Genomic DNA, 112,660 nt, shown 5'->3' on the forward strand with positions numbered 1-112,660 from the left:
AACAAACCGTAGCCGCTCGTCCATGATCCCAGTTTCTCGCCAAACCATCGCCGGTCCTCCCGGCGGACAAGAAAACTGTCACCCATGCTATCGGTCCATTCTGTTACCTATCTATCCGGTTCGGACACCGGACATTTCTCCCCGTATAGAGACGGGGAGAAAGTAAGCTGTTGCGGATGGTTTCGCCAAATATCAACGGTTAAGAACGCCGGCGTGCCGGTGAGGGCGGCCTGGATCCGGAAAGGCAGGCGCTCCTAATACCCCAGCAGTTCCTTCAGCGGGATGACGCGCCAGACCTGCTTGATGGCGTAGCGGTTGAAGGTCAGCGTCTTGGGCGGATTGTACTGCTCGACCACCAGCTCGCCCGCCGTGCGCCGGACCAGTTTCTTGATGAAGGCCTTGCCGTTCTTCTCGTTCTCTTCCGGGAAGGTCTCGATCACGACATGGTCGCCCGGCACCGCGTCGCGGCCGCCGCAATAGATCATGTCGCCGGGTTCATAACGCGGCACCATGGAATCCGAGAGCACGTGCAGCGCGAACACTTTCGGCAGGTTGCGGACTCCCGGCGGACGCTGGACGTATCCTGCCGGTTCGCCGTTGAAGGTGAAGTCGCCGTCATCACCGCCGACGGCGGCGCCCAGCACCGGAATATCCATCGCTCCGGCCGGCAGGGGGCCGGCATCGGTGACGATCTCGGCGTCCGCCACCGGGCCGGCATCGTCGAGGAAGACGACCTGCCCTTGGCCCAGCGCCACGGGGTCGACACGCAGGAAGGCGGCGGTCTTCAACAGGTTCTCGGTCTTGGGCAGGTTGCGCCCGGTTTCCCAGTTGCCGACGGCGGCGACATCGGTGTCGTTGTGCTCGGCGATGTGGCGCATGACCAGGCCGCGCTGCTTGCGTGCCTGGCGGATCGCGGCTCCGACCCTGATCGACAGTTGCGTTTTCACCATGGCCTCATGTGACCGACAAGTCCTGCTTTCGTCCATGAAAGATTGGCTTGCATCAATTTTTGAGTTATGCTTATATCACCTCATGCAAAAGCTCAACCCTCTCAGAGTCGACAACGCCTCCGGCCCGGCCTTGCCGGGCGCCGCCCTTTCCCTTCCGTCCCGGCTGTCCTTCTCCCCGGCCGGGGCGAAGCGCGAAGCCGATTGCCTTGACGCATCGGCCTCGCGTCCGGTCCGCCCTTCAGCGGCGGCCGGAACGGCCGGAGCCGCCGCTCCCCGCGGCTCCGGCCCCCCCATTCGACCCGCCCGCGGCTTGTTCCCTGATTCGCACGCAGGACCGCACCGTCATCCCTGACGAGCCGACAACGGGCAGGGCGGTTTCCGCACCCGACAGGGACACTGCGCGGGCGCGCCTTGCGCGCCTTGCCGCGCCCGTCGGCCGGCCGGGCTGAAAGCAGCCCTTCCACAGCAATCCCAACGGCCGACAGGCCGGACCACGGCCGGCACCGCCCATGGCGGCTGTGGGCAACCCCCGACGCTTGCCTGACGGCGCCGTGCGCGGCGGCCGCTGGCCGCGCAATGGAGACGGACATGGCAAGCTATAGCGACAGCGAATTGCAGGCGATTGCCGGCTGGCTGAGGGACGGGCTTTCGGCCTCGAGGATTGCGGCGGCGTTCAGCGTACAGCGCGGCGCGCGCGTATCGCGCAACGCCATTATCGGCATCGTCCACCGCAACGCCATGCTTGGCGCGATCGGCTTTGCTAATGGCAAGGGCCTGGCGGCGCGCACGGCGATGGCCAAGGCGGCGAGCCGCGCCGCCAAGGCGGAAACCAGCCGTGCCGGTGCCACCCCGCAGCCGGCCAAACCCGCCATGCGGCCGAAGCGGGCTCCTTCGCCCGTCCGGCCGAGGCTTTTCCAGCGCGAGGCGGGCGTGCTGATCGCCGATGGGCAAACCTACCGTTTCAAGGTACCCGCGCCGCCACGCGGTGCCATCGGCCGGCAGCCGCATGGCGTGGCCATGCGCTTCATCGACTGCCTGTTCAACCGCTGCCGCGCGCCGCTCGACCTGACGCTGGAGGACGATCCTCGAAATGATGCGCCCGGCGGGCGGCCTGGCCAGGAGATGCTGTGCTGCGGCATGCGCACCAGGGCGATGAAAAGCTACTGCACCTACCATCAGGCACGCTTCCAGCGTCGTGTTTGCGAGGCCGGCTGAAGGGTTGATCCCTTCTCCCGGTCACGGGGAGGAGGTGCCGGCAGGCGGATGAGGGCGGCGCCGACATAATGTAATTGGAGCTTCAGCGGGCGCCAAAAGGACGCTCCGCGAAATATTGGGAGAATTGCCTTGAACAACTATCGCGCGGCACCGCTATTTCGGCACCTGGCGGCCCTGTTTGGGCTGGCGGCTCTGTACGGTGCGCGGCTCCAGCACCATCCCTGGGCCGCCTCCGGCAACCAGTATGCCGGTAACGCGGGCAAAGCCGGTGAACACTTTGATCGCGTCGGATTGCGAGATCTGCGCCGCGATGGCCGCGCTGCAGGCGTTGAGCGCGCTGCGGTAGACATGGCCCCGCCGCTCGATCGGCCAGCGCTGCAGGAAATCGGCGGCGTCGCTGACGGTCTCGATCTCCTCGACATGTCCGTCCAGGGACACTTTGAGCGGCACTCCGGTTTTCATCGTACCCACGGCGTTCACCTTCGGTCCAGGCGCGGCTTTCAAGCCGACGCTCATAAACGCACAAGGCTGGCAGGCGGTTGCATCGCCGTCTCAGGGGCTCGCAGCGGCGTCGAGCCATTCATGCGCGCGGCTTCTTGGCTTGGCCACCAATATGCCCTGTTGCCTGGCCGCCTCGCGGAAGGCTTCGAAGGCGGGGCGCGGACAGCAAGTGCCCTCGACAGCGAGCCTGACAAGCCGTGCCGCCTCGAGATAGGCCGGCGCGGTCTTGTCGGGCCATTGGTGACGAAGCGCGGTCGCCGCGTCGGCCACCGAGCCGACCAGCATGGTCTTGTTGTCGCAGAAACGCAGGGTCACCGGCATGAAGGCCGTCATCGGCAGTCCTCTCCTTGGTTTGGACGCGTCACAACGTCCGGACCGGGGGCTGGTTCCATTGGCGCGGCTGGAAGCACGGCATGGAGCGCGGCATGAGCGAACGGCCTTTCATGCAGCTCTACGTCTCCGATTTCGTCGGCGACACGTTGCAGCTCTCGACCGAGCAGATCGGCGCCTACATGCTGCTTCTCATGGCAATGTGGAATGCCGGCGGGAGCTTGCCCGACGATGACGCCAGGCTGGCGCGCGTGGCGCGCCTGCCTTTGAAACGATGGCGGGCGATCAGCGCCGAGCTGCTGGCCTTCTTCGAGCGCGAGGGTGGGGAGATCGGCCACGGGAGGCTGACGAAGGAGCTGCGCAAGGCGCGGCTGAAGAGCGAGGCGAGGGCGGCCGCCGGCGCGCGCGGCGGAGCCGCCACCGCCTTGAAAGCAAAGGCGCATGCCAGGGCAAATGCCGATGTTTTGGCGCGGCATTCTCCAGAGTCCAGAAACCAGATGGAAAAAGCTTCCGCTTTTTCAGCGCGCGGGGCGCGCGAAGGACCGGGGATTTCGATCGGGGGCCGTGAGGCGGCTTCGGGATCGCGCGGCCCGGGCCAGCGCAAAAAACCGCGGGGCTGGATCAGGCCGAAAACCCACAGCGACGCCGCCAACGCCATCATCGAGGAGATCCGCGGATATGACCACGGCCGAACTGCAGCAGGCGACGAAGGCGCTGGCGGCACTGTTCTCCTGCTTCCCGCAATCCGCCCTGACTGATGTCGAGATGCAGCTGCGCGGCTATCTCGGCGCCGTCAGGGATGCCGAGCTGGCCGATCTGCAGGCCGCCATCCAGCGCTTCGTGCGCGGCGAGGTGAGGAGCGGAAACGCGCAGTTCTGTCCTTCGAGCGCGCAGCTCTGCATCGAAGTGCGCGAGCGCAAGGTGATGCGGGAGCTGCTGGCGCGGCGGGGTGGGCAAGCGCCGGCAAAACAGTTGACGGGATGATCATATCCGACAGGTCCGAGGGACAGCGCCCCCCTCTGGCCTGCCGGCCATCTCCCCCTCTTGGGGGGAGATCGGATGTCGCTACTGCTTTCGCCGATCTCCGGCGTAGCAGGAAAAGCGGTACCGACGACGCAGCCAATCTCCCCCCAAGAGGGAGATGCCCGGCAGGGCAGAGGGGGGCGCGAAGGATCGCGACCTCTCTTGGAAAACACACCCCGACCCCCAAAAAGGAGCCACCGCATGCCCAAGAAAACCAAAGCCGCCAAACCGCAGGCGCCGAAGCTGCCGAAGGGCGAGGCCGAGCAGGTGCGCATCCGCCGCGAGGTCGGTCATGATTTCGCGCTGAGGGACGATGCCTTCGGTCGCAAGCGGCTGACGTCAGGCACGGCGGAGGCGCGTCGCGTCTACGAGGTGTCGAATGACGGCCACACGTCCACCGGCGGCATCGTGCGGGTGCGCAATGTCGATCCGCTTCTCGGCATCACCTCGCTGTCGCGCCAGCAGCGCGAGGCCGGCCTGCGCTACCGCGAGCATTTCCGGTGCAGCCAGCAGGCCGATATCAAGCCGATGCGCTGGACGGAGCGGGTTGACGGCGGCCGCGCTGGCGGCGGCATCGCCGACAGCGTGCTCAACGCCGGCCGTGCGCACGCCGCCGCGACACGGGCGCTCGGGCATTGGGACGTCGCGGCAATCGTGCAAAAGGTCGTGTGCCTGGAGCAGCCAGTGAAGACCGTGGCCGAGCAGGATGGCGACGGACGCGATGTGGTGACGAAGCTCTTGAAGGTGGGGCTGGATCTGCTGGCCGTGCACTATGGAATGATGATGGGGCGCTAGCACCGCCCGGCCAGCGATGCGTACCGGCAAATTCGCAATGTTTATCCGGCCGGTCAGATGCCGGCCGGATCAGTTTGAACGGTCAATAGCGGCAGACGCGCACTCGCTCAATCAGGCGGTGGTGATGCCGCCAATGCTTCACCAACTCGGTTTGGCAACGATGATGGTACATGCCGTAGTAACGCGGCCGATAGCCGTCGTTATACATGCTGTAACGGTAGTGGTTGCGGCCGTAATACGGGCCATAGTCGGAGTAGTCGCGATAGTAGCGATGTCTGGGAACGTAGTAATCGTCATCATAGCCGTTCCCGATGCCGAGCGTGATGCTGGAGGCATTGGCGGGAGCGATTACCGCCACCGCCGAAGCGACTGCTATCACCGATGCAAGCAAGAGTTTTTTCATGACAACCTCCTCTGTAAGGTGTGTCTAATAAACGCCGGGGACGCGACCCTGTTCCCATAAATCGGTGGATCGATGGGTTCGCACCCTATGTCGTGGCGGCGGAAGCACCTCTCGCGGAGCTTGGCCGCACCTGTCAGCATGGTGAGGCACATTTTGAACCTCGGCCGCCACTATCCATTTCCCCTATATGCAACCAGGAAGGGAGATTGGACCATGAATATCATTCTTGGCGGTACCGGGCGTGTCGGCTCGGCGACGGCAGCGACGCTCCTGCGGCTGGGCGAACCGGTCACGGTGGTGACGCGCGACGAGGCCAAGGCGGCGGCTTTGGCCGCGCACGGCGCCGAGGTGGCAGTGGCCGACGTGCTTGATGTCGAGGCGCTGCGTGGCGTGTTCAGGCGCGGCACAAGGGCATTCCTGCTCAATCCGCCTGCCGATCCTTCGACCGACACGGATGCCCAGGAGCGCAGGACGGTGGCTGCGATCGCCGCGGCGCTGGACGGTTCGGGGCTGGAGAAGGTCGTGGCGGAATCGACCTATGGCGCACGGGCCGGCGAACGCACCGGCGACCTGACCATCCTGCATGGGCTGGAAGAAAAGCTGCATCGTCAGCCCATCGCGGCCAGCATTATCCGCGCCGCCTATTACATGAGCAACTGGGATGCCTCGCTGGAGACCGCCAGGCGTGACGGCGTGGTCAACACGCTTCTCCCGGCGGATTTCGAACTGCCGATGGTGGCGCCACGCGACCTCGGCGAAGCGGCGGCGCGCTTGTTGATGGAGCCGCCGGATAAGAACGGCCTGCATCATGTCGAAGGACCGTCGCGTTACACGGCCAGGGATGTCGCCGCGGCCTTTGGCGAGGCGCTCGGCAGGCAGGTCAGCGTGGTCTCGGCGCCACGCGAGCGTTGGGTGGACGCGTTCGAGGACATGGGGTTTTCGCCTGAAGCCGCGCAATCCTATGCGCGCATGACGGAGGTAACGGTCGACGACACCTATGATCCGCCGACCAGGCCGGAGCGCGGGAAGGTGACGCTGGAGCGATATGTGGCTGATTTGGTGGGGGCTGGCTGATTTGGCACGGGCCGGTTGAATGAGCAAAGGACAAACGCCGCGCCTGCCGGCACCTCCTCCCCGTGAACGGGGAGAAGGGAGCCAAGTCCATCAAAACAGGGCCTTTTCCAGCGGTCCTTCCAGCGTCTCGGCAAACGCCGTCGCCAGATGATGGCGGTCGCGGAAGGCGAGCTTGCCGCCGATGAACACGTGGCATTCGGTCGGGCCGCAGAAGCGGTCGGTCAGGTCGACATAGAGCGTGTCTGGCACGCTTTTCACCACGGCCCGCTCGGCGGCCGCGACGTCGTCATTGGCGGCCTGCGCCCTCGGCGTGTCGCACAGCGACGGCGCCTCGCGCCACCACAGCGCGCGGGCAACGCAGGCGTCCGCGAAGCTGCCGCCGATCGGCGTGTCGCGGATGACGGCGGTTTCGACACCGGCCTTGCTGAAGGCCTGCAGCGTGGAGCGCAGGCCGGCCTGCCAGCGCGCGGTCTCGGCCTTGCGGCTGGCGGCGGACATGTCGCGCGTCAGATTGCCGATCGAGAATTCCGAGATCACCACCAGCCGCGGCTTGCGGCGGATGATGTCTGAGATCGCCTGTTCGCGCCATGCGTCGCATTCGGTGTAGTCGCGCTTGAGCACGGCGTTGAAGGTCGGCAGCCGCGAAGCGCGGCACGAGGATTTGAGGTAGGTGACCACTTTGGTGTCGTTGCGTTTTGCCGCCGCGACCAGCGGCGTCGACCAGTGGTCGGCATGCGAATCGCCGAACAGCACGATGGTGTGGGCGGCGTCGGCCGAGCCGAAGGTGCAAGGTTTCGGTTTCACCGTGTGGAAGTCGAGCAGGCAGTTCTTGTCGACGGCGCGCGCGATGGAAGGCTGTTCGGCCGCCTCCTCGATGCCGCGCTGGGTGGGGTCGATGTTGCGCGTCGCCAGATGCGCGTTGGCGTAGGCCGCCGCCACGCCGGCGGCGGTCAGCACAAGGGCCGGGGCGAGGGCAAGCCCTGGAAAAAGCCGAAGCGGTTTTGCACCCGCGCCGGCGTTGAACCGAAAGGCGCGTGCGGCGGCCGCCAGCCAGTCGCCGCGCCGCGCCGGGTTCTCGATCAGCCGGTAGGTAGCCGCCGACAGCGCCAGCGCCAGCACGGCGCAGCCGAGGCGCTGCGCCACGCCGAGGTCCGGCTCCAGCATGCCGGCATAGACGATGATGGGCCAGTGCCAGAGATAGAGCGAATAGGAGAGTGTGCCGACCCACTGCAGGGGTGCCAGCGAGAGCATGGCGGCGGGCGCCAGGGCCTGCCAACGGGTGCCGCCTGGAGCGTCGCCCTGCTCGCCGGCACCGCTCAGGAGCACCAGCACGGTGCCGGCCACCGGCAACAGCGCGTACCAGCCGGGGAAGGGCAGGTCTTCGCTCAAGGCGAGATAGGCGACGGCGATCAGCGCCAGGCCGAGCCACCCCTGTGCCGCCCGCAGCCAGGACTGATGCCGCCACAAAGCGGGTGAGGCGAACGTCGCCAGGCCGCCGGCGGCGAATTCCCAGGCGCGCAGCGGCGAGAAGTAGAAGGCCCAGGCCGGCGAGAGGCTGGTGAGCCACTGGCAGGCGGCGAAGGAGGCGACGCCGACGATGCCGATCACGGCCACCACCATGCGCCGGCCCGGATGCAGCCAGGCGGCGAAGACTAGCAGTGCCGGCCAGACGAGGTAGAACTGCTCCTCCACCGACAGCGACCAGAAGTGAATGAAGGGGTTGCTCAAGGCATCGGCGGCGAAATAGTCGAACGACCAGCGCAGCAGCCACAAATTGATGGTGTAGGCCGCCGCATACATCGCGCCGCGCGAATAGAGCGCCTGTTCCTGCGGCGCCAGGATGAAGGCGCCGGCGGCGAGCGTGGCCAGGATGACGAAGATGGCGGCCGGCAGCAGGCGCCGGGCGCGCCTGGCATAAAAGCGCCACAGGTCGAGCCGGCCGGTCTCCGTGATCTCCTGCATCAAATGCGTTGATATCAGCCAGCCGGAAATGACGAAGAAGATATCGACGCCGGCAAAGCCGCCGGGCAGCGCCGTGAGGCCGAAATGATAGGCGACGACGCCGCCGACCGCCAGCGCGCGCAAGCCCTGTATATCAGGCCGAAACGATGCCGCCACGAGGCCTCCTTGGTGCAGCCCAGCCCCCCAAGGTCCAGCTCTTGCCAATCTCGGCCGGACGGGCCGCTATCGCAATGCAACAAATCTTTCGCAGTGCAACATGGCCAGAACAAGGAGAGGCGATTTTGCCGCTTCATGGAAGCAGGGCGACCGTGTCGATCGACGGGAACAAACTCGCGGCGTCAGGCTGAACGCAGGCGGAACCGATCGCAACGGCTCGCCTTCGACGACGTTAGCATCATTCGGTGGGGCGAGCCCGGCGAGGGCGCGCAGGGGCGGCAAGGCAAAGCGGCGGCATTCACAAAAAACAGCCCCGCGAGCGGGGCTGTCTCCAGGGCCGCGGCACGTTGTCAGCTGCCGCCGTTCAATTTCACGCTGCTGCAGAATTCCGGATGCGTGTTGGTCGGGCTGGCGTTCTTGACCTCGTCTGCGCAGGCGGTCTTCATAGCCATCTGGTCTTCGGGCGTCAGCGCCTTCCAGGCTGTGACGAAGGCGTCCTTGCCAACCATCGTCTTCATGCCGGAATCCGTGTAGAACGGCTTCATCTTGGCAGGATCATCAAGAGCGGACGTTCCCTTGTTGGATCCTGCGAGAGCCGAACCGGTGGCCATTGAAAGCGCCATTACGCCAAGACAGATCATCTTGATGTTCATGATTGGGTCCTTCCCTGTTGCTTTGTGATCGTCGAAGCAACGATCAAGCTTTCAACGAAAAACTTTGCCCGGAAGTTCCGGATTTTCAGGCGAAAATTCTCCAAACAGGTCAAAATATATTCCAGAAAAATTTGAACGCTTTGCGAAATTCCAAGGTAATCCAGCGTAACCCCGGAAATTGCTTGAATCAGCCAACTTTCTTCCGCCGCCAATCGCGGCGTGCCACTGGAGTCGGCCAGGCCTGCGGCCGCTTGGACAACTTCGCGATTGGTGGATGGTTCCGGAGGCCCCGGACATGGCCGTTCGGCGGCGGAAAAAAACCCCGCCGGCGAGCCGGCGGGGCATTGAGTGGAGGGTCTTGATCGCCCGCGAGGCGATCGCGCAGCAACGAGGACGGCCGCCGGAAAGTTTCAGCGTTCCATGCCTGTTTTTGCAGCCATGGTTGCATTGGCCTCGGCCGGCTCCGGCCCGGCAGCCCTGGCCCAGCGGGAGGTTGGCCGTCCAATCCTCTACTGCGCGGCGTCGCCTCCGCGCGGCTGCGCCAGTGACCGGGCCGCATCCGCCCCGGCCGCCAGGATGCGATCCGACAACTCCGCGCCCTCCACCGCGCGGGCCAGTTGAAGCGCGCCGATGAGCGTCGCCAAGATGCCGAATGCCACAGCCTCCGGATCGCTTGCATGCGGCGGGAGAGCGGCCGACACCTGCCGCACCAAAGTCATCAGGCGTTCGGTGTAGAGCTGTCGCGTTTCCGGCTGCTCCCGCGCGATTTCCGGCAACAGGGCGGCGGAAGCGCAGCCCATGCCCGGATTGTCGCGGTGCTGCGCCGACAGATAGGCATCTATGGCCGTCTCCAGGCCGCCGGAGGCCAACACCCCGGCGATCTGGCCTGACTGGCCCTCCAGCGCCGCCGCCACGCATTCGCGAACAAGTGCCGCCTTGGAGGGAAAGTGGGGATAGAAGGCGCCGTTGGTCAGTCCGGCGTCGCTCATGATGCTTGCCAGTCCGGAGGCGGCGATGCCGTCGCTCCGGAACCGTTGCGTGGCGACCTCCATGATCCGGCCGCGCGATGCGTCCTTGCGGCCCTTTTCGTAACGCATGTCCTTCCTTTCCATGCTCTATTGCATTATGACCATAATCTGATATTACGAACATAATTCAATCGACGGAAGAAAGCTAGCCCCGACGGGTTCTGGAGCATCAAAATGAAAACGCATAGCGGCAAGACCGCAATCGCGAGAGAGCCAATACGATGAAAGCCTTTGTCGTCGACAAATATCAGAAGAAGGGCGCGCTGCGGCTCGCCGACATGCCGGAACCCGAACTGCGGGACAATGATGTGCTGGTCGAGGTCCACGCCGCCGGCGTGAACCTTCTGGATTCCAAGCTCCGGGACGGGGAGTTCAAACTTATAGTGCCTTATCGGCCGCCCTTCATCCTGGGCCACGACGTGGCCGGCATCGTCGTGCGGGCCGGATCGAAGGTCCGCAAGTTCAAAGCCGGCGACGAAGTCTATGCACGGCCGCGCGACGGCCGGATCGGGGCATTCGCCGAATTCATCGCCATGGATGAGGCCGACGTGGCCCTGAAGCCGAAAAACCTCAGCATGGAGCAGGCGGCCTCCATTCCGCTGGTCGGCCTGACCGCCTGGCAAGTGCTGGTCGAAAGGGCAGGGCTGAGGAAAGACCAGAAGGTCTTCATCCAGGCTGGCTCCGGCGGGGTTGGCACGTTTGCCATCCAACTGGCGAAGCATCTCGGCGCGACGGTTGCGACAACGGCGAGCGCGGCGAGCATGGACCTGGTGAAAAGTCTCGGCGCCGATGTCGTCGTCGACTACCGCAGGGACGATTTCGAGAAGGTCCTGGAGGGCTATGACGTGGTCGTGAACAGCCAGGATGCCAAGACGCTCGAGAAATCGCTGCGCGTGTTGAAGCCGGGCGGGAAGCTGATTTCCATCTCCGGTCCGCCGGATCCCGGGTTCGCCAGCAAGCAAGGCCTGAATATCGCGCTGAAGCTGGTGCTGTGGTTGCTCAGCCTCGGCATACGCCGCGGGGCCAAACGCGCCGGTGTCGACTATTCCTTCCTGTTCATGTGGGCGCAGGGCGACCAGCTGAGCCGGATCACGTCGCTCATCGAAGCCGGCATCATACACCCGGTCATGGACCGGACCTTTGCGTTCGAACAGACCAACGAGGCCTTGGCCTATGTCGAAACGGGACGTGCCAAGGGCAAGGTGGTCGTGAAGGTCCGGTAGGACGGTCGGGAGCCGCACGACCCAATTCGCGGCGATGCCCGGTTGGCTAGAGCGCCGGCCCTGTCTCGATCTCCTGGAGATAGAACGCCTTGCTCGGCTGCAGGTGGTCAACGCAGAGCTGCGCCAAGACCCAATTGTCGCTGCGTTTCAGCGCCTCGATCATCATCAGATGGTGCTGGCGCGAGATGTCGAGCTTGTCCCGGTCGGCCAGGGAATTCGCCCGCACCGGCAGGCTGAGGCGCATATAGTGCTCGATCGACGACACCAGATAGGCATTGCCGCAGGCCGAGAACATGGTGAGATGGAAACGGTCATTGGCCTCGTGGATGCCCCTGAGGTAGCCCGCGTCGACATGGCCGCTGTAGACGTGGTGGATCTCGGTCAATTCCGCGATCAGCGCGTCGCTCGCCGGCAGGCGGATCATCAGCGCGGCCTGGCGCTGCAGCATCTCGCGTACCTCGTAGATCTGGCGGACCTCTTCGGGCGCGAGCCGGCGCACCATGGCGCCCTTGTTGCGCTCGCGCGTGGCGACGCCGAGCCTTTCCAGCTGGTAGAGGGCCTGGCGGATGGTGTGGCGCGAGACCGGGAAACGGGCCAGAAGCACGTCCTCGACCAGGCGCGTGCCGGGCGCCAGCCGGCCGAAGATGATGTCTTCCTCCAGCGCGTGGACGATATCGGCTTCCTTGCCGCCATAGTCGACCGTGTTGAGCATCGCGACTCTTTCGTTGGCCCGGCCAAATCATCATTGGCCCCGACCACTCTAGCCTTCGCGCGCGAGACTGGCCACAAGCGGGTCGAGGCGCGGGTCGTCGAGGCTGACGACGCCGGACATCCGCATCGCCTGCCGCAGGCTGATCCTGCCGACTTCCTGGCGCATGATGACCGGCAAACAGGCCGGCCCCGCTCCCGTCAGGACGAAGGCCCGGCCGACCAGGACCGGTTCGGAGAAGGGCGCCCATTGCACGGCCATGATCGATGGCTCGCCGCTCTGGCGGCGGTTGATGGCGGTGAAATAGATCCAGTTCAGGCGTGAGATCGCCACGCCATAGTGCCAGCCGAGCGCGCGCGCGCCGCCCTGGCGATTGCCCTCGGCCCACCGGGTCACACGCCGGAACGTCACCAGCTCCGCCTGGCGCCGCACGAAGGTGACCGACCGCATCAACAGATCCGGGCGGCCGGGAACCGCGAAGTAGGTGAAGTAGGTGCCGCCGGCGATGGCGGGGCAGGGGCCGCGCACCATGTTGGCGTAAAGCGTTTCATGTATCGGCGACAGACTGACAAATCGCTGCGCCTCGGCTTCCGGCGCGCGGTACAATTCATCCTCGTCGATGCGGAAATAATCGCAGATCAGCCTCGCCGTGGCCCTGTTGGGCAAGCTCTTGCCTTGCAGGTAGCGCTCGAACTGCGAGCGGTTCATGTTCAATCCGCGGCAGACGGCGCTCACCGACGCGTGGCCGCTGACCAGCCGTTTGAGATTCGCGGCAAGATTCCTGCGAATTGGCACGACACCGTCCCCCCGAAGACGTCCGGACCATTATTCAAGCAATTGCTGATATTGCGCCAATCTCGCACAACATCGCTCGGGCGCGAAAGGGGACCTTCGGCCAATATCGCTGCAAAAATCGCTGCTTGCGGGCCGACATGGAAAGGCCCGCCACCGACGCGACTCGTGACGGGCCTTCTGGAGTACGCCGGGCTTCTTACCGCCCGGCCATTTGCAAAACCTGCCGGCGCCGCGATCGTTCCATCACAACAGGAGGCCCGGCAACTCAGCCTGGCAACTCAGGGGAAACGGCTCTCGGGCCTTGCGGATCGTCGAAGTCGTCTCGCGCCAGGACGCGAGACCTCGCATATCCCTCAGGTTTCAGGCCTTCGATTCAGATACAAATCGAGGTGCAGATACCCGCGGTAACCGCCGACAGTTTCTCGCGCTTCAAGAGCGTCGGCTTGGCGTAGGTTTTCTTCATGGCCCTATCCCCTCGATTCAAGCGGCCTTGCACGGCGAAAGACAGGAAACCGCCGTGACCGTGGACAGTTTCTGGCGCTTCAGAAGTGTCGGCTTGGCATAGCTTTTCTTCATTTTCGTTCCCTTTGCCTAGGCTTGCCCGTCGAATCTGACGCAAAAGGAAGGGCGAAGTCAAAACGTTTCACCTCCAGGGAGCATGCATCGTCGATGTTTTAGCTCTTGCTGATGCCAAAATCACGCATAACAGACGCGAAAGCCGACAATCCCGGCGATTGTCTCGTGCCTGGCTGCCGGTCCCGGCATGGGGATAGGCCGGGACTAGTTCCTGTCGGACGGCTTCGAGCGCATCCTCGACACCGTCTCGCGCTCGGCGCGTTTGGAGCGCAGCGGCGGCAGGCCGCGGTCGATCAGGTCCATGTCTTCCAGCACCATGTCGCCCATGCGCTTGAAGGCGATGTCGAGGGCGCCGGCGCGGTGGGCGGAGCGCAGGAAGCCAGGGAGCGTGCGCACCGGATGGTCGCCCGCCAGCGGCTCTTCGGGAAAGACGTCGCTGGCGGCAAGGATGTGGCCGCTCTTCACCGCAGCCATCAAGGCGGGGAAATCGACGACGCCGGCACGGCTGAGCAGGATGAAGGCGGCGCCCTTGCGCATCCTGGCGAAAGCATCGGCGCCGAGAAATCCCTGGTTTTCGGAGGTGACCGAGGCAACGACGAAGACGAAGTCGCTTTGCGACAGCACCTCGTCCAGCGCAGCCGGCTCGACGCCATTTTCCCTCAGGATCGATGGCGGCAGCCAGGGGTCGAACACCTTGGTGCGGGTGCGGAAGCCCGACAGCAGGCGGTTGAGCGCGCGGCCGAGGTCGCCGAAGCCGATGATGCCGACATCGGCGCCCGAAAGCAGCCGCGCGGTCCGGTTGCCGTCGCCGCCCCACAGCTCCTGCCCCTGGCGGAAAGCGAGGTCGGCGTCGACGATGCCGCGGGCAAGGTTGAGCGCCATGGCCAGGCCCAGCTCCGCCACCGGCTCGGCGAAAACCAGGCCCGTCGTGACGACATGGATGCCGCGTGCGAACAGCGTTTCATAGGGCATGTTGTCGAGGAGATTGCTCTCGACGTTGAAGACACAGCGCAGCGCCCGCATCGCTTCAAGCGTCTGCGGCGAGATCGGCGGTTGGCCGACGATGTAGCGGGCCTCGGCCAGCACCCCGGCCGGCAGTCGCGCCACGCCGTCCGGCGTCGTCTCGACGATGCGGTAATGCGCCCTGAGCCGCGCCAGCTGCGGCGGCGTGAAGATCAGCTCGAGCGTGCGCGGCTCGGGCGCGCTGATGACCAGCGGCAAGGCGATGTCTGACATGGCAAGATCCTCCCGAAGCGGCTTGTGGCGCTTTCTCGGTCCTAAATCTATCCCGGACCAGCGGATTTAAAAGCACGGCAGACCGATTTACTCGGTGCAGGAACGTTTCGCTCAAAATCGCGACAGCCGTCCTGACGCAATTGACATTCGCGGCGAAGCCGGTCTTCTCTGCGCTATTCAACAAAGGGGGCAACAGCAAATGAAGAAATACGAGAAGCCAACCTGGCAAAAGCGCGAACGGCTTTCCGCCGTCACCGCGCTCGCTGGACCTTCAAATTTGCCGCCGCCGCAATGACTGAAACCGCCGGGCGAGCCTGAAGGCATTCGCCTGCCGAAACAAAGGCGCGATCGGTCGATCGCGCCTTTTGCTTTTGCGGCAAGAACACGCCGTCACCTGCGCCGCTTTGGCGGTGCGGGCTTCTGTTGCTCCTCGCTTGGCTCGGCGGACAGCCGCTGCTTGCGAAGGCGGGCGGTCTTTGCGTCGCGGGCCTGCCGCTCGGCGTCGAGGATAATCCGCGACTCGCGATCCGCTCTCTCAAGCTTTTGCTTGTCGACCAATCGGGCCACTTCGTTCTCCGCCGGCATGTCACATTCCCTGAAACCAACCGTGTGCGGCAAGGTTCCAGCGGATGCCAGCCGCGCGCGATCGCGTCAGGATTTTGCCTGGCCTGACCGCTTGGCGCGATGACCGGCCTGCCAGCGGGTCAGTTCGCGCTCGGCCTCGGATATGGTCACGCTCATCAAGCCGTCGAATTCGGCCATGGCTTCCATGTGCCCATGATCAATGATGGATTTGCGAAGAATGCGCATCGCCAGAATAGCATCCTGCAACGCGCGGTCGATATTCTTGACCATGACAGGATCTCCTGCGGGCATAACCTGTCGGCGCGCCGCTGGTTCCGACTGAACGGCGTTGGATCTGCTTTTTTCAGCGCTATGTCGTTGTGCTGGAGAAGCGCTCCGGCGCTTTCCTTCTGCTTCCTCCTCTCGCGGGGAGGGAGGACGGAAGAGGCGCTGTCCCCCGGATAGCACCAGGGAAGTGCCTTCGATGGCGATGAAGGGTGGGAAGCCCCTCAGGCCAGCCCCGGCTCGCGCCGCAATCCCAAATGGCGCACCTTGCGGCCAATGATCATCAGCCGGCGTGCCGTGTTGTTGCGCAGGCGCCGCGCGCGCCATTCCAGTCCGGTTTCGGTGGTGATCTGCTTGGCGTAGACGCTCACACGCATGCCGGTCTCGTCGGAGGCCACCTTGACCGGGTCGTCATAGAAGGTGGCGATCTTGTCGGCCGCCATGCCTGGTGTTTCGAGCCAGGCGGGGATGTGGACCGAGGAGAGGCGCTCGACGTCGACCATGACCCGCCCGATGCCGACGCCGGGTGTCGGGCATGTCGTACAGAACGCGTCGCCAATGAAGACGACCCCATCGCGGCGATGGCCCTGCGTCGTGGTCAGATTGACCTGCCGGACCTCGACGGGACTCGCGACAGCGAAGTTGCCGCATTGCGCCGATATTTCGGGCATCAACTCACAAAGCATCTTCTGCGGATCGGACCGGAAATCCCTCGTCCATTGGTCGGCCACGGTGTGATAGACGAACATGTTGGCCCGCATCTTGTCGCCGAGCGGAAAAACGGTGAGATAGGCAACGCGGTCCGCCGCCCGCTTGCCGTAGCAGGTGACGGCCGGGAAGGCGCATTCGTCCCGCGGAATGGCGAGGTCGAAGCCCATCGAGAGCGAATGCGCCTTCGACAGCTCGACGCGCTCGACGCCGATGGCGCGCCGCACCGCTTCGCTGTAACCGGTGGCCACCACCAGCAGGCGGGAATTGATGACCCTGCCGTCGGCCAGCACCAGGCGCTGCCGGTCCGGCCCGGTCGAGACCTCGGCGACCTTGCCGACCGTGATCGGCACTTCGCGCGGCAGCGCGTCGCGCAGGCCGTTGATCATCGAGCCGTAGGAAAACGTGTATTCCCACTTCTGCTCGCGGGCGAACAGCTGGCCCAGGCGAAAGACGTGGACGTCGGTCACCGAGGTGACGTGGCGCATGACCGTCTCTTCGAGATCGAGCCTCGCGAAGAGCCGCATCTGATCCATGCCGATCTTCTCGGCCCTGAACTCGTCGTGATGGACGCGGTGCGGGTCGATCAGCGCTACCTTGCGCCCGGACTTTCCCAGAACCATTGCCAGGGTCGTGCCCGCCATTCCGGCGCCAACGATCGCCACGTCGACTTCGGCCGGGACAGCCTCGACGGTGGTCATCTCGCTGCCCTTCATGCTCGTCATCTTCTGTCTCCACAATCTGTGGTGGAATATATCTTCCGGACCCTGATCAACCTCAAGCAACCAGCGCGGGTGGCTGGTAGCAACAAACGTTTAGGTTAACTACGGCCGCCTCTTCTGTTTCCAGCGCGGCGCGATCGCCGAGCCATCGATGAATTCCAGGCCGCCCGCCTCGTTGAGCGTGTGCAGCTTGCGTCCACTCCATAGCGCGCCAGGAGTTAAGATGGTCTCGACAAGCTGGTCCATGCCGTTCAAATCAAGGTGAGTGACGCGTGCGATGCCAAGGGCGCCGCCGTAGCTCCTGCGGCAGTCCTGCACCGGGCGCAGCAACTGGCCATCGCGTTCCACCATGCGTCCGGCCGGCCGCGCCGAGGCGATGTCGATCAGCACCGGATTTTTGGGATGCGGCGTCCAGGGACCGCGAAAGTCCGGCGCCGACCACAGATGCAGTTCATCGGAGAACGCGCCGCCACCGTCCCTCGCGGTGCCTTCACCGTCCCGGACGGTGGCGAACAGCCACCACATGCCGCCATGCTCGACCAGGGTGGCGTCGCTGGCGACGATATCGGACAGCAGCGTCGCCTCCTTCACCCATCCACCGGGGAAGGCGGTGGCGCGGTAGAGATCGACCGTGCGGTTGGCGCAGCTTTCGGGCACCATCCAGACCTCGCCGTCACGCTCGAAGACGAAGGGGTAGGACAGGTGGTAGGGCAGGTCGAGCACCGGCTCCGGGCGGCCGATCGGCCCCGACGGGCCGAACGGCACCGCCGAGATGATGGCGCGGCCCAGACGGTGGATATAATCCTCGACGAACAGGGTTACCTGTCCCTGGTAAAGGATCGGGAACGGATCGGCGTAGAAGCGGCTGCCGTCGTCGGGCAGCTCTTGCCAGCCCGATGCCGGATGGGCGCGCAGATCGAACAGGTCCCGCCCGTCCGTCTCGCGCCAGCCGACCTTCCAGTGCGGGGCGTTGTAGCAGAGATGGTAGATCTTCTGGACGATGCGCCGCGCCAGCGCCTTGCCCGCCCTGACGCCGAGCTTGCCGGCCGAGGGCAGCGACGGCGCAGGCCTGCCGTCCGCCGGCTCGGGCAGGACGGGCAGGGCGCCGCGTGCAGCCCCCGTCACCGCCGCCAGGATCAGGCTCGCGGTGCGCGCCAGCATGTCCTGGAAGGCGGCAAGCGCGATGCCGCCATATTCGGTTCCGAGCCGCCCTTCGGCGACGACGGCGCCGTTCTCCTCGATGCGGGCCAGCGGCGTCCGGCCATCGAGGATCGACGCCAAAAGGGCGGCTTCGCCGGCGGCGCCGTCATAGGTCACACGCCAGACGCGCGTTGCCTCCTGCCGCGCGTCGCCGCACAGGTCGAGCACGAGGTCCGGCGCGGCGCGCGGCTGGGTGCGGTATGGTGCCAGCGCCGACAGTGGCAGGCGCTTGGCCAACCCGTCGGCGGGCAAGCCATGGATGACCGTTTCAAGCTGGAACAGCGCGGCTATGCTGCCTGGGACGCCGCTTCCGCGCGGGCGTGCGTCGACGCTGACCTCGACATTGGCGAGCGCCGCCAGGCGCTGCAGCAGCAGCAGGTGAAAAGCACGGAGGCAGTCGCTGTCCAGGCGCAGGCTCACCTGCATGTCGCACCCCTAGAATTCTGATGGTCGGTAACTGGCCGGTGTTCGATTTCGGGCACGAGAGATGGGCAACGGTCGGACTGGAGACAGGTGGCGCTCCATTTCCATTCGTTTCCCGCTCGCTTGCGCCCTGTCAACACGGCCCGTGTCTTTGCTACGCAAACTCCGTGCCAGAAATCAGAAGAGCTCCCAACATAATTAACAGTGTTTTAACAGTTGGAGTAATAGCTAGGCTGAAGCCGCAATTTAATCTTTTGGGGCACACGGAGTGTTGTCGGAGCGACCTTTGCAATCATCCCTGCTCTCGTTGCCGCAACAACACGCTCCGGAGGTGATGCAATATGCGCCGGAGCCACCACCGGCCGCGTCCTATCCATCCTCGAGCGTCGAGCTGGGTGACCTGAAGCGCATATTGGTGCGCCGCCGCTTCCTGATCCTCGCCACCGCCGCGCTGCTGACCCTTGGGGCGCTGCTCTACGGACTGTTCACGCCGGCGCTCTACAGCTCCGTGGCGGAAATCATCGTCGATCCGCAAGACCTGCAGGTGGTCACCAACGACGTCAATCCGAGCCGGGTTCCGCCCGATGGCGGCATCACCATGGTGGAAAGCCAGGTTGCCGTCGTCCAGTCGAGCGGCGTGCTGCTCAGGGCTATTGCGGCAACCAACCTGACCGAGGATCCCGAATTCAACGGGCAGGGCGGATTGCTGAGCCATTTGCTCGGCGGCGTGCTGGGTTCGGGGTCGGCCGAGACCGACAAGACGGGCAAGACACTCGATGCGCTGCGCCGGCGGCTGGCGGTCAAGCGGGCCGACAAGGTGCTGGTCCTCGACGTGATCGTCACCGCCAAGAGCGCCGACAAGGCGGCGAAGCTCGCCAATGCCATCGCGCAGGCCTACCTCGCCGACCAGGCGAGCGCGCGCGCCAAGATGGCCACGGATGCTTCCGACTCCATCACCGCGCGGCTGGAAGAGCAGCGCAAGCGCGTCCAGCGGGCCGAGAATGCGGTCGAGGCCTACAAGTCCGCCAACAACATGGTGATGGCCGCGGGCAATCTGGTCAGCGACCAGGAACTGACCGAGATCAACACGCAGCTCGCGGCCGCGCAAAGCCGCACCGCGACGCTGAAGGCGCAGGTCGACCAGTTGCGCCGGTCCGGCGGCGCACCGGACGCGACCTCGGAGGCGATGCGCTCGGCGGTGATTTCGAGCCTGCGGGCGCAGGAGGCGACGCTTGTCGACCAGGTCTCGCAACTCGGCACGGAACTCGGGCCGCGCCATCCCTCGATGATGGCGGCCCAGCAGCAGCTACGCGACACGCGCCAGCTCATCGCGCGCGAACTCGGCCGCATCGTCGCCGCCGCCGAAACCGACTATGAGCGGGCACTGGCCAACCAGCAGGCGCTGGAGGCCAAGGTCGCGGGCATGAAGAGCAAGTCGCTCGACACCGACCAGGCCTCGGTCAAGCTGCGCGAATTGCAGCGCGATCTCGAGGCGGTGCGCTCCGTTTACGCAACCTATCTGCAACGGGCGCAGGAAACGCGCGAGCAGGTCAATGTCGACAGCACCAATGCGCGCATCATCTCCGACGCCATGCCGGCGCTGAAGAAGAGCTGGCCGCCGCTGTTGCTGCTGGTATTCGGCGCGTTCTTCGGCGGTCTGGGGCTGGGTACCGGCCTCGCTCTGATCGCGGAATATTCATCGCCGACGGTGCTTTCCAGCGCGCAGATGCAATCGGCCATCGACGCGCCCGTGGTGGGCGTGCTGCCGGCAAGATCGGCGCGCCGCGGCTGGTGGCCTTTCGGCGGCACCACCACGCCGGCCGGACAGAAGATGGACGCCGTCGCCGGGCTGGCGCTGAGACGCCTGTTCTCTTCCAGCCGGCGTCCGCCGGACTGGCCGCTGGTGCCATCCGTCCTGCTGACGTCAGCGCCAGAGGACGCCGCGCAGCGGGGCCGGGTGGCGCGCCTGCTGGCCAACGCGGCGGCCGCCAGGGGCAGCCGTGTCCTGTTCATCGACACCAACAGTGCCGGCGGCGGCCAGAAGGAGCCGCAGCCCGGCCTGCTCGACGTGCTGCGCGGCGAATATGCCTTCGAGGCGCTGAGCCAGTACGCGCCCGGCAGCAACGTGGCGGTGCTGGGCAAGGGCCGGCCAAAGGCTGCCTTCTCCGAGGCGCAGGGCGTCTATTTCACGCAGCACATGCTGGCCCAGGCGAGCCGCAATTTCGAACTCGTCATCGTCGACGGCGGCGCGCTGGCCGACAATCTCAACGCCTCGCCGCTGGTTGCCATGGTCGACGAGATCGTGCTTGTCGCCACGCTCAACGCGACGCCGATGCGCGATGTCACGGCGGCTTCGCAGGCCATTTCCGTCATGGGGCGGTTGCCGACCGGCGCCTTGCTGGTCGACGAGGCGGCCTGACATGGCTGCCATGCGGGGTGCCGCCCGGTCCGCCACCCCAGCCGGCTGGGCCGGCCAGGGTCAAGTCGCGGCCACTCGCCCCGCCGGCAACTCGCTCGACTGGGTGACCGGCTACGGCCTGGTCGCGGTTGTCGCGTTGCTATTCAGCATCTCGGGCGGCATGCTGTGGCTGGTGGGCTACAATTACGACGGCCTGACCGGCAATCCGGCGACCAAGATCCATCCCTCGACCTATCTGCTCGTGCTGATGTTTGCCTGGCGCGCCTGCACCTTCGGCAACCCGGTCGGCTACACGCTGGCCATAGCCGACAGGCGGCCGGCGAGCGCGCTGCTGGCCGTCATGTCGATCATGCTGCTGGTCGTTGTCATCGTCAGGCAGCGCCCCGGCATGGCCGGCATGATCGACACTTTCGTGGCGCCGGCGCTGCTGGTGATGATGCTGGCCGAGGACGACGAAAGGACGTTCGCCCGGATGCGGACCGTCGTTCACGCGGTCATGACCGCGAACGCGCTGCTGGCGCTGTTCGAGTTCGCCACCAAGACGCTGGTCTTTCCCTACCGGCTCGACGGCGAGGTGTTCATGAACGACCTGCGCTCGACGGCGCTTCAGGGCCATCCGCTGTCCAACGCCACGATCACCGCGATCTACGTGCTGGCGCTGCTTTCGGGCTCGCGATCGCTGTCCATGCCGATGCGGCTCGGGCTGGTCGGCCTGCAATGCTCGGCGCTGGTCGTGTTCGGCGGGCGCTCGGCGATGGTGACGACGATCGCGCTCGGCGGCATCTACCTGCTTTTCAGCGGCGTCGTCTATCTGCGGCGAGGACGCATCAGCCTGCCGGGTGCCGCCCTCGCGGTCGTGCTCTGCTCGCTGCTGCCGGTCGTGCTCGCCATGCTGTTCTCCTACGGTTTCTTCGACGCGCTGCTGGAACGCTTCGTGTCGGACAGCGGCAGCGCCAATGCCCGCGTCGAAATGTTCGAGCTGTTCAAGCATTTCGAACTGCGCGACCTGATCGTGGGGCCCGATATCGATCTCATCGAAAGCCTGCGCCGTATCAACGGCCTCGAACAGGGCATCGAGAACCCGATCATCCGCCTGGTGCTCTATCAGGGCGCCTTCTTCACCTTGCTGTTGTTTCTCGGCTTCGTACTGTTCATGCACGAAGTGGCGCGCCGCTGCCATCCCGGCATCTGGCTGACGATGCTGGGCTGGCTGATCCTGCTCAACACCTCCGAAAGCCTGGCGTCCAAGACGACGCTGATGACCAAGTTCGTGGTAATCGCGCTGGTGCTGTACCGGCCGGCAAGGGCGATGGGGCGAGGAGTACAACGGTTGCAAGGGTAGCGCTCTACGGCGCCCCCCTCTGCCCTGCCGGGCATCTCCCCCACGAGGGGGGAGATTGGCGGCTTCTACGCTGGCTCTCTCTTGCAGCATAGGCGATTGGCGAAGGCGGACGTGCCTCCGATCTCCCCCCTCGTGGGGGAGATGTCCGGAAGGACAGAGGGGGGCGTGAAGGAACTCGACGATTGCCCGTGTGGGACGGCAACCTACCCCGCCATCCTCAACCCCAGCGCATCCACCATCGCCGGGTCGAGCGCGCGCGTCGTGTCGTCCATCATGCCCATGCCGTCGAAGAGGTCCCAGAAGGCCCAGGGGAAGCCTGATGCCTCGGCGCTCTGCCTGACATCGGCGATGTAGCGGGCACGGTCGGGGTTGGGGGCGGCGACGTATCGGGCGTCGGTGCGCAGCGCGCCGAATTCGCCCATGATGACTCGGCCAGGCGCGATGCCGTGGCTGTCGGCCCAGTCGCGCGCCTGGCCGATATATTTGTCGATGAACCAGCGGTCGGGCCTGGCGTCGAAATAGACCTTCAGCACGCGTTCGGTTTCGACATAGGCGGCCTGCTTGTCCGCTTCGGAGGTGTCGATGTCATCAGCCATGCGCGCCCTGACGGAGGCCAGCGTCTGTTCGAGCGAACCGGCGGAAGCCGGCCATGGCACGTTGTTCAGCGCGCGGTAGACGGGCTCGCGCATCCAGGGCGCGCCCTGGTGGCTGAACAGATAGGGTTCGTAGAAGTGGAAGGTGAACAGGATCGGCTCGAAGGCCGCCAGCGGTTCCGGGTCGAGCGCGGCGAGCCCGCTCACCATCGAGCCGCAGCCGCCGGTGACGACCAGCGGCAAGGCCGACGACGATGCCCTGGCAGCCGTCAAAAGGGCCGCCTGGACGTTCGACCAGACATTGGAAGAGCAGGATTGCGGCGGCTCGTTGACCGGTTCCAGCGCCACCATGCCCTGTGCGAAGCGCTGCAGCCTGCCGGCAAGCGTGCCGACCAGCGCGCGATAGGCTGCGAATTCGGGGGCGGCGGTGCTGGAGACCATGCGGTCGGGATTCCAGTAATGGGTGGCGCCGTTGGCCTGCACGTTGACGATGATGCCGAGGTCGGCATCGAGGGCGGCCGCGACGGCATCGTCCAGCATCGCCATCAATTTCGCGCGCGTGGCGGCGTCGGCGGCGAGGAAGGGGCCGGGATCGACCGGCAGGCGGATGAAATCGAGCCCGGTCCGGCGCAGCCGGCGAAGGTCGTCCGGTGTCGGCACCGGCCGCTGCGACTGGAAGGGCGGCCAGGCATAGTCGGTGCGCGGCGCGGGAAACTCGCGCGTCAGTGCGAACCAGGGCCAGGCATTGACGCCGCGGCGAAAGCGCCATTCGCCAGTGGCGGCCAAAGCGGGTGGCGCGAAAGAAAGCGCCGCCGTGGCGGGCGCCAGCGCCGTCGACAGCGCGGTCCTCAGCAGCCGCCGTCGCGACCAACCCGTCATACGGCGCCGGGCGAGGGGCGATCGACCGGCATGGCGCCGGCGGCGGTCACGCCCAGAAGCCGGTAGGCTTCGGTTTCATAGGCAAGCAGGACATCGTCCCAGCGGAAGACTTCGTTGGCGCGAGCCCTGGCGGCCGCGCCGCAGGTCCTGACCAGGGCGTCATCCTCCATCGCCTGCCGCATCCGCTCGGCGCAGCTGCGCGCATCGGTGAAATAGATGGCGGCCGCGCCCGCGGTCCATCTGTTGTAGGGGTTGTCGTGGGCGATCACCATGTTGCCGGCGGCCAGCGCCTCGACCAGCGACGGGTTGGTGCCGCCGACGGTGTGGCCATGCAGATAGGCGCGCGCGTGAAAACGCAGCGCCTTCACCGCCGCCTGGTCGTAAATGGCGCCGGGCAGCACGACCGAGGCGTTGGCTGCCTCGCGGACGGCGACATGATAGGGAATTTCAGGGGAGAGCGTGCCCAGAACCACCAGCTTCATGTCGCGCTTCTGGCTGCAGAACGCCTCGACGATGGGCAGGATGTTGTTGTCGGGCTCGATGCGCGCGATCGAGATAAGGTATTTGCCGGGCTCGAGGCCGAGCGCGCGCACCGGCGCCTCCGGCGCCGCTGTCACCGGGTCGGCGCCATAGGTGATGGTGGCTATGGCGTTGCGCGGCCGGCGCGTCGCCAGGTGATCCGCGATCACCGGATGGTCGGCGACCAGACGGTGCGAGGCCCAGGCGCCGATCCACTCGTTGAGCCAGAACCATGTGCGCGCCGCCACACCCCATTTGGGCCGGCGCCACTCGATGCCGTCCATGTTGGTGATGATCTTGCGCCGCATCAGCCTCAGCCAGGTCAGGAAGACAGCGCCATTATAGCCGAGCACCAGGCAGACGCCGGGCCGGCGGGCGGCGTCGAGCACGCATTGCCAGTCGAACTCCAGCGTCGCGCGCGGGCCTTTCGAGGCGACCTGGACATGGATCAGATCGATGCCTTTCCAGGTGTCGACGCGCACTCTCCGGTCGACCCGCTCGACCTCCTCCTGGCAGTAGACGCCGACCTTCCAGCCGCGCCCGGCAAGAAACAGCGCCAGCTTCTCGGCGAAGGTCTCAAAGCCGCCATGGGCCGCGGGAATGCCGCGCGTCCCAAGGATCAGGATGGTGGGCGTCTCCGGTCTCATAGTGGCGCTTTCAAGTCCGCTCGATCCGCAATGCGAGGCTCTCCTAATCTCGAAACCTTGGCCGAGCGATATTCATGCCAGACTCGGGGTTGGCGCCATTATCGCACCGGGTTGTAAAATATTTCTTCCGGCCGCCGGGGTTGTTTCACTATCGGTCAACCTTCCATGCGTATGTATCGAAACGAGGCATTGCCGGGACCTGGCGGCCGGAAGACGGTCAAACCAGGCCCGGCACGATCCTTGCTCGTGGACTTCTGCGCGCCAGAATCGGCGGAGGGCGTGCAGCATTGGAGTGGTGATCCGGATCTCATCCGTTTCATGGCAACCAGTGGAGTCCAAAGGGGTGTTGGACTTGAAGTTCCTGTCGCTGATGCCGTCAGGCGGCGGAATCGTACACCACCCCTGACAGAAAGATGCATGTGAAGATGCGGATTGCCTGCATCCATCAGGGCTATGAACTCTATGGCTCCGACCGCAGCTTCGCGGAGAGCGTGGCCGCGCTGCGCGCCGCGTTTCCGTCAGCCGACATCGAAGTGGTCCTGCCGCGCGGCGGACCGATCGTGCAGATCCTCGAACCGCATGCGACCCGGATCGTCTTCGAGCCGCTCTGGGTGCTGAGGCGCCAGGCCATTGCGCGCCTTGCCACCATCGAGATGGCGCGGCTGCCGGTCGCGGTGCTGAGGGCCTGGCGGCGGCTCAGGGATTGCGATCTCACCTATGTCAACACCTCGATCGTGGCCGACTACGCGCTGGCCGCCCGCCTTCTGCCCGATAAGGCCGTGCTGCACATCCATGAAATTCCCGAAGGCGCCATGCGCAGGATCCTTGTCGGCCTGATGCATTGGAGCCGTGCCGATCTCATCTTCAACTCGCGCGCCACCCGCGCCGCGTTCGGCGAGCCCCGATCCGCGCGCTCCCATGTGGTCTATAACGGCGTTGCCGGCCCGCCGGCGGCCGAAGCGATGACCTATGACGGCAAGCGTCCGCTCAAGGTGCTGCTGCTTGGCCGCATCAACAGGATCAAGGGCCAGGAAGTGCTTCTGGAGGCGATCGCCTCGCTGCCGGCGGACCTCAGGTCGAGGGTCGAGGTGCGCCTGGTCGGCGGCGCCTTCGAAAGCGTCGAGCGCGAGCGCGCGCTGGCCGAACTGGTCGACGGCATGGGGCTCAGCGGACGCGTCAGCGTGCTGCCCTTCATTCCCGACCCGTCCGAGCATTATCGCTGGGCCGATATCGTCACCGTGCCGTCGCGGCGTCCCGAATCGCTCGGCCGCGTCGCCATCGAAGCGATGGCCCATGGCCGGCCGCCGCTGGTGTCGGCGATCGGCGGGCTGGTCGAGGTGGTCGCCGACGGCGAAACCGGCTGGCATGTTCCGCCCGGCGATGCCGCCGCGCTCGCCGGCAAACTCGAGGAAATCATCCTGCGGCCCGAGGCCTGGCGCTCCTTTGTCGCCGCGGGGCGGGCGCGCTACGAGGCGGTCTTCAGTGAGCCGGTCGCCGCGGCGGCGATCGCGGCCATAGCCACGGACAAGCTGAAGGCAACCATCGCCAAGCCGAGCCGGACGGCAACCGCGCGCCAGGCGGAGACACGGCCGTGAAACTGCCTGGCCACCTGGTGCGGCGCCTGGTGCTGATGATCGGCGGCGAGGCGATGCAGAGCGGCTTCCACTTTGCCCTCAACATCGCGCTGCTGCACATGCTGTCGGCGCAAGGCTACGGTCTCTTCGCCATCGGCATGGTGATGGGCGGCGTCGGCCTGTCCTACATCAGGTCGCTCACCGCCGTTCCCGCCTCGATCTGGATGGGCAAGAGCACCAACAGCGCCGGCGTCAACGCCTATGACGTGGCCTTCGGGACGGCGGCGCTGGTCGTTGCGCTGCTGATGGCCGTCGGCACGGCGGTGGTGATGCGCCTTTTGGGCGATCCCAGCGGAATTGCCGCCGGCTGCTTCGTCGGGGCATGGTCGCTGCGCAGCCACATGCGCACGGCCTTCTTCGCGCGCCGCCAGCAGGTGATCGTCTCCATCAGCGATGCCGCCTTCACGATCGCCGGCACCGTCATGGCCGGCCTGGCGATCTGGATGGCCAGGGACATGCTGCAGACCGTGTTCTACGCGCTTGCGGCGGCCAATCTGTTCGGCATCTTCGTCCTGGTCCGGCTGGCGCGGCGCACGATGCGCATCAGCTTCCGCATGCCGACGCGGCGGCGCTATGCAAGGCTCTGGGCCCAGCTCTGCTGGTCGGCATTCAGCGCCACCACCACCAACATCCAGGGCCAATGCCTGGCGCTTCTGGTCGCCGGCATTGCCGGGCCGGCCGCCTATGCGCCGCTGGCGGCGGTAATCGTGCTGTTCGCGCCGCTGCGCATCATCAGCCTCGCCTTCGTGAATATGACGCAGCCGGAACTCGCCAAGCTGATGCGCAACAACGAGACGCGCCGTGTCTGGGCGCAGGCAAAGCTGTGGGCGGTCGTCATGGGGCTCGGTGCGGTGGCCTATGGGTGCGCCATCCTGTTCGTCCTGCCGATGATAAAATCGCAGGCTCTCCAGAATGCGTCGGTGGAGTTCATCGGGCTCTTCGTGATCGCGAATTTCATCCCGATCATGCTCTACATCATGCCCCGCATCGTGCTCGAGATCATGGGCGACTTCCGCATCGTCGCGTTCATCACCCTGGGCGGCGCCATCGTCGGGCTGGCGTTGATCGCGATCCTGCTGGCGGTCGCGTCTCCGCCCTGGTCGCTGGCTGGTTCCGCGATCTCCGAAATCTTCGTGCTCGTGGCATCGTGGTATTTCGTGCATCACCGCATGTGGAACATCGAACATCCGGACCAGCAGCGCGACAGCCGGCTGGGCTCGTGGCGGCGGGCGGTTTCGTTCGCCGCGGCAAGACGGTAGGAGAGGCACGTGTCAGACCAGGCAGTGCAAATTGCCGCGATGACCGACCTGCCCGACGGGGAGGTTCCACACCCCGCCGCCATCGCCGCCAACGACGCCTATACGGCGAAACTGCACACCAGCCTCGAGACGGCCAGGCCGCTCTGGCTGCGCCTCCAGGCGCAGGGCGTGTGCACCGGCCACCAGAATTTCGCCTGGGCGGAAGGGATCGTCGCGCGGCTGCTGCCGGAAAGTGCTGAACTCCTCATCGTCGAGGTGGGCGACGCCGCGACGGGCGAACCCAGAATGCTGGTGCCGCTGATGCGGCGCAGGGCGTTCCACCATTGGGTGGTGGAATGGTTGAGCTGTGGCGTCTGCGACTATGCGGCGCCGCTGCTGGCCGATGCCAGCCCGTGGACCAGGCAATCCGCGCAGGCCGCGTGGGCGGCGGTGCGCTCGGCGCTGCCGCCGTCGGACCGCGTCCACATCGTGGGAATTCCGCGACAGATCCACGGCGTCGCCAATCCGCTGGCCATGCTCCCGGCCACGCGCGATTCCATGCTGACCACGTTCGGCCTCGCCATCGACGGCGACCCGCAAACAGTCCTCAAGCGTCTTTGCAGGCCGTCCTTCGTCAAGGAATTCGGCAAGGACTGGCGTCGTATCGAACGGCTTGGCGGCGTGGAGCTGGTCGAGGCCGGCGCGCCGGCCGAGGTCGAGCGCATCTTCGGTGAACTGGTTCGGATGCGGCTCGACCGCTTTCGCGAGCTTGGCCGCTTCGACTTGCTGACGCAGGAGAAGATCGTCGATTTCTACCGGAACGCGGCCATTCAGGGCCTGTTGGACGGTTCCGTGCGGCTTTTCGGGCTGCTCGTCGGCGAGGCCCTGATCGCGGTTCAATATCTCCTGGTTCATCAAGGGACTGTTCATGCTCTGCTGATAGCAATGGACCAAGGCGTCGTGCCCAATGTCTCGCCGGGGCTTGCAATCATGGGCAGGTTGATCGGCTGGGCGCGCGAACAGGGCTTTGGGTATTTCGACCTGTCCGTCGGCAACCAGAGCTACAAGGAACATATGGGCGCCAAGGGTTCGGTATTGGTCGAACTCCGCCATGGGTTCACGATGCGGGGCAGGGTGGCCAATGCCGCCATCGAGTTCCGCAGGCGGGCCGAGGCTTTCGTGCGCTCCAACCCAAGGCTGCTCAAAGCGGTCCAGGGAACGATGCGGGGTTTGCGGCGCTTGCGTGGTTGATGCCGGGGCGGGCCAGAACGGATAGGAGAAGCATGTGGCAAGCCAGGCAGTGCAGCCGGCCGCGGCGGCGGATGCACCGGTACAACCAGTTTCCCCGATCAGAGCCGGCATTGACGTCGGTGCGCACTATACGGCGCGGCTGCACACCAGCTTCGACACCATAAGGCAGCTCTGGCAGCGCCTCGAGGAAACCGGCCTGTGCACCGGCCACCAGGGCCTTGCCTGGGTGGAGGGAATCGCCGGCCGGCTGATGCCCAAAAGCGCCGATCTGCTCGTCGTCGAGGTCAACGACGCCGCCACGGGCGCGCCTGTCATGCTGCTGCCGCTGATGCGGCGCCGGGCGCTCGGCCACTATGTGATCGAATGGCTGAGCTGCGGCGTGTGCGATTATTCGGCGCCGCTGCTGGCCGATGCCAGGCATTGGACCACGCAAAGCGCCGACGCTGCCTGGGCCGCGGTCCGCGCCGTGCTGCCGCCGGCCGACCGCATCCACGTGGCGGGAATCCCGCGCCAGATCCACGGCGTCGCCAACCCGCTGGCGCTGCTTTCGGCGGCGCGCGACTCCATCCAGATCGCCTCGGGCCTGGTCATGGATGGCGAGCCGGAAACGCTGATCAAGCGTATCTGCAAAAAGTCCTTCACCAAGCATTTCTACAAGCACTGCCGCCGCTTCGAACAGCTCGGCGGCCTCGCACTGGTCGAAGCCGAGACGCCTGACATGATCGAGGAGCAGTTCGGCACACTGCTGGACCTCAGGCTCAACCGCTTTCGCGAGCTCGGCCGCTTCGACCTCCTGACGCAGGCGCCGATCGTCGAGTTCTACCGCAATGCCGCCCTGCAGGGGCTTTCCGACGGCTCGGTGCGGCTGTTCGGGCTGCGCGTCGGTCAAGCTTATCTCGCCGTGATCTACGTGCTGGTCATGAAGGGCACCTTGCACGCCCTGCTGCTCGGGATCGACCAGGAGGCGGTGCCCAACGTCTCGCCGGGCCTGACCACGATCGGCAAGCTGATGATATGGGGGCGGGGGCAAGGGCTCGGCTATTTCGACCTTTCGGTCGGCAGCCAGGGATACAAGCAGCATATCGGCGCGGCGAGCTCGGTGCTGGCCGAATTGTGCGAGCCGATGACGCTGAAGGGCAGGGGTTCGACCGCCTATATCAGGCTGCGCGGCAAGACCGAGCTTTTCGTGCGCTCCAACCCGCCGCTTTACAAGGCCGTGCAGGGCGTGATGCGCCGTTTGCGGCGGTTGAAGACCTGAAGGGCGCCCGCGAAATTGACAGGGCCGCGCGTCTCCGCCATCCTTGGGGCCAGTCGCCGGGCGGCCAAGAGCGGCCGAGTTCCGTGTCAGGCGACCGAGGGCGAAGCGCATGTCCACTGCCGTGAACAGCCAGAACTCCAAGCGCGCCGCGGTGCGCAAGGCACTCGACCGCCACAAGGTCTACATCACTGCGCAGAGTTTCTCGGGCGGCACCTACAGCGCGCGCGTGCTGGTCGACGGCGAGGCCTATTGGGTCGACGAATTCCGCTTGAGCCAGTTGCAGCAGGGGCTGTCGCCGGCCGAGCTTGAGCTGACGCCGGCGATTGACGATTGAGACGCTTGTTTGCTGTTGCCACGCGCTTCGATCTCTGACCGATGGCCAGCCCTCCCAAGCTCAAGACCTACCGCGCCAAGCGCGAATTCTCCAAGACGCCCGAACCCGCCGGCGGCCTGATCGTCGGCGACGGCAATCGCTTCGTCGTCCACAAGCACCACGCCACGGCGGATCATTACGATCTGCGCCTGCAGGTCGGCGATGTCCTGAAAAGCTGGGCGGTGCCGCGTGGGCCTTCGCTCAACCCGGCCGACAAAAGACTGGCGGTGGAGACCGAGGACCATCCGCTCGAATATATCGATTTCGAGGGCGTCATCCCCGAGGGCGAATATGGCGGCGGGCCGATGATCGTCTGGGATACCGGCAGCTGGGCGCCGATGGACGATGTCGACAAAAGCCTGCGCACCGGCGCCTTCAAGTTCCGGCTGGCCGGCGAAAAGCTCAATGGCGGCTGGATGCTGACCCGGCTGAAGCCCAAGCCCGGCGAGGACGAGAACAAGAAGAACTGGCTCTTGTTCAAGGAGCGCGACCTCGCCGCCGACACGGCGTTGGACATTCTCGAAGCGCGGCCGGACAGCGTCAAATCCGGATTGCGCATCGAGGAGTTGGTGGCACCGCCGAAGCCGGTCGCGAAGTCCGCGCCAAAGCCTGGTTCGCTGAAGCCGGGCGAGCTGCCCGGCGCGGCCAAGGCGCCGGCGCTCAGCCGTATCGAGCCGCAACTGGCGACCCAGGTGCCGAAGCCGCCGGGCGGCGAAAGCCCTGCCGAGAATACGAACGAGCTGTGGCTGCACGAGATCAAATTCGACGGCTACCGCACCATGGCGCATGTCGCCAATGGGGAGGTGCGGTTGATCACCCGTGGCGGCATCGACTGGACGAAGCGCTATGGCGACCTGGCCGGTGCGTTCGCCAAGCTGCCGTGCCGCGAGGCGATCATCGACGGCGAGATCGTCGTGCTCGACGCCAAGGGCATTTCCCGCTTCGCGCTGCTGCAGGACGCGCTGGCAAGTGGCGCCGGCAGCAAGCTGCATTTCTATGCCTTCGATCTGCTGCATCTGGATGGCTGGGACCTGATGAAAGTGCCGCTCATCCGGCGCAAGGCGCTGCTGGCCGAACTGCTTGGCGGGCTCGGCGCCAATTCCGCCATCCAGTTTTCCGACCATGTCGAGGGTTCGGGGCAGGGGCTTTTTGATCAAGCTTCGGATATGGGGCTGGAAGGCGTCGTCTCAAAACGAGCGACCGCCATCTACCAGAGCGGCCGCACCAAGAGCTGGACCAAGACCAAGGCGCTGAAGAGCGAAGACTTCGTCATTGCCGGCTACACCGTCTCCGACGCGGCGGAAGGGCTGGCAGCCCTTGGCATGGCCGAATGGGAGGATGGCGAACTGCACTATCGCGGCAAGGTCGGCACCGGCTTCGACCGCGCGACGGCCGCCGATCTCCTGGCGCGGCTGGAGCCGCTGACATCAGGCGCCTCGGTGCCCGAAGGGGTGCCGCGCGAAATCATGCGCGAGATGCACTGGGTGAAACCGTTGTTCTCGGCGCGCGTCCACTATGCCAACCGCACGGCGGACAATGCGCTGCGCCATGGCGTGTTTCGCGGCCTCAGGGATGTCGGCCTGTCGACGCCGGTGTCGACCAAGCGCAAGCGCCTGATCTCGGAGGCCGATCTGGCGACCATCTGGGTGACCAATCCGACGCGGCGTCTGTTCGGCAAGACCGGCCCGACCAAGCTCGACATCGCCGTCTATTACGCGCTGGTCGGCGATTTCATGCTGCCGCACATCCTTGGCCGCCCGGTGTCGCTGGTGCGCTGCCCGACCGGCCTGCCCAAGGACTGCTTCTTCCAGCGCCACGCCTTCACCGGCATGCCGCCTTCGGTGGTGACGTTCCAGGCGACCAATTCCGAGGGAGAGACCAAGTCCTATCTCTCGGTCGAGGGCGCGAAAGGCTATCTGGCGCTGGCGCAGTTCGGTGTCGTCGAATTCCACACCTGGGGCACGCACCGCACCAGCCTCGACAAGCCCGACCAGATCGTCTTCGACCTCGATCCGGGCGAGGGGATTTCCTGGCGCGAGGTGGTCGAGGCCGCCGTCCACATCAAGAGCGAGCTGGAGGGGCTGGGGCTGGTGCCCTTTGCCAAGACCTCCGGCGGCAGCGGCATCCACATCACCGTGCCGGTGACGGGCAAGCAGAACTGGAAGAAGCTGCACCAGGCAACCAGCGCCATATCAACGCATCTGGCGGCGACCGCGCCCGACACCTTCACCACCACCATGGGCAAGGAAAACCGCAAGCGGCGCATCTTCATCGACTATCACCGCAACGCGCGCGGCCACACCTCGGCGGCGCCATACTCGCTGCGGGCGCGCACCAACCTGCCGGCCTCGACGCCGGTGAGCTGGAGCGACCTGGAGGCGATCGACGCACCGCAGGATTTGAATTATGCCTCGCTGCCGGGGTTGCTGGAGACATCGGGCGATCCGTGGGCGGATATCGATGAGTTTGCGAGGGATTTGCCGGTGTTTGGCCATGTGTAAGCCGGAAGCGTCGGCGCAATCCCTACACTTCGTCATCCTAGGGCGAAGCAAGGAGCGAAGCGACGCGCGCAGACCCTAGGATCCATGCCGTGACATCAGTCATAAGATACAGCCGTTCGGAGTGTTCATTGGCAATATCGCAAGGTGATATCGCAGTATGACCGGCTACGTCTATATGACCGCGAGCCAGAAAGGCGACACCATCTACATAGGGGTTACCAACGACTTGGGTCGCCGAATGCCTGAGCACAAGGAAGGCAAAGGCTCACGTTTCACAAGCCGATACGGCGTGCAACGACTAGTCTGGTACGAGGAGCACTTCGACATTACTGATGCCATCCAACGCGAGAAATCGTTGAAGCGCTGGCCACGCCAATGGAAGGTTGAATTGATCGAGAAGGCCAATCCGGAATGGTTCGAGCTATTTCGCGGGACGGGTTGGTGAGTATTCTGCGCCGTTGCGAAGCTCAAGCGTCGCGGCATGGATCCTAGGGTCTTCGCGACGTCGCTTCGCGACTGCTCCGCCCTAGGATGACGAAGCACCAAGTCCTCTCAGTTCCATCTCCATCGACGGTTCCGACAATTTGAATTATTCTCTTCCCGTGACCCAAAACGCGCCGGAAGGTTTCGTCAGGGATTTGCCGGTATTGTGCGGGGTCGGTGTAGGATTTCCTCGGCGTCGATCGTCCTTCGGACGAAAAGCGCTGCAGAGAGCATGATCCCCAAAAGTGGGAAACCGGTTTTCGGATAAGATCATGCTCAAGCTAAAATGTCAGCGCATGGCCGCGTAGGAGTTCATCATGGCGCCCAGGGCAAGTTGGAAGGGTTACCTCAAGCTCAGTCTCGTCAGCTGTCCGGTGCGGCTATATCCCGCCACCAGCGCCAGCGAACGCATCTCGTTCAATCAGCTGCACAAGAAGACCCACAACCGCATCAACATGAAGCCGGTCGATCCCGAGCTGGGGCTCGTCGAGCGCGCGGATCTGGTCAAGGGCTACGAGTACGAGGACAAGCAGTACATCATCATCGATGACACCGACCTCGACGCGGTGCGCATCGAATCCAACCATACGATGAACATCGAGGCCTTCGTCGACGAGGACGAGGTCGACGTCATCTACCAGGACGCGCCCTATTACATGGCGCCGGACGGGGCCATGGCGGAAGAGACGTTCGCGGTGCTGCGCGAGGCCATGCGCAAATCCGGCAAGCTCGCCATCGCCAGGCTGGTGCTGTCCAGCCGCGAGCGCGTGGTGACGATCGGCGCGCGCGAGAACGGCATGTTCGTGTGCACGTTGAGGAACCCGAACGAAGTGCGCGGCACGGCTGAATATTTCGGCAACATCCCGGCCGGCAAGCCTGACCCGGAAATGCTGCAGCTTGCCGAAGCGCTGATCAAGCAGAAGGAAACCACCTTCGATCCGAAGAATTACGAGGACCGCTACGAGGTCGCGCTCATGACGATGATCCGCGAGAAGCTGAAGGGCCACAAGCCGATCATCGCAGCGGCACCGGAACGCGGCAATGTCATCAACCTGATGGATGCGCTGAAGGCCAGCCTGTCGCAGTCGAAGCCGCCGGCCAAGTCGAAGAGCAAGGCCGACGAGGTCGCCAAGCCCGCCGCCAAGAAGGCGGCCGCGGGCGGCGCTGCTCCTGAAAATCCGCTCAAGGCCAACCTGCTCAAGGCGGTCGGCAAGAGCAAGAAATGACGGCACCGGCCGTTGCGGGCGCTGTCTTCGGCACGATCGGCGCGCTGGCGGCGTTTCCGCTCAGGCTCGCCGCGCGCGAGGTGGAGCGCCAGCACGGCCAGCTCAGGCGCGGCGTCACCCGGCGTACCACGCATGTCGTGTTCGGACGGGCCTTGTTGGCCAAGGCAGGGCTGACGAAAAACGGCGATGCCGAGGTTGAGCGCCGCGTCGTCGCCGAGCGCGCGGCCGGGCGCATGCTTCTCAGCGAGAACGGTTTCCTGCGACTGCTCGGGCTGATGAAGGCGCCCGAGGCGTCTTCGCTGTCGCGCCAATCGCTGATCGACCAGTCGAGGCTGTCCGGCGCCGATCTCGACCGGCTCAGCCTGTTCGATGCCTTCGAGCATGATGGCGAGCCCTATTCCTTCCGCGATCTGATCCTGGCGCGCAAATATGCCGGGCTGGTCGCCGGCGGCGCGACCTGGGGCGCGATCGCGCGCTCGGTGCACCGCTCCGGCCCGGTCGCCTCGCTCACCGCCAAGTCGCTCAATGTCGGCTCGCAGCATGGGCGCGCGGACGCGATCTATCTCGAAGGCGGCCAGAGCGAGCTCGACGGCCAGTTGCTGTTCGATCTGGGTGCCGCCACACGAGGCGACGACACGCTGGAAGACCTGTTCACTGAGGCGGAAGCGGCGGAGGAGGGCGGCGACCACGATGGCGCCGCCGCACTTTACCAGCGCTGCCTTGCCATCGATCCAACCGACGCCATCGCCGCCTTCAACCGCGCCAATTGTTTGCGCGGGTCCGGGCGCGCGGCTGAAGCCGCGCACGATTATGCCAGGGCGATAAAACTCGATCCGGCCTTCGTCGAAGCCTGGTTCAACCTTGCCGGGCTGATGAGCGAGCAAGGCCGCGACGCCTCGGCGCGAAGGCATTTGCAGAAGGCGATCGCGCTCGACAGGACTTATGCCGACCCGGTGTTCAATTTGGCGCGGCTGGAGTTTGATGCCGGCAATCTGCTGGAGGCGCGGCGGCTCTGGGTGCGCTATCTGGAGCTGGACAGCCAGTCCGAATGGGCTGGGGTGGCGGCCAGGGGCGTGCAATTCGTGGATATGCAATTGGCGCAGTCGGCGGGGTGACGATGGTTGGCGAAAGCCGCGATGACAGCCGATCTCCCCCCTTGTGGGGGAGATGTCCGGCAGGACAGAGGGGGGCGCTGTCCCGCCGGCGGATCGACTCATTTCAAACCGTCGCATTCCAGAGAGATTTGACGGTAGGCTGGCATTCCTTGGCGCTCCCCTCTGCCCTGCCGGGCGTTCGTCATTTGAAAGCCAAGCAATTGGCTTTCATCCGCTTTGCGGGCCATTCCTCAACCCCCACAAGGGGGGAGATTGGCGGCGTTAGCGCCGAGCGAGGACCATAATGACAACCTTCCTCTTCGATGGCCACGACAACGCTCCCGTCACCGTCCTGCTCGCGCATGGCGCCGGCGCGTCGATGGATTCTCCCTCGATGACCGCTACCGCCAAGGCTTTTGCCACGGCCGGCTTCCAGGTGGCGCGCTTCGAGTTCCACTACATGGCGGCGCGCCGCTACGGCCAGCGCAAGCCGCCGCCGCGCGCCGAGACGGTGAACCCTGAATACATCAAGGCGATCGCCGATCTCAGGGCCAAGGGCGTGACCGGGAAACTCATCATCGGCGGCAAGTCGATGGGTGGGCGCGTCGCCTCGATGGTCGCCGACGAGATGTTCGCCAAGGGTGAGATTTTGGGCCTGGTCTGCCTTGGCTATCCCTTCCACCCGCCCGGCAAGCCTGAGCAGCTGCGCACCAAACATCTCACCGGGCTGAAGACGCCGACGCTGATATTTCAGGGCACGCGCGACGAATTCGGCACGAAGGACGAGGTGGCCGGTTACGGGCTCTCCGACAGCATCAAGGTGGTGTGGCTGGAGGATGGCGACCATGATCTCAAGCCGCGCAAGAGCATTTCGGGGTTCTCGACGGCGGATCATCTGACCACGCTGGCGGAGAGGGTGAAGGCGTGGGTGGCGCAGCCCTCGGTTTCGTCATCCTAGGGCGAAGCAAGGAGCGAAGCGACGCGTGCAGACCCTAGGATCCATGCCGTGACTTTCGAGAGCCGCCACGGAGCAGAACTCCGGCCCGTCGCATTCTACGCCAGACGTCACGGCATGGATCCTCGGGTCAAGCCCGAGGATGACGAAGTGCGGGGCGCCAGCGGCGTCCATCGATGAAGATCGCCACCTTCAACATCAACAACATCAACAGCCGGCTGGGCAACCTCCTGGCGTGGCTCGCCACCGCAAAGCCCGATGTCGTGTGCCTGCAGGAATTGAAGGCGCGCGACACGCAGTTTCCGCTGACAAGCCTCGCCAATGCCGGCTACGGCGCGGTGTGGAAGGGCGAGCCGACCTGGAACGGCGTTGCGATCCTGGCGCGCGGTGCCGAACCCGTGCTGACCCGCGATGCCTTGCCCGGCGACGATGCCGACCGCCAGAGCCGCTATATCGAGGCGGCGGTCGACGGTATCGTCATTGCCTGCCTCTACGCGCCGAACGGCAATCCGCAACCGGGGCCGAAATTCGCCTACAAGCTCGCCTGGCACGCGCGGCTGGAGGCGCATGCGGCACAACTCTTCGACACCGGCCTGCCGGTGGTGCTGGCCGGCGACTACAACATCGTGCCCGAGCCGCGCGACATCTACGCCACTCGCTCCTATGACGACAATGCGCTGGTGCAACCGGAAAGCCGCGCCGCCTTCGCCGCGCTGCTCGACCAAGGCTGGACCGATGCGTTGCGCAAGAAATACCCGAAGGAGACGCTCTACACCTTCTGGGATTACCGCCGGAACCGCTGGCCGCGCGACGCCGGCCTGCGGCTCGATCATATCCTGTTGTCGAAGACGCTCGTGCGCCGGCTGAAGGGGGCGGGGATAGACCGCGACGTGCGCGGGCAGGACGGCGCCAGCGACCATGCGCCGGTCTGGGTGGAATTGGGGTGAGGGATCTCGCGCCCGCTCATCATCAGCGGCGCATGCAGCCCTTTTCCGCAGGTCATTTCTCGCGCTAAGCTGGCAGCGCAGCGAGGGGGCCGGCTGATGCATTGCATTCGTGAAAACGGCGAGCGGCTATCGTCGAAGCCCGTCGGCCATGAGTAACGTCGGCCTCATCGGAATCCTTGTCGCGGCGCTCGCGATCATTGCCGCTGCCGTCGCGGTCATCCGACTGTTGCGCAAGGCGCGTGCCCGCCGCCGCGCGCGGCGCCGGGCCGATCCTGCCAACGACTACGCCATTCGCACCGACTGGAGCCGCAGCACCGGCACGGTCAACTACTCGTCCTTCGTCTATTTCGATGTCGACCGCGACGGCCGCTATGGCGTAGCCGACAGGCCGATGGCCGGCATCATGGTGCGGCTGTTCGACGGACAAGGCGGCTTCGTCGCGTCATCGAGGACCAACAATGCCGGCTATGCCAATTTCACCATGTCGACATCGGCGGTGAAGGCTGCACTCCGCTTGCCCGGCGCCTACCTGTTCTCGGTTTCGGTGCCGCCGGGCTGGCGCTCGCCCAGCGCCAACGAGACGCAGTCGATGGAGTTCCATTTGGCGCCCGGCTCGCCCACCGGGCTGGTGTCGCGGGACCTGCCACGGCCGGTCGGGCTGGCCCCGGTGCGCAGCCTGGCCGGCAGGATGGCGGCAGGCGGCAGCGCGACGCTGTCGGTGATGGCGAACGGGCAGGTGCTGGAGCGCCGGACGCTGGCGGCGGCCTCGGCCTTCCGCTTCGAGCTTGCCGAAGAAGCCGACATGGTGGTGATCACCGGTGGCGGGCTCGACAGCCGGCTGGCGCTGTCGCCTTATCCGGCCAATCTCGGCCTGCTTTCGCCGCAGACCCTTTCGAGTGAGGCATCGCTGCGCACGATCGGCTTCGATGACGTCACCGGGCGCGGCTTCCGCAAGATCCCGTGCGGCCATGCGGGGCTGGAGTGGCGCAACCTGAACGCCATGGCGAAGGATCACACCAAGGATAGCGAGGGCTATGTCAACGGCAATGTCTCTGGCGACCACGTGGCCTATACGAGCAGCGGCTATCCGGCCGAGTTCAGCCGTGAGACGCCATTCGCCTTCCACTCCGTGCTGCTCAGCGTTGCGTGGCTGAAGGCGGAAGGGGAAACGGCGCTGATCGAAAGCTGGCGGGGTGAGCAGTTGGTCGCCAGCGATGAAGTGGTGCTGTCGGCGCTGACACCGCTCCACTACGCGCCGATGCTCGGGGAAGTCACCCGTGTCCGCCTTTCGGCAAAACACTCCTGGCAAATGGTGGTGGACGACCTCGTGCTGGCCGGCTGATTACTTGGTGATCGAGATCACGATCGGGCCGTTGACCGAGGCTGTGATCGATTTCAGATTGCCCTTCCGGGTCAGAATGGGCCGTTCATAAATCTTCTTCATGATGCAAGCTCTCCACTATATCCCGGGCGGAGTGTGTCATAACTCCGCCTGCTGTCAATATTTCGCCGGGGATAGCTTAGTCCATATCGGCGGCGACCGTGGTAAATTGGACACTAGCCTTTATCGGCGTCGTTTGATCGAACCGGAGACCGTGGCTGCGGCGGCGCGATCGACCTCAAGCTGATTTTCTCGAGCAGGGCCGCCGCGGATATTCTTCATGCCGCAGTGTCTGCGTCCGTCTTCCGCGAGCACGGGCGGCATTTTGCGATGTGCCCATGACGCTGATAGTCTGGTCCAAGGGCCGGCGAGGGGAAGCGCGATGAACAGGTTGGCTGACAGGGTGCTGGGGCTCGTCCTGGCCGTGGTCGCGGTTGCCTGTCTGGCCGGGGTCTATCCGCTGATCGATACCCTTGCCGGGCACGGCTTTGCCGGGTTGGACGCGGCCGCGCCGCGTCTGGCGGCCTATTCGGTGGCCGCACTTGCCTGTTTCATCGGTGCGCTGCTGTTCCTGGCGGGCCAGTTGCCCGGCCGGCCCGTGCATGCGGCCGGAGTGCCGCTGTTCGGCAGGGATGCCGAGGTGGAGCCGGCGGGCCGCCCGGGCCTGCGCCGGGCCTTCCTGGTGCTGCCGGTGGTTGTCGTGCTGGCGCTGCTCGGCGACAAGTTCGGCTCGTGGCGGCCGCATGAGGGTGGCCAGGACGTCGCCAGCGCGCCGCCCGTGGTTCCCGCGCCAAAGCCCGAGCCGCCAGCGCCGGCCCCGCCGCCGGTCGCGGCAAACCCACCGGCCGTAGCGGTGCAACCAGCTCCGCCCGTGGTCGTGCCGCCTGTTTCGCCGGCGCCGGTCGTGCCGGCGCCGCCTGAGGTCGCGCTCATTCCGCCGGCCACGGTGGCGCCGCCGCCGCCGGCGCCACCGCCGCTGCCCACACTGCCCGAAGGCCATCGTGATGCCGTCGTCTGGCTGGCCGTAGCGCCGGACGGGCGTTCGATCATGAGCGCCAGCACCGACCGCACGATCAAGCTCTGGGATATCGGCGGCAAGCACCTGATCCGCAATCTCGGCGTGCACAAGGACATGGCGCGCACCGCGCTCTACATGCCCGACGGCATCAGCGCCCTGACGGCCGGGGACGACGGCGAGATCGTGCAGCGAAAACTCGCCGACGGCGCGGTCCTGCACGTCTTCCAATCCGGCCAGAACGGCGGCGTCAACAAGCTGGCGATCAGCCCGGACGGCAAGCACGCCGTCAGCGGGCACGATACCGGCAACGTCATCATCTGGGACCTCGTCAACGGCTCCGCGCAGCATGTGCTGACCGGCCATGAGTGGTCGATCAGCGCGGTCGTAGTCTCGCCCGATGGCAGGCAGGCCCTGTCGGGCAGCATCGACGGGACGCTGAAACTCTGGGACATCGAAAGCGGCAAGCAACTGCGCAGCTGGCACGGCCATGAGCAAGGCACTTATGGCGCCGTGTTCACAGCCGACGGGCATCACCTGATCACCGGCAGCGGCGACCTGACGATCAAGGTCTGGGATCTCGACAGCGGCCGCGAGGTGAAGCGCTTCGAGGGCCACGAGGGTACGGTCTACGCACTGGCGTTGTCGGCGGACGGCAAGCGCCTGCTGTCGGCCTCGCTCGACGGCACCGCAAGGCTGTGGGACATCGAGAGCGGCAACCAGATCGCCATGTTCGACAGCCAGACCGGGCCGATCTACGCGGTGGCCTTCGCCGCCGACGGCACGGTGCTGACCGGCGGCTACGACCGCACAATCAGGGATTGGCCGGCCACCGGGGGCGACGGCGTCGTGCTGTTTGCGGGTGCGCCGGAGTGAGTGGAGATGTTGCGCCCACGCAATCGGAATGCTGAACGCGCCGAGCGCCTGGCCGACACGGACGGGGGGGCGCATTGTTGGGGTGTGCTCGGCGCCCGCGCCAGCCAGGGCGGCTCGTACCGCCGCAATAACATCATCGCACATTGCATGACGGCTGAAACTTCCGCGAAAGCGGAATAGGCAAAGGTTGCAAGGTCCGGCATCCTGACCGGGCATGGTCGGCAACCACCCGACGGGCGTCGACGAGAGAACAACCTCTTCGCCTTTGCAGCATTGGCCCGGCAAGCCGAGGGCGGACGGTTTATCGCCGGAGCAAGGTGCTGACGCCTCTGAAGTGACGGCCACGGCGTGTTACCGCGCCGTGAATCGAACCGTGCGGTTTTCCTTGTAGGACCAAGGTCTTGGGTGGTACGCGCAAAGGTCCGGGGGGCCTTGTTCGGTTCCGGCAATGTCCATTGGACGTTCCGCTGTTTTATCCAATTGATATATAATGATCCTGTCTCGACGTCAGCTCGAGAAGGGGCAAAAAGCCTGTTCCGACAGCCATCGACCGGCGACCGCCGCAAGGAAAGGCAAGCGCAAAATTGCCGCGAGAGCCGTTGGCAATCAGTGCCGGACCGAAAGCCGGCGGTCGTTGAGGTCGTTTGTTTCGGCAGCGAAAAACTCGACCTGCTCGATGCAGGCAGGCGCGCCTGGGCTTGCCGTTACCCCAGCCACCACCACAATGCCGCGATCACCGCCGTGATGGCGGCTACCGTCAGTCCCAGCATGATGTAGGAGCCCTTGATGATGTCGCGAATTATCTTCTTGATCGTTTCGCGGTCGTTCAGGTTGGGGAAGGGCTCGTTCGGCTGCGCCACGTCGAGGAAATGGCAGAGCGGGCCCCAGCCTTCTGACCTTGAACACCAGCAGCTTTTCCGGCGGCACGGCCGCCTTAACCTCGTCGACATAGGCGTTGTAGCGGGCCACCGCCTTGTCGCGGTCGCCCATGACGCCGGCCAGCGTGCGGCCCCAGATCAGCTTGCGCGACATGTCGCCGAACTTGCGGCCGAACGGGGTGAGCCATTCCAGGATCTTGAACTGCCACAGGTTCTCGGTGAAGTAGATCGTGTCGATCGTGCTTTCGTACCATGCCTCGGCGCCGCGTGGGTGCAATGTCAGCAGCACCTTTGCGTCGGGGTAGGCCACCATCAGTTCGCGCCACACGCAGCAGCCGGGATTGTCGACCGTGGCGGTGTAGTTGGCGAACACCTTGTCCCAATCCTGCTGCGAACCGGGCGGGCTGTTGGCCACCTTGCGCCAGAAATCGAGATGGCCGGTGTTGGCCTTGTTCATGATCACTTCCTGCATGTGGTAGCAGGGCAGGCCAAGCTTGTTCAGCGCGGCAAAGGTCGACCATGTGCCGGTGCGGCCGAAACCGGCCCCGATCAATTTGAGTGTCATTCCCCCATCCCCCACCGGACTTCTTTTTCCCGATTACCCCGGTCCGTGAGCATCAAACTGCTCCTGCCAGCACCGGCGCGCAACAAATTTCTAGGTGGATGACCAGCCGGACACCCCGTACTTGCGTAGTTGCTAAAATAATGAAAGCCTGTGCGCGGGTGCGGAGTTTGGGCAGGGAGTCGCCGGGTCTGGGACGGTTCGGCGATCTTGAAGGGCGATGTATTTTGGGCCATTTCTCGTCGGCATGTCGGCGACCACGACGCTTGTCGCGGTCTGGACCTATATGGCTACCGGCTCCTTCTGGGAGGCGCTTGCCTGGACAGTGATGGTTCTGGTTGTCCTGCAGGTCGGCTACTTCGTGCTCGTCCTGGGGCTTGTCTACAGGCGCGCACAGGACGCCGTGACAAGCCAGGATGGAGTCAGCCAGGTGCCGCCGCTACATCGGGACGGCGTTCGGTTCTAACGAAGAGGCCTGGCTCCGCCCAGGACGACGCTCCCGCAGCGCATTCCTTGGCCAGGAGGATATCTGGAGGCTTTGCTGACCGGTTTGTCGAGCGTTGTCCACCCCTGCCAAATCGCGGCGGCCAAGGTGGAACGAAGCTGCGATGCGTGCGTTTTCCTGCCGTGGCCGGCGAGGCGCCACCTCCACCGGTCCGTTGAAGGCCCGCTCTGCTCCCGGCAGGGTGGGCCTTTTTTGGAAGGCGAGGTAAGCATGGGAACGACACCCCTCGCCAGACGTTAGCTGTTACCAAGGTGGGGACGCGGGGCGAATAACCCGATCAAGACGTGGCAGGGGTGCTTGCCTTGCAAAGCGTTATTTCCTGCCATTCCAGAAACTCGAAGAATTTTTTGGGAATGCGAAGCATATCCGCGTTGATAGTTTCGCTTAAATATCCAACAAATTGTGGCATATTGTTGGTGGAATGCCACATTCATTTCACATATAGGGATGGAACCTCCGAGTTGCGTGAGAGTTTTTGCTTGAGGCGGAGCAATTACGAATCATGGAGGTTGTCATGAAACATTATCTTACGAGTGCCGCGGCTGCCATCGTCCTGCTGGGCGGCGTCGGCGCGGCTTTGGCGGACACCATCGTGGTCCAGCCGGAACAGGAAACGGTCGTTCGTGAATACGTCAAGAAGGAGCCGCTGGCGTCGGTGAACCTTCTGGGCGTCGAACTCAAGCTCGGCTCGTCCGTGCCGGACAAGGTCGAACTGCGTGAAGTTCCCAACGTGAAGTACCGCGTCGCGGTGATCAACGATCAGACCGTGCTGGTGGACCCCGACACCCGTCAGATCGTTGAAGTTCTTCACTGATCCGTCTCACGCATCAGGCAAAAAGCCCATCACCGATTTAACTCGGTGATGGGCTTTTTTGCGTCGGGCACAGCTACCCTGAAATCTACTCGGCGGCCAGATTGTCCTGCGTCCTGGTGTCGAAGTCGCTGGCATCATGGCGCTCGTGCAACTGCATGGCCGGTTCGCCGAACGCGCGGTTGACCATGCGGCCGCGCTTTACCGCGGGGCGTTCATCGATCGCTTTCGCCCAGCGCTGCACGTTCTTGTAGTCCTGCACCGACAGGAACTCCCCGGAATCATTATACATCCTGCCGAGCGCCAGCCCACCATACCAGGGCCAGACCGCCATGTCGGCGATGGTGTAATCCTTGCCGCCGAGATATTCGGTCTCGGCCAGCCGGCGATCGAGAACGTCCATCTGACGCTTCACCTCCATCGAGAAACGGTCGATGGCATATTCGAACTTTTCCGGCGCATAGGCATAGAAATGGCCGAACCCGCCACCGAGATAGGGGGCCGAGCCCATCTGCCAGAACAACCAGGACAGGACTTCGGCGCGGGCCGGCTGTTCGGCCGGCAGGAACGGACCGAACTTTTCGGCGAGATAGACCAGGATCGAGCCGGATTCGAAAACGCGCACCGGCGTCTTGCCGCTGTGGTCCATCAGCGCGGGAATCTTGGAATTGGGATTGACCTCGACAAAGCCGCTGCCGAACTGGTCGCCATCGTTGATGCGGATCAGCCATGCGTCGTATTCGGCGCCCTTGTGGCCAAGCGCCAGGAGCTCTTCCAGCATCACCGTCACCTTGACGCCGTTCGGCGTCGCCAGCGAATAAAGCTGCAGCGGATGCTTGCCGACGGGCAAATCCTTGTCATGCGTCGGACCGGCGATCGGGCGGTTGATGCTGGCAAAGGTGCCACCATTGGCTTTGTTCCAGGTCCAAACTTTCGGCGGGGTGTATTCGGTCATGTCGGCTCTCGTATCGTGGGAAGGATGGGCAGGTCACCCATAGCTAGGGCTGCGGAGAAGGAAGTTCAACTTGTGTTGAACTATTGTCAATGTCAGCGCCGCCCCTCATTGTCCTGCCGGACATTTCCCCCCGTATAGTGACGGGGAGAAAGCGGCTGTCATCGGCGATTTCGCCAATTGTATACGGGGAGAAGGTGCCGGCAGGCGGATGAGGGGCGGCGCCAGCCTAAAAGACGGTCTTTGTCGTCGGCCCTTGCACCCTCTTTGGCATGGCATACCTATATAGATATTACCTACAGGAAATGGATAGCATGACCATCAATCCCAATCCGCGCTCCGTCGTTGCCGTGCGGGCGACCGTTCCCGACGATGCCTTCACCGCCGGCGCCCTCGGCACGCTCAGGGAAGGCAGCGGCGTCGTCATCAGGGATGACGGGCTGGTGCTGACCATCGGCTATCTCATCACCGAGGCCGACGAGGTCTGGCTGACCGCGCATGACGGCCGCGTCATCCCCGCGCACGCGCTGGCCTACGACCAGGAATCGGGCTTCGGCCTCGTCCAGGCGCTGGCGCCGACCGGTCTGCCGGCGGTGGCGCTGGGCGATGCCGGCAAGGCCAGGATCGGCGACGCAGTGGTGCTTGCCGACGGCATCGGCCGGGCGGTCGAGGCCAAGATCGTCACCAAGCAGGAATTCGCCGGCTACTGGGAGTATCTGCTCGACGAGGCGATCTTCATCGCGCCGGCGCATCCGTCCTGGGGCGGCGCGCCCTTGTTCAGCGCCGATGGCGCGCTGCTCGGCATCGGCTCGCTGCGCCTGCAGATGAGCCGCGCGGGCGAGGTTGCCGATATCAACATGGTGGTGCCGATCGACCTCTTGCCGCCGATCCTCGACGATCTGCTGACGCGGGGCCAGGTGGCCAAGCCGCCGCGCCCGTGGCTCGGCGCGCTGTCGGCCGAAAGCGACGGCAAGGTGGTGGTGATGAGCGTGACCGATGGTGGCCCGGCGGCCAAGGCCGGCCTGCGCGAAGGCGACGTCATCTCCGAGGTGCGCGACGGCGCCGTCGACGGGCTCGCCGATTTCTATCGCAAGCTGTGGGAAAGCGGCTCGGCGGGCGCCGAAATTCCGATGCGGGTGGTGCGCGACGGCCGCGAAACCTGGCTGCGCGTCAAGTCCGCCGACCGCGGCAGTTTCCTGAAGAAACCGCAGCTGCAGTAGATCGGACGATTTCGGCCAGACGATGCATCCAAGACTGCTCAGGACCTTCCTCGCGGTGGCGCGCAGCCGCAACATCACCCGCGCCGCCGAGGCGGTTCATCTCGCCCAATCGAGTGTCAGCGACCAGATCCAGTCGCTGGAGGCCGAACTTGGCACTGCCTTGTTCACGCGCCCGAAATCAGGCCTGGAACTGACGCCGGCGGGGCTGGCGCTGAAGCCCATCGCCGAAGAATTGCTGCGGCTCGACGGTGAGGCACGGGCAGCAGTTCAGGCGGCATCTGGGCAGACAAGGGGCGTGCTGACCGTCGGCGCGCTCGAGACGATCGCCTCGGCCCGGCTGGCGCCCTGGCTGCCGGGATTCCAGGCCAGTCATCCCGATATCACCGTGCGGATGAAGGTGGCCGACAGCGGCACGCTGCTGCGCCAGCTGGAGGAGGGCGACATCGATGTCGCGTTCTGTTTCGATCGCCGCGACCTTTCGAACGGCGGCGCCGATCAACGCTTCGCCAGGCGCACGATAGCGGCCGAACCGCTGGCGCTTGTCGCCGCACCGGGGCAGAGCATGGTTCCGCGCGACCTGGCTGCCCTGGCGGCCAAGCGTTTCGTGGCAACGGAGCCTGGATGCATCTATCGACACATGTTCGATATCGCCTTTGCCGAAGCGGGCATCGGCGCGCCGGAACTCGCCGCCGAAGTCGGCAGCATCGGCGCCATTGCGCGGCTGGTGGCTGCCGGCTCGGGGCTGGGCCTCGTTCCACGTCTCGCGGTCAGCGACGCGCTGGCGCGTGGTGATCTCACCGAACTGACATGGCCCGGTGAGATGCGGACGGCGTCGCTGACGATGATCTGGCGGCGCCGGCGCGTCCAACCGCCGGCACTCCGGCAACTGCTTGCCGCCGCGCGCGAAACGCTGGTGCCCGAAGGCTTGCTGGCTGGTTCAGGTCTTGAATCGGAGAGCCGCCCCAAGGTCTTGTTTCCAAACAATTCCTGAAGGGGCGGCGCTACTGTCTAGGCAAGGCGATGTCCGCCTTCGATATGCAGCGTCGTACCGGTCGCAAAGCCATTGCCCATCAGGAAGAAAATCGCGTCGGCGATATCGTCGGGATGGCCGATCCTGCCGACCGGCAGCCGCTCGGCCATCGCCGCAAGCGTCTCTGCCTTCCTGTCGCCCGCAACTTGCCCCCAGATCTCGGTGTCGACCCAGCCGGGCGAGACGGCGTTGACGCGGATCGGCGCGAGTTCCACCGCCAACGCCCGCACCAGCCCTTCGAGCGCGGCATTGACGGCGGCGACGACCGAGCCGCGCGGGGCCGGCCGGTAGGCTGCGATGCCGGAAACGAAGCTCATCGAGCCGCTCACCGCAAGCCGCGGCGCACCATGCTTGGCGAGCAGCAGCGGGCCGAAGAGCTTGCTGTCGACCACGCGTTGCGCAGCGTTCAGGTCAAGCTCCGGCAGTAGCCTATAGGCGCCTTCGATGTCGGCGGCGGTGCTGACGATATGGTCGAGGCTGCCGATCCCGGCAAACAACGCCGCGACCTGGTCTTCTCGCGTGATGTCGACAGCGGCAATGTGGAGGCCTGCGGGATTGCCCAGCGCCTCACGGGCCTGCCGCAGCCTGTCCTCGCGGCGCCCGGCGATGATGACTTCAGCGCCAGCCTCGACGCAACGCCTGGCCAGGGCCAGGCCCATGCCGGAGCCGCCGCCGGCGATCAGGATTTTCTGGTTCGAAAGATGCATTTCGCTCTGCCTTTGCTGGATTGGGACAAGGGCAGGGGATTGGCAGGTCGATGCGGAAAGCGGAAACGGAACAAACCGATGGTGCTATCGGAGATGCCGATGGTTGGAGAGGGAGAGCTTGAACGCCGTCCCTGGGACAAGCTGTTCCCGGCTCTATTCCCGCTCGGCACTCGCGAACACCACGAGATTCCCGTCGGGATCGCGCATGCGCATGATCCAGAAATGGTCGGCCTCCTCGATTGGGCCGGGCTCAAGCCCATTATCCACCAGTCTCTGTCGCTCCGGCGCCAGAGGCAGCACGCCGAGCGTCAGCGTCGAGGTGCCGGCTTTCTGCTTGTCCTCGAACAACTGTACTTCGGCACTGTCGGTGAATTGCCATTCGGCCAGCCCCGGCATCGGCCGGCGCAGCGGCGGCTTGCCGAAGAGTTTTTCGTACCAGCCGATGCTGGCGTCGAGGTCGGAGCAGCTGACATGGGCGAAAATGGTTTCGATTGCCATCAGGAAACCTCCATCGGACCGTGCACTCTTGCCGCAACGCGGCACTGGATGGCACGTTCCGCTGTTTCCTGGCTGCGTGCTCCATTGCTGACGAAAGCTGACAGTGGGCCATGCGATAATGCCGGGAATCGCACGATGACGGAGGCAACATGATGTTGATGCAGGCGACAACAATTCTAAACGGGCAGACCCGCTGATGCCGCCGGTCAAGGTCGATCCCGACAAGGTCAGGGAATTCCCCGACGCGGACAGTTTTTACGCCTGGCTCGGCCAGCACCATGCCACGGAAACCGAAGTGTGGATCAAGGTGCACAAGGTGGGGTCGGGACTGAAATCGATCACGCCGAAGGAAGCGATCGACGTCGTGCTGTGCTTCGGCTGGATCGACGCGGTGCGCAAGGGATTGGACGAGAATAGTTTCCTGCAGCGCTACACACCGCGCGGCAAAAAGAGCATCTGGAGCAAGATCAACGTCGACAATGTGGCGCGGCTGGTCGAGGAGGGCCGCATGACCGCGCATGGGCTGAGGGAGGTCGAGGCGGCCAAGGCCGACGGGCGCTGGGCGCGCGCCTATGGCAGCGGCAAGGAGATGAAAATCCCCGACGATCTGCAAGCGGCGATCGACGCCGAGCCGGCGGCGAAGGCGATGCTGGAAAAACTCAGCGCGCAGAACCGCTTCTCGCTTGCCTTCCGCACCCACAACATGAAGACCGAGGCTGGCCGCAAGAAGAAGATCGAGACCTTCGTGGCGATGCTGAAGCGCGGCGAGACGATCTATCCGCAGGGGAAGAAGTAGGGGTCCTCGGGCGCGGGAATGCGGGTCGATGGCTCGGGCGGCAAGGGTGCCGACGATGCCATGAAGATATCGCCGCGGACGGCCTGGACAAGAAAGTCGAGGACTGTCGTCACACGCAACGGTATATTCCGGCGGGATGGGTAGACGACGTTGATCGGCAGGCGCGTCGGCGAAAAATCCGGCATCAGCTTGACCAGCCTGCCTGCTTCGATGTCCGCCCCGACCAGAATGTGGGAGAGCACCGCAAGCCCGGCTCCTCCCAGTGTCGCGCGATGAACGGCCATCGAATTGTTGGCGACAAGACGCGGCTCGATGCGCAGGACAACGTCGTCCGCTCCGCCTGAGAACGACCACGAACGGCCGTCGCCGGCACGGCTGTAGCAAATGCAGGCGTGATCCTTGATGTCTTGCGGCGTTCGCGGTGAGTCACGTCCCTTGAGATAGCTTGGCGAGGCCACCAGAAAGGCTGTCGTCCAGCCGATCCGGCGGCACACCAGGCTGCTGTCGCCGGCCGGCCCGAGGCGCACCTCGAGATCGATCGCGTTGGCGATGAGGTCCGAAGGCTCGTCCCGAAAGATCAGCTCGACATCCAGCGCCGGATGGCTCTCCAGCAGCCCCGCGAGGCGGTCGCCGATGAACAGGCCGAGCGGCGTGGGCAGGCTCAGCCGCACTTTTCCGGAGACTGTTGCCGTTTCGGCGCCGCTGGCCTGGCCGAGTGCCTCGACCGCTTCGAGGACGCGCAGCGCCATAGGCAACATCTGTTCACCCTCCGCCGTCAAGGCGAGCGCGCTCGTCGTGCGGTGCAGAAGGCGCGTCTTGAGATGCGCTTCCAGCGCCGAGACCTGCCGCGACACTGCCGGCTGCGTCAGATCGAGGTCGAGCGCAGCCGCCGAGAAGGATTTTGTCTGCGCCACCCGCAGGAACGTTCTCAACGCCGATACGACGTCCATCCTCGCCCTCATACTTTTCGACATAAGCCTTATGTCCGCATCCTAGGCGGATGGCGCTTTACTGTCCAGATATTACGGATATTTATTATCCTTAAGGACATAAGATATCCTCAAAAAAGGAGAGACCATGACACAGCGCCTCAACGCCGCCCAGCAATCGCCTGAACTGTTCAAGAAGCTCCTCGATTTCAGCATGGCCGAGGCACACAGCGCCATCGAGGAGAAGACCCGCGACCTCGTCCACATCAGGGCATCCCAGATCAATGGCTGCGCCTTCTGCCTCGACATGCATGTGAAGGAAGCCACGATCCACGGCGAGAGCGAGTTGCGCCTCCATCATCTCGCCGTCTGGCGGGAATCACCCCTTTTCGTTCCTCGTGAGCGGGCCGCCCTTGCCTGGACCGAAGCCGTCACCAAGCTCGCCGAAGGCGGTATTCCGGACGAACTCTATGAGCGCGTGCGCGGGCAGCTTTCGGAAAAGGAGATCTCCGACCTAACCTTCTCGGTCATGGCCATCAACGCCTGGAACCGTGTCAGCGTCGCCTTCAAAACCGTGCCAGGCTCCGCGGACAAGCTCTACGGCCTCGACAAGGCTGGCCTGAACTAAAACCCTTCCTTTCGGCTGACCATCAATCGACGCGGCGCGAGATCTCGGCCGCAAACGGAGACCATCATGAAAATCGTCATCATCGGAGGCACCGGCCTCATCGGTTCCAAGACCACTGAACGCCTCCGCAAGCAGGGCAGCGAGGTGATCGCCGCCGCGCCGAACACCGGCGTCAACACCGTCACCGGCGAAGGCCTGCAGGAGGCACTCGAAGGCGCCGAAGTGGTGATCGACCTCGCCAACTCCCCGTCCTTCGAGGACAAGGCGTCGATGGACTTCTTCACCACGTCAGGCCGCAACCTGCTCGCCGCCGGCAAGGCCGCGGGCGTCAGGCACCATATCGCGCTCTCGGTTGTCGGCACCGAACGCCTGCAGGACTGCGGCTATTTCCGCGCCAAGCTCGTCCAGGAAAATCTGATCAAGGCGTCCGGCATTCCCTACACCATCGTTCATTCGACGCAATTCATGGAGTTCCTGGCCGGCATCGCCAAGTCGGGCACGGTCGGCGAGGCCGTGCACCTGTCGCCGGCCTATGTACAGCCCATCGCGTCCGACGACGTCGCCGATGTGATGGCCGGGGTCGCGCTCGCCGCGCCGATCAACGGCATGATCGAGATCTCGGGGCCCGACCGTGTGCGGATGAGCGAACTCGTCGCCCGCTACCTCAAGGCTGTCGGCGATCCTCGCGAGGTCGTGGCCGATCCGGAGGCGCTCTACTTCGGCGCGAGGCTGAACGACACTTCGCTGGTCTCCGACGACAATCCGCGCCTTGGCCACATCACGTTCGAGCAGTGGTTCGCCGCCTCGGCGCGGAAATCACCGCCGGCAAACGCGGCGGCCTAGGCCCGGGATACCGCTCAATGGAAAAAGGAGTTTTCAAATGATCAAGTCAATCGTCGCCGCCCTCGTCGTGACGGCAGCCCTGGCCGGCCCGGCCGGCGCCACGCAAGCCCCTCGCACTGGCGAGAAGGCGGCCAAGGTCACCCTTGTCTATGAGCATGAACTGCCGAATGTTGCGGGCAAGAGCATCAAGGGCATCCTCGTCGAATATGGTCCCGGCGGTTACTCGCCGGCGCATACCCATCCGAGTTCCGCCTTCATCTACGCGACGGTTCTGGAAGGCTCGATCCGCAGCCAGGTCAATGATGGTCCGGTCAAGGTCTACAAGGCCGGCGAGAGCTTTTCGGAGATGCCGGGCGATCGCCACAGCGTGAGCGAGAACGGCAGCAAGACGAAACCCGCAAAGCTGCTGGCTGTCTTCGTGGTCGATACCGCGCAGAAGGAACTGACCTATCCGGTCAAGAAGTAGGCGCAAGCGGCCGGACGCCATTCCTGGCGGCGGGCCCTGCCAGCAAATTCAATCCTGTCGGAGGACCCATGTTCGGCGATCATCTGGCTCTGGTCCTGATCAACCTTCTGGGGCTCGTCGGCATTGCCGTGTGGTATTTCCAGGGCCGTGGGCGGCCCATGGGGCGCCTGATCGTCCAGATTCTGTTCTTCGCCGGCATGACGGCGGTGCTCGGCTTCAGCGATATCCTGCCGCATTGGATGGGCGAGGCGGATCTACAAGGCTCCGGCGCATATCTGGCGAAGTCGGCGCGCGTCCTCTGGTGGACGCATCTTGCCTGGACGCTTGTCGGCTTTGTGCGCCTTTACATCGTTCTGGAGCACCGACCGCAAGAGGCGCGCCTGCTCCAGGACCTTGTCGTCGCCGCCATCTATCTCGGCGTGGCGCTGTCGATAACAGGCTTCGTCTTTGGCGCTCCCATCGGAACGCTGGCGGCAACGTCGGGCGTGGTTGCGATCATTGTCGGGCTTGCGCTGCAGAATACGCTTGGCGACGTCTTCTCCGGTATTGCGCTGACGCTGGGCCAACCCTTCACGCTCGGCGACTGGATCATGCTGAGCGACGGCACGGAAGGACGTGTCGTCGAGACAACTTGGCGTTCCACGCATCTGCTTACGGGTGCGAACAATATCGTCGTCCTGCCAAACAGCGTGTTGGCGAAGCTGAGCCTGACCAATCTCAGCCGTCCCGACGAGAGGCAGCAATTGACCCTGGCCGTGCGGCTTGCGGCCACGCACGCGCCGCACGTCATCGAGGAGGCCATGCATGCGGCTCTGCGGAACTGCCAACGGATCGTCAAGGAGCCGGCACCGCTTGTCGCGCTCAAGGAGATCGACGCGGCGGCCATCGGGATGGACCTGCTTTTTTGCGTCGCCGGTCCGGGCGACCGGTTGCTTGCGAGGAACGAGGTGATCGACCTTGTCCATCGTCATTGCGAGGCGAACGGCCTGTCGCTTGCGATGTCGCCCCAAAGCTACGCCATCATGCCGCCGGCGACGGCAGGCCAGCCGCTGGCGCGGATCATGCGTTAATGCTCACCCGGCGCGCTCCAGTACCCATTCGAAGCTGTTTTTCCAGAGCTCCGCCGGAATCTCCTGCGCCAGCGCTTCGGTGAGGTCGGAAAGCCTGACACCGCGCAATTTTGCCCGCCAGGCTTCGTCGGCTTCCCACATGATGCGCGACACCGCGCAAGGGCCGCTTTCACAATAGCCCTGAGGGCGGCACGGGTTGTTTGCACGGATGTTGCTGCACACAAACGTACGCGCCTTGCCCTCCACCGCCTCCACGATGTCCAGGAAGGTCAGTTCGGCCGGTGTCCGTGCCAGCCGGTATCCACCCGAAGGGCCGAGCGTCGTATGAACGAGGCCTGCCTGCGACAGGCTTTGCAACGCCTTGGAAAGATATTCCTTGGGAAGGCCGTGGAATTCGGCAAGCGCCTTTGTGGAGAGATAGCGTCCCTCGGGCAGACCGGCGAGAATGGCGCAGCAGTGCAGTGCCCATTCGACTTGGCTTTTCAGGATCATCCACGGGTTCCGGGTCGATGCCGACCAACTCTATTAAGGATATGAAATATCCCTATTCTGCCATGGTGTAAACAGACAGGTTCTGGTGGGAGGGTTCAGCCGTTGTCGTCCCAAGGCGGCTTGTTGGCGTGATAGGCGCAACGGCGCTATCCCGGGGGCTGGAAGTACAGGGCCTAAGCGCCGGAATGCGGGTCGATGCCGTAGGGATGGACGGGGTAGCCGGGTCCGATGGCGCATCGTCTCCCGCTGACATGGCGGGTGGACGAAGGGCGGCATGGCGGCTACCTTTTCGAGCCCGCGATCAGATCGCGCGGCGCAACTGGTCGCCGGGAGTTGTGCTGTTGAGAAGTGTTGCTTCGTGGCTGATGGCGCTGATCATCATGGCCGTGGCCGCGTGTGTCGGGGCGGGCGCCGCCGTCGCCCAGACACAAACGCCCGCCGACCTGCCTTTGCCGTCGGACGTGGCATCGAAGGACATATCGGTCGGAATGAAGGTCGCGCCGCCCTTCGCCTTCAAGCTGCAGGACGGCACCTGGTCCGGATTGAGCATCGACCTCTGGCAGAAAATAGCCGGGCGGCTCAACCTGCGCTTCCACTATGTCGAAGTGCCTAGCGTGCAGGACCAGATCGATGGCGTTGTCGGCGGCAAGTTCGATGTGGCGATGGCCGCGATCACGGTCACGGCCGACCGCGAAAAGACTGTCGACTTCACGCAGCCCTTTTTCACGACCGGGCTCGGCATCGCCACACCGCTCAACAGCCAGCCGTCGTGGCGGCCGATTTTGCGCGCGCTGACCTCGTTCGGCTTCCTGCAGGCGGTGCTGGCGCTGATCGTCATCTCGGTCGTGGTCGGCGTGCTGATCTGGATGTTCGAACGCCGCCACAATGACGATTTCGGCGGCGGCGTTGCCAAGGGCCTGTTTTCCAGCATGTGGTGGTCGACGATCGCCGCGACCCAGGCCAGCACAGGCGATTTCGGTCCGCGAACCGTGCCGGGACGCGTGCTCGCCGCGCTCTGGATGATGGGATCGATCATCGCCATCGCGGTGTTCACCGCGGGCGTCACATCGGTGCTGACCGTGACGCAGATGGAAGGCATGGTGCAGGGCGAAAGCGACCTCGGCACGGTCAGGGTCGGCGCCGTGCGGAATTCCTCGACCGCGTCCTATCTGGATTCGACCCATATCCGGCATCAGGACTTTGCCACCGTCCAGCAGGGCCTGGACACGCTGCGCGCCGGCAAGATCGATGCGCTGGTCCACGACAAGCCGCTGCTTGGCTGGCTGGTCGGACAGAACTATGGCGCGAGCCTGCAGGTCCTCGACGCGACGTTCGACCAGCAGCAATATGCCATCGCACTGCCGCTCGGCAGCCGGCTGCGCAAGCCGCTCGATATCGCCCTGCTGCAAACCTTGGAAAGCGACTGGTGGAAACAGGCCGTCTTCCAGTATCTGGGCGAGAAATAGGCTGTCGGCATGAGAAGGGCGGACCGCTCGCGGCATTGCGCGCAAGAAAAGCCGCCCTTTTTTAAGACTGGTTTTCTGGGATGATGGTTGCCGTCACTGGTTGAGGTCGACCGGTGTCACACCAAGCAGCTTCAGGGCGTTGGCGTAAGTCCGGATGCCTTGCGCCTGCTTGCTCTCGGCACAGAACCGGTTCGCCCTGTCCTGCAGTGCCGTCGCCTGCGCGATCTGGCTCGCACTGGCGCCGGGTTCGGCCTTGGTCCGGATGGCGCCGTCGAGCTGAAGACCGAGCCGGCTGCAATATTCGCTGCGGGTGACCGCCGCCTCCGCGCCCGACTGCGCGACGGCAAGCATGGCAAGCGACATGCCCGTCAGGGCACCCATCCATCCGGCCGAACGTCGTTGCATTGCAGGCGAGATCCCGTTGCGTTGTCTGGCGGCCGCAGCCCGGCCGCCACGGGATGGTTATCGCAGACGATCTTTTCGCCAGTTTTTCCCGGATGTTGAATCTTGTTTCTGAAGTGTGTCTGGAGGCCGGGTTCACACTTCGTCGGCGTCGAACAGCAGCATCGTCAGATCGTCGTCGCCTGGGGCCAATATCCGCCGGTCGGCGGCACAGGCAACGCCGACTTCGCTGGCGAACGCGGCACGGATGTCGTCGAGACTGTCGAAATACAATGTCCCCACCAGATACGGCATCTCGCCCGCCGAAAGCTTGACGATCGGCCGCCTGCTGACATCGTAGCGCCGCAGGCCGGGAAGCTTTTTGGCCAGCGGTATATGAACGTCGAAATAGTGCCGGTCGAAGGCGGCCGGATCGGCCGGGGTTTTGTAGATCACGAGCATCTTGGCCATTGCCATGGTCCTGTCCTGTTGGCGTTGCTGGTCGGGCCGTGCGGGCCGCCGCGCCAAAGTCGTTCGACGAAGGTGGATTTCGACAAGCGAATGATTTTTGACTGCGCGGCTGGAAAGCCGACCTTGGGCGGCCTATCGGCGCGCCCCCGTTCGCGCATACCCGCTGCGGCGCTTCTGCCTCTTCCCCCGGCACTGTCATTCGCGTAAGGGCGCGGGCAAATCCCTTCCATTCGGCTTGAGCCTCCCGGAACTATCATGATCAGACTTGAAAACATCGGCAAGCAGAATGGCCGTCAGCTTGTCTTCATCGAGGCGTCGGCCTCGCTGCAGAAGGGCGAGAAGATCGGCCTTGTCGGGCCCAACGGCGCCGGCAAGACGACTTTGTTTCGCATGATCACCGGCCAGGAGCAGCCCGACGAGGGCCAGGTGCAGGTCGATCGCGGCGTCACCATCGGCTATTTCAGCCAGGATGTCGGCGACATGGCGGGCCACAGCGCGGTGGCCGAGGTGATGAACGGCGCCGGACCGGTGAGCGAGGTGGCGGCCGAGATGGCGGAGCTCGAGGCCGCGATGGCCGATCCCGACCAGGCCGACCGGATGGACGAGATCATCGAAAAATATGGCGAGGCGCAGCACCGCTTCGAGGAGCTCGACGGCTATGCGCTCGACGGACGCGCGCGCGAAGTGCTCGACGGTCTCGGCTTTTCCCAGGAGATGATGGACGGCGATGTCGGCAAGCTGTCGGGCGGCTGGAAGATGCGCGTGGCGCTGGCCCGCATCCTTTTGATGCGGCCCGACGTCATGCTGCTCGACGAGCCGTCGAACCATCTCGACCTGGAAAGCCTGATCTGGCTTGAGCAGTTTTTGAAGGGCTATGACGGCGCGCTGCTGATGACCTCGCACGACCGCGAGTTCATGAACCGCATCGTCAACAAGATCGTCGAGATCGATGCCGGCTCGCTCACCGCCTATTCCGGCAATTACGAATTCTACCAGCAGCAGCGGGCGATCGCCGACAAGCAGCAGCAGGCGCAGTTCGAGCGACAGCAGGCCATGCTGGCCAAGGAGATCGCCTTCATCGAGCGCTTCAAGGCGCGCGCTTCCCATGCCGCGCAGGTGCAGAGCCGGGTGAAGAAGCTCGACAAGATCGACCGCGTCGAGCCGCCCAAGCGCCGCCAGGTGGTGAATTTCGAGTTCCAGCCGGCGCCGCGCTGCGGCGAGGATGTCGTGACCTTGAAGAACGTGCACAAGGCCTATGGCAGCCGCACCATCTATGAAGGGCTCGATTTTCAGGTCCGCCGCCGCGAACGCTGGTGCATCATGGGGGTCAACGGCGCGGGGAAATCGACGCTGTTGAAGCTGGTGGCCGGCGCCTCCGACCCCGACACCGGCACGGTGGCGCGGGGGCCGAGCGTGAAAATGGGCTATTTCGCCCAGCACGCCATGGAGTTGCTCGAAGGCGAGCGCACCGTGTTCCAGACGCTGGAAGACAATTTTCCGCAGGCCGGTCAGGCGCCGCTACGGGCACTTGCCGGCTGTTTCGGCTTTTCCGGCGACGAGATCGAGAAGAAATGCCGGGTGCTGTCGGGCGGCGAGAAGGCGCGGCTGGTGATGGCGCTGATGCTGTTCGACCCGCCCAACCTGCTGGTGCTGGACGAGCCGACCAACCACCTCGACATCACCACCAAGCAGATGCTGATCGAGGCGCTGTCGCAGTATGAAGGTACGATGCTGTTCGTCTCGCACGACCGGCACTTCTTGGCCGCCCTGTCGAACCGCGTGCTGGAGCTGACGCCCGAAGGCATCCACACCTATGGCGGCGGCTACACCGAATATGTCGAGCGCACCGGACAGGAAGCGCCGGGCCTGCGGAGCTGAGCGGGTTGGGGCGGGCGCCGTTCTAAAGCAGTCCGTGTTTCCTGAATTCGGCCTGCTCGTCCCCGCTGATCCAGCCGAACACCTTGAGCTTGCCGTCACGCCTTTCCAGGAGATAACTGACCTCGAAATCAATGGTAATGAGCGCCGCCTTCTTGTTCTGGTACTCTCCGGCCCATTGCACCTTTGCCACGCAGTGGTCTCGATCGATCGGCGTCACGGACACGTCCTTGCACGTCATCTTCCTGGCGCCGATTGTCCTGTAGCCCTCGAAGCCCTTCTTCATGATTTCGATCAGTTGCTTGCCGTTTTCGCCGGCCATGACCGCGCCAGGGGTGACGGAGATGAAGGCGGACGAATAGATGTCGGCGACATCCTTCAAATCGGCTTCGGGCAACAGCGCGTCATTGTAGAATTCCGCATAGGCCGCGAAGAATTTCGCGACCTCGGTTTCGGCGATCATCGTCTTGCTCTCCCCTGAACCGCCGGTTCGCTGTTTCACAAAACGGTGAACAGCTCGACGCAATTCCGGACGGGAAAGGACGCTCCTATCTCAGCGAGATGGCCAGCCCGCTCAGGTCGGCGTTGACCTGCAGGCCCACCTGTTTGCCCGTGAGTTGGAGCTGGGCGCCCTTGTCGTTTGTCATAACGATCACCTGGGCGCCTTTGCCGAGCGTGCCGCCGCCGCCGGCCGCGCCGTAGACGCCGGTCACGTCCCGCGCGCGCCTGATGTGGCGCACGGTGCCGCGGAAATAGGTCTTGGAGACGCCGAAGGCGAGGCCGCCCGAGACGCCGCCGATCGAGATGGGATAGCTTTTACCATGGAAGGTGAACGTCCCTTCGCCACCGGAGCCGCCGACGAAGAACGCCGCCTTGTAGACGGAGAAACGGATCGTGCCGCTGTCGGCATGCGCGGCGCTGGCCAAGCTGACGCCCACGGTGGCGATGGCGGCAACGGCGATTGAACGAAATCCGGATGAAATTTTCATGACGAGAGCTCCTCAAAGATCGCCGCTTATCCATCGGCCTGGTACGACGCATATCAAAGTCTTAGCAGAACAGTCTTGCCCCGGCTTTGGTTCCAAGCACAACTTTTCGTTTCGATCCAATCGCGGCTTTTGGATGACTGACGACGGATGACCGTTTCTGGCGCGAACCAGACATCGTGTCCGAACACATTTTCGCTATCGACACACAGCGGTCGATTTTCGTAAAGGGCGAATGGCGGTGTTGGCCGGCGACCTGCCCATCGGGCCATGTCCTTGTGGGGTGGGAGTTCCGTGTGCTGTCCACAAAGGTTGGGAAAGGCTTCGGGATGAGAATTGCGATGGGGCTTGCAATGTCCGCGTTGGCCGCGACGATGGCTGGATGCGCGACCTCTCCGGTCGACTATGGAGCCTCGCTTTCGCAGCAGGACCAGAAATGGGCGACGCCGCAATGCCAGCAAGCCCGGGCGGCGGCTTCGGACTACGCGGTCCGCGAAAAAACGCATCCGGGCTGGGAATTCGTCGCTCTTGGCCCCTATGGATTGGGAATCATAGCGGCCACCAAGGAGCAGGAGCAGAAGCAGCGAAAGCGGCTCGCCCGCGACGTGCATCTGCAATGTTCGAGCCTGCCGCTGCCGCAGGAATTGCAGGGCGACCTGGGGCCTGCCGGCCCAGACAAGGCGAAATATCCATAACCGGGAACGAGTGCGGATACGATCCTCGACGGAAAATCGTTACGTTTTCCTGCGCTAGCGCAGCAGTCCTTCCGCCTCGAACGTGTCCCAGCCTTCGAGCTTTGGCGCATCGTCAGAGCCCGAATTTCTGGTCTTGCGGGCGTTGCCCGACCGCTTGCCGGCTCGCGTCAGTGCGGCCTTGCCGGCCGCGCGCCGTCTGTTCTCGGACGCTTCCTTCGCATCTTCCTCCCGCCAGGCGGTCGCCAGGTCACGGTCGAGAACGTCCTCGATGTGCCGTGGATCGAAGACGTGGAAGGTCACGGCCTTGGATCGCCCGCGCATCTTCACGGTGCGCGTGCCGATGCTTTTCAGGCGACCATCCCTGAGCCATTTGTGGCGCTCGCGTGAGGAAATGGTGAGAATGTCCTCGGCCTCGCGCGGCAGCACGGCCAGCGCTTCGATCCCTTCCAGTGTCCTGGCAATGGTTGCCGAGGCGGCCCGAAACGCATCCGCGTCGGTCTGCACCATGCGCAACACGATGCGGCCTGTCTCGGCCTTGGCGAATTTCCTCACCGTCCAAGGCAGCCTGGCCCGAACCTCGCGTTCGATCCCCTTCAAGCGCATGGAGGACCCCAGTGTCGCCGACGGCGGGAGCGGCCATTCGGCGACCATTGACGCGGTACCCGTGCCTTGCTCGGATGCGCGACCAGCGTTCTTCGCGATTGCCGCCGCGATGCCGCTCAGGATGTTCCGCAGGGGGCCGCGCTGCTTGGCTGCAGTTTTCATGTCTCATTTTCGCTCATCAGATGCCTGCCGTGGAACGATCATTCGCACAACAGACAACCGAAATCAGGCTCAATCAGTTCCCTGGCCATGCGCATTCCCGAGGCGCTGATCACACTTCTCCTCGTCCCATCGACGCCCGATCGACCCTTGGAATGCACTTGGTCCGAGTCGGCGGGCGATCCTATTAACTTGAGGCGGTGTGTTGAGGGAGGGCGCCCTGGACTGCGCGGCCAGCGATAAGCAAGAAATCCGGTGCCGCTTTTGGCAAACACATCGTCCGCTGTTCCAGGATAATGTGCTGGCTGAATAAGCTTGAGACAAGACGGTTTCGAACAACAATGGCCAGGCGGTTTGCGTTTCTCTTGGTTCGCGACTTCACCCTGTCGCCGCTGTCGCTGTTCATCGACACGCTGCGGCTGGCGGGCGATGAGGGTGATCGCAGCCGCAGGATAGAGTTCGACTGGGAGATCGTCGGCGAACGCGGTCTGCCGATCCGGGCGAGTTGCGGCGTCGAATTGCTGCCGACCGGGGGGATCGGCAATCCGGAGGACTTCGACAATGTCGTCGTGGTCGGCGGGCTGCTCGACACCAACCGCAGCCTGAGTTCCGAGAAGGAGGCGTTCCTGTTGCGCGCCGCCGGCAAGGGGGTGCCGCTGACGGCGCTCTGCACGGGCAGCTTCGTGCTCGCGCGCTACGGCCTGCTCGATGGCTATAGCGCCGCCGTCAGCTGGTTCCACATCAAGGATTTCCGCAGCCGGTTCCCGGAGGTGAACGCTCATGCCGACAGCCTGTTTACCGTCGACCGGGGCCGCTCGACATGCGCCGGTGGCACCGGCGCCGCCGACCTTGCCGGCCACTTCGTGTCCCAGTTCATCGGCCAGAAGGCGGCTGAAAAGGCCGCCAAGATCCTCGTCCTCGACCGGATCAGAAGCAGCAGGGACGTGCAGCCCGTGGGCGACCTGTTTCCTGGTGCGTCGAGCCGGGCGGTGAAACGCGCTTTGCTGTTGATGGAGAGCAACCTCCAGGAGACGCTGTCGGTCGCCGAGATCGCAAGCCGCCTGAACTGCTCGCGGCGCCAGCTCGAACGGCTCTTCGGATCGGAACTGGGCATCGGCCCAATGGCCGCCTATCTGGCGCTCAGGGTGCATCATGCGAAGTCGCTGCTGGAAGGCAGCGACCTGCAGATCGGCGACATCGCCTACCGCTGCGGCTTCACCAATGCCGGCCATTTCAGCCGCGTGTTCCGCCAGCAGACCGGCATCACGCCAACGCATCTTAGGCATCCAAACCGCATGCCGGGCGGAGCCATGATACAATAAAGTCCGCAACGTGACGTGCGGGGTCTAGGAAATCCGCCGCCCGCTGTCGTCGAGCAGGACGCAGCCCTCCGGGTCGAATCCGAGGTCGATCGCCTCGCCTTCGCGAAGCACGCGGCCAGTGATCGGCGTGTTGGCGCGGAGGCTGGTCTTGCCGCCGATGTCGATCTCGTAGATTGCGCTGCCGCCCAGATACGAGGCCGAGACGACGCGGCCAGTGAGCCGGTTGCCGCTCGTTCCAGTACCGACCGAAAATTTCTGCGGCCGCACCACGACAGTGACCTTGCTGCCGTCGGCAAGCGGCCTTGGACACGCCACGCTGATCGTCTGGCCGGTACCGAGCACCACCGCCTGGCCGGACCTGCTCACGGTCCCGGCAAGCATGTTGGCCTTGCCGAGGAAGTCGGCGACGAAGGCGGTGGCCGGCGTCTCATAGACCTGCTCCGGAGTGCCGATCTGCTCCACCGCGCCGGCGTTCATCACCACGATGCGATCCGACATGGAGAGCGCTTCCTCCTGGTCGTGCGTGACGAAGATGGCGGTGATGCCGGTTTCCTTCTGGATCTTCTTGATCTCGACGCGCATCTCCTCGCGCATGTTGGCGTCCAGCGCCGACAGCGGCTCGTCCAGCAGCAAGACCTGCGGCTCGAAGACGATGGCGCGGGCAAGCGCGATGCGCTGCTGCTGCCCGCCCGACAGCTGCGAGGGCAGCTTCTTCTCGCTGCCCGGCAGCCGCACCATCTCGAGCGCCTTGCCGACCTTGCGGGCGATCTCGGGCTTCGGCACGTTGCGGTATTTCAGGCCGAAGGCGACGTTGTCGAACACGTTCTTGTGCGGGAACAGCGCGTAGCTCTGGAAGACCAGCCCGATGTTGCGCTTGTAGATCGGGATATCATCGACCCGCCGCCCATCGATCATGATCTGGCCGCCCGAAATGTCGACCAGGCCGGCGATGGAGCGCAGGATCGTGGTCTTGCCGCAGCCCGAGGGCCCGAGCAGGGTGACGAAGCTGCCCTTGCGGATCGAGAGCGAGAAATCGCGCACCGCGACGAACTTGCCGTAGGCGATGTCGATGTCGCGGAACTCGACCGCCGGGCTGTCTGCCTCGGCGGCCGCGCTCGCGCCGGCTGCCCCGGCCAGGACAGGCCGGGGATGGAATGTCATGTCCTGGCTGTCAGGCACCTTTGGAGATCCTGTTCCACTGCTTGGTCCAGGCGTCCTCGTTGGTCGCCCAATAGGTCGGATCGGCGAAGGTCAGCGACTTCATCGTGCCCGTCTTGTCGAACGCCGGCAGCTTCTCGATCTTCTCGGTCAGCTTGACCTTGTTCGGGTCGAGCGACGGCGGATAGCTCTGGCCCTCGGCCACCGCGATCGAGGTCGCCGGGTCGAGCATGAAGTTGATGAGCTCCTCGCACTCGGCCATCGGCGAGCCCTTCAGGATCAGCATGTCCTCCATCCAGGCATAGGAGCCGGCCGGATCGAGATAGCCGATCGGGTGGCCCTGGTCCTGCAGCGCGGCGACGCGGCCCGACCAGGCATCGGTGACCACGATCTCGCCCTTGGAAAGCAGATCCATCAGCTCCGCGCCGGAGCTCCAGAACTTCTTGGCGAGGTCGCGCGTCTCGCGCACCTTGGCCCAGATGGCGTCCATGTCCTTGAGATTGTTGGGATCCTGCCCGGTGGCGAGCGCCGCGTACCAGACGCGCGTCGTCATGTCGGAATAGCCGCCGACCTTGCCGGCGTATTTCTTGTCGAGCAGCAGTGCCGCGCCCTTTTCCTTGGCTTCCTCCGGCGAGATCACCTTGGTGTTGTAGGCGATACCCGTCGTGCCATAGTCATAGGGCACGGCCGAAAGCTTCGGCGTCAGCTTGCGGAACGGCTCGATCATCGGCTGCAGCACGTTGGCCATGTTGGGAATGTTGGCCTCGTTGATCTCCGAGGTCAGGCCGGCGTTCACATATTTGATGTAATAGTTGACGCCCGAGGAATGGATGACCTGGTAGTCGCCGGGCTTGGCGGTCTTGATCTTGGTGATGATCTCGTCCTCGTCGCCGAACGTGCCCTGGACCACCTTGATCTTGGTCTTGGTCGTGTAGGGCTGGAAGGCGAACTTGTCGATCGCGTCCTGCACCGTGCCGCCCCAACCGTCGAAGCGAACCTCCTGGACCGCGGCGAGCGCCCGGCCCATCCAGGGCATGGAAAGGCCCGCCGAGGCTGCCGCGGCGGCGGTCAGCGTCAGGAAGGTGCGGCGGCTCAAATCGCCATTGGCATATCGGTCGTGCAGTCGTTCCAACCGCTTTGTGGTGGTCAGTTTCATTGTGTTTCCTCCTTTGGTTCGCCACGTCGTCTCAGTTTTGTCAGGCTTTGCAGGATCAGGCCGCCGATCAGCGGGATGCCGACGGTCACCAGGATCATCACGGTGCCGAGCGCGTTGATTTCCGGACTGATCGAGATCTTGAGCATGGAAAGGATCTGGGTGGGCATGGTCTCGACGCCTGCCGGCCGCCAGAACAGGCTGGCCGAAGTGTTGTCGAACGAGATGGTGAAGGCGAGCAGCGCGCCGCCGACCACGGCCGGGATGAGCAGCGGCAGCGTGATCTCGCGGAAGGACGAGAAGCGCGAGGCGCCAAGCGACAGTGCCGCCTCCTCATAGACGCGCCGGATGCCGATCATGCGCGCCTGGGCGATCAGCACGACATAGGGCACGGCAAGCAGGATATGGCCGAGCACCAGGAGCAGCATGGTTCTGGGCTGGTCGACGGCCTTGATCAGCACCAGCAGGCCGACGCCGAGGATTGTTTCGGGCACTAGCGCCGGCAGGATCACCAGCGTGCTCAGCGCCTGCTTGCCGCGAAATTCGAAGCGCACCAGGGCAAACGCCGTGGTGACGCCGATGGCGGTGGTGACGATGGCGGTGACCAAGGCGATCCACAAGGACGTGCGGAAGGCGGCCAGCACCGCGTCGTTGGCCATCAGCTTGCCGTACCATTGCAGGCTGAAGCCGGTCATCGGGAAGCCGCCGAACATCGAGGCGTTGAACGACAGGATCACTGTCGCCACGATCGGCGCGAACATGAAGATATAGACGCAGACCGTGACGAAGCCGGTCAGCCGCCAGGCCCATCTGCCTTCCTGCTTGCGCCGGGTCCCGCTCATCCGCCAAGCCCCGTCATCCACCCAGTCCTTTGACGATCTGCGACATGCCCATGTAGCGCGTGTAGACGGCGGCGAAGAAGCCGAGCACGATGAACAGCACGATCGAAAGCGTGGCGCCCATCGGCCAGTTCAGCTCGCCCATGATGGTGTCGTAGATCAGGTTGCCGAACAGCGCGTCGCGGCCCGAGCCGAGAAGCTGCGGCGTCACATAGCTGCCGGCGGCCAGCACGAAGCAGAGCAGCAGGCCCGCCGCCAGGCCGGGCAGCGACAGCGGCAGCGTGACCTCACGGAACGCCTGCGCGCTCGTGCAGCCCATCGAGCGGGCCGCCGAAATCAACGTGCGATCAATGCTCTCCAGGCTGACATAGACGTTGAGGATCATGTAGGGCAGCAGGAAGTGCAGCATGCCCAGGATGACCGCGCCTTCGTTGTAGAGCATCGGCAGCGGCTCGTTGATGATGCCCAATTTCAGCAGCGCGACGTTGATGACGCCCTGTTCGCCCAGGATGTTGATCCAGGAGAAGGTGCGGATGGTGAAGCTGATCCAGAACGGCACGATCAGCAGTAGCAAGAGCAACCATTTGTGCCTGAAGGTCGTGGCCCAGATGAAATAGGCAGGGAAATAGCCGAGCACCCCGCAAAGCAGCGCCGTGATCGCGCCGACCCGCAGCGTCTTCACAAGGAAGCCGGAATAATAGCTGTCTGTGAGGAATTCGTGCCAGTTCGCGGTCGTCAACGCGCTCGTTTCCACGCCGGCGGTGACGAAGGTGAAGAAGGTATAGCCGGCCATCACGGCGATCGGCAGGACCAGGAAAAAGATCAGCAGCAGGAGCACCGGCGCGACGAGCATCCAGGCCAGCCGTGGATCATACAATGTCCATCGTCGTTTCATGAGCACCCGGACGTTCGCGCCTTCTTGGAAGCGCTTATTTTGTTCCCGGCGCCAAGATTGGGTGATTGCAAGCGCGATGTCTACAGTGGGCGATTGAGCCAGTGGATTTCAGCCCGTTCCCTGCTGGGATAGACGCCAATTTTCGGCGGACGGGGTCGCTGCGCAACCCCGTCTTGCACCTTCGATCGACAAACACGTCGAGGAGGCTTGGTCGGCGCGCCTCAGGCCTTCGAGATACCGCGCGCGATCAGGCGGGCAAGGCGCTCGGAAAACGCCCTGGCGTCGGCCGGCTTGTCGCCGTCGAGCACGCGCGCCTCGTCGTAGAGAAGGTGGGCGGCATCGTCCTTGAAGGCCTGCTCGTCGTCGCCGAGGCTGGCGAGCGCCCGGACGCGCTCGTGGCGGGGGTTGATCTCGAGGATCGGCTTGGCCGTCTTGTCGAGGCGTCCGGCGGCGTTGAGCAGCCGCTCGAACTGCCGATCCGGTCCATGTTCGGGCGCTACCAGGCAGACCGCGCTTTCGGTCAGGCGGTCGGAAGGCTTGACGTCCGACACGGCTTCGCCAAGCGCTGCCTTGACGAAGGCGAGGAAGCCGTCGACTTCGGGCGTAGCCGCCGTGTCCGGCCTCTTCGCCTCGTCGAGCAAGGGAATGTCGGAAAGTTCGGCCACGCCCTGCGTCACCGACTTGAACGGCTTGCCGTCGAATTCCGGCGCCATCGACGTCCAGAAACTGTCGACCGGGTCGGTGAGCAGCAGCACCTCGATGCCGCGCGCCTTGAAACCTTCGAGCTGCGGCGAGGCTTCGAGCCGGGCGCGGTCGTCGCCGGCCATGAAGAAGATCGCCTTCTGGCCTTCCTTCATCGCGCTGGCATAGTCGGCAAGGCCGCGCCAGCCTTCGCCCGAGGCCGTCGAGTGGAAGCGGGCAAGCTTCAAGAGCTGCTCGCGCCGCTCGTGGTCCTCGTAGAGCCCTTCCTTGAGGACGACGCCGAAGTTCTCCCAGATTTTCGCATAGGCCTCGGGCTCGTTCTCGGCCAGCTTCGAAAGATCGCCGAGCACGCGGTTGGTCAGGCCCTTGCGGATCGCGGCCAGCAACGGGCTTTCCTGGATCATCTCGCGCGAGACATTGAGCGGCAGGTCGGCGGAATCGACGAGCCCGCGCATGAAGCGCAGATAGCGCGGCAACAAATCGGCATCGTCGGTGATGAAGACGCGGCGCACATAGAGCTTGATGCGGCCCTTGCGGTCCTGGTCGAAGAGATCGAAGGGACGCGAGCCGGGCACGAAGGCGAGCACTGAGTATTCCTGCCTGCCTTCGGCGCGGAAATGGATGGTGGCGGCCGGCTCGTCATACTGGCCGGCGAGGCTACGGTAGAAATCGGTATATTCCTCGGGCTTGATCTCGCTTTTCGGCCTTACCCAAAGGGCCGTGCCATCGGCAATGTCGCGCGCCTCGGCACCGGGTTTCTCGACGAGCGTGATCGGCACGGGCACGTGGCCCGACTGCGACTTGGCCAGCTGCTCGAGCCGGTAGGAGCCGGTGTAGGACACGGCGTCGTCCATCAGATGCAACACGACGCGGGTGCCGCGCCTGGGAGCGGCTTCGAGCGGGGCGGGCGCGATCTCGTAGGACCCCTTGCCGTCGGACGACCAGCGCCAGGCCTCGTCGCTTCCCGCCAGGCGGCTGATGACGTCGACGCGGGTCGCCACCATGAAGGCGGAGTAGAAGCCGACGCCGAACTGGCCGATGAGCTGCGTGTCTTCGCTGGCATTGCCGGCGCCGACGCGCTCGATGAAGGCGCGTGTACCCGAGCGCGCGATCGTGCCCAGCGCCTCCGTCATGTCGTCGCGGCTCATGCCGATGCCGTTGTCCTCGACGATGATCTCCTTGCTGTCGGGATCGGCTGAGATCGAGATGCGCGGCTTGGGGTCATCGGCCAGCAATTCCGGATGACTGACGGCCTCGAAGCGCAGCTTCTCGCAGGCATCGGCGGCGTTGGAAATCAGTTCGCGTAGGAAGACGTCCTTATCGGAATAGACCGAGTGCACCATCATGTGCAGCAGCCGCGAAACATCCGCCTCGAATGCCTTGGTTTCCGTCGCTTTCGTGCCTGTCGTCATTGCGAGTTTCCCACACTGTTCAACCACCCGCCGCGCCGGAGCGCGAGCGAGACTTCCTTTCAACCATTTTTGGCGGCTCTGGCAACTGAGTTCAGCAAGGCCAGCGCGACGACAATATTGTGATGGGATGCGCCGGCGGCAAGGGGCGGAATCGGCGCCGGCGGCGAAACTGCCAATCTCCCCCCTCGTGGGGGAGATGCCCGGCAGGGCAGAGGGGGGCGCGAAGGAACTCGGCCTTGCTTATTTGCTGGGCTACGCGGTGCGCGCCCCTCCAAAGGCAAAAGTGATCCACTGAGACGTCGGCGGGACAGCGCCCCCCTCTGGCCTGCCGGCCATCTCCCCCACAAGGGGGGAGATTGGCAGCTTCGGTGCCGCGCCCTACTTCCCCGCCATATGGTCGGCAAGCGCTTGCGCCTGGGCAAGCAGCGCGGGGAAGACGGGGTTGTCAGGCAGGCTCTTGCCCATGCAGGCGCGGAAGTCGCTGTCGCCTTTTGCCCAGGCCGCGTCGGCGGCATCGGATGTGTTTTCGTCGCTGTCGCCGGTGGCCTGCTTGACCAGCTTCTGGGCGGCGGCATCGGCGGCGGTCCAGACCGCGTCGCAGGCCGCGATCTTCGGGACGGGAGGTGTCGCCGGCGCCTCGGCGATCATGACGCTGTTGCCCTTGACCAGCGTGACGACGACCTCCTGGTCGTAGTTCGGCCCGACATCCTGTGCCCAGCCGCCGAGGCGGGCGATCGCCATGTCGGCGCCGTCGGGCGTCTTCAGCTTGAAGTCGAGCGTGCCGGTGAAAGCGGCGTCGCTGCCGATGGCCTGGGTGTAGAAGGCATCGAGCTTCAGCGCAGCGTCGAAGCCGGTGGGCAGTTTGAGATCGGCGTCGGTCTCGGCGGCGCGCGACTGCAGCCAGCGCTCGACCAGCCCGCGTGTCGACGCCACGACGCTGGGGCCGTCCTCGGTGCCGTGGCGCAGCCCGTCCAGCATGCCGAATCCGACATCGGAGGAACTGAGGCTTTCGATGTTGATCGTGCCGGCCGCCGGAAAACCCTTGACCGTGAAAGGTCCCAGAAGCGTGGAAAGGCGCTGTTCGAGATCGGCGCGGGCCTTGTCATTGGCCGCATCGAGCGTTTCCACGGGAGCGTTGGCGCTTTCCATCGCGGCGATGGCCGATATCGCCTTGTCGCGCGCGGCGATGTAGTCGTCCTCCGGCGAAGCCGCATGGGCCGCACCGCTCGCCAGCGCCAACACCAAAGTCCAGACCAGACGCATCGTGGAACCTCCGTTTTTACAAGCTCTTCGCGTGGCTTGGTGGCGATTGTGCGGCGGTGAAGTCATGGCGTGGCTGCGGATATCGGGGACGCCGGATCAGCTTTGGCACCGCCGGCAACCGCCATATCAGGAAGACGATGAAACCTTCCGATATCCAGGCCGTTATGGCCGTTGTGGCAGACATCAAATCCAAACCCAAGCCGGTCGGCGGCGCCAAACCAAACGGTGCCAGGAAGCCCCGCCAGCGGGAGGCATCCGATGTCGAGGCCGCTTCCGAGGTCGTCGGCGAGGCCGCACCGCCGCCGGAGGCGGTGGAACCTGATCCGCAACTGAGCCCCGAACAGGCCGAGCAGGCGCGCAAGAAATACCTGCTGAAGCGGTTCTGGATCAGCGCGCGCGGCTATTGGAGCCGGCGCGGCGACAAGCTCGCGTGGCCGTGCACGATCGGGCTCCTGATCCTGATCTGCGTCAATGTCGGCTTCCAGTATGGCATCAATGTCTGGAACCGCTCGATCTTCGACGCCATCGAACAGCGCAATGCGCCGACCGTCTATTTCCTGAGCGCCGTGTTCGTGCCGCTGGTGCTTGGCAGTGTCAGCCTCGTCGTCGCGCAGGTCTATCTGCGCATGACGATCCAGCGCCGCTGGCGCTCCTGGCTCACCACGTCGGTCATCGGCCGCTGGCTCACCAATGGCCGCTACTACCAGCTCAATCTCGTCGGCGGCGATCACCAGAACCCGGAAGCTCGCATTGCCGAGGATCTGCGGATCGCCACGGAATCGCCCGTGGATTTCATCTCCGGCGTCATCAACGCCTTCCTGGCCGCGTCGACCTTCATCGTCGTGCTGTGGACCATCGGCGGCGCGCTGACGCTGCCGATCGGCGGGTCGACCGTCACCATTCCGGGCTTTCTCGTCATCACCGCGGTCATCTACGCAGCGATCACTTCCACCTCGATGGTGGTCATCGGCCGGCATTTCGTCGAGCTCTCCGAGCAGAAGAACCAGGCGGAAGCGGAATTTCGCTACACGCTGACGCGCGTGCGCGAAAACGGCGAGAGCATCGCCTTGCTCGGCGGCGAGGAGGAGGAGCGCAGCGGCATCGACAGGACCTTCGCCGGCGTGCTGAAGCGGTGGGCGATGCTTGCCGGCCAGCACATGCGCACGGCGCTGGTCTCGCAGGGGTCGAGCCTGTTCGCGCCGGTTGTGCCGGTGCTGTTGTGTGCGCCAAAATTCCTCGACGGCTCGATGTCGCTTGGCCAGGTGATGCAGGCGGCGTCCGCCTTTGCCATCGTGCAGGGCGCGTTCGGATGGCTGGTCGACAATTACCCGCGTCTTGCCGACTGGAACGCCTCGGCACGGCGCATCGCCTCGCTGATGATGTCGCTCGACGGACTCGAACGCGCGGAAGAGAGCGACGCGCTTGGGCGCATCAATCGCGGCGAGACCAAGGACGACACGATGCTGAGCCTCAACAATCTCTCGGTGTCGCTCGATGACGGCACCGCCGTGGTCAAGGAAACCGAGGTCGTGATCCAGCCGGGCGAGCGACTGCTGGTGGCCGGCGAATCCGGCTCTGGCAAGAGCACGCTGGTGCGGGCGATAGCGGGCCTGTGGCCGTGGGGCGGCGGCAGCGTCGATTTCCATCCGGGCAAGCGCATGTTCATGCTGCCGCAGCGTCCCTACATTCCCTCGGGCACGCTGCGCCGGGCAGCGGCCTATCCCGGCGCCGCCGAAGACTGGACGGTTCCGCAGATCAAGGCCGCCCTCGACAAGGTGGGGCTCGGTCATCTCGGCGACAAGATCGACGAAGACGCGCCATGGGACCAGACCCTGTCGGGCGGCGAGAAGCAGCGGCTGGCCTTCGCGCGGCTCCTCCTGCACGCGCCCGACATCATCGTGCTGGACGAGGCGACGGCGGCACTCGACGAGAAGAGCCAGGAAAAGATGATGGAAACCATCATCCGCGAATTGCCCGATGTCACCATCGTGAGCGTGGCGCACCGGGCCGAGCTGGAGGCCTTCCACAGCCGCAAGATCACGCTCGAACGGCGCAAGGGAGGCGCCAAGCTCGTCAGCGATATCGATCTCCTCCCGCGCAAGCGCAGGGGCTTGCTCGGCCGCGCCTTGTGGGGTTCCGGCGCCTTGGCCGAGAAGTCGCTCGAGCGCGGCGGCATCCCCCATAAAAAGAACTGAAGACGTCCGGCGCGTTCTCACTCCCGCCGTGGATGGCCAATCAGGCGCGCAATTCTTCCTTATGTGCCTTCACCAGGTCGGCCATGCTGTCGAAGCGGAAGTCCACCTTCGGCATGTCGCCGGGATGCATGGTGGCGCCAAAACCCTGATCGGCGTGCCGGCGCTGGATCCAGCATGATTTTAGGCCGAGGCCATTGGTCACGGCATGGTCATGGAACAGGCTTTCGGCCGTGTGCAGGACCTCCTTGTCGCTGATCCCGAGCGTCGCCAGCTTTTCCAGCATATAGTCGAAATTCCGGGGCGACGGCTTGTAGGAACCGATATCCTCCGCCGTGTAGACCGCGTCGAAATCGACGCCGAGTTTCCTGTTGCTGAAGGAGAAGCTCGTATTGTCGACGTTGGAGAGGATGGCGAGCTTGTAGTGCTTCTTGAGGTATTGCAGGGCGGCGGCGGTGTCGGCAAAGGCCGGCCAGTCCTTCACGCTCTGGCCATAGGCGATGCATTCCTCCGGCGTGGCCACGACGCCCCATTCCTCGGCGAGCCGCTTGTAGACGATAGCCAGAAGGTCGCTGTAGCGTTTTTGCGGTGTCCAGTTCTGCTGGCTGGATTCGTGTCTTGCATGCGCCTGCAGGATGTCGTCGCGGCTCAAGGCGCCGCCAACCCGCTGGGTCAGCGGCTTCAGGGCTTCGATCATGCCGGATTCCCAATCTATGAGTGTGCCGTAGCAGTCGAAGGTCAGGGCCTTGAAATCAGTCAGCTTCATGGGGTTCACTCCTTGGGGTCGATGGTTGGTGTTTGGGCGGATCGCGATCAATCAGCCGATTGCCCGACGGGCTGCCCGACCGGGCGCGGACCTGTCTTCGATACCGTGCCGCGCGAGGATGTCAGCCAGACGCCGAACAACGTCACCGCAAGGCCGAGGACCATCGCCAATGAAAGCGGCTCGCCGAAGAGCAGCCAGGCCCAGAGCATCGTCACCGGCGGGCTGAGATAGATGACGCTGCTGACCTGCGCGGCGCTATGGAGGCGCAGGCTCGCATAGTAGACGCCGTAGCAGAAGAAGGTCGAAAACAGCACCAGCCAGGCGATGCCGAACTCGAAACGGCCATCGAGCGGCGGCATCAGCCCGCCATTCCATTCGGCGCAGGCGGCAAAGAAGATCGCCGCCGTCAGGCATTGGATGCACAGGCTCTGGTGGATGGGCATGTTGATGGTGCCCATCCGCTTCTGCAGCACGGTCGCCAGGGCAAAGACCATCATGGAAGCGATGGTGACCATGTACGCCCAGGCCGGTGCTGTCCCGAGGCTGAGGCTGTTCACCGAAACGATGAGAACGCCGGCCACCCCGAGCGCCGTTCCGGTCCATTGCCTCGATGTCAGCCGATGGCCCAGCACGGGCTGCGAAAGCGCCGCGATGGCGAGGGGGACGAGGTCCGAGATCAGCGCGACGAGGCCGGTCGGCACGCGCTGGCCGATGGCAAGCGCGAAGCCGCCGAGATAGAGGAACATCATCGCCACGCCAAACGCCATCTGCCGCATCAGGGCGCCTGCGCCGATGCGCGGCCCGACCATGAGCGCGAAGGGCAGAAGGACCAGCCCCGACATCAAGGTCCGCCAGAACAGGACCAGCATGACATCGGCGCTCTCGCTGGCGTAGCGGATGCCGACAAAGCCGGAACTCCAGCTGACGACCAGGGCCGCCGCCAGAAGCGGCCAGGCCAGGCGATGGGACAGAGGTTTAGGCGTCATGCGGTCTCTTCGTCGAGGCGGCGCCGGCGGGCGCCAAGCGGATCACTGTCAATCCCAGGTGCCGACTTATGGCGGCGCGCATCCGCCTTTGCACATGACAAATTTCGATGAATCCATGAAATAGCCACGAATCTGGCATATCCATTTGCCTGAGAACCGATTCCGCGCCAGGACCTGGAGCGTTGCTTTCGTTTCAAACGAGGATTGTCATGGCTGGAGTGATGAGCCGCCGCCTGGATGTCGATGCCTTGCGGGCGATGGTGGCGATCGAGAAACATGGCGGCGTCACCCGCGCGGCCGAGATGCTGGGCCTTTCGCAGTCGGCCGTCAGCCACAAGATCAGGCGGCTGGAGTTGAGCCTCGACTGCGAAATCCTCAGCCGCAAGGCCAATGCGCCGATGTTCACCAGTTCAGGGCAGGATCTCTTGGGCTACGCACGGCGCATCCTGGGCATCCATGACGAGGCGATCCTCAGCCTGTCGAAGAGCACGCTGCAAGGCAAGATCGCGTTGGGGATGACCGAGGATACGACCTGCACGGACCTGTCGCGCATCCTTGGCCGGTTTCGCCGGCTCTACCCCGAGGTGAGCGTTCGCACGCAGGTGCGCATGAGCCTGGCCTTGCAGAAGCTGCTGCGCGAGGGGGCGCTCGACGCGGCCATCATCCAGGTGTTCCAGCACGAGGTCCGCCCGACCGACATCCTGCTCTTCCGCGAGAGCCTGCATTGGGTGAAGTCGCCGGAGCTGGTCCTGGCGAAGGGGGACCCGGTGCCGTTCCTGTCATTCGACGACAACTGCTTCTATCGCCGTTGGGGCCTCGATCTCGGCCAGGACGAGGGAACGCTGTTCGAGATTGTGTTCGAATGCTCGAGTGCGGCCGGCATCATCGCCGGCGTGACCTCCGGGCTCGGCGTCGCGCTGCTCAGCCAGCGGCATCTGCAACCCGGCATGGAGATTGTCGACAAAACGTTCCCCAAGCCGCCGGATCTAGCCTACGTCATCCGCCGCGCCCGCAACGCCCGCAATCCGGCACTGGAGACGCTGGTGCGGGAGATCGAGGCCGAGGTGCGGCGCCAGGGGACGCTGCAGATCGTGGGGTGAGGGGGGTGGGCTATCTGGAGCACAACGAGTTCTCCGTGCCTGCGCCGACCAAGCTAGACGTCTGCTTTGCGCCTCAAGCATGACGTTCCCACGCTCGCGTCCGAACGCCAGAAGCGGACATCGCTTATGCTCAGGGAACTGGCGAGTTTGCCCTAAGCAAAAGAAAACGCCATTTTCTCTCTGAATCCTGAGCCGCGTAGAACCTTACTCGCGCCTGGACGTTTAGGTTCGACGAACGGACTTTCAAAGATCGTCATGGCACGCTCCACAGTGATCGCAATCGGCGCCTCGGCGGGCGGGGTCGATGCGTTGCGCGATCTCGTTGCCAAGCTGCCGGAAGCGTTTCCAGCCTCGGTTCTGATCGTGTTGCATATCGGCGCCCATCGAAGCGAACTACCCGCGATATTGAATGCCGCCGGACCTGTGCCGGCAAAACATGCCACCAACTACGAACAGATCTCGTCCGGCCAAATCTATGTCGCGCCGCCCGATCACCACATGATAGTCTCACATGGCAAGCTGCGTCTGTTGAGAACTCCGAAGGAGAACTGGGCGCGCCCGGCGATCGACCCCTTGTTTCGTAGCGTGGCCGAGGCCTATGGCGCAAATGCCATCGGCGTGGTCCTGACCGGCTATCTGAATGACGGATCGCTGGGACTCGGGGAAATAAAGCGCCGCGGCGGCATTGCGATTGTCCAGGATCCCGACGATGCGGCGTATCCGGAAATGCCGGGCAGTGCTGCCGCTCACGTGGCGCTGGACTACCGCGTGGCGCTCTCCCGCATGCCCGGATTGCTTGTTGAACTGGTCAACGGAAAGGCAGGAAAGGAAGCGGCTATGCCGAACAAGTCTTCTCAACCTGAGGCCGAGGGGGACTCTCCGACCATCGACGGCGAAAAATTCGATCGCCCGCTGGCGCTGACCTGCCCGGAATGCGGTGGCGCGCTCCTTAAATCCCAGAATGGTACGATCATCAAGTTCGACTGCCATATCGGTCACAGCTACACCGGGGAGGTCCTGGCCTCTGCCCAATTCGACGAGATGGAGCGGGTTATGAGGGCCGCAGTGAGAATTCTAAACGAGCGGGCTGAATTTTGTCTGGAAATGGCCGAGCAAGCACGCTTGCAGGAACCTGACGCCGCTGGACCCTGGGAAGCTGCCAGCAAGCAGGCGCTGGATCGGGCCTACAAGCTTCGCGTTCTCGTCGAGCAAGACTGGCTCATGCCGGAAACCTTCGGTGCAATGTCGGGGCGCTCGTCTCGGATCACCGGCTAGACGTGGCAAAGCTCGCCGCAATTGCCCGCTCCAACTCCTGCGGAGCGTAAGGCTTGGCCAAAGTGGTTATGTGGCGATAGCCGTCCACTAGACCATCGCTCCCGTATCCGCTCACAAACAGGAACGGAATGCCGCGCTGCTTCAGAACGTCGGCGACCGGAAACGATCGCGTGCCGGCCAAGTTTATATCAAGGATCGCGAAATCGATCTCCTCATCGCGCGCAAAGACAATCGCCTCGTCCAGGTTATCGACCGGACCTGCAATCCGGTACCCCATTTCCACCAGCAAATCCGCCAGATGCAAGGCAATAAGGAACTCATCCTCTACGATCAGAATCTTGCTTGCTGGACGCGTCGCCACTATTGCCACCCAAGAACTCCCGTCCTGCGGGCATGGGCGCATCTATGATGCAAACAACGCCGGAGGACTTATACGCAACGTTCACATTACCGTGCAGTTCCGCAGCGAGAGCCTTCTCGATCAGGCGCGAGCCGAAGCCCTTTCGCTTCGGCGTGCTTGCCGGCGGGCCGCCGCTTTCTTCCCAACGCAAGGTCAAGCGACGGTCCTGACCTTCTCCTTCAAGGCGCCAGATGATCGTGACATGCCCGTCCTGGGTAGAAAGCGCGCCGTATTTTGCCGCGTTGGTGGATAACTCGTGCAACGCCATTGAAATCGCAAGCGCCGCACTCGGTGTAAGCTGGATGTCCGGACCTTCAATCCGGAACCGGGTTCCATTCCCGGAATGAGGTTTGACGGTATCGGCGACAATCTCATCCAGTTTCGCACTGGTCCAGCTTTCGCGAGTGAGTACGTCGTGTGCCTTTGCCAGATTGATCAGCCGGGACCCGAATGCTTCTCGCGCCTCTTCCATGGTCAAGGCATTACTCAAGGTCTGGGAGGCGATGGACTGGACGACCGCCAGCGTGTTCTTGACCCGGTGATTAAGTTCACCGATCAGGATCTTCCGATGTTCGTCGGCGCGCCGCCGCTCGGTCATGTCGCGTGCGATCGTCGATGCTCCGATGACCTTGCCTTGATCATCTTCAAGCGGTGAAATCGTCAAGGATACCCAGACCAGGCTGTCATCCTTGCGCCGACGGATGGTTTCAAAGTGCTCGATGTGCTCTCCTCGGCCAAAGCGGTCCAGAATATTCGCCTCTTCGCCGTGGCGATTGGAGGGGACCAAGGTCATGATGGATTTGCCCACGATTTCGTCAGGCGAGTAGCCGAACAGGCGTTCAGCGCCCTTGTTCCAGCTCGTTATCATACCCTTGAGGTTTTTGCCTATGATGGCGTCATCGGAGGATTGAACGATCGCCGCGAGCCGCTCCGCAAGCGCCTCGGCCCGCTTGCGCTCGGTGATGTCCACCAACATGTTTACCGCGCCGGTGACTTCGCCAGTGGCATCGCGAAGCAGGGTTGGATAGGAAATGTAGGGTACACGAGTACCATCCGGCCTCTCGCACACCGCCTCAGCTCCCCCCTTTACTTGCCGCTTTTCTTTCAGGGCTATCGCCAAGGGGGATTCATCGTGCGGCAGCAACTCTCCATCCGGCCTATATAGTCGCCAGGAGCCGTTCCATCGATCCGAACCAAGTTTCGGCTCGCGGCCCCAGAGTTCGACGGCGGCCGGGTTGTAAAAAGTGAGCCGACCCGAGGCGTCGGTTGTGTAGACCGCGTTCGGGAGAGCTTCGATAAGATCGCGAAGGCGCTTTTCGCTTCGCATGGTCTCGTCTTCGCTCTGCTTGCGCTCGGTGATATCGCTGAAAGTGACCACCACCCCTGCAATCCGATTGTCGCGGGTACGGTAGGGCAACATGCGCCGCAAGTACCAGCGGCCGGCGTCGCTTGGCACCTCTGCAAGGATCGGGGCAAGCTTTTTCAGCACCGTTTCGGCATCAATTATCAGGTTATCGTCTGCGAACTTGCGCGCGAAGTGGGCGATCGGACGGCCAATGTCGGTCGAAACAAGATCGAAGAGTTCCTTGGTCGCGGGAGCGAACCATTTGATGCGCAGTTTTTCATCGAGGAACAGCGTCGCGGTTTCGGATCCGGCCAACAGATTGTTGAGATCATTGGTGGCCGCTTCCAACTCGCCGATCTTGTGCTGAAGCTGGCTATTGACAGTGTTCAGTTCCTCGTTGAACGACTGGAGTTCTTCCTTGGAGGTTTCCAGTTCCTCGTTCGTGGACTGAAGCTCCTCGTTCATCGAGGTTGCTTCCTCGTTCGACGCTTTCAGCTCCTCATTGGCGGTTTCAAGATGCTCGACAGTGCTCCGCAGCTCGGCGCGCGTCGCTTTCAGTTCTTCCTGAAGCGCGCGTTCACCAGCGGCAATTTCCGCCGTTTCGTCCCGCGGAGCTGCCGGGCCACCGCCGGCCTGAGGCCCCTCCGGTGTGAAGCTCACGAGCAGATGGCCGCTCTCTCCAGGCCGACCAGTCAGCGGCATGACAGTCATGGTGACCACACCGGTCTTGCTGGACCGGGTGCGTGCACTGACTGTGACGCTTCTGTTTTCCCTGGAAGCGTCACGGATCGCGGATCGAAGTTTGAGAGCGAGCCCTTCGCGGACCATGCTCAGCAAATCCCGCGTCGGCTCGCCGGGCGGCTGCTCCAGATAATCCCTTGTCGTTCCATGAAAATAGAGCGCGCGGCCCTTGCGGTCGATTAGGACGGATGCCGGAGCATAGCGTTCAAGCAAGGCGCGCCGCGCAGCTTCTGCGACCGATGCTGCCGAGTCGGGCGGGGGTGACGCTGGCTTGTCAGTCCAATCTGGTCCCACTGGTCCGCGATGCTCCCGGTAGTCGATGAGGTCATGCCGCGTCGGTCCGACGCGGCGGTATATCCGCCATTTCTTCGAGCAGCTCTCAAACAGATCGTCGAGGTGGCCGACCGTCTCGGCATTACCAAGGAACAGATGTCCGCCCTGACGCAGCGCGAAATGACAAAGTGCGATGACACGCTGCTGCGCGTCGGGTTCGAGATAGATCAGGAAATTGCGGCACGAAACCAGATCCAGCCGGGAAAAGGGCGGATCGCGCAACAGATTGTGCTGCGCAAAGACGATCGTGTCGCGAAGTTCCTTGCTGACCTGATAGTTGCCATCGAGTCTTTCGAAAAAGTGCTGGATGCGCTCCGGCGGGAACTCGGCCACTGCCGCCGCCGGATAGACGCCGTCGCGGCCCTTGCGAAGGTTGTCTTCCTGCGCGTCGGTGGCAAACACCTTGAGATCGAACCGCTTTCCGGCGGCAGCCGCGTGCTCCATTACCAGCATGGCAATGGAATAGGCTTCCTCGCCCGTCGAACAAGCAGGAACCCAGATCCGTATCGTGGCCCCTGACTCTCTTTCGGCGACCAGTGGAGCGATCACCAGATCCGATAACGTTTTCCATGCCTCGGCGTCGCGGAAGAATCCGGTCACGTTGATCATCAGGTCCGAGACAAGCGTGGTGATTTCCTCGGGATTGGCCCGCAACTCGTCCAGATACCCGTTAAGCGTCTCGATGTTCTTCAGGCCTAAGCGGCGGTAGATGCGCCGCCGCTGGGTGCTGCGCTTGTAGCTGCTGAAATCATATCCGCTCCGGGCGCGCAGAATTTCGAGAACCTGCTCGATCTTCGCCTCGCCACCGCCCAGTACGGCAGGTGCGGTTTCGATTGGAGCGGCGACATAACCATGGCGAGTGTAAGCAAGTATCACGTCCGGCATCTGTTCAGGTGCAAGGACATGGTCGGCCAAATTTGCCGCTATAGCGCTCCTCGGCATACCGTCGAATTTCGCGGTCTCGGGGGCTTGAATGAGGCTCATGCCGCCCTCGGCCCGGATGTCCTTCAAGCCCTCGGTGCCATTGCTGCCGGTTCCCGACAAAACGATGGCGATGGCCCGTTTCCGCTGGTCCGCCGCAAGCGATCGGAACAGGACATCGACGGGATGGCGGTTGCCGCGGACCTCTGCCGGTCGGGACACGTGCAGCCCGCCATCGCTGATTTTGAGGTCGGTATCGGGAGCGATCACATAGACCCGATCGGAAACGATCCGCATGCCGTCCACGACTTGCGCAACCTGCATGGTCGTGTGAGATGCCAGAACGCGCGCCATCTCGCTTTCGTGCTTCGGGTCGAGATGCAGGACGACCACGAAGGCGCAACCGCTGTCCGCCGGCATCGCATCGAAAAAGCGGCCAAGCGCCTCGATGCCGCCGGCTGACGCGCCGATGCCGACGACGGAAATGGTCGGAGACTCAACATTGGTTTCCTGAGGAGCGTCGGGACGGGCCTGAGCGCTCCGGACCGGCGGGGTCGGTTCAGCAGGCGCGTCGGCTTTCGCTTTTGATCGCCTTTGAGGTCTCCCAGTTTCTTCGTTTGCCATCGATTTTTACGTTTCACATGCTCTCAGCGGGCCACCGAATTCGGTCCCTAAGGTATCTGCCAAGAGCCGCGCGGCCCAAAGCTTGCGCTGATTTTCGCACCCCAACCCATCCCCGGCAACTCTATTTGAATCGACGCTGATTTCGAATTGAATCGACGCTGATTTCGAACTCGCCTTTGGGTTACCTCAGGCCGATCTGTACCGACCTAAAAGTCCGCTCCTGAAGATCCGACGACTGAATCACCCTGTCTGCAATCGGCCCCCTTCAAGACTTCACATGTCCCACCAAGCGTATGCTATCATTCGGACTCAATTCTTCCGCTCTCGCACCCCCTGTCACCCCTTCCTCTTCTCCACCTCCGCCTTCCTCAGCAAAAACCGCTGGATCTTGCCGCTCGGCGTCTTCGGCAATTCCGTCACGAACTCCACCTCGCGGGGATAGGCGTGGGCCGAGAGGCGTTTGCGGACATGCTGGGCGAGTTCTTCGGCCAGCTCCGGGCTGCCCTTGTAGGCGGGCGCGAGGATGACGAAGGCCTTGACGATTTCGGTGCGCTGCGGGTCGGGCACGCCGACGACCGCGGCCTCGGTGACGGCGGGGTGTTCGATCAGCGCGCTTTCGACGTCGAAAGGGCCGATGCGATAGCCCGACGAGGTGATGACGTCGTCGGCGCGGCCGATGAAGGAGACCGAGCCGTCCGGGTCATATTCCACCGTGTCGCCGGTTCGGTAGTAGCCGCCTGAAATGGCCGGAGTTTCGGCCTGGTGGTAGCCGCCGAACCAGCGCAGCGGCGAGTTGGCGATGTCTACGGCAAGGATGCCTGGCTGGTTGGGGCCGAGCTCGTTGCCGGCCTCGTCCAGCACCACCATGCGGTAGCCCGGCATGGCAAAGCCGGCCGAGCCCGCGCGGACAGGGTGGGCGAGGCCGTGATGGTTGTTGACCATCATGCCGTTCTCGGTCTGGCCGTAATGGTCGTGGATCGGCGCATCAAGGTGAGCGTCGAACCAGCGGATCACTTCCGGGTTGAGCGGCTCGCCGGCGCTGCTCACCACGCGCAGCCGGCCTTTTATGCGCGCGGCGGCATCGGGGCCTTCGGCGAGCAGCAGGCGGAAGGCGGTGGGCGAGCCCGCGAGGCTGGTGACGCCAAGCCGCTCGATGACGTCATAGGTGCTCTTGGCGGTGAAGGCCCCCTCGTTGAAGGTGGTGGCGATGCCGAGCAGCAGGGGACCCGTGATGGCGTAATAGAGGCCATAGGCCCAGCCCGGATCGGCGATGTTCCAGAAGATGTCGTCGGGGCGCAGGCCGATCGCATCGCGCATAGGCGCCGAACGCCATCAGAGCGCTGAGCGGCACCGGCACGCCCTTGGGCAGGCCCGTCGTTCCGGAAGTCGACATCATCATGAACAGGTCTTGGCCCCGGCGCATCACCGGTTCGCAGGCCGGCGAAGCGGCGGCCAGGGCGGCGCGGAAATCGATGTCGCCCTGACGCAAGGCATCGTCCGCACCGAGGATGGTGGCGATCCGTGGAAGGTTGGCGACCTCGTCGAGCTTGCCGCGATTGGCCGGATTGGTCACCACCACCTTGGCCGCGCTGTATTCCAGGCGGTGCTCGATGGCCTTCGGGCCGAAGGCGGTGAACAGCGGCTGGTAGACAGCGCCGATGCGCCAGACGCCGAGGATCAGCGCCACCAGTTCGGGAGTGCGCGGCAGCATGCCGGCCACGACATCGCCGGGGCCTACGCCCTGTTCCTTGAGCATATTGCCGACGCGGCCCGACATATCAGCGAGGTCATCGAAGCTGAACAGCCGGAGTTCGCCACTGGCCGAGATCGCGCGCAGCGCCAGCCGGTTCTGCCCGGTATGGCGGCCGCAGCATTCGACATAAGCGTTGATGCCGGTCGCCGGGTCGCCTTGCAGCCTGGCGATCTCATCCTCGATGCGAAAGCCCGAAACGGCGTCCTCATAGCGCGGCAAGCCGGCTTGTGTCGTGGTCATGAAAATCCTCCCTGGCGGTGCGCCATCTCCCCATGGCGCGCTGTCGCGGCGACAATGGCATCAGATGGCGCCCATCGGCAACGATTGATGCAGCCCTGCATCCTTCGCCCTACAAGTTCGCCTCGGCGAAGATGCGCGCCGCCCAGTCGAGGAAGACGCGCAGGCGCGGCGAAAGCTGCCGGTTCTGCGGATAGAGCGCCGACAGCGGCGTCGGCGATGGCGGGTATTCGGCCAGCACCTCGACCAGTGTGCCGTCGGCCAAATCCTTCTCGAAGCGATAGCGCGGCGCCTGGATGAGGCCGAGGCCGAGCCGCGCCAGGTCGGCGGCGGTATCGGAATTGTTGGCGGCGACGCGGCCGGGCAACCTGACCTCACGGGTCTTGCCGGCGACGGTGAATTCGAAGGGCAGCACCTCGCCGGTGCGCGAGGAGACGAAGCCGATCGCCTGATGGCCGTCCAGCGCGTCGGGGGAGGCGGGCGTGCCGTGGCGAGAGAGATAGGCGGGGCTGGCGCAGGTCATCTCGCGGATCATGCCAAGGCGGCGCATGATCATGCCGCTGTCGGGCGGTTCGCCGACGCGGATGACGCAGTCGACACCCTCGCGCACGAGGTCGACCAGCCGGTCGCTCTGGCCGATCTGCAGGTCGATGCGGGGAAAGCGGGCGAGGAATTCCGGCAGGCGCGGCAGCAGGAAGGTGCGGGTGAGCAGCGTGCTGGCATCGATGCGCAGCAGGCCGAACGGCTCGGCATTGCGGAAGGCGGCCTCGGCATCCTCGATCTCGGCCAGGATCGACAGGCAGCGCCGATAATAGGCCTCGCCGTCCTGCGTGGCGTTCACCTGCCGCGTCGTGCGCTCCAGCAGCCGGGCGCCGATATGCTCTTCCAGCCGCCGGATCGCTTCCGTCGCGGTCGAGCGCGGCAGGCCGAGATCGGCTGCGGCCGCAGTGAAGCTGCGCCGCTCCAGCACGCGGACGAAGAGCCGCATCGTGTCGAGCCGATCCATGATCTTTGTTCGCAGCTTCCGAATAGTGATGTCAAGAGAGAGCTGATTATCCGGAAGTTGGCGCGGACTATATCCGTCTCATCAACAAGAAGGAGAGACTTCCATGACATCCGACCAAAGAGATACGGATCAAGCCAGAACGGCGATCGTGACCGGCGCCTCGAAGGGCATCGGTGCGGCGATCGCGCGGCGGCTTGCCCGCGACGGCGTTGCCGTCGTCGTCAACTATGCGCGGGGACAGGCGGAGGCCGAGGCATTGGTCGGGGCTATCGAAGCCGATGGCGGCAAGGCGATCGCGATGCAGGCCGACATCGCCGATCCGGCCGGCATCGCCAGCCTTTTCGACGCCGGCGAGAAGGCCTTCGGCGGCATCGATATCCTGGTCAACAATGCCGGCATCCTGAAGCTTTCGCCGATCGCGCAGGCCGATGACGCCTTCTTCGATACACAAATCGCGATCAATCTCGGCGGCGTGTTCCGCGGCATGCGCGAAGGCGCGCGGCGGCTGCGCGACGGTGGCCGCATCGTCAATTTCTCGAGCAGCGTCGTCGGCCTCTACCAGCCGGGTTACGGGGTCTATGCCGCCACCAAGGCGGCGGTCGAGGCGATGACGCACATCCTGGCCAAGGAGCTTGGCGCGCGCCGCATCACCGTCAACGCGGTGGCGCCCGGACCGGTCGAGACGGCGCTGTTCACGGACGGCAAGAGCGCGGCGCAGATCGAGGCCATCGGAAATATGATCCCGCTCGGCAGGCTCGGCCAGCCCGACGACATTGCCGGCGTGGTGTCGTTCCTGGCCGGGCCGGACAGTGGCTGGGTCAACGGGCAGATCATCCGCGCCAATGGCGGCGTGATCTGAGGAGGCAGGCCGCTGCTGTCTGCCGACCTGCTCCGTCCCCGAACCCTGAAACCAACCTCCAGAAACAAGGAAAAGACCATGCCATTCGCCAATATCAAGATGCCGCAGGCGGCGCTCTCCAAGGCGCAGAAGGAAGACCTCATCCATCGCACGACAGCCATGTTCGTCGACTTCTTCGGCGAGGGCGTGCGGCCCTACACGATGGTGCTGGTGGAGGAAGTCGCCGACGGCGGCTATGGCCGCGCCGACGAGGTGTTCGTGATACCGGAAGCTTTTCGCGCCGATGAATAGGCCTTCGAACGCGATACCCGTCATATGACGACTGGTCGCCGCGAACGCCAACGTCCACTCTGTCCGCGGGCCTTTCAATGCATGTCGGTTCCCGAAAAACCGATGCCCCCTTTGGGGCGGCATGCATTAGCGGCGGGGGCCAGGTGGGCAGCCCCGAGTTGTCCACCTGTCTCGCTTCTTTCGTCGCTGGCGCCTGATCAATCGATGGAACCGGATGCGCTCAGCTGGCTTCGGGCGCCTGGCTCTTGGGCACGCCGACCCAGTCGGCCGCGATCTCGGCGAACAGCCAGTCGCGGAACGCCCTGACTTTTTTCTGGCGCAGCGCGCCTTCGGGATAGACGACGTAGTAGCTGGCCGCTGATTTCAGCGCGAGGTCGAAGGGTCGCACCAGCCGCCCGGCCGCGAGGTCGGCCGAGACCAGCGCGCTGCGGCCGAGCAGCACGCCTTCGCCATGCACCGCGGCCTCGACGGCGAAGGTGGCGGAATCGAAGCGCACGCCGCGTTTGGGGTCGATGCCTTCGACGCCGGCCTGTTCAAGCCATGTCGCCCAGTCGATGCGGAAGGCGTCGTGGATCAGCTTGTGATGCCTCAAATCCCCGGGCTGCCGCAGCGGGTGCTCGCCTTGCAGCAGTTCCGGGCTGCAGACCGGGAAGACCTCCTCGTCGGCGAGGAATTCCGCCGTCACCCCGGTATAGCCGCCGCGGCCGTAGCGGATGGATATGTCGATGCCGTCGCTGACGAAATCGGCCAGCACACCCGAAGTCGCCAGCCGCACGTCGATGTCGGGATTGGCGCGATGGAAGCGGTGCAGCCTCGGCACCAGCCAGCGGCCGGCAAAGCCGTCCGACGTGCTGACGTTCAGGATGCGGGTCGAGCGGTCGGGCGTGGCGGCGATGGTGGCGGCGGCGATCTGGTCGAGCGCCTTGCCGACCTCCGCCGCATAGGCCGCGCCGACAGCGGTCAGGCGTACGGAGCGCGTGCCGCGATCGAAGAGCTGGATGCCCAGCCTGTCCTCGATGTTGCGGATGGCGCGGCTGACGGCGCCATGGGTGAGGTTGAGCTCTTCCGCCGCCTTGGAGAAGCTCAAATGCCTGGCGGCCGCGTCGAAGGCGGGCAAGGCGGTGAGGGGCGGCAATCTGCGCGGCATGGGTTCCACCTGTGAGCGTTGCTCACAAATCCTGCACAAAGAGTCGTTTGTCGTCCAGCCCGAAACCGCCCAATATTCAGACGTACCAAGCATCCACACCGGACTTCCGGTTTATCGATGCACTGAATTGACCAGACAAGTGTGAGCAATCGTCATGCTCGCCCGGTGGGCGACATCGGCATTCTCGCGCCCGCTAGAACACAGGAGACGAACATGAACCTGACCCTTGGACCCATCACTGCCGCGGTGAGCGGCCTTGCCATGCGAAGCGCGGCAGCGTTCGAGCGCCGCCGCACATTGCGCAAGGTTTCCCGGCTTTCCGACCGCCGTTTGCATGACATCGGCCTCGAACGCGACTGGGACGGTTCAATTCTCGCTAACGGAATTCCGGGCAATGGGAGGGCGATATGACCAGCACGTTGATCATCGGCGCGACCGGGCTTCTCGGCAGCGAGATGGCGAAGGCCAGCGCGCGCAATGGCGACAGCTTGCATGTACTCGTCCGGCCGGCAACATCAGGCAATGGAGAGCGGATGCGCCCGCTGAAGGAGCTCGGCGCCACGGTGCATGTCGGCGATCTCGACGACTATGACAGCCTTGTGCGCGCCGTCGGCAAGGTCGATCGCGTCATCAGTTCGGTGCATGTCGGCTCGGCCAGCGAGATGACGCTGGTGCGCGCCGTCAGGGATGCCGGCGTCTCCCGCTATGTGCCGTCCGCCGGCTTCGGCCTCGACTTCGCCGCCGCCGCGCCCGGCTCGATCGAACCGCTCGACATCAAGCGGGCCGTCTTCGACGCGGTCCGGGAGGCCGACCTGCCCTATACGGTGATCTACACCAACGGCTTCTTCTCGACCTGGGTGGCGACCCTGGGAGACCTGACGCGCTTCGGCTCCTCGCCGCTGCCGCCCGACGAGGTGACGCTCTATGGCGACGGCAATGTGCCGGCGACATTTGTCAGCGAGAAGGATATCGCCGCCGTCACGATGCGCGCACTGGAGGATCCCAATGCTGTTCGCGGCGAAATCCGCATCGCGCAGAACAAGATCACGCAAGCCGAGATGATCGAGCTGTGGCGCCGGGTGAGCGGCCGCTCGCCGCGCGTCAAGCAGATGAGCGCCGACGAGCTGGAGGCGATGATCGAGGCGGTTCCCGGGCTCGGACTGCTGCGCGCATTCTGGCTCCGTGGCGAGACCGCGCTCGAGACGGCCACTCCGGAAGCGGGCACGCTTTACCCGGAGCTGAGGTTCAAGACGATTGAAAGCGCTTTTGCGGCGATGGCCGGCGCGGGTGGGCGGAGGTTGTGAAGGTTAGGGTTCTTGGCAAAGTCGGCTCTCTCCGGCGCCCCCCTCTGTCCTGCCGGACATCTCCCCCACGAGGGGGGAGATCGGATGTCGCGACCGCTTTCGCCAATCTCCAAAGCTATAAGCTATAAAGTGAGAGCCGGCGTCTGAACTGCCAATCTCCCCCCTCGTGGGGGAGATGTCCGGCAGGACAGAGGGGGGCGCCGTAGAGCGCGGCGGTTGACCCAACAGCCCATCCAGCCGATAGGTCCGCGCGAACAGCCCGAGACCTGCTAATGCCCAACCTCAGAGATACAACCCGCGCTCCCGACACCGCCTGGCAGGACGATGTCCGCGCCGGCGTGCGCCATGTGCGTGACCTCGCTTCCCTGCCGCTCTCGCCGGCCGAACGCGAAGCCGCGCAGGCCGCCGCCTCGCTGCACAAGGTGCGCGCGCCGAAAAGCTATCTCGACCTGATCGACTGGAACGATCCGGCCGATCCGATCCGGGCCCAGGTGATCCCGTCGCCTGGGGAATTGGAGGAGGCGGAGGGCGAGCTCGGCGATCCGATCGCCGATCATGAATTCAGCCCGGTGCCGCGATTGACGCATCGCCATGCCGACCGGGTGCTGTTGTTCCCGACCTATCAATGCGCGGTCTATTGCCGGTTCTGCTTCCGCAAGGAATCGCTGACCTCGATCGGCCGTGGCTATACGCGCGAGGCGCTGGAGCCGGCGCTGGCCTATATAGCGGATCATCCCGAAATCCGCGAAGTGATCCTGACCGGCGGCGATCCGCTGTCGCTGCCGGATAAGGCACTTGCCGAAATCCGCGCCCGTGTCGAGACTATTGCCCATGTGCGGCTGTTGCGCATCCACACGCGCGTGCCGGTTGCGCTGCCGTCGCGCATCACGCCAGGGCTGGTCGCGGCACTGCAGGGTCGGCTGATGGTGACGGTGGTCACCCACTTCAACCATGCGCGCGAGATCACCGATGCAACCGAAGCGGCTTGCCGCACCTTGCGACAGGCCGGTTTCGTGCTGCTCAACCAGAGCGTTCTGCTGAAGGGCGTCAACGATACGGTCGAGGCGCTGGAAGAGCTCTGCCGCGAGCTGATGTACCGGCTGGGGATAAAACCCTATTACCTGCACCATGGCGACCTCGCGCGTGGCATGGCGCACCGGCGCACCACGATCGAGCACGGCCAGGCGCTGGTGGAAGCGCTGCGGGCGCGGCTCTCGGGCATCTGCAATCCGGTCTATGTGCTGGATCTTCCGGAAGGCGGCGGCAAGGTGCCGCTCGCACCGTGCCCTATCGAGGGGCGCGACGGAGAGAGCTGGCGCATTCGCGGGCTCGATGGCACGGTGAGGGATTATCGGGAGATTTTGGGCGTTCGGGAAGAACGGCCCTCGAAGAATCCGGCTGCCGGCTCATGACGCTAGGATGTTACTCCTGCTTGCGTCATAGCAACTGTTCATAATGGCCAGCGTCTGCGCCGCCCCTCACCTGCCTGCCGGCATCCTCTCCCCGTATAGTGGCGGGGAGAGGGGCGCTACCGTCGCCGATTTCGCCAATCTGAAGCGTTGCAGGAAAACCACCGGCGTTGCGGCCGGTCCTCTCTCCCCGTCACTATACGGGGAGAGATGTCCGGCAGGACAGTGAGGGGCGGCGCTGACGCCAAAGATTGCTGCATTCGGCCGGAAACTCATGATGTCGTAACGCAGCAGGAATAGTCGGGCTGACCCTAAACCCCATCACCGTCGACAAACGCCAGCACGGCCACGCGCGGGACAACGCAGTATGCGAGCCGCGCCTTGCGGCCGGTCCTCGTCGTCGCGTGGCCAGTCTCGAGGTCCACGGCGATGTCCTCATAGCCCAGCACCTCGCGGTCCAGCGGATAGGCTGCCTTGTAGACCGCTTCCTTGGCGGCGAAGAGGATCCGGCCGGCAAGCTGCCGGTCGGCGGCGCCTATCCGGTCGGCCGGAATCGCAACGAGAGCGGAAATCTCGTCGGGCAGGGGCAGCGCCGGTTCGACATCGATGCCCAGCGAGCCGATGCCGGCAACAGGTGCGACCGCTGCCACGGCCATGTCGTCGTCATGGGCGAGCGAGCCGGTTATCCCCTGCGGCCAGGCGGGCGCACCGGAGGGCGTGCGCAAGAGGGCGAAACCGTCGAAGCCGGCATCCGCCAGCAGCCGGTGCGCGATCCAGCGCGCCGCGCCGCTGGCCCGCCGCATGGCGGGCTGGCGGGCGGGGATGGAACCTGCCTCCGCCGACAACAGATGGGTCTCGTCACCTTCGCGGATGATCCGGCAACCGGTGCGCACCCCCGCCGGGGCCATGGCGGCCATGGAGCGCGCCAGGGCGATTTCCTCGGGCGTCATCGGTCGCCGGGCGCCAGGACGATATCGGCGATCATTTCTCCGTCCTCGTCGAGCCCCTCTTCGACGAAACCGGCGCTGCGATAGAGCCGCCGTGCCGCCTCGTTCTCCGGTTCGTAGCAGATCGACACGTGCCCGACGTGGCCGAGCCCGCGGATTTCCTCCAGCGCCGCCTGTAGCGCGGCCTTGCCATAGCCACGACCCTGCCAGGCGCGGTCGACCATGAAGCGGTAGATGCGGGCCTCGTCGTCGTCGCGTGGCGCCTCGTACATCAGGAATCCGACAAGCTGGTCCCCGGCCATCACGGCGCGCGGCCGCGCGTCCCGATCGGACCGGGCTTCGCGCAGCGAGTCCGCATTGCCGGCGACGAAGTCCATCTGCTCCGGAGCCAGTCGCAGGGCCGTGACCATGGCTCGATTGGCCTTGGTCACCGGGACGATACGGATGTCCACGGTGCCAGTCGCGCGGTCCGTCAAGAAGATGCCCCGGAGCCCTCGCTGACCGGCTCGACGAACCGGTGCAGCTTGGCCGGGTTGCCGCGCCAGATGGAGTTGGGCTCCAGCTCCTCGCCCTTCATCACGAAGGAATCGGCATCGACCATCGATCCCTTGCCCATCACGACGCCGTAATGGACGAAGGCGGACGGCCCGAGCGTGCAGCCATCGCCGATGCGGATGAAGTCGGACTTGAACGCGCCTTCCTCCAGCGAATGGGCCTGGATGACGCAGCCTTCGTTGAGCGTGACGTCGTCGCCGATCTCCACCAGCGAGCGCTCGGTCAAATTGGCGCCGCCGTCATAGACGCGCTTGCCCACCTTGACGCCCAGCATGCGCAGGATCATCGGCCGGAACGGCGTGCCGGCGAACAGGCGCACGATGGGCGAATCCGCCAGCTTCCAGTGGCGCTCATGGCGCCAGAAGGTGACGTCGTAGATCGTCGTCATCTGCGGCTTCAGCTTGCGAAAACCAAGGCTTGCCCGCTCGACGAAGATGTAGAACGGAATGGTGATGGCCGAGGTCAAAAGCACCGCCACGAAGAGCGCGATCTCCGCCCATTCGGTGTAGTAGTTCAGCGCCCGGTCCCAGATCGCCAGCGTGGCGAACAGCATGACCCACTGCGTCGCGATAAACAGGAGGATCGTCACCAGATTGTGATGGTTCTTGAGCGGAATGCGCTTCAGCCGGTCTTCCTCGTCGATGCCGGCGATGAGTTCCTTGTCGCGGTTCACCATGCGCGGGATTTCAAAGGGGGGCGAGCCCAGAAGGCCGACATTCTCGCGCAAAGGCCCGTCGATCGGGACCATCACCTTGGTGCCGAGCAGGACGTTGTCGCCCGTGCGTCCGTCCGGCGGATAGTAGATGTTGTTGCCGAGATAGTTGCGCTCGCCGATCCGCGTCGGCTCGAGCCGGAACGCGGAAGCGGACTTGTGCATGTTGATCATGAAAAGCCCGTCCGACACCATGGTCTGAGTGCCGATCTCGCACAGGAGCGGGTTTTCGTGCTGCTGGTTGGAGCCGAAATTGGAGCCGGTCTGCACCACCTTGTTGAGGTTCCAGCCGATGGCGCTCATGTAATGGACGATGGCCGAGCTGTCGCCGAACAGCAGCCCGAGGACGCGCGAGTTGCTCGAGAACTCGGCAACCGTCTGCAGCCAGTAGCGGAAACCGTAAAGCGTGTAGGTGCGGCCGGGTTTCAGGATCAGGCTGAACAGGCGCGGCACCAGCGTGGCGGCGAGGAAGGCGACGGCGATGTAGCCGAAAAGCGTGACCGTCGTGCCGATCGCCACAATGCCGATCGTCTCCTGATAGTCGTCGCCGACATTCTCCCAATAACTATGGAACAAAAGCGGCAGCGGGGTGATGATGGCAAACAGCCCTATCAGTTGCACGGCTTCGTAGAGGAAGCGACGGATGCGGGGAGGATTGACGTTGCGCACCTTGCAATAGTCCGCCGTGGTCGGCACCGCCGGCGATCCATGCCAGTGTTCGCCGTCCGGGATGCTTTGCCCGCGCTGCAGCGAGGAGGAATGGCCGAGCTGGCCGCCATCGCCGATCGCGGTGTCGATGTCGAGCGTGCAGCCGACGCCGACGAAGGCATCGCGGCCGATGTTCAGCGGCCCGGTGTGGATATAGCCGGCCTGGGCGCGATAGCCGAGGATCAGCGATTCCTTGCGCAGGATGGTTCGGTCGCCGATCGAAATCAGGTCCGTGCACACGGGCACGGCACGGGATTCGATGACCACGTTCTTGCCGATCCTGGTTCCTAGAAGCTGTAGGTAAAGGCTGTAGAGCGGGCTGCCGCGGAACAGCACGACGGGTGCCGTGCGGATCAAGGTTTTCACCACCCAGAAACGATAGTAGCGCAGGCCCCAGATCGGGAACGCTTCCGCCTTCCAGCGGCCGACGAGCACCCATTTGGCGACAACGGCAAAGCCCGACATGCCGAAGAACACGCCGGCCGAGAGCACCACGCACCTGATGTAGAGCTGCAGCGGCTCGTCGAGCGCGTCATAGACCCAGTTGAGGCCGTCATTGATCGCCCACAGCGCCACGTAGCTGTAGAGCGCGTAAAACAGCAGCTGCGCCGCGCCGCAGGTCCAGTAGACGAGATTGGACGCCTGGCGGGTGAGAACGGGCTCGTTGGTGGCGCTCGTCAGCTCTTCCGCCGCGCTCAGGTGCTTGGCCAGGCGCGCCACGGTCGGATAGAGATAGATGTCGCGCATCGACGTCGTCGCCCATTCCTTGCGGGTGCGCACGCGGGCGCAGAAATGCGCCATGAGCAGCGAGTTGGCGCCGAGATCGTCGAAGAAATTGTCCTCGACGGACACGTCGTCGAATTTCAGCACGGCGCATAGCGCGTCGGCCAGGAACCGCTCGTCGTCATTGCCGGGCGCCACCATGGCGCGGTCGGCCGAAAGCCGGACGCTGGTCGGCTTGGGCAGCTGGCGAAGGTCGACCTTGTTGGAGACCGTCATCGGGATCGCCGGCAGTTCCTCCAGATAGGAGGGCACCATGTAGTCCGGCAGTCGCTGCTTCATCGTCTGGGCAATGTCGGCGCGCGAGAGCGCCGGCTGGCCGGCCTTGGGCGCGTAATAGGCAACGAGCTCGACGCGGCCGGGCTCGATCTCCCAGGTGGTGACGGCGGCCTGCGCGATCTCCGGCTGGTCCAGCAGCACGGCCTCGATCTCGCCGAGTTCGATGCGATAGCCGCGGATCTTGACCTGGGTGTCGATGCGACCGGCATACTCGATCTCGCCGGCGTTATTGATCCGGCCAAGGTCGCCGGTGCGGTAGATGCGCTTCGACGGATTGTTCGGCAGGCCGAGGAAATCGGCGATGAACTTCTGTTCGGTCAGGTCCTGCCTGTTGAGATAGCCGACCGCCAGCCCGATGCCGGCAATGCCGATCTCGCCCAGTTCACCAGGCTCGGCAAGTTGCGGCAGCGAAGGGTCGAGAATGACGATCGAATAGGTGGGCAGCGGCGCGCCGATGGTCACCGGCCGGTCCGGCGTCAGCGCACCCATGGTTGCCGTGACGGTCGCCTCTGTCGGGCCATAGGTGTTGAGGATCTGCCGGCCGGGCTTCGACCAGCGCACCACCAGATTGTGCGGGCAGGCCTCGCCGCCGACCAGCAGCGTGCGCAGGCTGGGCACATCCGATGTCATGGACGACAGAAGCGTCGGGCTGCAGGCCATGCAGGTGATGTCGTGATGGCGCAGGAAATCGGCGAGCTCTTCGCCCACCAATGGCATCTGGCCCGGGGCCGGCACGACGGTCGCGCCGGCGACGAATGGCACCCAGATCTCTTCGGAGGAAAAGTCGAAGGCGATGGTCATACCCTGGTAGACGCGATCGCCCGGCCGGTAGCCGTAGGACGCTGCGGCGACGCGGATGAAGTTGACGAAGCTCTGGTGGCGGATGGCCACGCCCTTGGGCCTGCCGGTCGTGCCCGACGTATAGAGGATGTAGCAGATGTCTTCGATCGCAGTGGCGGTCTGCGCCTTGTGCGGCTTCAGCGGCGCGCTGGACTGGGCGGATATTTCGGCGGCGGCGCTGTCGATCAACAGATGCGGAACCGGCAACTCGCCGGCCCGCGATGCATAGGTGGCGATGGTGACGACCAGGCTGACGCTGGCGTCCTCGATGATGAGCGCCATGCGCTCCTGCGGAAAGGCGGTGGCCAGCGGCACGAAGGCGGCGCCCGCCTTCACCACGGCGAGCAGGGCGACATAGGTTTCCGCGGACCGGTCGAGGATCAGCCCGACGCGGTCGCCCGGCCGCACGCCGCGCTTGACCAGCAGGCGGGCGAACTGGTTGGCTCTGCTGTCCAGCTCCTGATAGGTCCAGGCGCGGCCCTCGGAGATCACCGCCGGCAGCGTGGCAAATGTTTCGGCGAGTTGCTCGAAGACCTTGTCGAGCCGCTCGTCCGACTGACCCGCCCGGGCAAAATCGGCGCCTGCCAGGACCTGGCGGCGCGCTCCGAGGGCAATTTCCGCAGGTGCATGGACGCTATCGCGGCTGGTCCCGGGCTCTCCGCCCAACCTTGCCGCTTCCCTGTCCAGTTCGGCGATATCGATACCGTGGTCCATTTCCAAACTTTCTCGTCCTGGCGAAGCCGTCACGGGCACATCTCGGTCATGCCGCCGCTCGAGCAGGCATTGTCGGCTGTGCCGCCGCTGCAATTTGATCGTTGTTGATGGAGGTGGAATGACCGAAGCCTCCAAAACGGAAGATTCCGGAATTCAGACCGGCGATCGCTGACCGCCGGGTCCCTCTTTGGCCGCGCGGTTATCACGGAATCGGCCGCTCCCTCTTCACATGTTCGGGAGCATGGACGCGGGGCGTCGCCGGGGCGCTGCCGGCGGCGAGCGACATGCCGGGAAGGGCACCCATCGATCCGTCCGAACCTCGTTGCATTGCCCGTACCCAACCCCGTGCGCCTGTGCGGCGGCCAGATTTCCGGCCGTTGAGGGATTGATATGCCATCCGTTCTTTTCGCCAGTTTTTCTGAACTGTTGAATCTTGTTTCTGGATTGTGTCTGGGTGGGCCTGCGCATGCCCGCAACCGCCGGTTTTCCGGCTTTTTGAAAAAATCTTTCGGCGCCCGGGAATAAAGCGCGGCCCTTCCGGGTCTTGTCATCAGCGGGGCAAATCGGCCCGCGACGCGAAGAAACGAAACAAGGATTTAGCGAAATGACCAAGCTCGCTCTCAGCGTGGCCGCGATGTTGCTTGCCTCGAGTTCCGCCTTTGCCGGCAGCGACCATGGCGCCAACAATTCCAACCAGCCGGCCGCTCCGGTCGACACCAACGCGACCGCTTCGATCCCTTACACGGCACGTACCCATGGCGTCGACACCAAGGTGACGACCGGGCCGAAGCAGGAGTCGGTGCAGGACATCATCAACCGGCACAATGACGAGGGCATCTGGGGCAACTGAGCGCCCGGTCTTCGAACATCCCAGGGGCTTGGCCCTCCGTCATTCCAAGACGTGCCTTTAGCCACCACTCAACAGAGGAAGAACCACCATGTTCAGCATGACACGCCGCACACTGCTCGGAACCGCCACTGCCGCCGCTGCCTTCGGCCTCGCCGGCAAGCTTGAATTCACCCGCCCCGCTTTCGCGCAGACGCCGGTGGAGCCGACCGTCGGCTTTTACAAATACACGGTCGGCGACATCGAGGTCACCGCCATCTATGACGGCATCTGGAAGAAGCCGCACGACCCGGCCTTCATCAAGAATGCCTCGGTAGACGACACCAAGGCCGCACTCGCCAAGGCGGGTCTGACCACCGACTTCATGCCCATTCCGCTCACCGTCGTGGTGCTCAAGATGGGCGGCAAGCTGATCATGATGGATGCAGGCTCCGGCGTCGGCCAGTGGCAGGCCAACGCCACGCATCTGCCGGCCAACATGGCCGCCGCCGGCATCGACTACAAGGCGATCGACACCATCATGATCTCGCATTTCCACCCCGACCATGTCTGGGGCCTGATGGAGAAGGGTACCAACACGCCGGTGTTCCCCAATGCCGAGCTGATCGTCAACGCCACCGAATACAACTGGTGGGCCGACCCGAGCCGGCTGGCCAAGCTGCCCGAGGGCCGCAAGCCGGCGGGCAAGCGCATCGCCGAGAACTTCCCGAAATGGAAGAACTGGAAGCTGGTCGAGGACGGCGCCGAGGTGGTGCCCGGCATCCAGATCATCGCCGCACCCGGCCACACGCCCGGCCACTCGGTGTATCTCGCCAACTCCGGCAAGGAGCAGCTGATGATCTCGGCCGACACCATGTATGTGCCGGCTTTGCTGGCGCCGCATCCGGAATGGCAGGGCGCTTACGACCAGGATGGGCCCACCGCAATCACCACGCGCCACAAGATCATCGACCGGGTGATCGCGGACAACATCCGCATTTCCGGTTCGCACTTCCCGTTCCCGGGCACCGGCGTCTTCGTCAAGGACGGCAATGCCTATGGCTTCACTCCGGTCGAAATTTGAGCGTCAGCTCCCAATCCAGACAAGCGAGACAGACAATGAAACAATCCTATCTGGGCAAGCACGCCCTCTACGGCCTGCTCGGCGCCATTGCCGTGCTGACCGTCGTTCCAGTCGCCACGATCATGCCGGCCTATGCGGTCGACGACATCGAAGGCGCCGACGCGCCAGACCTCACCGCCGTCAAGGCCAAGATCGACGCCAAGGACTACAAGGGCGCGCTGGAGGATTTGCGTGACCTCGCGCAGGACAACCAGCAGGCCGACGTCTACAATCTGCTTGGCTTCACGCTGCGCAAGACCGGCGACCCCACCACCGCGCTGACCTACTACAACAAGGCGCTGGAGCTGAAGCCCGACCACAAGGCCGCCCGCGAATATCTGGGCGAGCTCTATGTCGAGACCGGCGACATGGCCAAGGCTCAGGAGCAACTGGCCTCGCTGCAGAAACTGTGCCCCGCCGGCTGCGACGAGCTTGCCGATTTGCAGAAGGCCATCGACACCAAGGTGACGAAGTAGGGCGGGCAAGGCGGTTCCCTTGCTCGCGAAGGCCAGCGCAGCCCCCGCTCCGACCGCTTCGCGGCCACCTCTCCCCCATTCCATGGGGGCGAGGAACCCAAGCTCTCCAAAGCCGCGACCTCGGCAGCTAGGATTTCCTCGCCCCCGCGAGTGGGGGAGAGGTGGCTCGGCGAAGCCGAGACGGAGAGGGGGCCTTGGCGCTAACCCATCCCCCAACTCACCAAAGTTCGGGCGCTCGTGGCTGGCGCCCATTGCCGGAGCCGGCGCCTCTCCCTCGAGCCGGCTCCGGCCCTTTCGAGCCTCACACTTTCGCGCGCGGTCCCCACGCGCCGGACGGCGCCTGCACGGTGTCAAGACATTGGAGCCTGACCATGACCCTGAACGAACGCGCCGCCAAGCTCACCGGCCTCGCCGCCAGACTGTACCTGCGGGACGCGGCACTGCTTGCCGGCCGCCTGCTTTTGTCCCTCATCTTCCTGCATGAGGGCGCCACGCTCGCCAGCCATTTCGAGGGCGCCGCCAAGGCCATGGCGGCCCTTGGCGTCGGCCTGCCGTTGTTCATCGCCACCGTGGCGCTGCAACTGGGGGCGGGGCTTTCCGTCGCGACAGGCCTGCTGACGCGGCTTGGCGCCATCGGGCTCGGCCTGTTTTGCCTGGCCACGGCCATGCTGTTCCACACCAATTTCGCCAGCCAGAACGAATTGCTGCATTTCGAAAAGGATCTGGCCATATCAGGCGGCATGTTCGTGCTGGCCGCCGCCGGCGCCGGCAGGTTCTCGCTGGACTGGTTGTTGGCCGGCTATCTCAGGCAGCGCCAGCGCGACAAGGAGATGGTGGCGGCGCTGCTGGCGGTCGAGAACCAGTTTTCCATGGAGGTGCGGCTGCCGCTTTGAGCAGGAACCCAGCCCGCGCCCCGCCCACGCACGCTTGCACGCACTGTGCTGGAACCAGCCTCGATGCTCCGCATTCTATAAGCAGGGGCTCAAGGAGCGTGACGTGAAAGCGATTTTGGCACTGGTGGGCGGCTTTGTTCTGACCCTTGCGGTCTTCGGCAGCGGGCTGGGCTTTGCCGCCTGGCTGCTCGCCGCCAAGTCTCCGCATGAGGCAAGGCGAACCGTCAGCGTCGCGGAGCTGTGGACCCGGGACGCGCGCCCGGTGAACAAGACGGCGCAGAACCTCGAACGCCTGCCGGCCGACCAGCCCGCGGCGCCCGACATCGCCGCCAGGGAGCAGGCGCCCGACCCGACCGCGACCAGCTCGATCGCGCCTTCGGCTGAAACGGACGAACTGCCGGGACCCCACGTCAAATGGTGCGCCAGCCATTACCGCTCCTACCATCCCGATGACAACACCTACATGTCTTATAGCGGGCGGCTGCGCCCCTGCGTCTCACCCTATCTCGACGCCGGCGCCGACGAGAGCGCGCAGCCTACGGCCGAAGTCAGCTATGTCACGGGCGACGTCGCTTCGGCCGTCACGACGGGGCTTTCCGCCGACCATGTCGATTCCTGCTTCAGTCGCTATCGCTCCTACCGGCCCGACGACAACAGCTACCAGCCCTATTCCGGCGGACCCAGGCGCCAGTGCGAGTAGCGCCGGTGCCGGGTAAACATGGCTGAAGGGCGCGGCTTGTGATCCCGACGATCACGCAAATTTTTTGGATCGTTCGCACCGGCGCGGCGTTCATCCCCCACACAAGGGAGAACTGACATGAACGACGACCGCGACGACAAGATCCGCGACCGCGCCTACGAGATCTGGCAGCGCGAAGGCGGCGGCCATGGCGACCATGACCGGCACTGGCACCAGGCTGAGATGGAGATCGACAGGGAAGCCGCCCTGCCGCTGACGGCCGACGATGCGCTGCCGCAAACCGGTGAGATCGCCAGCACGGACGTGCTGCAGGTCGAAGCGCTGGCGGCCCGTACCGGCATATCGGGCGACGAGGCGCAGGCGCTGATCGACAGGCTCGGCACCGATCGCGTCGCGATCGAGCAGGCCGCGCGCGGCCTCAAGGCGAAGCGCGGGCGCTGAACGCAAGGCCTTTCGAAACAATGCGTTGGCGCGGTTCGATGAGAAGATGATTCATCGAGCCGGCGGCGCGAAACCATGACCCGGGCGAAGCCGTAGGGCGCTATCCTCCGTCATCTGCCCGTCATCAACGGCAATGTCGGAACCCTTGGCTGTCTCGCAGGTTCCTTCTGCCCACCCCAACAGGAGATGCAGGCCATGGACCACACCCACCACATCAGGCTGACCAATGCCGAACTGACCCCGGATGCGCTCGAAGGCGCCACCATCTACGGTCCCGGCGACGAGAAGATCGGCTCGGTCGACCATCTGCACGGCAGCCAGGTCGTCATCGATGTCGGCGGCTTCCTCGGCATCGGCGCCAAGCCCGTGGCCGTGCTGGCCAACGAACTCGATTTCATGCGCGACGAGGACGGCGACATCCACGCCGTGACCAGCTGGACCAAGGACCAGCTGAAACAAATGCCCGAACACCGCGACTGACAATGAGAAGGGCTCGGCATCAGCCGGGCCCTTCGTCTTTTCCAAGGGAGAGACCGATGATCAGGAAGCTGAAAGACGGAAAATACCGGCTTTATTCGAGGAAGAAGGACGACAAGACGGGGAAGCGGCGGAATTTGGGGACGTTTGATACGCGCGAGGCGGCGGAGAAGCATGAGAAGGAGGTGCAGTATTTCAAGCGGCATTGAGGGATGCTGATGCGTGCCTCGGTCTCGTTGCTGCAATAGCGGTGGACAAGAAGCGCTATGGCCAAAGCGTTGCGACGCCGCCAAGCGGCGTGAAACTCGTGTGGAACAAAATAAGCATCCGCGCGTTTGGGCTTTCGGCTTGGTCTGGCCATGGGGTCCGCGTGGGGAGGGGTTTTTGGGCGTATCTCGGTTACCAAAGGAACATCTGGATTCTCGGCAAATACTCAGCGCTCTCAAGGCATTTCGAAACGGAGATTTTTCCGTCCGCATCGAAAACGTCTATGACGGGCTGAGTGGCGAGATCGCAGATACGTTCAACCAAATTGTCGAACTCAATGACCAGGTGACGCGTGAATTCGCGCGGCTCAGTCGGGTGGTCGGCAAAGATGGGCGCATAAGCGAGCGGGGCCATGTCAGGAACGCCAAAGGCAGCTGGGAATCCAGTGTTCGGTCGGTCAACGACCTGATCGAGGACATGGTGCAGCCGACCGCCGAGGTTGCCCGGGTCATCGGCGCCGTTGCCAAGGGCGATCTGTCCCAGACCATGATGGTGGAGATCGACGGGAGGCCGCTGCGCGGCGAATTCCTGCGGATCGGCAAAATCGTCAACACAATGGTCGAGCAACTCGCCTCGTTCACTTCGGAGGTGACGCGAGTGGCGCGCGAGGTCGGCACCGAGGGCAAACTTGGTGGACAGGCGCGGGTCAAGGGTGTGGCAGGCACCTGGAAGGACCTGACCGACAATGTGAACGCTATGGCAACCAATCTGACGAGCCAGGTGCGCAACATCGCGGAGGTGACTACGGCCGTCGCGTCGGGTGACTTGTCAAAGAAAATCACCGTCGACGTGAAGGGCGAGATTCTGGAGCTGAAGTCGACCATCAACACCATGGTCGACCAGCTCAACTCGTTTGCCGGCGAGGTGACGCGCGTTGCGCGCGAAGTCGGCACCGAGGGTAAACTCGGCGGCCAAGCCCGCGTCGAGGGCGTGGGTGGCACCTGGAAGGACCTGACGGACAGCGTGAACCTGATGGCCGCCAACTTGACCGGCCAGGTCCGCAATATCGCCGATGTGACGACCGCGGTGGCGCTCGGCGACCTGTCGAAGAAGATCACCGTCGACGTGAAGGGCGAGATTTTGGAGCTGAAGTCCACCATCAATACGATGGTCGACCAGCTCAACTCCTTTGCCGGCGAGGTGACGCGCGTTGCGCGCGAGGTCGGCACGGAAGGAAAGCTCGGCGGCCAGGCTCAGGTGCGGGGTGTCGCCGGAACCTGGAAAGATTTGACCGACAACGTCAATTCAATGGCGGCCAACCTGACCGGCCAGGTGCGCAACATCGCCGAAGTGACCACCGCGGTGGCTCTGGGCGATCTGTCGAAGAAGATCACGGTCGACGTGAAGGGCGAGATCCTGGAGCTCAAGAACACCATCAACACGATGGTGGATCAGCTGAATTCCTTCGCCTCGGAGGTGACGCGTGTCGCACGCGAAGTCGGCACCGAGGGAAAGCTGGGCGGCCAGGCAGAAGTGCGAGGGGTCGGAGGCACCTGGAAGGACCTGACCGACAACGTCAATCTGATGGCGGCCAATCTCACCGGCCAAGTGCGCAACATTGCCGATGTGACCACGGCCGTTGCGCGCGGGGATCTTTCCAAGAAGATCACAGTCGACGTGAAGGGCGAAATCCTGGAGCTCAAGAACACCGTCAACACGATGGTGGACCAGCTCAACTCATTCGCCTCCGAAGTCACGCGCGTCGCCCGCGAAGTGGGCTCCGAGGGAAAACTCGGCGGTCAGGCCCATGTCGAGGGGGTGGGCGGCACCTGGAAGGACCTGACCGACAACGTCAATGCCATGGCCGGCAACCTGACCGTCCAGTTGCGCGATGTCTCCAAGGTCGCGACCGCGATCGCCACCGGCGATCTCACCCAGAAAATCACCGTCGATGCATTGGGAGAGATTCTGCAGATCAAGGATGTCATCAACACGATGGTGGACCAGCTGAACTCCTTCGCATCAGAGGTGACGCGCGTCGCCCGCGAAGTGGGGTCGGACGGCAAGCTTGGCGGCCAGGCACAGGTACGCGGTGGCGCCGGCACGTGGAAGGACCTGACGGACAATGTCAACGCCATGGCCGCCAACCTGACGGGCCAGGTCCGCAACATTGCGGAAGTGACGACCGCCGTTGCGCTGGGCGACCTGTCGAAGAAGATCACGGTCGACGTTCGCGGCGAAATTCTCGAACTCAAGGACACCATCAACACGATGGTGGATCAGCTCAACTCGTTCGCCTCGGAAGTGACGCGTGTCGCGCGCGAAGTCGGTACCGAGGGGAAGCTTGGCGGCCAGGCACAGGTGCGCGGTGTCGCAGGCACCTGGAAAGACCTGACCGACAACGTCAATTCGATGGCCGAGAATCTTACCGGCCAGGTCCGCAACATCGCCGATGTGACGACCGCGGTGGCGCGAGGCGATCTGTCGAAGAAGATCACCGTCGACGTCAAGGGCGAGATCCTGGAGCTGAAGTCCACCATCAACACCATGGTCGACCAGCTCAACTCCTTTGCCGGCGAGGTGACGCGTGTGGCGCGCGAGGTCGGCACCGAGGGCAAGCTCGGCGGCCAGGCACAGGTCGAGGGCGTGGCCGGCACATGGAAGGACCTGACCGACAACGTCAACCTCATGGCGACCAACCTGACCAACCAGGTGCGTGGCATCGCTGATGTCGTGACCGCAGTGGCACAAGGAAATCTCAAGCGCAAACTCGCCGTGGATGCCAAGGGCGAGATCGCGTCCCTGGCGGACACCATCAACGGCATGATCGAAACGCTTGCGACCTTCGCCGATCAGGTGACCAACGTCGCACGCGAGGTCGGTATCGAGGGCAAGCTCGGCGGCCAGGCCAGGGTGCCGGGCGCCGCCGGTCTGTGGCGCGACCTGACCGACAACGTCAATCAGCTGGCAGCGAACCTGACCACCCAGGTGCGGGCCATCGCCGAGGTTTCGACCGCGGTCACCAAGGGTGATCTTACCCGTTCCATCAGCGTCCAGGCTTCCGGGGAGGTCGCGGCGCTCAAGGACAACATCAACGAGATGATCCGCAACCTGAAGGATCAGACGCTCAAGAATGCCGAGCAGGATTGGCTGAAAACCAACCTCGCGCGGTTCTCGCGCATGCTGCAGGGCGAGCGCGATCTGGCCACGGTGTCGCGCATGATCATCTCGGAGCTCGCGCCGCTGGTGAACGCGCAGTACGGCCTTTTCTACGTGACCAATCGCGACGAGGAAGAATCCTATCTGGAACTGGCCGCGTCATACGCCGCCGAAGGCAAAGCCGCGATCCGCCAGCGTGTGGACTTCCGGGAAGGTCTGATCGGTCAAAGCGCGGCCGACAAACGGGCGATCATGCTCGACGATGTTCCTTCGAGCTTCCTGCGCATCACCTCGGGCCTTGGCGAAGCACCGCCGGCCAGCGCTATCGTCCTGCCGGCATTGTTCGAGGAAGAGGTCAAGGCGGTTATCGAGCTCGCTTCGTTCAGCCGCTTCAGCGACACGCATCGCCTGTTCCTCGAGCAATTGATGGAGTCGGTCGGTATCGTGCTCAACACGATCGCCGCGACCATGCGCACGGAAGGGCTTCTCAAGCAGTCGCAGCTTTTGACGTCCGAACTGCAGTCGCGCCAGACCGAGCTCACCAAGAAACAGGAAGAGCTTCACGCCACCAACGAGGAATTGCAGGAGAAGGCGCAGCTCCTCGAGAACGAGAAAAAACAAGTCGAGAACAAGAATCTCGAGATCGAAATGGCCAGACGGGCGCTCGAGGAAAAGGCGGAACAGCTGGCGCTGACGTCCAAGTACAAGTCCGAATTCCTGGCGAATATGAGCCACGAACTGAGGACCCCGCTGAATTCGCTGTTGATCCTGTCCAACCTGCTCGCCACCAACCAGCAGGGCAATTTGAACGACAAGCAGATCGAGTTCGCGCGGACGATCAACTCGGCGGGCACGGATTTGCTCAGCCTCATCAATGACATACTGGATCTTTCGAAAATCGAGTCCGGCACGGTTTCGATCGAGCTCAACGACATGCCGCTCGCCCATCTGCGTCAGCATATGGAGCGAACCTTCCGGCAACTGGCCGCCGACAAGGGGCTGCGGTTTACGATCAACATCGATCAGACTCTGCCCGAAACGATCCGTACTGACGAAAAACGGCTCCAGCAGATCGTCCTCAATCTCTTGTCCAACGCGTTCAAGTTTACGTCCCAAGGCGACGTGACGCTCAGTATCCATGCCGAGCGGACCGGCCGTGGGAACGGCTCGACGGCACTACCCAAGGCGCTGGCAATTGCCGTCACCGACACGGGCATTGGCATTCCGGAGGACAAGCAAAAGCTGATCTTCGAGGCGTTTCAACAGGCCGACGGGACCACCAGCCGCAAATATGGCGGCACCGGCCTCGGCCTCTCGATCAGCCGGGAAATCGCCCGCCTCCTCGGCGGCGAGTTGCGTGTCGAAAGCCAGCCTGGAACGGGATCGACCTTCACGCTTGTCATTCCCTTCGATGGTCCCCGCAGCAGCAGTCTTGCACCGCAGATCGAGCTTTCGCCGGCTGCCGGGTCCGTTGCGGCTACCAGCACGGCGGGAACGCCAGAACTCGCCGACGATCGTGATTCGATCGACCCGTCGGACAGGGTGGTGCTGATCGTGGAGGACGACCCCACTTTTGGCGGGCTGCTGCTTGGTCTTGCGCGATCGGCGGGGTTGAAAGGCGTGCTTTCCACGGCGGGCTCGGGAACGCTGGCTCTTACACGCAAGCTCATGCCCGATGCGATCACCCTCGATCTCGGCCTTTCGGACATTGATGGCTGGGTCCTTTTCGACCTTTTACGGCATGATCCGAAGACCAGGAACATACCTATCCACGTTATCTCCGGGGCCGAGGACATCGAGCTTCTCACGCGCCGTGGCGCCGCAAGCGTTTCCAGCAAGCCGGTGTCCGCTGGCGAGCTTACGCGTGTCTTCGACGACATCCAGTCGAGGACGCTCAGGATACAACGCAAGGTGCTGGTCGCCGATTCAGATTCCGAGCGTCGTCTGGCGCTGGTCGAAGCCATTCGCGATGGCGTCACGTCGGTCACCGCCATCGGCCGGGTTGCGGCTAACGCGGACGGGAACGGTATCGCCGGCTATGACGCCGTGGTGTTCGGGTTTGGCCGTTCGGCCAAGGACAACGCCCAGATGCTCGACGAGATCATGTCTCAGTTCGGCGATTCTGTACCGCGCCTGCTGTTCTTCACGCCCCATCCAGATGCCTTTCAGCAGCAGGTCGCCTTGCATCCGCCCCTCAGCGACGTTCCGCGTGCCGACAACTTTGCCCAACTTGGCTTGTTGATGTCCGCGGCTCTTCCAGGCGACAGGGCCGACAAGGAGATCTCTGCGTCCGAGCAACTCGACAACGCCGATCTGGCTGGGGCCAGGGTTCTCATCGTCGACGATGACATTCGCAACATCTATTCGCTGACCAGCGTGCTGGAGACCTACGGTATCGAGGTCCAGCATGCCGAGCGGGGGCGGGACGGCATAGCCATGCTTGAAGAGGCGCCGGACGTCGATGTCGCCCTGATCGATATCATGATGCCCGAGATGGATGGGTACGAGACGATGCGCAGGATCCGCTCACAGCCGAAGATCGCGCACATTCCCCTGATTTCCGTCACAGCCAAAGCGATGAAAGGAGATCGCCAGAAATGTCTGGACGCCGGCGCGTCCGACTACATCGCCAAGCCCGTCGATCTCGACCTGCTCCTGGCCCTGCTGCGGGTTTGGGTCGGCCGCTCGCGCTCGCGCGCAGGGACATCCCGGATAGACGATGGTGACCGCAATCTGATTGCGCCTCGGCAGATTTAGCCCATGGCCGCGATGGAAGCAGATAACAGCGAACTATTCGAAAAGTCGCTGCCGGTTCGCGTTCTCGCTGTCGACGACGACGAGCGAAATCTCCTTGCCATAGAGGAGGTCCTTGACGGAGTGGGGCAAGTGATTTGCGCCAAGTCGGGCGAAGAAGCGCTGCGCTTTCTGCTCAAGGAAGACTTCGCCGTCATTCTGCTGGATGTGCTGATGCCCGGTCTCGACGGTTACGAAACCGCTTCGCTGATCCGGAGGCGCGAGCGTTCGAACAACACACCGATCATCTTCCTGACCGCCATCAACAAGGAAGAAGCGCATATGTTGCGCGGCTATGATGCCGGCGCGGTGGATTACCTGTTCAAGCCATTCGACCCGGTGATGCTGCGGTCCAAGGTCATGGTTTTCGTCGATCTCTATGAAAAGACGAGAGAAATCGAACGGAATGCGGCTCGGGAGCAGCTGCTGCTTGAACGGGCGCTGAAGGCGACGTCCGACAAACTCGATGCCGAGCGGGCGCTGCGGCATTCCGAGGCCCGGCAGGAGACGATCCTCGCTTCGCTGCCGATTTGCTTTCACGCTCGCGCGGCGCAGGCGCCATACGCCGCGAGCTATGTTTCCAAAGGGGTCGAGCGGTTAACGGGATTTTCTCCGGACCGTTTCATCGCGGATCCCGATTTCGGCATCGGCCGGGTCCATCCCGCTGATCGGGACGCGGTGACAAGATCGCTTTCGGCTGCCCACGAGACAGGCTCTTATGCTTGCGAGTTCCGCTGGCGGTGCGCCAATGAGGAATACCGTATATTCTTCGACCAAGGTGTGGTCGCCAGGAATGGCGCCGGGCTCGAACTGCTGGGCACCATGCAGGACATTACCGAGCAGCGCCATCTGGAAGGCCAATTGCTGCAATCGCAGCGGCTCGATGCAATTGGCAAGCTGACCGGCGGACTTGCCCACGATTTCAACAACCTGCTTGCGGCGATCCTCTCCGGGCTGAGCCTGCTCGAAAGGCAAGTGACGCTCGACGGCAAGGCGGCCCAGGTTCTCGACATGACGCGCCGCTCCGCTTCCCAGGGCAAGGATCTCATCCAGCGCATGCTCGCCTTTTCAAGGCGCCAGGAATTGAAGCCGGTTGCCGTGCGCATGTCGAGCCTGGGAGACACGATGACCGGCCTGGTGGCGCCGATCCTGGGCGGTTTGGTGCGCTTCGACTGGCACGTTGGTGACGACATATGGCCGGTGCATGCGGATCCGGCACAGCTCGAGCTTGCCTTGATGAACCTGGTCTTCAATGCCCGCGACGCGATGCCTTCGGGAGGGACAATCTCCGTCAGGGCCGACAATCGCAGCATCGGCCACACCGGCCAGGGGCTTGGCGCGGGCGACTATGTCAGGCTTGCGGTCGAGGACACCGGGACAGGTATCGCCGCGGATCTGATCAGCAAAGTGATCGAGCCGTTCTTCACGACAAAACCGATCGGCAAGGGCACGGGCCTTGGCCTCAGCACTGTCTATGGTTTCGCCAAGCAGTCTGGTGGCACGCTCAGGATAGACAGCGAAGTTGGCCACGGCACCACCATGGAGCTTTGGTTGCCCCGCTCACGCGGGACGCAAGACGCCGCCAAGGATGAGCCTGTTTTCGAATCCGGTAGCGTCACGAATTCCGGCGCGGGTCTCCCGGCGACGGCCGAGGAACAGTTGCCGACTGTTCTGCTCGTCGATGACAGTCAGTCCCTGCGGGAGTTGACGGCGATGTCGCTGCGGCAATCAGGTTTCGACGTGACGGCGTTTTCCGGCGGCGCCCAGGCACTGGCCGCCATCGAAAGGGAACCGGAGCGCTTCGACGTCATCGTAACCGACTTCGCCATGCCGCTCATTTCGGGCATCGACGTCATCCGCTTCGCCCGCAGCCTGCGCGCGGATTGGCCAGCGCTCATCGTCACGGGCTACGCCGATGCCGAGAAGATCTCGGATCGCCCTCCCGACGTGGCGTTGATAAGCAAACCTTTCGAAGATGCCCATCTGGTTGCAGCCATTCGATCGGCTTCGCGTCGCCGCTGATATTTTGCTTCCCCGGCAGCCGCACCTGTCGTCGGCCGTCTCCGCAGGGCGCCTAGCCACCTTCCAATTTCTCGCACCAGCTGCCGAGTTGCGCACGCCCGTTAACCATTCGTTAACCATTAGCCCCCTAGCGTTTACCTCTCAGTAAGGATTCGCTGGCCGTGACCTTTGCCGCCCCCGTCGAAACAAAATCCATTCGCTTCCGCGCCCGTTCGTTCGTGGCGTTCACGCTCACCCCGGAGGCGCCGATCGGGGCTTGGCTGGAGGGGCTGGATCACTGGATCGGCAATTCGCCGGGGTATTTTGCCGGGCGGCCGGTGGTGCTCGATCTCAATGTGCTGAAGCCCGAGGTCGCCGACATCGCGCTGCTGGTGGCTTCGCTCGGCGCGCGCGGCATCCGGGTCTATGCGATCGAGCTCGAAGGGGCTTCGCTCGGGCTTGACCTGCCGCCGCTGCTCTCCGGCGCCAAGGAGGCGACTTCGGACGGCCTGCTTTCCGGCCGCAAGGGCAAGGCGGAGGCCGTGGAAGAAGCCGGCAGACTGGAAACGGTGTTTTCGGATCGCGGCAAGGACGCCGGCAAGCCCGACGAGGGCAAGGCCGCCGAAATCAAGGCCGAGGCCGGCAAGGGCAAGGCAGCGAAGGCTACGGACGCCGGCGCGACCGACGCGGTGCAGGCCGGCACGCTGATGGTCAAGTCGCCGATCCGCTCGGGCCAGTCGATCTTCCATCCGCATGGCGATGTCATCGTGCTGGGCTCGGTGGCGTCCGGCTCGGAGATCATCGCGGCGGGCTCGATCCATGTCTATGGCACGCTGCGCGGCCGCGCCATCGCCGGCTCGCAGGGCAACCGGTCGGCGCGCATCTTCTGCCGCAGGAACGAGGCGGAGCTGATTTCGGTCGATGGCTGGTACACGACGGCCGAAGAGATGGAAGGCGTCTCGCGCGGCAAGGCCGTGCAGGCCTTCCTCGAAGGCGACATGCTCGCCGTCGTGCCGCTGAACTAGGGCCGAGGGATGCTGGCGCCCGGCTTCACGCTTCCGGCCCCGACAGGCGCCGAGGTACCATCGCCGCGCGCAAGCCTCGGACCGGTTTCGGATGGCATGATGGCAGGCTCTGACAACAGCCGTGCGGCGCACGGCGCAACAAACGACAACAGGCAACGGAGGCTTTTTCCATGGGCAAGGTAGTGGTCGTCACATCGGGCAAGGGGGGCGTCGGCAAGACCACCTCGACGGCCGCGCTGGGTGCCGCGGTCGCCAAGACCGGCAAGAAGGTGGCGCTGGTCGATTTCGACGTCGGCCTGCGCAATCTCGACCTGATCATGGGCGCCGAGCGGCGCGTCGTGTTCGACCTCGTCAACGTCATCCAGGGCACGGCCAAGCTGTCGCAGGCGCTGATCCGCGACAAGCGTGTCGACACGCTGTTCCTGCTGCCGGCCTCGCAGACGCGCGACAAGGACGCGCTGACGGAAGACGGCGTCGGCGAAGTGATCGACAAGCTGCGCTCGGTCTTCGACTATGTCTTCTGCGACAGCCCGGCCGGCATCGAGCGCGGCGCGCAACTCGCCATGCGCTTCGCCGACGAGGCGGTCATCGTCACCAATCCGGAGGTGTCGTCGGTGCGCGATTCCGACCGCATCATCGGCCTGCTCGACGCCCGCACCATGCGCGCCGAACAGGGCGAGCAGATCGCCAAGCATGTGCTGGTCACCCGCTATGACGCGGCGCGGGCCGCGCGCGGAGAAATGCTCTCGATCGACGACGTGCTGGAAATCCTGTCGGTGCCGCTGCTCGGCATCATCCCGGAAAGCCAGGATGTGCTGAGGGCTTCCAACCTCGGTTCGCCGGTGACGCTGTCGGAACCGCTCAACAACGCAGCCAAGGCCTATCTCGAAGCGGCAAGGCGGCTGGAAGGCGAAGATTTGCCGGTGGTCGTGCCCTTCGAACGCAAGGGCTTCCTCGACCGTCTGCTCGGAAGGAGGGCCGCATGAGCATCCTCGACCTCTTCAAGCGGCGCACCAGCGCGCCGGTGGCGCGCGAGCGGCTGCAGGTGCTGCTCGCCTATGAGCGCCGCAGCCGTGGCCAGCCCGATCTCGTCTCCATCCTGCGCGAGGAGATCATGGCCGTGATCGCCAAGCACGTGCAGATCGACCAGGACTACCTCCAGGTCTCGATGGACCGCGGCGAGACCATGTCGACGCTGGAAATCGACATTCAGATCCCCAACAAGAGCGCCGTGCCGCTGGCCATGGCGGGGTGAGTTAGCACGACTGGTTCCTCGCCCCCACGTGAGTGGGGGAGAGGTGCCTCGCGCAGTGGGCGGACAGGGGGCTGCGCGGCGCTGGCGGGTTCCCTCTACCATTTCAAGGCCGCGCCATCCCCCACTCCGTCTCGGGCTTCGCCCGAGCCGCCTTGCCGGGCGAGCCACGAGTCTCGCCCGTCCTTCGGCCCCTCATTTCATGGCGGCGAGGAATTCCGGCCCGGCGGTGTCCCGGCCGCTCCACCAGTACGCCTTCCACCGACATAGGCACTGGCTGCCCGGCATCCAGATAGCCAATGTGCTTAGTTCACGTTCGCTAACAGGGGCTTCCCCTGCGGAACAGGCGGGAGTAAGGATATATATTAGCAATTTGTTAAATATGCGATTGAGTATGCGTAGGGGAGTTCGCCATGAACTTCAAGAACCTGATCAAGCGTGCTGAAGACGTAGATAACGCACTCCAGGAGTTGCAGGACGATCTGGCGGACGCCCTGGATGCCAGCCTCGACAGCGACTACCAGACGCCAACGGGCGATGATGTCCCCGATGCCGCGTCAGCCGCCGATGCCTCGCCACCCCAGGCCGACGCGGCGCCTGCGGATGCCGCGGACGTTCCGGATGGGACGGGCAGCGCCGACACCGCCGAAACCACGCCGCGACTGACGCCCCATGCCCAGACCCGGCTGGCGGCGTTGAATGCCTTCGAAGGGATGTTCCACGACGCCAGGGACTATCTGGATGAGATCAACGGCAAATTGTCGGAAATCTCGACCTCGCACCATCTGACGCGCGAATTCCTCAACATCCTGCACACCGACATTCTTCGTGCCAATGAGCTGGAGCTCGCGAATGCCGGCCTGATCGCGGAGCAGAGAGCGCTGTCGGAAAAGCTGCACGACACGGCGGCGAAGCTGCGCGAGCGTGACGGCGCGTGCGAATTGCTGCAGCAGCGCGAGACCAGCCTGGTCCAGGACCGGGAGACGCTTCGCGCAACGCTTGCAGCTGTAAGGCTCGAACTTGCCGAGGCGGCCAATGCCAGCGCCAAGCGCGACGCGGAATTCGGTGACATCGCCAACCGGCTGACGGCCAGGACGGTCGAGGCCAACAGGCGCTTGCGCGAGAGCAAGATGCTGCGGGAAAAACACGTCACCCTGTCGGCCGAGCTCGACAAGGTGTTGAAGCGGGAGACCCAGGCGCGTCACAGGCTGGACGAGCTTTCGACGATCCACGCCAGCGAAGCGGCGCGGCTCGCCGAACTGCTGGCCGCGCTCGCAAAAAGCGAGAAAGAGGAGATGCGGCTGCAGAAGTCGCTCGAGGCCACACAGGCGAAGCTGGCGGAAAAGACCGAATCGGCCAGCATGATGGAAGGCGACTGGGAAGCCGAACGGGCTCGCGGCCAGACGGAAATGCGCGGATTGCGTTCCGAGATACAAGACCTGGAAACGCGGCTGGAGCGGGCCTCGAACGAGAACAGCGCGGCCGCCGCCGAGATCGCCAGGCTCAAGACCGAGCTGGACGACGCAGTGGCCGAAAAGATGATCGCCGAGGAAAGATTGTCCGCGCTCGCCAATGAGAACGAAACCGACAAGCTGAACCTCTCGAAAGCCAACGCCAATCTTTCGCAGCTCGCGCTGCAGCAGGCATCGGAGGACATACAACGAGACGTCCAGCGGCAGGAATGCGAGGATCTGCGGGCCGAAATCGCGTCGCTCAATGCCCGGATCAAGGAATTGCTGCCCTACGAGCGGCTCCACAAGGCCACCAACGCCCGATCGCGTGAGGGCGAGGTGGTCGAGATCGCCACCGTGGTGGCCAAGAAAGCCCGTGCCACGGGCAGGCGGCCCATCCGCAGGACTTTGCGCGCCACGTCGTAGCGCGCCTCGCAGGCGCGGCCGCGGCCCCATTGCTTGGCAGCATCCAGGCTTTGGGCCGCCTTCCACCTTGCGGCATCGCGCAATTACACCGCCGCGAACACCACCGTCTGCGCCAGCCCGCCGCCTTGGCGGTTCTCCAGCGTCACGGTGCCGCCGTAGCGCTCGATGATTTCCTTGGCGATGGCGAGGCCGAGGCCGGCGCCGGGAATGAATTGCTGGCGGCCGGGGTCGACGCGGAAGAAGGGCTCGAAGGCCTTGTTGATGAGGTCGGGCGGAATGCCCGGGCCGACATCCGATATGGAGAGCACGGCGCGCCTGTCGGCGAGGTCGAGCGCGACCGTGCAGGCCTTGCCGTGGGTGGCGGCGTTGACGATCAGGTTGCGCAGCGCGCGGCGCAGGCCGAGCGCGCCGGCGCGCACCGAAACCTTGTCGAGATGGCCGATGGAGACGGAATGGCCGAGCGTGGCCATCTCGGCCGATATGTCGCGCACCATCTTTTCCAGATCCAGCGGCTCGACGGCATCCTGGTTGACCTCTTCGCGCACCAGGCGGATGGCGCTGTCGGCGATGCGGTCGAGCTCGTCGAGGTCGTGCAGCCACTTGTCGCGCTCTTCGTCGAGGAATTCGGCGCGCAGCCGCATGCGCGTCATCGGCGTGCGCAGGTCATGGCCGGCGGCGGCCACCAGCCGCATGCGGCTTTCCATGGCGGTCTTGAGTCGCGACGAGAGCTGGTTCAGCGCGTGCGCCGTCGCCTTGACCTCGGCCGAGCCCACCTCCGGCACCGGCGCCAGCACGCCGTCGCTACCGATCTTGGAGACAGTGGCCTCCAGCATTTCGAGCGGCCGGATCAGCACCGCGGTGAAATAGACGGAGACGGCGGTAGCGCCGGCGACGATCAGCGAAATCCAGCCGGCGAGCACCAGCCATTCGCGTTTGGGCGGATCGATATGGGCAATTTCCAGGACCGCCCAACGGCTGTCTGGCAGGCGCATGGAGGCTCGCTGGCCGGGTTCATCCGGTTTGTCGCTGATGACGGCCAGGGCGTCGAAGCCGCGACGGCGCAGCAGATCATTGAGCATTGCCGTCTCCTGCCGGTCCACCTTGCCATTGGCCGGCCGGTCGCTGAATTGCACCCGCAGCACGTCGGGTATGGGTCCCGGCAGCAGCCGCACCACGAGCTCCATCTGCTGGGCAACCCAGGGCACGACGAGTTCCGGCGGCGGCCCGCCGCCGCGCACGCTGATGACGGCGGCGGTCGCCAGGCCGACGACGCCGACGATCGAGGCAACCAGCAACAGGATGAGGCGGCGGCGCAGCGAGTTCACGCCTGCGCCTCCACCGTCTCGACGCGCGCGGTGAGCTGGTAGCCGCCATTGCGCACGGTCTTGAACAGCGGGCCGTCGCCGGTGTCGGCGAACTTGCGGCGCAGCCGGCTCATCAGCACGTCGACCGAGCGTTCGAGCGGGTCGCGCTCGCGGCCTTGCGTGAGATCAAGCAGCTGGTCGCGCGACAAGAGCCGGCCAGGGCGGTCGAGGAACACCTGCAACAGGTCGAATTCGGCGCCGGTGAGGTCGACGGCCGCACCTTGCGCATCCGTCACCTTGCGCGTGTCCGGCTCCAGCCTGTAGCTGGCGAAGCGGTAGGCGCGGGGCGGCGGCGCGGGTGCCGCTTCCTCCGGCGTCGAGCGTCTCAGCACGGCGCGGATGCGGGCGGTGAGCTCGCGCGGGTTGAACGGCTTGCCGAGATAGTCGTCGGCACCGAGCTCCAGCCCGATGATGCGGTCGACATCCTCCTTCAGCGCCGTCAGCAGGATGACGGGGATATGCGGCTTGCGGTCGCGCAAGGCGCGGCAGATGTCGAGCCCGGAACCATCCGGCAGCATGACGTCGAGCACGGTCAGGTCGAACTGGCCCGAGGCCAGCTTCTGCTCGCATTCGCGCCGGTCGGCCGCCACCGAGACGCGAAACCCCTGACCGTCGAGATAGCGCCCGAGCAGCGTGCGGATTTCGCGGTCGTCGTCGACGACGAGGATGTGGGGTTGTGACTGCATTGCCGTGCCCTTTGCTTGGCGCCGATTATAGGGAGAGCGGCGCGCAAGCGGCATGGAAAATTGCAACACAATGTTTCTGGCCCGGGGCGGGAAACATTGGGAAACAAATTGCCCTTTTGCGGAAACCTTCGGCAACACGCCGACGCGAAGCAGACAAACACGCTTCCTATCCTCCCGGCGTCCAAAGCATGGATGAAAGGAACACCG

Annotated in this window: 103 protein-coding genes and 2 pseudogenes; 57 read left to right on the forward strand and 48 right to left on the reverse strand. The window is 64.3% G+C overall.

All coding sequences use genetic code 11. The features are described from left to right. Positions 1-254: 254 nt before the first annotated feature. Positions 255-950, reverse strand: coding sequence for a helix-turn-helix transcriptional regulator (locus EN861_RS23760; RefSeq protein ID WP_167531332.1), 696 nt, complete (start codon positions 948-950; stop codon positions 255-257). A gap of 588 nt (positions 951-1,538) precedes the next feature. Between EN861_RS23760 and EN861_RS23770 the strand changes: the two genes are divergently transcribed. Next, positions 1,539-2,165, forward strand: a complete 627-nt coding sequence (locus EN861_RS23770) for a GcrA family cell cycle regulator (protein WP_135865900.1) — start codon at positions 1,539-1,541, stop codon at positions 2,163-2,165. 153 nt (positions 2,166-2,318) lie between these two features. Here EN861_RS23770 and EN861_RS23775 read toward each other — a convergent pair whose 3' ends face one another. After that, complete coding sequence (locus tag EN861_RS23775) at positions 2,319-2,681, reverse strand: DUF982 domain-containing protein (protein ID WP_127280334.1); 363 nt, start codon at positions 2,679-2,681, stop codon at positions 2,319-2,321. Positions 2,682-2,717: 36 nt separating this feature from the next. Continuing rightward, entirely contained in the window at positions 2,718-2,999 is a 282-nt protein-coding gene (locus EN861_RS23780; RefSeq protein ID WP_135865905.1) for a DUF982 domain-containing protein, read from the reverse strand. A gap of 92 nt (positions 3,000-3,091) precedes the next feature. On the opposite strand from EN861_RS23780, the gene EN861_RS23785 reads away from it, so the two are divergent. The 3 genes from EN861_RS23785 (at position 3,092) to EN861_RS23795 (ending at position 4,814) form a co-directional block, all read left to right on the forward strand. After that, positions 3,092-3,754, forward strand: a complete 663-nt coding sequence (locus tag EN861_RS23785; RefSeq protein ID WP_135865907.1) for a DUF1376 domain-containing protein — start codon at positions 3,092-3,094, stop codon at positions 3,752-3,754. Further along, complete coding sequence (locus EN861_RS23790; protein ID WP_127280331.1) at positions 3,675-3,980, forward strand: hypothetical protein; 306 nt, start codon at positions 3,675-3,677, stop codon at positions 3,978-3,980. Before EN861_RS23785 ends, EN861_RS23790 begins: the two co-directional genes overlap by 80 nt. A 240-nt stretch (positions 3,981-4,220) precedes the next feature. Continuing rightward, the gene (locus EN861_RS23795; RefSeq protein WP_135865909.1) at positions 4,221-4,814 is read left to right on the forward strand and encodes a DUF6456 domain-containing protein; all 594 of its coding nucleotides are present in this window, start codon (positions 4,221-4,223) and stop codon (positions 4,812-4,814) included. A gap of 82 nt (positions 4,815-4,896) precedes the next feature. Here the strand turns inward: EN861_RS23795 and EN861_RS23800 are convergent, their stop codons facing one another. Further along, positions 4,897-5,217, reverse strand: coding sequence for a hypothetical protein (locus EN861_RS23800; RefSeq protein ID WP_135865911.1), 321 nt, complete (start codon positions 5,215-5,217; stop codon positions 4,897-4,899). A 213-nt stretch (positions 5,218-5,430) separates the two neighbouring features. On the opposite strand from EN861_RS23800, the gene EN861_RS23805 reads away from it, so the two are divergent. Beyond that, the gene (locus tag EN861_RS23805; RefSeq protein ID WP_127870220.1) at positions 5,431-6,291 is read left to right on the forward strand and encodes an NmrA family NAD(P)-binding protein; all 861 of its coding nucleotides are present in this window, start codon (positions 5,431-5,433) and stop codon (positions 6,289-6,291) included. A gap of 90 nt (positions 6,292-6,381) precedes the next feature. Here the strand turns inward: EN861_RS23805 and EN861_RS23810 are convergent, their stop codons facing one another. From EN861_RS23810 to EN861_RS23820, 3 genes are all read right to left on the reverse strand, one after another. After that, positions 6,382-8,409, reverse strand: coding sequence for an acyltransferase family protein (locus EN861_RS23810; protein ID WP_135865914.1), 2,028 nt, complete (start codon positions 8,407-8,409; stop codon positions 6,382-6,384). A 350-nt stretch (positions 8,410-8,759) separates the two neighbouring features. Next, on the reverse strand, positions 8,760-9,062 hold the full coding sequence (locus tag EN861_RS23815; RefSeq protein ID WP_127281324.1) for a hypothetical protein: 303 nt from the start codon (positions 9,060-9,062) through the stop codon (positions 8,760-8,762). A 509-nt stretch (positions 9,063-9,571) separates the two neighbouring features. Continuing rightward, complete coding sequence (locus tag EN861_RS23820) at positions 9,572-10,159, reverse strand: TetR/AcrR family transcriptional regulator (protein WP_135865918.1); 588 nt, start codon at positions 10,157-10,159, stop codon at positions 9,572-9,574. Between the two features lie 152 nt (positions 10,160-10,311). Here EN861_RS23820 and EN861_RS23825 point away from each other — a divergent pair, with 152 nt between their 5' ends. Continuing rightward, entirely contained in the window at positions 10,312-11,313 is a 1,002-nt protein-coding gene (locus EN861_RS23825; RefSeq protein ID WP_135865920.1) for an NADP-dependent oxidoreductase, read from the forward strand. A gap of 46 nt (positions 11,314-11,359) precedes the next feature. Here EN861_RS23825 and EN861_RS23830 read toward each other — a convergent pair whose 3' ends face one another. The 4 genes from EN861_RS23830 to EN861_RS23840 form a co-directional block, all read right to left on the reverse strand. Continuing rightward, the gene (locus EN861_RS23830) at positions 11,360-12,025 is read right to left on the reverse strand and encodes a GntR family transcriptional regulator (protein WP_135865923.1); all 666 of its coding nucleotides are present in this window, start codon (positions 12,023-12,025) and stop codon (positions 11,360-11,362) included. A 48-nt stretch (positions 12,026-12,073) separates the two neighbouring features. Further along, complete coding sequence (locus EN861_RS23835; RefSeq protein WP_135865925.1) at positions 12,074-12,817, reverse strand: helix-turn-helix transcriptional regulator; 744 nt, start codon at positions 12,815-12,817, stop codon at positions 12,074-12,076. 373 nt (positions 12,818-13,190) lie between these two features. Further along, positions 13,191-13,280, reverse strand: a complete 90-nt coding sequence (locus EN861_RS35540; protein WP_189343711.1) for a putative RiPP precursor — start codon at positions 13,278-13,280, stop codon at positions 13,191-13,193. A 317-nt stretch (positions 13,281-13,597) separates the two neighbouring features. Continuing rightward, positions 13,598-14,629, reverse strand: coding sequence for a hydroxyacid dehydrogenase (locus EN861_RS23840; RefSeq protein WP_135865927.1), 1,032 nt, complete (start codon positions 14,627-14,629; stop codon positions 13,598-13,600). 94 nt (positions 14,630-14,723) lie between these two features. On the opposite strand from EN861_RS23840, the gene EN861_RS23845 reads away from it, so the two are divergent. Beyond that, positions 14,724-14,924, forward strand: coding sequence for a hypothetical protein (locus EN861_RS23845; protein WP_135865929.1), 201 nt, complete (start codon positions 14,724-14,726; stop codon positions 14,922-14,924). A 95-nt stretch (positions 14,925-15,019) separates the two neighbouring features. Here the strand turns inward: EN861_RS23845 and EN861_RS23850 are convergent, their stop codons facing one another. The 4 genes from EN861_RS23850 to EN861_RS23865 all read right to left on the reverse strand — a co-directional run bounded on the left by EN861_RS23850 (position 15,020) and on the right by EN861_RS23865 (position 18,534). After that, on the reverse strand, positions 15,020-15,214 hold the full coding sequence (locus EN861_RS23850) for a hypothetical protein (protein ID WP_127870228.1): 195 nt from the start codon (positions 15,212-15,214) through the stop codon (positions 15,020-15,022). A 66-nt stretch (positions 15,215-15,280) separates the two neighbouring features. Continuing rightward, complete coding sequence (locus tag EN861_RS23855; RefSeq protein ID WP_127870229.1) at positions 15,281-15,484, reverse strand: hypothetical protein; 204 nt, start codon at positions 15,482-15,484, stop codon at positions 15,281-15,283. Positions 15,485-15,702: 218 nt separating this feature from the next. Beyond that, the gene (locus EN861_RS23860) at positions 15,703-16,911 is read right to left on the reverse strand and encodes an NAD(P)/FAD-dependent oxidoreductase (RefSeq protein ID WP_189343712.1); all 1,209 of its coding nucleotides are present in this window, start codon (positions 16,909-16,911) and stop codon (positions 15,703-15,705) included. Between the two features lie 99 nt (positions 16,912-17,010). Continuing rightward, positions 17,011-18,534: a formyl transferase gene (locus tag EN861_RS23865; protein ID WP_135865931.1), complete on the reverse strand. Its 1,524-nt coding sequence runs from the start codon at positions 18,532-18,534 to the stop codon at positions 17,011-17,013. A 331-nt stretch (positions 18,535-18,865) separates the two neighbouring features. Between EN861_RS23865 and EN861_RS23870 the strand changes: the two genes are divergently transcribed. Together EN861_RS23870 and EN861_RS23875 are read left to right on the forward strand one after the other, a co-directional pair. Continuing rightward, a complete protein-coding gene (locus tag EN861_RS23870; RefSeq protein WP_189343713.1) occupies positions 18,866-20,950 on the forward strand; it encodes a Wzz/FepE/Etk N-terminal domain-containing protein in 2,085 nt (694 codons plus the stop codon). Position 20,951: 1 nt separating this feature from the next. Beyond that, positions 20,952-22,292, forward strand: coding sequence for a VpsF family polysaccharide biosynthesis protein (locus EN861_RS23875; protein ID WP_135865935.1), 1,341 nt, complete (start codon positions 20,952-20,954; stop codon positions 22,290-22,292). Between the two features lie 203 nt (positions 22,293-22,495). Here EN861_RS23875 and EN861_RS23880 read toward each other — a convergent pair whose 3' ends face one another. Further along, the gene (locus EN861_RS23880) at positions 22,496-23,764 is read right to left on the reverse strand and encodes a cellulase family glycosylhydrolase (protein ID WP_135865937.1); all 1,269 of its coding nucleotides are present in this window, start codon (positions 23,762-23,764) and stop codon (positions 22,496-22,498) included. Next, positions 23,761-24,930, reverse strand: coding sequence for a DUF1972 domain-containing protein (locus tag EN861_RS23885; protein WP_135865939.1), 1,170 nt, complete (start codon positions 24,928-24,930; stop codon positions 23,761-23,763). The genes EN861_RS23880 and EN861_RS23885 overlap by 4 nt, the downstream gene beginning before the upstream one ends. A 425-nt stretch (positions 24,931-25,355) precedes the next feature. Here EN861_RS23885 and EN861_RS23890 point away from each other — a divergent pair, with 425 nt between their 5' ends. The 12 genes from EN861_RS23890 (at position 25,356) to EN861_RS23945 (ending at position 39,232) form a co-directional block, all read left to right on the forward strand. Then, positions 25,356-26,525 (forward strand): glycosyltransferase family 4 protein, encoded by a 1,170-nt coding sequence (locus tag EN861_RS23890; protein ID WP_135866401.1) that lies wholly within the window; start codon positions 25,356-25,358, stop codon positions 26,523-26,525. Further along, on the forward strand, positions 26,522-27,823 hold the full coding sequence (locus EN861_RS23895) for a hypothetical protein (RefSeq protein ID WP_189343714.1): 1,302 nt from the start codon (positions 26,522-26,524) through the stop codon (positions 27,821-27,823). The genes EN861_RS23890 and EN861_RS23895 overlap by 4 nt, the downstream gene beginning before the upstream one ends. Positions 27,824-27,832: 9 nt before the next feature. Beyond that, entirely contained in the window at positions 27,833-29,053 is a 1,221-nt protein-coding gene (locus EN861_RS23900) for a GNAT family N-acetyltransferase (RefSeq protein WP_135865941.1), read from the forward strand. Positions 29,054-29,087: 34 nt separating this feature from the next. After that, on the forward strand, positions 29,088-30,311 hold the full coding sequence (locus EN861_RS23905) for a GNAT family N-acetyltransferase (RefSeq protein WP_135865944.1): 1,224 nt from the start codon (positions 29,088-29,090) through the stop codon (positions 30,309-30,311). A 109-nt stretch (positions 30,312-30,420) separates the two neighbouring features. Continuing rightward, a complete protein-coding gene (locus tag EN861_RS23910; RefSeq protein ID WP_127278490.1) occupies positions 30,421-30,645 on the forward strand; it encodes a hypothetical protein in 225 nt (74 codons plus the stop codon). Positions 30,646-30,686: 41 nt separating this feature from the next. Next, a complete protein-coding gene (gene ligD / locus EN861_RS23915) occupies positions 30,687-33,185 on the forward strand; it encodes a DNA ligase D (protein ID WP_135865946.1) in 2,499 nt (832 codons plus the stop codon). A 157-nt stretch (positions 33,186-33,342) separates the two neighbouring features. After that, the gene (locus EN861_RS23920; protein WP_135865948.1) at positions 33,343-33,630 is read left to right on the forward strand and encodes a GIY-YIG nuclease family protein; all 288 of its coding nucleotides are present in this window, start codon (positions 33,343-33,345) and stop codon (positions 33,628-33,630) included. A 355-nt stretch (positions 33,631-33,985) separates the two neighbouring features. Further along, on the forward strand, positions 33,986-34,894 hold the full coding sequence (locus EN861_RS23925) for a Ku protein (RefSeq protein ID WP_135865950.1): 909 nt from the start codon (positions 33,986-33,988) through the stop codon (positions 34,892-34,894). Then, positions 34,891-36,009 carry a tetratricopeptide repeat protein gene (locus tag EN861_RS23930; RefSeq protein ID WP_135865952.1) on the forward strand — a complete coding sequence of 373 codons (1,119 nt, stop codon included), beginning with the start codon at positions 34,891-34,893 and terminating at the stop codon, positions 36,007-36,009. Before EN861_RS23925 ends, EN861_RS23930 begins: the two co-directional genes overlap by 4 nt. Positions 36,010-36,292: 283 nt before the next feature. Beyond that, complete coding sequence (locus EN861_RS23935) at positions 36,293-36,946, forward strand: alpha/beta family hydrolase (RefSeq protein ID WP_135865954.1); 654 nt, start codon at positions 36,293-36,295, stop codon at positions 36,944-36,946. A 173-nt stretch (positions 36,947-37,119) separates the two neighbouring features. Next, positions 37,120-37,890: an exodeoxyribonuclease III gene (locus EN861_RS23940; protein WP_135865957.1), complete on the forward strand. Its 771-nt coding sequence runs from the start codon at positions 37,120-37,122 to the stop codon at positions 37,888-37,890. 148 nt (positions 37,891-38,038) lie between these two features. Next, a complete protein-coding gene (locus tag EN861_RS23945; RefSeq protein ID WP_135865959.1) occupies positions 38,039-39,232 on the forward strand; it encodes a hypothetical protein in 1,194 nt (397 codons plus the stop codon). Here EN861_RS23945 and EN861_RS35545 read toward each other — a convergent pair whose 3' ends face one another. After that, a complete protein-coding gene (locus tag EN861_RS35545; protein ID WP_189343715.1) occupies positions 39,233-39,334 on the reverse strand; it encodes a putative RiPP precursor in 102 nt (33 codons plus the stop codon). A gap of 319 nt (positions 39,335-39,653) precedes the next feature. Between EN861_RS35545 and EN861_RS23950 the strand changes: the two genes are divergently transcribed. Beyond that, complete coding sequence (locus EN861_RS23950) at positions 39,654-41,162, forward strand: WD40 repeat domain-containing protein (protein ID WP_135865961.1); 1,509 nt, start codon at positions 39,654-39,656, stop codon at positions 41,160-41,162. Positions 41,163-41,866: 704 nt separating this feature from the next. Here the strand turns inward: EN861_RS23950 and EN861_RS36375 are convergent. Together EN861_RS36375 and EN861_RS23955 are read right to left on the reverse strand one after the other, a co-directional pair. Further along, positions 41,867-42,112 carry a sulfotransferase gene (locus EN861_RS36375; RefSeq protein ID WP_245512115.1) on the reverse strand — a complete coding sequence of 82 codons (246 nt, stop codon included), beginning with the start codon at positions 42,110-42,112 and terminating at the stop codon, positions 41,867-41,869. Position 42,113: 1 nt separating this feature from the next. Next, positions 42,114-42,605: pseudogene (locus EN861_RS23955) on the reverse strand (sulfotransferase family protein); the annotation flags it as partial. 217 nt (positions 42,606-42,822) lie between these two features. On the opposite strand from EN861_RS23955, the gene EN861_RS23960 reads away from it, so the two are divergent. Both EN861_RS23960 and EN861_RS23965 read left to right on the forward strand, forming a co-directional pair. Continuing rightward, positions 42,823-43,068, forward strand: coding sequence for an exopolysaccharide production repressor protein (locus EN861_RS23960; protein ID WP_127279487.1), 246 nt, complete (start codon positions 42,823-42,825; stop codon positions 43,066-43,068). Positions 43,069-43,621: 553 nt separating this feature from the next. Beyond that, a complete protein-coding gene (locus EN861_RS23965; protein ID WP_127870245.1) occupies positions 43,622-43,921 on the forward strand; it encodes a DUF1236 domain-containing protein in 300 nt (99 codons plus the stop codon). Between the two features lie 85 nt (positions 43,922-44,006). Here the strand turns inward: EN861_RS23965 and yghU are convergent, their stop codons facing one another. Then, positions 44,007-44,873, reverse strand: coding sequence for a glutathione-dependent disulfide-bond oxidoreductase (gene yghU / locus EN861_RS23970; RefSeq protein ID WP_127279488.1), 867 nt, complete (start codon positions 44,871-44,873; stop codon positions 44,007-44,009). Between the two features lie 311 nt (positions 44,874-45,184). Between yghU and EN861_RS23980 the strand changes: the two genes are divergently transcribed. Together EN861_RS23980 and EN861_RS23985 are read left to right on the forward strand one after the other, a co-directional pair. Continuing rightward, positions 45,185-46,090, forward strand: a complete 906-nt coding sequence (locus EN861_RS23980) for a S1C family serine protease (protein ID WP_127279489.1) — start codon at positions 45,185-45,187, stop codon at positions 46,088-46,090. 22 nt (positions 46,091-46,112) lie between these two features. After that, on the forward strand, positions 46,113-47,081 hold the full coding sequence (locus EN861_RS23985; protein WP_135865963.1) for a LysR family transcriptional regulator: 969 nt from the start codon (positions 46,113-46,115) through the stop codon (positions 47,079-47,081). Between the two features lie 17 nt (positions 47,082-47,098). Here EN861_RS23985 and EN861_RS23990 read toward each other — a convergent pair whose 3' ends face one another. Together EN861_RS23990 and EN861_RS23995 are read right to left on the reverse strand one after the other, a co-directional pair. Further along, on the reverse strand, positions 47,099-47,827 hold the full coding sequence (locus EN861_RS23990; protein WP_135865965.1) for an SDR family oxidoreductase: 729 nt from the start codon (positions 47,825-47,827) through the stop codon (positions 47,099-47,101). A gap of 153 nt (positions 47,828-47,980) precedes the next feature. Then, a complete protein-coding gene (locus tag EN861_RS23995) occupies positions 47,981-48,325 on the reverse strand; it encodes a VOC family protein (RefSeq protein WP_135865967.1) in 345 nt (114 codons plus the stop codon). Positions 48,326-48,521: 196 nt separating this feature from the next. On the opposite strand from EN861_RS23995, the gene EN861_RS24000 reads away from it, so the two are divergent. Next, a complete protein-coding gene (locus tag EN861_RS24000; protein WP_135865969.1) occupies positions 48,522-49,121 on the forward strand; it encodes a YdeI family protein in 600 nt (199 codons plus the stop codon). On the opposite strand, the gene EN861_RS24005 is transcribed toward EN861_RS24000, so the two are convergent. Further along, a complete protein-coding gene (locus tag EN861_RS24005; protein WP_135865971.1) occupies positions 49,100-50,071 on the reverse strand; it encodes a LysR family transcriptional regulator in 972 nt (323 codons plus the stop codon). The two genes, EN861_RS24000 and EN861_RS24005, sit on opposite strands and share 22 nt — an antisense overlap. Positions 50,072-50,198: 127 nt before the next feature. On the opposite strand from EN861_RS24005, the gene EN861_RS24010 reads away from it, so the two are divergent. The 4 genes from EN861_RS24010 (at position 50,199) to EN861_RS24025 (ending at position 53,057) form a co-directional block, all read left to right on the forward strand. Continuing rightward, positions 50,199-50,678 (forward strand): carboxymuconolactone decarboxylase family protein, encoded by a 480-nt coding sequence (locus tag EN861_RS24010; RefSeq protein ID WP_127277672.1) that lies wholly within the window; start codon positions 50,199-50,201, stop codon positions 50,676-50,678. A gap of 66 nt (positions 50,679-50,744) precedes the next feature. Then, entirely contained in the window at positions 50,745-51,521 is a 777-nt protein-coding gene (locus EN861_RS24015; RefSeq protein WP_135865973.1) for an SDR family oxidoreductase, read from the forward strand. Positions 51,522-51,558: 37 nt separating this feature from the next. Beyond that, entirely contained in the window at positions 51,559-51,987 is a 429-nt protein-coding gene (locus EN861_RS24020) for a cupin domain-containing protein (RefSeq protein WP_135865975.1), read from the forward strand. 68 nt (positions 51,988-52,055) lie between these two features. Further along, complete coding sequence (locus tag EN861_RS24025) at positions 52,056-53,057, forward strand: mechanosensitive ion channel family protein (RefSeq protein WP_135865977.1); 1,002 nt, start codon at positions 52,056-52,058, stop codon at positions 53,055-53,057. A gap of 3 nt (positions 53,058-53,060) precedes the next feature. On the opposite strand, the gene EN861_RS24030 is transcribed toward EN861_RS24025, so the two are convergent. Next, positions 53,061-53,549 carry an Rrf2 family transcriptional regulator gene (locus EN861_RS24030; protein ID WP_127870255.1) on the reverse strand — a complete coding sequence of 163 codons (489 nt, stop codon included), beginning with the start codon at positions 53,547-53,549 and terminating at the stop codon, positions 53,061-53,063. Positions 53,550-53,890: 341 nt separating this feature from the next. Here EN861_RS24030 and EN861_RS24035 point away from each other — a divergent pair, with 341 nt between their 5' ends. Then, on the forward strand, positions 53,891-55,015 hold the full coding sequence (locus EN861_RS24035) for a transporter substrate-binding domain-containing protein (RefSeq protein WP_245512094.1): 1,125 nt from the start codon (positions 53,891-53,893) through the stop codon (positions 55,013-55,015). A 93-nt stretch (positions 55,016-55,108) separates the two neighbouring features. On the opposite strand, the gene EN861_RS24040 is transcribed toward EN861_RS24035, so the two are convergent. Both EN861_RS24040 and EN861_RS24045 read right to left on the reverse strand, forming a co-directional pair. Next, on the reverse strand, positions 55,109-55,420 hold the full coding sequence (locus EN861_RS24040) for a hypothetical protein (RefSeq protein WP_167531328.1): 312 nt from the start codon (positions 55,418-55,420) through the stop codon (positions 55,109-55,111). A gap of 132 nt (positions 55,421-55,552) precedes the next feature. After that, on the reverse strand, positions 55,553-55,867 hold the full coding sequence (locus EN861_RS24045) for an EthD family reductase (protein WP_015316871.1): 315 nt from the start codon (positions 55,865-55,867) through the stop codon (positions 55,553-55,555). A gap of 255 nt (positions 55,868-56,122) precedes the next feature. Between EN861_RS24045 and EN861_RS24050 the strand changes: the two genes are divergently transcribed. Continuing rightward, on the forward strand, positions 56,123-57,745 hold the full coding sequence (locus EN861_RS24050; RefSeq protein ID WP_127870257.1) for an ABC-F family ATP-binding cassette domain-containing protein: 1,623 nt from the start codon (positions 56,123-56,125) through the stop codon (positions 57,743-57,745). Between the two features lie 22 nt (positions 57,746-57,767). Here the strand turns inward: EN861_RS24050 and EN861_RS24055 are convergent, their stop codons facing one another. Further along, positions 57,768-58,205, reverse strand: coding sequence for a nuclear transport factor 2 family protein (locus tag EN861_RS24055; protein WP_135865979.1), 438 nt, complete (start codon positions 58,203-58,205; stop codon positions 57,768-57,770). An 85-nt stretch (positions 58,206-58,290) separates the two neighbouring features. After that, positions 58,291-58,731, reverse strand: coding sequence for a hypothetical protein (locus tag EN861_RS24060; RefSeq protein WP_127277665.1), 441 nt, complete (start codon positions 58,729-58,731; stop codon positions 58,291-58,293). A gap of 326 nt (positions 58,732-59,057) precedes the next feature. Here EN861_RS24060 and EN861_RS24065 point away from each other — a divergent pair, with 326 nt between their 5' ends. Further along, positions 59,058-59,423, forward strand: a complete 366-nt coding sequence (locus tag EN861_RS24065; protein ID WP_127277664.1) for a hypothetical protein — start codon at positions 59,058-59,060, stop codon at positions 59,421-59,423. Positions 59,424-59,477: 54 nt separating this feature from the next. On the opposite strand, the gene EN861_RS24070 is transcribed toward EN861_RS24065, so the two are convergent. Beyond that, on the reverse strand, positions 59,478-60,188 hold the full coding sequence (locus EN861_RS24070) for a hypothetical protein (RefSeq protein ID WP_127277663.1): 711 nt from the start codon (positions 60,186-60,188) through the stop codon (positions 59,478-59,480). Positions 60,189-60,526: 338 nt separating this feature from the next. Here EN861_RS24070 and EN861_RS24075 point away from each other — a divergent pair, with 338 nt between their 5' ends. Further along, positions 60,527-61,507, forward strand: coding sequence for a GlxA family transcriptional regulator (locus EN861_RS24075; RefSeq protein WP_127870262.1), 981 nt, complete (start codon positions 60,527-60,529; stop codon positions 61,505-61,507). Between the two features lie 24 nt (positions 61,508-61,531). Here the strand turns inward: EN861_RS24075 and EN861_RS24080 are convergent, their stop codons facing one another. From EN861_RS24080 to EN861_RS24110, 6 genes are all read right to left on the reverse strand, one after another. Next, complete coding sequence (locus EN861_RS24080; protein ID WP_135865981.1) at positions 61,532-62,686, reverse strand: ABC transporter ATP-binding protein; 1,155 nt, start codon at positions 62,684-62,686, stop codon at positions 61,532-61,534. Further along, on the reverse strand, positions 62,679-63,821 hold the full coding sequence (locus tag EN861_RS24085; protein ID WP_127280705.1) for an ABC transporter substrate-binding protein: 1,143 nt from the start codon (positions 63,819-63,821) through the stop codon (positions 62,679-62,681). The genes EN861_RS24080 and EN861_RS24085 overlap by 8 nt, the downstream gene beginning before the upstream one ends. After that, a complete protein-coding gene (locus tag EN861_RS24090; RefSeq protein ID WP_127870264.1) occupies positions 63,818-64,660 on the reverse strand; it encodes an ABC transporter permease in 843 nt (280 codons plus the stop codon). Before EN861_RS24090 ends, EN861_RS24085 begins: the two co-directional genes overlap by 4 nt. Before the next feature lie 13 nt (positions 64,661-64,673). Next, positions 64,674-65,552, reverse strand: coding sequence for an ABC transporter permease (locus EN861_RS24095; RefSeq protein ID WP_127280570.1), 879 nt, complete (start codon positions 65,550-65,552; stop codon positions 64,674-64,676). Between the two features lie 221 nt (positions 65,553-65,773). Next, the gene (gene htpG / locus EN861_RS24100; protein ID WP_135865983.1) at positions 65,774-67,666 is read right to left on the reverse strand and encodes a molecular chaperone HtpG; all 1,893 of its coding nucleotides are present in this window, start codon (positions 67,664-67,666) and stop codon (positions 65,774-65,776) included. Between the two features lie 378 nt (positions 67,667-68,044). Further along, positions 68,045-68,929 carry a hypothetical protein gene (locus EN861_RS24110; protein WP_135865985.1) on the reverse strand — a complete coding sequence of 295 codons (885 nt, stop codon included), beginning with the start codon at positions 68,927-68,929 and terminating at the stop codon, positions 68,045-68,047. Between the two features lie 173 nt (positions 68,930-69,102). On the opposite strand from EN861_RS24110, the gene EN861_RS24115 reads away from it, so the two are divergent. After that, positions 69,103-71,124 carry an ABC transporter ATP-binding protein/permease gene (locus tag EN861_RS24115; protein ID WP_135866407.1) on the forward strand — a complete coding sequence of 674 codons (2,022 nt, stop codon included), beginning with the start codon at positions 69,103-69,105 and terminating at the stop codon, positions 71,122-71,124. 40 nt (positions 71,125-71,164) lie between these two features. Here EN861_RS24115 and EN861_RS24120 read toward each other — a convergent pair whose 3' ends face one another. Both EN861_RS24120 and EN861_RS24125 read right to left on the reverse strand, forming a co-directional pair. After that, complete coding sequence (locus tag EN861_RS24120) at positions 71,165-71,887, reverse strand: haloacid dehalogenase type II (RefSeq protein ID WP_135865987.1); 723 nt, start codon at positions 71,885-71,887, stop codon at positions 71,165-71,167. Positions 71,888-71,934: 47 nt separating this feature from the next. Then, positions 71,935-72,873, reverse strand: a complete 939-nt coding sequence (locus tag EN861_RS24125; protein ID WP_135865990.1) for a DMT family transporter — start codon at positions 72,871-72,873, stop codon at positions 71,935-71,937. Positions 72,874-73,082: 209 nt separating this feature from the next. Between EN861_RS24125 and EN861_RS24130 the strand changes: the two genes are divergently transcribed. Further along, the gene (locus EN861_RS24130) at positions 73,083-73,973 is read left to right on the forward strand and encodes a LysR family transcriptional regulator (protein WP_127277465.1); all 891 of its coding nucleotides are present in this window, start codon (positions 73,083-73,085) and stop codon (positions 73,971-73,973) included. Positions 73,974-74,228: 255 nt separating this feature from the next. Then, complete coding sequence (locus EN861_RS24135; protein WP_135865992.1) at positions 74,229-75,248, forward strand: chemotaxis protein CheB; 1,020 nt, start codon at positions 74,229-74,231, stop codon at positions 75,246-75,248. Here EN861_RS24135 and EN861_RS24140 read toward each other — a convergent pair. The 4 genes and pseudogenes from EN861_RS24140 to EN861_RS24155 form a co-directional block, all read right to left on the reverse strand. Beyond that, positions 75,238-75,618: a response regulator gene (locus EN861_RS24140; RefSeq protein WP_245511715.1), complete on the reverse strand. Its 381-nt coding sequence runs from the start codon at positions 75,616-75,618 to the stop codon at positions 75,238-75,240. The two genes, EN861_RS24135 and EN861_RS24140, sit on opposite strands and share 11 nt — an antisense overlap. Continuing rightward, the gene (locus EN861_RS24145; RefSeq protein ID WP_135865994.1) at positions 75,566-79,612 is read right to left on the reverse strand and encodes a chemotaxis protein CheB; all 4,047 of its coding nucleotides are present in this window, start codon (positions 79,610-79,612) and stop codon (positions 75,566-75,568) included. The genes EN861_RS24140 and EN861_RS24145 overlap by 53 nt, the downstream gene beginning before the upstream one ends. Positions 79,613-79,948: 336 nt before the next feature. Next, positions 79,949-81,605, reverse strand: a pseudogene (locus EN861_RS24150) (acyl-CoA synthetase). A gap of 109 nt (positions 81,606-81,714) precedes the next feature. Continuing rightward, positions 81,715-82,608 carry a LysR family transcriptional regulator gene (locus EN861_RS24155; protein ID WP_135865997.1) on the reverse strand — a complete coding sequence of 298 codons (894 nt, stop codon included), beginning with the start codon at positions 82,606-82,608 and terminating at the stop codon, positions 81,715-81,717. A 103-nt stretch (positions 82,609-82,711) separates the two neighbouring features. Here EN861_RS24155 and EN861_RS24160 point away from each other — a divergent pair, with 103 nt between their 5' ends. Beyond that, complete coding sequence (locus EN861_RS24160) at positions 82,712-83,467, forward strand: SDR family oxidoreductase (protein WP_135865999.1); 756 nt, start codon at positions 82,712-82,714, stop codon at positions 83,465-83,467. Positions 83,468-83,545: 78 nt separating this feature from the next. Further along, positions 83,546-83,758, forward strand: coding sequence for a 4-oxalocrotonate tautomerase family protein (locus EN861_RS24165; protein WP_135866001.1), 213 nt, complete (start codon positions 83,546-83,548; stop codon positions 83,756-83,758). A gap of 220 nt (positions 83,759-83,978) precedes the next feature. Here EN861_RS24165 and EN861_RS24170 read toward each other — a convergent pair whose 3' ends face one another. Next, the gene (locus EN861_RS24170; protein ID WP_135866003.1) at positions 83,979-84,905 is read right to left on the reverse strand and encodes a transcriptional regulator GcvA; all 927 of its coding nucleotides are present in this window, start codon (positions 84,903-84,905) and stop codon (positions 83,979-83,981) included. Between the two features lie 213 nt (positions 84,906-85,118). Between EN861_RS24170 and EN861_RS24175 the strand changes: the two genes are divergently transcribed. The 3 genes from EN861_RS24175 to EN861_RS24190 all read left to right on the forward strand — a co-directional run bounded on the left by EN861_RS24175 (position 85,119) and on the right by EN861_RS24190 (position 87,621). Then, entirely contained in the window at positions 85,119-85,316 is a 198-nt protein-coding gene (locus tag EN861_RS24175) for a DUF1127 domain-containing protein (RefSeq protein ID WP_135866005.1), read from the forward strand. Then, complete coding sequence (locus tag EN861_RS24180; RefSeq protein WP_135866007.1) at positions 85,313-86,209, forward strand: NmrA family NAD(P)-binding protein; 897 nt, start codon at positions 85,313-85,315, stop codon at positions 86,207-86,209. Before EN861_RS24175 ends, EN861_RS24180 begins: the two co-directional genes overlap by 4 nt. Positions 86,210-86,481: 272 nt before the next feature. Beyond that, positions 86,482-87,621 carry a KamA family radical SAM protein gene (locus tag EN861_RS24190; RefSeq protein WP_135866009.1) on the forward strand — a complete coding sequence of 380 codons (1,140 nt, stop codon included), beginning with the start codon at positions 86,482-86,484 and terminating at the stop codon, positions 87,619-87,621. A 308-nt stretch (positions 87,622-87,929) separates the two neighbouring features. Here EN861_RS24190 and EN861_RS24200 read toward each other — a convergent pair whose 3' ends face one another. Genes EN861_RS24200 through EN861_RS24210 form a run of 3 tightly spaced genes read right to left on the reverse strand, consistent with a single transcriptional unit; the run spans position 87,930 to position 93,153 of the window. Continuing rightward, complete coding sequence (locus tag EN861_RS24200) at positions 87,930-88,568, reverse strand: 4'-phosphopantetheinyl transferase superfamily protein (protein WP_135866011.1); 639 nt, start codon at positions 88,566-88,568, stop codon at positions 87,930-87,932. Beyond that, a complete protein-coding gene (locus EN861_RS24205) occupies positions 88,565-89,041 on the reverse strand; it encodes a GNAT family N-acetyltransferase (protein ID WP_245512095.1) in 477 nt (158 codons plus the stop codon). The genes EN861_RS24200 and EN861_RS24205 overlap by 4 nt, the downstream gene beginning before the upstream one ends. Continuing rightward, complete coding sequence (locus tag EN861_RS24210; protein WP_189343716.1) at positions 89,038-93,153, reverse strand: Pls/PosA family non-ribosomal peptide synthetase; 4,116 nt, start codon at positions 93,151-93,153, stop codon at positions 89,038-89,040. Before EN861_RS24210 ends, EN861_RS24205 begins: the two co-directional genes overlap by 4 nt. A 604-nt stretch (positions 93,154-93,757) precedes the next feature. Between EN861_RS24210 and EN861_RS24215 the strand changes: the two genes are divergently transcribed. The 14 genes from EN861_RS24215 to EN861_RS24280 all read left to right on the forward strand — a co-directional run bounded on the left by EN861_RS24215 (position 93,758) and on the right by EN861_RS24280 (position 110,403). Then, complete coding sequence (locus tag EN861_RS24215) at positions 93,758-94,003, forward strand: DUF680 domain-containing protein (RefSeq protein ID WP_135866015.1); 246 nt, start codon at positions 93,758-93,760, stop codon at positions 94,001-94,003. Between the two features lie 88 nt (positions 94,004-94,091). Beyond that, complete coding sequence (locus tag EN861_RS24220; protein ID WP_135866017.1) at positions 94,092-95,063, forward strand: MBL fold metallo-hydrolase; 972 nt, start codon at positions 94,092-94,094, stop codon at positions 95,061-95,063. Positions 95,064-95,098: 35 nt separating this feature from the next. Next, positions 95,099-95,578: a tetratricopeptide repeat protein gene (locus EN861_RS24225; RefSeq protein ID WP_127278391.1), complete on the forward strand. Its 480-nt coding sequence runs from the start codon at positions 95,099-95,101 to the stop codon at positions 95,576-95,578. A 371-nt stretch (positions 95,579-95,949) separates the two neighbouring features. Continuing rightward, positions 95,950-96,471, forward strand: a complete 522-nt coding sequence (locus tag EN861_RS24230) for a DoxX family protein (protein ID WP_135866019.1) — start codon at positions 95,950-95,952, stop codon at positions 96,469-96,471. A gap of 103 nt (positions 96,472-96,574) precedes the next feature. Then, positions 96,575-97,171, forward strand: a complete 597-nt coding sequence (locus EN861_RS24235; protein WP_135866021.1) for a BA14K family protein — start codon at positions 96,575-96,577, stop codon at positions 97,169-97,171. Between the two features lie 117 nt (positions 97,172-97,288). Continuing rightward, entirely contained in the window at positions 97,289-97,612 is a 324-nt protein-coding gene (locus tag EN861_RS24240) for a DUF2934 domain-containing protein (protein WP_135866023.1), read from the forward strand. Between the two features lie 195 nt (positions 97,613-97,807). Next, entirely contained in the window at positions 97,808-98,092 is a 285-nt protein-coding gene (locus EN861_RS24245; RefSeq protein ID WP_127279513.1) for a PRC-barrel domain containing protein, read from the forward strand. Positions 98,093-98,148: 56 nt separating this feature from the next. Next, a complete protein-coding gene (locus EN861_RS24250; RefSeq protein ID WP_086081318.1) occupies positions 98,149-98,298 on the forward strand; it encodes a hypothetical protein in 150 nt (49 codons plus the stop codon). A 175-nt stretch (positions 98,299-98,473) separates the two neighbouring features. After that, positions 98,474-104,212, forward strand: a complete 5,739-nt coding sequence (locus EN861_RS24255; protein ID WP_189343717.1) for a HAMP domain-containing protein — start codon at positions 98,474-98,476, stop codon at positions 104,210-104,212. Positions 104,213-104,224: 12 nt separating this feature from the next. Further along, a complete protein-coding gene (locus EN861_RS24260; protein ID WP_281041224.1) occupies positions 104,225-106,270 on the forward strand; it encodes a response regulator in 2,046 nt (681 codons plus the stop codon). 161 nt (positions 106,271-106,431) lie between these two features. Then, positions 106,432-107,274 (forward strand): septum site-determining protein MinC, encoded by an 843-nt coding sequence (minC, locus tag EN861_RS24265; RefSeq protein WP_135866028.1) that lies wholly within the window; start codon positions 106,432-106,434, stop codon positions 107,272-107,274. A gap of 170 nt (positions 107,275-107,444) precedes the next feature. Beyond that, positions 107,445-108,260, forward strand: coding sequence for a septum site-determining protein MinD (gene minD / locus EN861_RS24270; RefSeq protein ID WP_127870298.1), 816 nt, complete (start codon positions 107,445-107,447; stop codon positions 108,258-108,260). Next, entirely contained in the window at positions 108,257-108,529 is a 273-nt protein-coding gene (gene minE, locus EN861_RS24275; protein ID WP_023774842.1) for a cell division topological specificity factor MinE, read from the forward strand. The genes minD and minE overlap by 4 nt, the downstream gene beginning before the upstream one ends. 410 nt (positions 108,530-108,939) lie before the next feature. Then, positions 108,940-110,403 (forward strand): hypothetical protein, encoded by a 1,464-nt coding sequence (locus EN861_RS24280; protein ID WP_135866030.1) that lies wholly within the window; start codon positions 108,940-108,942, stop codon positions 110,401-110,403. Positions 110,404-110,486: 83 nt separating this feature from the next. Here EN861_RS24280 and EN861_RS24285 read toward each other — a convergent pair whose 3' ends face one another. Both EN861_RS24285 and EN861_RS24290 read right to left on the reverse strand, forming a co-directional pair. Continuing rightward, entirely contained in the window at positions 110,487-111,728 is a 1,242-nt protein-coding gene (locus EN861_RS24285) for an ATP-binding protein (protein ID WP_127870300.1), read from the reverse strand. Then, positions 111,725-112,453: a response regulator transcription factor gene (locus EN861_RS24290; protein ID WP_127870301.1), complete on the reverse strand. Its 729-nt coding sequence runs from the start codon at positions 112,451-112,453 to the stop codon at positions 111,725-111,727. The genes EN861_RS24285 and EN861_RS24290 overlap by 4 nt, the downstream gene beginning before the upstream one ends. Positions 112,454-112,660 lie beyond the last annotated feature (207 nt).

Source organism: Mesorhizobium sp. M8A.F.Ca.ET.218.01.1.1 (genome assembly GCF_004791165.1).
Classification (GTDB): Bacteria; Pseudomonadota; Alphaproteobacteria; order Rhizobiales; family Rhizobiaceae; genus Mesorhizobium.

Bases quoted from the DNA above. Each gene is read 5' to 3' on its own strand.
- EN861_RS24175 (WP_135866005.1), top strand. From the start codon at position 85,119: ATGAACCTGACCCTTGGACCCATCACTGCCGCGGTGAGCGGCCTTGCC.
- EN861_RS24130 (WP_127277465.1), top strand. From the start codon at position 73,083: ATGGCTGGAGTGATGAGCCGCCGCCTGGATGTCGATGCCTTGCGGGCG.
- EN861_RS23805 (WP_127870220.1), top strand. From the start codon at position 5,431: ATGAATATCATTCTTGGCGGTACCGGGCGTGTCGGCTCGGCGACGGCA.
- EN861_RS23855 (WP_127870229.1), bottom strand. From the start codon at position 15,484: ATGGTCAAGAATATCGACCGCGCGTTGCAGGATGCTATTCTGGCGATG.
- EN861_RS23790 (WP_127280331.1), top strand. From the start codon at position 3,675: ATGACCACGGCCGAACTGCAGCAGGCGACGAAGGCGCTGGCGGCACTG.
- EN861_RS23870 (WP_189343713.1), top strand. From the start codon at position 18,866: ATGCAATATGCGCCGGAGCCACCACCGGCCGCGTCCTATCCATCCTCG.
- EN861_RS24220 (WP_135866017.1), top strand. From the start codon at position 94,092: ATGTTCAGCATGACACGCCGCACACTGCTCGGAACCGCCACTGCCGCC.
- EN861_RS23945 (WP_135865959.1), top strand. From the start codon at position 38,039: ATGAGTAACGTCGGCCTCATCGGAATCCTTGTCGCGGCGCTCGCGATC.
- EN861_RS23920 (WP_135865948.1), top strand. From the start codon at position 33,343: ATGACCGGCTACGTCTATATGACCGCGAGCCAGAAAGGCGACACCATC.
- EN861_RS23760 (WP_167531332.1), bottom strand. From the start codon at position 950: ATGGTGAAAACGCAACTGTCGATCAGGGTCGGAGCCGCGATCCGCCAG.
- EN861_RS24145 (WP_135865994.1), bottom strand. From the start codon at position 79,612: ATGGCAAACGAAGAAACTGGGAGACCTCAAAGGCGATCAAAAGCGAAA.
- EN861_RS23775 (WP_127280334.1), bottom strand. From the start codon at position 2,681: ATGAGCGTCGGCTTGAAAGCCGCGCCTGGACCGAAGGTGAACGCCGTG.
- EN861_RS24290 (WP_127870301.1), bottom strand. From the start codon at position 112,453: ATGCAGTCACAACCCCACATCCTCGTCGTCGACGACGACCGCGAAATC.
- EN861_RS23830 (WP_135865923.1), bottom strand. From the start codon at position 12,025: ATGCTCAACACGGTCGACTATGGCGGCAAGGAAGCCGATATCGTCCAC.
- EN861_RS24210 (WP_189343716.1), bottom strand. From the start codon at position 93,153: ATGGACCACGGTATCGATATCGCCGAACTGGACAGGGAAGCGGCAAGG.
- EN861_RS23990 (WP_135865965.1), bottom strand. From the start codon at position 47,827: ATGCATCTTTCGAACCAGAAAATCCTGATCGCCGGCGGCGGCTCCGGC.
- EN861_RS23815 (WP_127281324.1), bottom strand. From the start codon at position 9,062: ATGAACATCAAGATGATCTGTCTTGGCGTAATGGCGCTTTCAATGGCC.
- EN861_RS24240 (WP_135866023.1), top strand. From the start codon at position 97,289: ATGAACGACGACCGCGACGACAAGATCCGCGACCGCGCCTACGAGATC.
- EN861_RS24245 (WP_127279513.1), top strand. From the start codon at position 97,808: ATGGACCACACCCACCACATCAGGCTGACCAATGCCGAACTGACCCCG.
- EN861_RS24110 (WP_135865985.1), bottom strand. From the start codon at position 68,929: ATGCGTCTGGTCTGGACTTTGGTGTTGGCGCTGGCGAGCGGTGCGGCC.
- EN861_RS24005 (WP_135865971.1), bottom strand. From the start codon at position 50,071: ATGGACGTCGTATCGGCGTTGAGAACGTTCCTGCGGGTGGCGCAGACA.
- EN861_RS23860 (WP_189343712.1), bottom strand. From the start codon at position 16,911: ATGACGAGCATGAAGGGCAGCGAGATGACCACCGTCGAGGCTGTCCCG.
- EN861_RS23950 (WP_135865961.1), top strand. From the start codon at position 39,654: ATGAACAGGTTGGCTGACAGGGTGCTGGGGCTCGTCCTGGCCGTGGTC.
- EN861_RS24165 (WP_135866001.1), top strand. From the start codon at position 83,546: ATGCCATTCGCCAATATCAAGATGCCGCAGGCGGCGCTCTCCAAGGCG.
- EN861_RS24015 (WP_135865973.1), top strand. From the start codon at position 50,745: ATGAAAATCGTCATCATCGGAGGCACCGGCCTCATCGGTTCCAAGACC.
- EN861_RS24125 (WP_135865990.1), bottom strand. From the start codon at position 72,873: ATGACGCCTAAACCTCTGTCCCATCGCCTGGCCTGGCCGCTTCTGGCG.
- EN861_RS24160 (WP_135865999.1), top strand. From the start codon at position 82,712: ATGACATCCGACCAAAGAGATACGGATCAAGCCAGAACGGCGATCGTG.
- EN861_RS23770 (WP_135865900.1), top strand. From the start codon at position 1,539: ATGGCAAGCTATAGCGACAGCGAATTGCAGGCGATTGCCGGCTGGCTG.
- ligD (WP_135865946.1), top strand. From the start codon at position 30,687: ATGGCCAGCCCTCCCAAGCTCAAGACCTACCGCGCCAAGCGCGAATTC.
- EN861_RS24065 (WP_127277664.1), top strand. From the start codon at position 59,058: ATGAGAATTGCGATGGGGCTTGCAATGTCCGCGTTGGCCGCGACGATG.
- EN861_RS24180 (WP_135866007.1), top strand. From the start codon at position 85,313: ATGACCAGCACGTTGATCATCGGCGCGACCGGGCTTCTCGGCAGCGAG.
- EN861_RS24135 (WP_135865992.1), top strand. From the start codon at position 74,229: ATGGCACGCTCCACAGTGATCGCAATCGGCGCCTCGGCGGGCGGGGTC.
- EN861_RS23925 (WP_135865950.1), top strand. From the start codon at position 33,986: ATGGCGCCCAGGGCAAGTTGGAAGGGTTACCTCAAGCTCAGTCTCGTC.
- EN861_RS23875 (WP_135865935.1), top strand. From the start codon at position 20,952: ATGGCTGCCATGCGGGGTGCCGCCCGGTCCGCCACCCCAGCCGGCTGG.
- EN861_RS24250 (WP_086081318.1), top strand. From the start codon at position 98,149: ATGATCAGGAAGCTGAAAGACGGAAAATACCGGCTTTATTCGAGGAAG.
- EN861_RS24215 (WP_135866015.1), top strand. From the start codon at position 93,758: ATGACCAAGCTCGCTCTCAGCGTGGCCGCGATGTTGCTTGCCTCGAGT.
- EN861_RS23885 (WP_135865939.1), bottom strand. From the start codon at position 24,930: ATGAGACCGGAGACGCCCACCATCCTGATCCTTGGGACGCGCGGCATT.
- EN861_RS24010 (WP_127277672.1), top strand. From the start codon at position 50,199: ATGACACAGCGCCTCAACGCCGCCCAGCAATCGCCTGAACTGTTCAAG.
- EN861_RS24225 (WP_127278391.1), top strand. From the start codon at position 95,099: ATGAAACAATCCTATCTGGGCAAGCACGCCCTCTACGGCCTGCTCGGC.
- EN861_RS24055 (WP_135865979.1), bottom strand. From the start codon at position 58,205: ATGATCGCCGAAACCGAGGTCGCGAAATTCTTCGCGGCCTATGCGGAA.
- EN861_RS24040 (WP_167531328.1), bottom strand. From the start codon at position 55,420: ATGCAACGACGTTCGGCCGGATGGATGGGTGCCCTGACGGGCATGTCG.
- EN861_RS23785 (WP_135865907.1), top strand. From the start codon at position 3,092: ATGAGCGAACGGCCTTTCATGCAGCTCTACGTCTCCGATTTCGTCGGC.
- EN861_RS24030 (WP_127870255.1), bottom strand. From the start codon at position 53,549: ATGATCCTGAAAAGCCAAGTCGAATGGGCACTGCACTGCTGCGCCATT.
- EN861_RS23995 (WP_135865967.1), bottom strand. From the start codon at position 48,325: ATGGCAATCGAAACCATTTTCGCCCATGTCAGCTGCTCCGACCTCGAC.
- EN861_RS23985 (WP_135865963.1), top strand. From the start codon at position 46,113: ATGCATCCAAGACTGCTCAGGACCTTCCTCGCGGTGGCGCGCAGCCGC.
- EN861_RS24260 (WP_281041224.1), top strand. From the start codon at position 104,225: ATGGAAGCAGATAACAGCGAACTATTCGAAAAGTCGCTGCCGGTTCGC.
- EN861_RS23780 (WP_135865905.1), bottom strand. From the start codon at position 2,999: ATGACGGCCTTCATGCCGGTGACCCTGCGTTTCTGCGACAACAAGACC.
- EN861_RS23880 (WP_135865937.1), bottom strand. From the start codon at position 23,764: ATGACGGGTTGGTCGCGACGGCGGCTGCTGAGGACCGCGCTGTCGACG.
- EN861_RS23940 (WP_135865957.1), top strand. From the start codon at position 37,120: ATGAAGATCGCCACCTTCAACATCAACAACATCAACAGCCGGCTGGGC.
- EN861_RS35540 (WP_189343711.1), bottom strand. From the start codon at position 13,280: ATGAAGAAAACCTACGCCAAGCCGACGCTCTTGAAGCGCGAGAAACTG.
- EN861_RS24280 (WP_135866030.1), top strand. From the start codon at position 108,940: ATGAACTTCAAGAACCTGATCAAGCGTGCTGAAGACGTAGATAACGCA.
- EN861_RS24155 (WP_135865997.1), bottom strand. From the start codon at position 82,608: ATGGATCGGCTCGACACGATGCGGCTCTTCGTCCGCGTGCTGGAGCGG.
- EN861_RS23795 (WP_135865909.1), top strand. From the start codon at position 4,221: ATGCCCAAGAAAACCAAAGCCGCCAAACCGCAGGCGCCGAAGCTGCCG.
- EN861_RS24230 (WP_135866019.1), top strand. From the start codon at position 95,950: ATGACCCTGAACGAACGCGCCGCCAAGCTCACCGGCCTCGCCGCCAGA.
- EN861_RS24075 (WP_127870262.1), top strand. From the start codon at position 60,527: ATGGCCAGGCGGTTTGCGTTTCTCTTGGTTCGCGACTTCACCCTGTCG.
- EN861_RS24120 (WP_135865987.1), bottom strand. From the start codon at position 71,887: ATGAAGCTGACTGATTTCAAGGCCCTGACCTTCGACTGCTACGGCACA.
- EN861_RS24060 (WP_127277665.1), bottom strand. From the start codon at position 58,731: ATGAAAATTTCATCCGGATTTCGTTCAATCGCCGTTGCCGCCATCGCC.
- EN861_RS23825 (WP_135865920.1), top strand. From the start codon at position 10,312: ATGAAAGCCTTTGTCGTCGACAAATATCAGAAGAAGGGCGCGCTGCGG.
- EN861_RS24085 (WP_127280705.1), bottom strand. From the start codon at position 63,821: ATGAAACTGACCACCACAAAGCGGTTGGAACGACTGCACGACCGATAT.
- EN861_RS23910 (WP_127278490.1), top strand. From the start codon at position 30,421: ATGTCCACTGCCGTGAACAGCCAGAACTCCAAGCGCGCCGCGGTGCGC.
- EN861_RS24190 (WP_135866009.1), top strand. From the start codon at position 86,482: ATGCCCAACCTCAGAGATACAACCCGCGCTCCCGACACCGCCTGGCAG.
- EN861_RS24045 (WP_015316871.1), bottom strand. From the start codon at position 55,867: ATGGCCAAGATGCTCGTGATCTACAAAACCCCGGCCGATCCGGCCGCC.
- EN861_RS23865 (WP_135865931.1), bottom strand. From the start codon at position 18,534: ATGCAGGTGAGCCTGCGCCTGGACAGCGACTGCCTCCGTGCTTTTCAC.
- EN861_RS24200 (WP_135866011.1), bottom strand. From the start codon at position 88,568: ATGACGCCCGAGGAAATCGCCCTGGCGCGCTCCATGGCCGCCATGGCC.
- EN861_RS24020 (WP_135865975.1), top strand. From the start codon at position 51,559: ATGATCAAGTCAATCGTCGCCGCCCTCGTCGTGACGGCAGCCCTGGCC.
- EN861_RS23890 (WP_135866401.1), top strand. From the start codon at position 25,356: ATGCGGATTGCCTGCATCCATCAGGGCTATGAACTCTATGGCTCCGAC.
- EN861_RS23980 (WP_127279489.1), top strand. From the start codon at position 45,185: ATGACCATCAATCCCAATCCGCGCTCCGTCGTTGCCGTGCGGGCGACC.
- EN861_RS23850 (WP_127870228.1), bottom strand. From the start codon at position 15,214: ATGCCGGCGGAGAACGAAGTGGCCCGATTGGTCGACAAGCAAAAGCTT.
- htpG (WP_135865983.1), bottom strand. From the start codon at position 67,666: ATGACGACAGGCACGAAAGCGACGGAAACCAAGGCATTCGAGGCGGAT.
- EN861_RS23840 (WP_135865927.1), bottom strand. From the start codon at position 14,629: ATGTCAGACATCGCCTTGCCGCTGGTCATCAGCGCGCCCGAGCCGCGC.
- minE (WP_023774842.1), top strand. From the start codon at position 108,257: ATGAGCATCCTCGACCTCTTCAAGCGGCGCACCAGCGCGCCGGTGGCG.
- EN861_RS24025 (WP_135865977.1), top strand. From the start codon at position 52,056: ATGTTCGGCGATCATCTGGCTCTGGTCCTGATCAACCTTCTGGGGCTC.
- EN861_RS35545 (WP_189343715.1), bottom strand. From the start codon at position 39,334: ATGAAGAAGATTTATGAACGGCCCATTCTGACCCGGAAGGGCAATCTG.
- EN861_RS24095 (WP_127280570.1), bottom strand. From the start codon at position 65,552: ATGAAACGACGATGGACATTGTATGATCCACGGCTGGCCTGGATGCTC.
- EN861_RS24000 (WP_135865969.1), top strand. From the start codon at position 48,522: ATGCCGCCGGTCAAGGTCGATCCCGACAAGGTCAGGGAATTCCCCGAC.
- yghU (WP_127279488.1), bottom strand. From the start codon at position 44,873: ATGACCGAATACACCCCGCCGAAAGTTTGGACCTGGAACAAAGCCAAT.
- EN861_RS23935 (WP_135865954.1), top strand. From the start codon at position 36,293: ATGACAACCTTCCTCTTCGATGGCCACGACAACGCTCCCGTCACCGTC.
- EN861_RS24090 (WP_127870264.1), bottom strand. From the start codon at position 64,660: ATGAGCGGGACCCGGCGCAAGCAGGAAGGCAGATGGGCCTGGCGGCTG.
- EN861_RS23930 (WP_135865952.1), top strand. From the start codon at position 34,891: ATGACGGCACCGGCCGTTGCGGGCGCTGTCTTCGGCACGATCGGCGCG.
- EN861_RS23800 (WP_135865911.1), bottom strand. From the start codon at position 5,217: ATGAAAAAACTCTTGCTTGCATCGGTGATAGCAGTCGCTTCGGCGGTG.
- EN861_RS24070 (WP_127277663.1), bottom strand. From the start codon at position 60,188: ATGAAAACTGCAGCCAAGCAGCGCGGCCCCCTGCGGAACATCCTGAGC.
- minD (WP_127870298.1), top strand. From the start codon at position 107,445: ATGGGCAAGGTAGTGGTCGTCACATCGGGCAAGGGGGGCGTCGGCAAG.
- EN861_RS23820 (WP_135865918.1), bottom strand. From the start codon at position 10,159: ATGCGTTACGAAAAGGGCCGCAAGGACGCATCGCGCGGCCGGATCATG.
- EN861_RS23965 (WP_127870245.1), top strand. From the start codon at position 43,622: ATGAAACATTATCTTACGAGTGCCGCGGCTGCCATCGTCCTGCTGGGC.
- EN861_RS24170 (WP_135866003.1), bottom strand. From the start codon at position 84,905: ATGCCGCGCAGATTGCCGCCCCTCACCGCCTTGCCCGCCTTCGACGCG.
- EN861_RS24050 (WP_127870257.1), top strand. From the start codon at position 56,123: ATGATCAGACTTGAAAACATCGGCAAGCAGAATGGCCGTCAGCTTGTC.
- EN861_RS23960 (WP_127279487.1), top strand. From the start codon at position 42,823: ATGTATTTTGGGCCATTTCTCGTCGGCATGTCGGCGACCACGACGCTT.
- EN861_RS36375 (WP_245512115.1), bottom strand. From the start codon at position 42,112: ATGTCGACGAGGTTAAGGCGGCCGTGCCGCCGGAAAAGCTGCTGGTGT.